Annotated in this window: 106 protein-coding genes and 8 pseudogenes; 58 read left to right on the top strand and 56 right to left on the bottom strand. The window is 72.4% G+C overall.

The features are described 5' to 3' along the window. Positions 1-23 precede the first annotated feature (23 nt). Entirely contained in the window at positions 24-554 is a 531-nt protein-coding gene (locus tag J7E94_RS11845; protein WP_215014756.1) for a DUF4188 domain-containing protein, read from the bottom strand. A 104-nt stretch (positions 555-658) separates the two neighbouring features. Here J7E94_RS11845 and J7E94_RS11840 point away from each other — a divergent pair, with 104 nt between their 5' ends. Continuing rightward, complete coding sequence (locus J7E94_RS11840) at positions 659-1309, top strand: MerR family transcriptional regulator (protein WP_215014754.1); 651 nt, start codon at positions 659-661, stop codon at positions 1307-1309. A 28-nt stretch (positions 1310-1337) separates the two neighbouring features. Here the strand turns inward: J7E94_RS11840 and J7E94_RS11835 are convergent, their stop codons facing one another. Next, complete coding sequence (locus tag J7E94_RS11835; RefSeq protein ID WP_215014753.1) at positions 1338-1928, bottom strand: TetR family transcriptional regulator; 591 nt, start codon at positions 1926-1928, stop codon at positions 1338-1340. 113 nt (positions 1929-2041) lie between these two features. On the opposite strand from J7E94_RS11835, the gene J7E94_RS11830 reads away from it, so the two are divergent. Next, positions 2042-2272 carry a hypothetical protein gene (locus tag J7E94_RS11830; RefSeq protein WP_215014752.1) on the top strand — a complete coding sequence of 77 codons (231 nt, stop codon included), beginning with the start codon at positions 2042-2044 and terminating at the stop codon, positions 2270-2272. Positions 2273-2349: 77 nt separating this feature from the next. Here J7E94_RS11830 and J7E94_RS11825 read toward each other — a convergent pair whose 3' ends face one another. Beyond that, the gene (locus tag J7E94_RS11825; protein ID WP_215014751.1) at positions 2350-2874 is read right to left on the bottom strand and encodes a GNAT family N-acetyltransferase; all 525 of its coding nucleotides are present in this window, start codon (positions 2872-2874) and stop codon (positions 2350-2352) included. Between the two features lie 158 nt (positions 2875-3032). On the opposite strand from J7E94_RS11825, the gene J7E94_RS11820 reads away from it, so the two are divergent. Together J7E94_RS11820 and J7E94_RS11815 are read left to right on the top strand one after the other, a co-directional pair. Then, positions 3033-4487 (top strand): Ig-like domain-containing protein, encoded by a 1455-nt coding sequence (locus J7E94_RS11820; RefSeq protein ID WP_251056505.1) that lies wholly within the window; start codon positions 3033-3035, stop codon positions 4485-4487. Between the two features lie 89 nt (positions 4488-4576). Beyond that, on the top strand, positions 4577-5332 hold the full coding sequence (locus tag J7E94_RS11815; RefSeq protein WP_215014750.1) for a class I SAM-dependent methyltransferase: 756 nt from the start codon (positions 4577-4579) through the stop codon (positions 5330-5332). A gap of 6 nt (positions 5333-5338) precedes the next feature. Here the strand turns inward: J7E94_RS11815 and J7E94_RS11810 are convergent. Then, positions 5339-6294: pseudogene (locus J7E94_RS11810) on the bottom strand (GlxA family transcriptional regulator). Positions 6295-6405: 111 nt separating this feature from the next. On the opposite strand from J7E94_RS11810, the gene J7E94_RS11805 reads away from it, so the two are divergent. From J7E94_RS11805 to J7E94_RS11780, 6 genes are all read left to right on the top strand, one after another. Continuing rightward, positions 6406-7338: an NADP-dependent oxidoreductase gene (locus J7E94_RS11805; RefSeq protein WP_215014749.1), complete on the top strand. Its 933-nt coding sequence runs from the start codon at positions 6406-6408 to the stop codon at positions 7336-7338. Positions 7339-7500: 162 nt separating this feature from the next. Continuing rightward, complete coding sequence (dnaK, locus tag J7E94_RS11800; protein ID WP_215014748.1) at positions 7501-9384, top strand: molecular chaperone DnaK; 1884 nt, start codon at positions 7501-7503, stop codon at positions 9382-9384. Further along, on the top strand, positions 9381-10010 hold the full coding sequence (gene grpE / locus J7E94_RS11795) for a nucleotide exchange factor GrpE (protein WP_215014746.1): 630 nt from the start codon (positions 9381-9383) through the stop codon (positions 10008-10010). The genes dnaK and grpE overlap by 4 nt, the downstream gene beginning before the upstream one ends. Continuing rightward, complete coding sequence (locus tag J7E94_RS11790; RefSeq protein ID WP_215014744.1) at positions 10007-11131, top strand: glutamate--cysteine ligase; 1125 nt, start codon at positions 10007-10009, stop codon at positions 11129-11131. Before grpE ends, J7E94_RS11790 begins: the two co-directional genes overlap by 4 nt. Before the next feature lie 35 nt (positions 11132-11166). Beyond that, positions 11167-11484, top strand: a complete 318-nt coding sequence (locus J7E94_RS11785; RefSeq protein WP_215014742.1) for a hypothetical protein — start codon at positions 11167-11169, stop codon at positions 11482-11484. A 10-nt stretch (positions 11485-11494) separates the two neighbouring features. Further along, positions 11495-12067 (top strand): putative glycolipid-binding domain-containing protein, encoded by a 573-nt coding sequence (locus J7E94_RS11780; RefSeq protein ID WP_215014741.1) that lies wholly within the window; start codon positions 11495-11497, stop codon positions 12065-12067. A gap of 12 nt (positions 12068-12079) precedes the next feature. Here J7E94_RS11780 and J7E94_RS11775 read toward each other — a convergent pair whose 3' ends face one another. From J7E94_RS11775 to J7E94_RS11765, 3 genes are all read right to left on the bottom strand, one after another. Beyond that, on the bottom strand, positions 12080-13561 hold the full coding sequence (locus tag J7E94_RS11775; RefSeq protein ID WP_251056504.1) for an amidohydrolase family protein: 1482 nt from the start codon (positions 13559-13561) through the stop codon (positions 12080-12082). Positions 13562-13712: 151 nt separating this feature from the next. After that, positions 13713-15617: a GAF domain-containing protein gene (locus J7E94_RS11770; RefSeq protein WP_215014739.1), complete on the bottom strand. Its 1905-nt coding sequence runs from the start codon at positions 15615-15617 to the stop codon at positions 13713-13715. A 15-nt stretch (positions 15618-15632) separates the two neighbouring features. Further along, on the bottom strand, positions 15633-17018 hold the full coding sequence (locus J7E94_RS11765) for an MFS transporter (protein WP_215014738.1): 1386 nt from the start codon (positions 17016-17018) through the stop codon (positions 15633-15635). A gap of 467 nt (positions 17019-17485) precedes the next feature. On the opposite strand from J7E94_RS11765, the pseudogene J7E94_RS34430 reads away from it, so the two are divergent. Next, a pseudogene (locus J7E94_RS34430) lies at positions 17486-17826 on the top strand (amino acid permease); the annotation flags it as partial. 316 nt (positions 17827-18142) lie between these two features. Here the strand turns inward: J7E94_RS34430 and J7E94_RS11760 are convergent. Together J7E94_RS11760 and J7E94_RS11755 are read right to left on the bottom strand one after the other, a co-directional pair. After that, positions 18143-20287: a prolyl oligopeptidase family serine peptidase gene (locus J7E94_RS11760; RefSeq protein ID WP_374224427.1), complete on the bottom strand. Its 2145-nt coding sequence runs from the start codon at positions 20285-20287 to the stop codon at positions 18143-18145. Positions 20288-20556: 269 nt separating this feature from the next. After that, complete coding sequence (locus J7E94_RS11755) at positions 20557-22338, bottom strand: N-acetylglutaminylglutamine amidotransferase (protein WP_215014734.1); 1782 nt, start codon at positions 22336-22338, stop codon at positions 20557-20559. A gap of 273 nt (positions 22339-22611) precedes the next feature. Between J7E94_RS11755 and J7E94_RS11750 the strand changes: the two genes are divergently transcribed. After that, positions 22612-23706: a glutamate--cysteine ligase gene (locus J7E94_RS11750; RefSeq protein ID WP_215014732.1), complete on the top strand. Its 1095-nt coding sequence runs from the start codon at positions 22612-22614 to the stop codon at positions 23704-23706. 322 nt (positions 23707-24028) lie between these two features. On the opposite strand, the gene xdhC is transcribed toward J7E94_RS11750, so the two are convergent. From xdhC to J7E94_RS11730, 4 genes are all read right to left on the bottom strand, one after another. Then, on the bottom strand, positions 24029-24889 hold the full coding sequence (gene xdhC, locus J7E94_RS11745; protein WP_215014857.1) for a xanthine dehydrogenase accessory protein XdhC: 861 nt from the start codon (positions 24887-24889) through the stop codon (positions 24029-24031). A 1-nt stretch (position 24890) separates the two neighbouring features. Next, positions 24891-27296 carry a xanthine dehydrogenase molybdopterin binding subunit gene (xdhB, locus tag J7E94_RS11740; RefSeq protein ID WP_215014730.1) on the bottom strand — a complete coding sequence of 802 codons (2406 nt, stop codon included), beginning with the start codon at positions 27294-27296 and terminating at the stop codon, positions 24891-24893. Then, positions 27293-28768 (bottom strand): xanthine dehydrogenase small subunit, encoded by a 1476-nt coding sequence (locus J7E94_RS11735; RefSeq protein ID WP_215014729.1) that lies wholly within the window; start codon positions 28766-28768, stop codon positions 27293-27295. Before J7E94_RS11735 ends, xdhB begins: the two co-directional genes overlap by 4 nt. Positions 28769-29391: 623 nt before the next feature. Then, complete coding sequence (locus J7E94_RS11730) at positions 29392-30576, bottom strand: zinc-dependent alcohol dehydrogenase (protein ID WP_215014728.1); 1185 nt, start codon at positions 30574-30576, stop codon at positions 29392-29394. Between the two features lie 517 nt (positions 30577-31093). Here J7E94_RS11730 and J7E94_RS11725 point away from each other — a divergent pair. Continuing rightward, positions 31094-33301, top strand: a complete 2208-nt coding sequence (locus J7E94_RS11725) for a glycogen debranching N-terminal domain-containing protein (RefSeq protein ID WP_215014727.1) — start codon at positions 31094-31096, stop codon at positions 33299-33301. Continuing rightward, positions 33298-34344 carry a glycosyltransferase family 4 protein gene (locus J7E94_RS11720; RefSeq protein ID WP_215014726.1) on the top strand — a complete coding sequence of 349 codons (1047 nt, stop codon included), beginning with the start codon at positions 33298-33300 and terminating at the stop codon, positions 34342-34344. The genes J7E94_RS11725 and J7E94_RS11720 overlap by 4 nt, the downstream gene beginning before the upstream one ends. Before the next feature lie 40 nt (positions 34345-34384). Here the strand turns inward: J7E94_RS11720 and J7E94_RS11715 are convergent, their stop codons facing one another. Then, positions 34385-35137, bottom strand: a complete 753-nt coding sequence (locus J7E94_RS11715; protein WP_215014725.1) for a BTAD domain-containing putative transcriptional regulator — start codon at positions 35135-35137, stop codon at positions 34385-34387. Positions 35138-35458: 321 nt separating this feature from the next. Between J7E94_RS11715 and J7E94_RS11710 the strand changes: the two genes are divergently transcribed. From J7E94_RS11710 to J7E94_RS35645, 5 genes are all read left to right on the top strand, one after another. After that, complete coding sequence (locus J7E94_RS11710) at positions 35459-35725, top strand: StsA-related sactipeptide RiPP (protein WP_215014724.1); 267 nt, start codon at positions 35459-35461, stop codon at positions 35723-35725. Between the two features lie 75 nt (positions 35726-35800). Further along, positions 35801-37294 (top strand): StsB family radical SAM/SPASM domain sactipeptide maturase, encoded by a 1494-nt coding sequence (gene stsB / locus J7E94_RS11705; protein ID WP_215014722.1) that lies wholly within the window; start codon positions 35801-35803, stop codon positions 37292-37294. Then, positions 37275-37571: a PqqD family protein gene (locus J7E94_RS11700; RefSeq protein ID WP_215014720.1), complete on the top strand. Its 297-nt coding sequence runs from the start codon at positions 37275-37277 to the stop codon at positions 37569-37571. The genes stsB and J7E94_RS11700 overlap by 20 nt, the downstream gene beginning before the upstream one ends. Continuing rightward, the gene (locus J7E94_RS11695) at positions 37568-38974 is read left to right on the top strand and encodes an FAD-dependent monooxygenase (RefSeq protein ID WP_215014718.1); all 1407 of its coding nucleotides are present in this window, start codon (positions 37568-37570) and stop codon (positions 38972-38974) included. Before J7E94_RS11700 ends, J7E94_RS11695 begins: the two co-directional genes overlap by 4 nt. Further along, positions 38964-40814 (top strand): S9 family peptidase, encoded by a 1851-nt coding sequence (locus J7E94_RS35645; protein ID WP_215014716.1) that lies wholly within the window; start codon positions 38964-38966, stop codon positions 40812-40814. Before J7E94_RS11695 ends, J7E94_RS35645 begins: the two co-directional genes overlap by 11 nt. Positions 40815-40862: 48 nt before the next feature. Here the strand turns inward: J7E94_RS35645 and J7E94_RS11685 are convergent, their stop codons facing one another. The 6 genes from J7E94_RS11685 to J7E94_RS11660 all read right to left on the bottom strand — a co-directional run bounded on the left by J7E94_RS11685 (position 40863) and on the right by J7E94_RS11660 (position 48164). After that, entirely contained in the window at positions 40863-42152 is a 1290-nt protein-coding gene (locus J7E94_RS11685; protein ID WP_215014714.1) for a helix-turn-helix domain-containing protein, read from the bottom strand. A gap of 81 nt (positions 42153-42233) precedes the next feature. Then, positions 42234-42872: a GAF domain-containing protein gene (locus J7E94_RS11680; RefSeq protein ID WP_251056503.1), complete on the bottom strand. Its 639-nt coding sequence runs from the start codon at positions 42870-42872 to the stop codon at positions 42234-42236. Between the two features lie 11 nt (positions 42873-42883). Further along, positions 42884-43732, bottom strand: a complete 849-nt coding sequence (locus tag J7E94_RS11675) for a S8 family serine peptidase (RefSeq protein WP_215014854.1) — start codon at positions 43730-43732, stop codon at positions 42884-42886. Continuing rightward, positions 43729-46662: an AAA family ATPase gene (locus J7E94_RS11670; RefSeq protein ID WP_215014712.1), complete on the bottom strand. Its 2934-nt coding sequence runs from the start codon at positions 46660-46662 to the stop codon at positions 43729-43731. Before J7E94_RS11670 ends, J7E94_RS11675 begins: the two co-directional genes overlap by 4 nt. A gap of 52 nt (positions 46663-46714) precedes the next feature. Next, positions 46715-47164, bottom strand: coding sequence for an aroma-sacti cluster domain-containing protein (locus J7E94_RS11665; RefSeq protein ID WP_215014710.1), 450 nt, complete (start codon positions 47162-47164; stop codon positions 46715-46717). Positions 47165-47177: 13 nt separating this feature from the next. Beyond that, positions 47178-48164 carry a hypothetical protein gene (locus tag J7E94_RS11660; protein WP_215014708.1) on the bottom strand — a complete coding sequence of 329 codons (987 nt, stop codon included), beginning with the start codon at positions 48162-48164 and terminating at the stop codon, positions 47178-47180. Between the two features lie 170 nt (positions 48165-48334). Between J7E94_RS11660 and J7E94_RS11655 the strand changes: the two genes are divergently transcribed. The 7 genes from J7E94_RS11655 (at position 48335) to J7E94_RS11625 (ending at position 54878) form a co-directional block, all read left to right on the top strand. Continuing rightward, positions 48335-49276, top strand: a complete 942-nt coding sequence (locus J7E94_RS11655; RefSeq protein WP_215014706.1) for an ABC transporter ATP-binding protein — start codon at positions 48335-48337, stop codon at positions 49274-49276. Positions 49277-49280: 4 nt separating this feature from the next. Beyond that, complete coding sequence (locus J7E94_RS11650) at positions 49281-50090, top strand: ABC transporter permease (RefSeq protein WP_215014704.1); 810 nt, start codon at positions 49281-49283, stop codon at positions 50088-50090. A gap of 20 nt (positions 50091-50110) precedes the next feature. After that, positions 50111-51286 carry a YcaO-like family protein gene (locus tag J7E94_RS11645; protein ID WP_215014702.1) on the top strand — a complete coding sequence of 392 codons (1176 nt, stop codon included), beginning with the start codon at positions 50111-50113 and terminating at the stop codon, positions 51284-51286. 50 nt (positions 51287-51336) lie between these two features. Next, positions 51337-52665 (top strand): TfuA domain-containing protein, encoded by a 1329-nt coding sequence (locus J7E94_RS11640; protein WP_215014699.1) that lies wholly within the window; start codon positions 51337-51339, stop codon positions 52663-52665. Between the two features lie 163 nt (positions 52666-52828). Continuing rightward, positions 52829-53860, top strand: a complete 1032-nt coding sequence (locus tag J7E94_RS11635) for a YihY/virulence factor BrkB family protein (protein ID WP_215014697.1) — start codon at positions 52829-52831, stop codon at positions 53858-53860. A 113-nt stretch (positions 53861-53973) separates the two neighbouring features. Further along, on the top strand, positions 53974-54387 hold the full coding sequence (locus tag J7E94_RS11630) for a phage holin family protein (RefSeq protein ID WP_215014695.1): 414 nt from the start codon (positions 53974-53976) through the stop codon (positions 54385-54387). Then, on the top strand, positions 54384-54878 hold the full coding sequence (locus J7E94_RS11625; protein WP_215014693.1) for a DUF3618 domain-containing protein: 495 nt from the start codon (positions 54384-54386) through the stop codon (positions 54876-54878). Before J7E94_RS11630 ends, J7E94_RS11625 begins: the two co-directional genes overlap by 4 nt. Before the next feature lie 55 nt (positions 54879-54933). Here the strand turns inward: J7E94_RS11625 and J7E94_RS34420 are convergent. From J7E94_RS34420 to J7E94_RS11610, 4 genes and pseudogenes are all read right to left on the bottom strand, one after another. Beyond that, positions 54934-55077: pseudogene (locus J7E94_RS34420) on the bottom strand (serine protease); the annotation flags it as partial. A 32-nt stretch (positions 55078-55109) separates the two neighbouring features. Then, positions 55110-55313 carry a hypothetical protein gene (locus J7E94_RS11620; protein ID WP_215014691.1) on the bottom strand — a complete coding sequence of 68 codons (204 nt, stop codon included), beginning with the start codon at positions 55311-55313 and terminating at the stop codon, positions 55110-55112. A 230-nt stretch (positions 55314-55543) separates the two neighbouring features. Beyond that, positions 55544-56338: a VOC family protein gene (locus tag J7E94_RS11615; RefSeq protein ID WP_308344904.1), complete on the bottom strand. Its 795-nt coding sequence runs from the start codon at positions 56336-56338 to the stop codon at positions 55544-55546. 50 nt (positions 56339-56388) lie between these two features. Then, positions 56389-56664: an isoamylase early set domain-containing protein gene (locus J7E94_RS11610; RefSeq protein ID WP_215014688.1), complete on the bottom strand. Its 276-nt coding sequence runs from the start codon at positions 56662-56664 to the stop codon at positions 56389-56391. Positions 56665-56990: 326 nt separating this feature from the next. Between J7E94_RS11610 and J7E94_RS11605 the strand changes: the two genes are divergently transcribed. The 4 genes and pseudogenes from J7E94_RS11605 to J7E94_RS11590 all read left to right on the top strand — a co-directional run. Then, complete coding sequence (locus J7E94_RS11605) at positions 56991-57185, top strand: DUF2795 domain-containing protein (RefSeq protein ID WP_215014686.1); 195 nt, start codon at positions 56991-56993, stop codon at positions 57183-57185. A gap of 85 nt (positions 57186-57270) precedes the next feature. After that, positions 57271-58122 carry a glycosyltransferase family 2 protein gene (locus tag J7E94_RS11600; RefSeq protein ID WP_215014684.1) on the top strand — a complete coding sequence of 284 codons (852 nt, stop codon included), beginning with the start codon at positions 57271-57273 and terminating at the stop codon, positions 58120-58122. 19 nt (positions 58123-58141) lie between these two features. Further along, positions 58142-58291: pseudogene (locus J7E94_RS11595) on the top strand (ArsR/SmtB family transcription factor); the annotation flags it as partial. Then, positions 58291-58900, top strand: a pseudogene (locus J7E94_RS11590) (aquaporin); the annotation flags it as partial. The pseudogenes J7E94_RS11595 and J7E94_RS11590, both read left to right, overlap by 1 nt. A 147-nt stretch (positions 58901-59047) precedes the next feature. On the opposite strand, the gene J7E94_RS35920 reads toward J7E94_RS11590, so the two are convergent. Further along, the gene (locus J7E94_RS35920; protein ID WP_374224429.1) at positions 59048-59374 is read right to left on the bottom strand and encodes an ArsR/SmtB family transcription factor; all 327 of its coding nucleotides are present in this window, start codon (positions 59372-59374) and stop codon (positions 59048-59050) included. Positions 59375-59581: 207 nt separating this feature from the next. Here J7E94_RS35920 and J7E94_RS35915 point away from each other — a divergent pair, with 207 nt between their 5' ends. Then, positions 59582-59887, top strand: a complete 306-nt coding sequence (locus tag J7E94_RS35915) for a hypothetical protein (protein WP_374224426.1) — start codon at positions 59582-59584, stop codon at positions 59885-59887. 34 nt (positions 59888-59921) lie between these two features. Here the strand turns inward: J7E94_RS35915 and J7E94_RS11575 are convergent, their stop codons facing one another. From J7E94_RS11575 to J7E94_RS11565, 3 genes are read right to left on the bottom strand one after another with little or no spacing between them, the layout of a single operon-like run. Then, complete coding sequence (locus J7E94_RS11575) at positions 59922-60758, bottom strand: ABC transporter ATP-binding protein (protein ID WP_215014682.1); 837 nt, start codon at positions 60756-60758, stop codon at positions 59922-59924. Between the two features lies 1 nt (position 60759). Beyond that, on the bottom strand, positions 60760-61815 hold the full coding sequence (locus tag J7E94_RS11570) for an iron chelate uptake ABC transporter family permease subunit (RefSeq protein WP_215014680.1): 1056 nt from the start codon (positions 61813-61815) through the stop codon (positions 60760-60762). Then, the gene (locus tag J7E94_RS11565; RefSeq protein WP_215014678.1) at positions 61812-62885 is read right to left on the bottom strand and encodes an iron ABC transporter permease; all 1074 of its coding nucleotides are present in this window, start codon (positions 62883-62885) and stop codon (positions 61812-61814) included. The genes J7E94_RS11570 and J7E94_RS11565 overlap by 4 nt, the downstream gene beginning before the upstream one ends. A gap of 149 nt (positions 62886-63034) precedes the next feature. Between J7E94_RS11565 and J7E94_RS11560 the strand changes: the two genes are divergently transcribed. Then, the gene (locus tag J7E94_RS11560) at positions 63035-64057 is read left to right on the top strand and encodes an ABC transporter substrate-binding protein (RefSeq protein WP_215014676.1); all 1023 of its coding nucleotides are present in this window, start codon (positions 63035-63037) and stop codon (positions 64055-64057) included. A 108-nt stretch (positions 64058-64165) separates the two neighbouring features. Here the strand turns inward: J7E94_RS11560 and J7E94_RS11555 are convergent, their stop codons facing one another. Further along, complete coding sequence (locus tag J7E94_RS11555; protein WP_215014674.1) at positions 64166-65071, bottom strand: iron-sulfur protein; 906 nt, start codon at positions 65069-65071, stop codon at positions 64166-64168. A gap of 263 nt (positions 65072-65334) precedes the next feature. Here J7E94_RS11555 and J7E94_RS11550 point away from each other — a divergent pair, with 263 nt between their 5' ends. Genes J7E94_RS11550 through J7E94_RS11530 form a run of 5 tightly spaced genes read left to right on the top strand, consistent with a single transcriptional unit; the run spans position 65335 to position 72731 of the window. Beyond that, on the top strand, positions 65335-66525 hold the full coding sequence (locus J7E94_RS11550; protein ID WP_215014672.1) for an acetyl-CoA carboxylase biotin carboxylase subunit family protein: 1191 nt from the start codon (positions 65335-65337) through the stop codon (positions 66523-66525). A 23-nt stretch (positions 66526-66548) separates the two neighbouring features. Next, entirely contained in the window at positions 66549-68438 is a 1890-nt protein-coding gene (locus tag J7E94_RS11545) for an IucA/IucC family protein (RefSeq protein ID WP_308344935.1), read from the top strand. Next, a complete protein-coding gene (locus J7E94_RS11540) occupies positions 68435-69715 on the top strand; it encodes an MFS transporter (protein WP_374224425.1) in 1281 nt (426 codons plus the stop codon). Before J7E94_RS11545 ends, J7E94_RS11540 begins: the two co-directional genes overlap by 4 nt. Further along, complete coding sequence (locus tag J7E94_RS11535; protein WP_251056502.1) at positions 69715-71487, top strand: IucA/IucC family siderophore biosynthesis protein; 1773 nt, start codon at positions 69715-69717, stop codon at positions 71485-71487. The genes J7E94_RS11540 and J7E94_RS11535 overlap by 1 nt, the downstream gene beginning before the upstream one ends. Further along, the gene (locus J7E94_RS11530; RefSeq protein WP_215014668.1) at positions 71484-72731 is read left to right on the top strand and encodes a type III PLP-dependent enzyme; all 1248 of its coding nucleotides are present in this window, start codon (positions 71484-71486) and stop codon (positions 72729-72731) included. The genes J7E94_RS11535 and J7E94_RS11530 overlap by 4 nt, the downstream gene beginning before the upstream one ends. Before the next feature lie 250 nt (positions 72732-72981). On the opposite strand, the gene J7E94_RS11525 is transcribed toward J7E94_RS11530, so the two are convergent. Continuing rightward, positions 72982-73212 carry a DUF6479 family protein gene (locus J7E94_RS11525; RefSeq protein WP_215014666.1) on the bottom strand — a complete coding sequence of 77 codons (231 nt, stop codon included), beginning with the start codon at positions 73210-73212 and terminating at the stop codon, positions 72982-72984. Positions 73213-73367: 155 nt separating this feature from the next. On the opposite strand from J7E94_RS11525, the gene J7E94_RS11520 reads away from it, so the two are divergent. The 4 genes from J7E94_RS11520 (at position 73368) to J7E94_RS35370 (ending at position 75677) form a co-directional block, all read left to right on the top strand. After that, positions 73368-73754 carry an STAS domain-containing protein gene (locus tag J7E94_RS11520; protein ID WP_215014664.1) on the top strand — a complete coding sequence of 129 codons (387 nt, stop codon included), beginning with the start codon at positions 73368-73370 and terminating at the stop codon, positions 73752-73754. A 93-nt stretch (positions 73755-73847) separates the two neighbouring features. Beyond that, positions 73848-74060, top strand: coding sequence for a hypothetical protein (locus J7E94_RS11515; RefSeq protein ID WP_215014662.1), 213 nt, complete (start codon positions 73848-73850; stop codon positions 74058-74060). Positions 74061-74125: 65 nt separating this feature from the next. After that, entirely contained in the window at positions 74126-75163 is a 1038-nt protein-coding gene (locus J7E94_RS11510; RefSeq protein WP_215014660.1) for an NAD-dependent epimerase/dehydratase family protein, read from the top strand. A 37-nt stretch (positions 75164-75200) separates the two neighbouring features. After that, a complete protein-coding gene (locus J7E94_RS35370; RefSeq protein WP_215014658.1) occupies positions 75201-75677 on the top strand; it encodes an AraC family transcriptional regulator in 477 nt (158 codons plus the stop codon). 579 nt (positions 75678-76256) lie between these two features. Here J7E94_RS35370 and J7E94_RS11500 read toward each other — a convergent pair. After that, positions 76257-76667: a hypothetical protein gene (locus J7E94_RS11500; protein WP_308344899.1), complete on the bottom strand. Its 411-nt coding sequence runs from the start codon at positions 76665-76667 to the stop codon at positions 76257-76259. Then, positions 76664-76948, bottom strand: a complete 285-nt coding sequence (locus J7E94_RS11495) for a glutamate-cysteine ligase family protein (RefSeq protein ID WP_215014656.1) — start codon at positions 76946-76948, stop codon at positions 76664-76666. The genes J7E94_RS11500 and J7E94_RS11495 overlap by 4 nt, the downstream gene beginning before the upstream one ends. 168 nt (positions 76949-77116) lie before the next feature. On the opposite strand from J7E94_RS11495, the gene J7E94_RS11490 reads away from it, so the two are divergent. Continuing rightward, positions 77117-77392 carry an isoamylase early set domain-containing protein gene (locus J7E94_RS11490; protein WP_215014654.1) on the top strand — a complete coding sequence of 92 codons (276 nt, stop codon included), beginning with the start codon at positions 77117-77119 and terminating at the stop codon, positions 77390-77392. A gap of 865 nt (positions 77393-78257) precedes the next feature. Further along, positions 78258-79073, top strand: a complete 816-nt coding sequence (locus J7E94_RS11485; protein ID WP_215014652.1) for an SDR family oxidoreductase — start codon at positions 78258-78260, stop codon at positions 79071-79073. Between the two features lie 413 nt (positions 79074-79486). Here J7E94_RS11485 and J7E94_RS11480 read toward each other — a convergent pair whose 3' ends face one another. Together J7E94_RS11480 and J7E94_RS11475 are read right to left on the bottom strand one after the other, a co-directional pair. Beyond that, complete coding sequence (locus J7E94_RS11480) at positions 79487-79759, bottom strand: hypothetical protein (protein ID WP_215014650.1); 273 nt, start codon at positions 79757-79759, stop codon at positions 79487-79489. 118 nt (positions 79760-79877) lie between these two features. After that, positions 79878-80678 carry an SDR family oxidoreductase gene (locus tag J7E94_RS11475; protein WP_215014648.1) on the bottom strand — a complete coding sequence of 267 codons (801 nt, stop codon included), beginning with the start codon at positions 80676-80678 and terminating at the stop codon, positions 79878-79880. 184 nt (positions 80679-80862) lie between these two features. Here J7E94_RS11475 and J7E94_RS11470 point away from each other — a divergent pair, with 184 nt between their 5' ends. The 3 genes from J7E94_RS11470 to J7E94_RS11460 all read left to right on the top strand — a co-directional run bounded on the left by J7E94_RS11470 (position 80863) and on the right by J7E94_RS11460 (position 82276). Further along, positions 80863-81207, top strand: a complete 345-nt coding sequence (locus J7E94_RS11470; protein ID WP_215014646.1) for a plasmid stabilization protein — start codon at positions 80863-80865, stop codon at positions 81205-81207. Positions 81208-81367: 160 nt separating this feature from the next. Beyond that, complete coding sequence (locus J7E94_RS11465; protein ID WP_374224424.1) at positions 81368-81931, top strand: DUF6328 family protein; 564 nt, start codon at positions 81368-81370, stop codon at positions 81929-81931. A gap of 24 nt (positions 81932-81955) precedes the next feature. Next, positions 81956-82276 (top strand): hypothetical protein, encoded by a 321-nt coding sequence (locus tag J7E94_RS11460; protein WP_215014644.1) that lies wholly within the window; start codon positions 81956-81958, stop codon positions 82274-82276. 98 nt (positions 82277-82374) lie between these two features. Here the strand turns inward: J7E94_RS11460 and J7E94_RS11455 are convergent, their stop codons facing one another. Continuing rightward, positions 82375-82788 (bottom strand): CBS domain-containing protein, encoded by a 414-nt coding sequence (locus tag J7E94_RS11455; protein ID WP_215014642.1) that lies wholly within the window; start codon positions 82786-82788, stop codon positions 82375-82377. A gap of 136 nt (positions 82789-82924) precedes the next feature. Between J7E94_RS11455 and J7E94_RS11450 the strand changes: the two genes are divergently transcribed. The 3 genes from J7E94_RS11450 (at position 82925) to J7E94_RS11440 (ending at position 84617) form a co-directional block, all read left to right on the top strand. Next, positions 82925-83167: a DUF6480 family protein gene (locus J7E94_RS11450; RefSeq protein ID WP_215014640.1), complete on the top strand. Its 243-nt coding sequence runs from the start codon at positions 82925-82927 to the stop codon at positions 83165-83167. Positions 83168-83181: 14 nt separating this feature from the next. Continuing rightward, positions 83182-83667, top strand: a complete 486-nt coding sequence (locus J7E94_RS11445) for a DUF5709 domain-containing protein (RefSeq protein ID WP_215014638.1) — start codon at positions 83182-83184, stop codon at positions 83665-83667. Positions 83668-83843: 176 nt separating this feature from the next. After that, positions 83844-84617 (top strand): ANTAR domain-containing protein, encoded by a 774-nt coding sequence (locus tag J7E94_RS11440; RefSeq protein ID WP_215014636.1) that lies wholly within the window; start codon positions 83844-83846, stop codon positions 84615-84617. A gap of 19 nt (positions 84618-84636) precedes the next feature. On the opposite strand, the gene J7E94_RS11435 is transcribed toward J7E94_RS11440, so the two are convergent. Continuing rightward, on the bottom strand, positions 84637-85377 hold the full coding sequence (locus tag J7E94_RS11435) for a VOC family protein (RefSeq protein ID WP_215014849.1): 741 nt from the start codon (positions 85375-85377) through the stop codon (positions 84637-84639). A 365-nt stretch (positions 85378-85742) separates the two neighbouring features. On the opposite strand from J7E94_RS11435, the gene J7E94_RS11430 reads away from it, so the two are divergent. Continuing rightward, the gene (locus J7E94_RS11430; protein WP_215014634.1) at positions 85743-86285 is read left to right on the top strand and encodes a cysteine hydrolase family protein; all 543 of its coding nucleotides are present in this window, start codon (positions 85743-85745) and stop codon (positions 86283-86285) included. Positions 86286-86346: 61 nt separating this feature from the next. Here J7E94_RS11430 and J7E94_RS11425 read toward each other — a convergent pair whose 3' ends face one another. Further along, positions 86347-86907, bottom strand: coding sequence for a hemerythrin domain-containing protein (locus J7E94_RS11425; protein ID WP_215014632.1), 561 nt, complete (start codon positions 86905-86907; stop codon positions 86347-86349). A 122-nt stretch (positions 86908-87029) separates the two neighbouring features. Here J7E94_RS11425 and J7E94_RS11420 point away from each other — a divergent pair, with 122 nt between their 5' ends. Continuing rightward, on the top strand, positions 87030-87587 hold the full coding sequence (locus tag J7E94_RS11420) for a hypothetical protein (protein ID WP_215014623.1): 558 nt from the start codon (positions 87030-87032) through the stop codon (positions 87585-87587). 50 nt (positions 87588-87637) lie between these two features. On the opposite strand, the gene J7E94_RS11415 is transcribed toward J7E94_RS11420, so the two are convergent. The 3 genes and pseudogenes from J7E94_RS11415 to J7E94_RS11410 all read right to left on the bottom strand — a co-directional run bounded on the left by J7E94_RS11415 (position 87638) and on the right by J7E94_RS11410 (position 89499). Continuing rightward, the gene (locus J7E94_RS11415) at positions 87638-88489 is read right to left on the bottom strand and encodes an SDR family oxidoreductase (protein WP_215014621.1); all 852 of its coding nucleotides are present in this window, start codon (positions 88487-88489) and stop codon (positions 87638-87640) included. Positions 88490-88778: 289 nt separating this feature from the next. Then, positions 88779-88976: pseudogene (locus J7E94_RS35910) on the bottom strand (STAS domain-containing protein); the annotation flags it as partial. A 109-nt stretch (positions 88977-89085) separates the two neighbouring features. Beyond that, positions 89086-89499, bottom strand: coding sequence for an ATP-binding protein (locus J7E94_RS11410; RefSeq protein ID WP_215014620.1), 414 nt, complete (start codon positions 89497-89499; stop codon positions 89086-89088). A gap of 200 nt (positions 89500-89699) precedes the next feature. On the opposite strand from J7E94_RS11410, the gene J7E94_RS11405 reads away from it, so the two are divergent. Continuing rightward, a complete protein-coding gene (locus J7E94_RS11405; protein WP_215014619.1) occupies positions 89700-90743 on the top strand; it encodes a DNA topoisomerase IB in 1044 nt (347 codons plus the stop codon). Positions 90744-90853: 110 nt separating this feature from the next. On the opposite strand, the gene J7E94_RS11400 is transcribed toward J7E94_RS11405, so the two are convergent. From J7E94_RS11400 to J7E94_RS11385, 4 genes are all read right to left on the bottom strand, one after another. Then, positions 90854-91552, bottom strand: coding sequence for a UdgX family uracil-DNA binding protein (locus tag J7E94_RS11400; RefSeq protein WP_215014618.1), 699 nt, complete (start codon positions 91550-91552; stop codon positions 90854-90856). 176 nt (positions 91553-91728) lie between these two features. After that, positions 91729-91920 carry a hypothetical protein gene (locus J7E94_RS11395; RefSeq protein ID WP_215014617.1) on the bottom strand — a complete coding sequence of 64 codons (192 nt, stop codon included), beginning with the start codon at positions 91918-91920 and terminating at the stop codon, positions 91729-91731. Positions 91921-92004: 84 nt separating this feature from the next. Further along, positions 92005-92880 (bottom strand): oxygenase MpaB family protein, encoded by an 876-nt coding sequence (locus J7E94_RS11390; RefSeq protein ID WP_215014616.1) that lies wholly within the window; start codon positions 92878-92880, stop codon positions 92005-92007. Between the two features lie 38 nt (positions 92881-92918). Further along, on the bottom strand, positions 92919-93158 hold the full coding sequence (locus J7E94_RS11385; protein ID WP_215014615.1) for a DUF6213 family protein: 240 nt from the start codon (positions 93156-93158) through the stop codon (positions 92919-92921). Between the two features lie 179 nt (positions 93159-93337). On the opposite strand from J7E94_RS11385, the gene J7E94_RS11380 reads away from it, so the two are divergent. Beyond that, positions 93338-93553: a hypothetical protein gene (locus tag J7E94_RS11380; protein WP_215014613.1), complete on the top strand. Its 216-nt coding sequence runs from the start codon at positions 93338-93340 to the stop codon at positions 93551-93553. 78 nt (positions 93554-93631) lie between these two features. On the opposite strand, the gene J7E94_RS11375 is transcribed toward J7E94_RS11380, so the two are convergent. Continuing rightward, the gene (locus J7E94_RS11375) at positions 93632-94138 is read right to left on the bottom strand and encodes a hypothetical protein (RefSeq protein WP_215014611.1); all 507 of its coding nucleotides are present in this window, start codon (positions 94136-94138) and stop codon (positions 93632-93634) included. Positions 94139-94623: 485 nt separating this feature from the next. On the opposite strand from J7E94_RS11375, the gene J7E94_RS11370 reads away from it, so the two are divergent. Further along, positions 94624-95403: a CAP domain-containing protein gene (locus J7E94_RS11370; RefSeq protein WP_215014609.1), complete on the top strand. Its 780-nt coding sequence runs from the start codon at positions 94624-94626 to the stop codon at positions 95401-95403. Positions 95404-95476: 73 nt separating this feature from the next. Here J7E94_RS11370 and J7E94_RS11365 read toward each other — a convergent pair whose 3' ends face one another. The 4 genes from J7E94_RS11365 to J7E94_RS11350 are packed head-to-tail and all read right to left on the bottom strand — an operon-like array spanning position 95477 to position 99377. Then, entirely contained in the window at positions 95477-95650 is a 174-nt protein-coding gene (locus J7E94_RS11365) for an alpha/beta fold hydrolase (protein WP_215014607.1), read from the bottom strand. 23 nt (positions 95651-95673) lie between these two features. Beyond that, positions 95674-97809, bottom strand: coding sequence for a xanthine dehydrogenase family protein molybdopterin-binding subunit (locus tag J7E94_RS11360; protein WP_215014605.1), 2136 nt, complete (start codon positions 97807-97809; stop codon positions 95674-95676). 42 nt (positions 97810-97851) lie between these two features. Further along, positions 97852-98844: a xanthine dehydrogenase family protein subunit M gene (locus J7E94_RS11355; RefSeq protein ID WP_215014603.1), complete on the bottom strand. Its 993-nt coding sequence runs from the start codon at positions 98842-98844 to the stop codon at positions 97852-97854. Next, on the bottom strand, positions 98841-99377 hold the full coding sequence (locus J7E94_RS11350) for a (2Fe-2S)-binding protein (RefSeq protein WP_215014601.1): 537 nt from the start codon (positions 99375-99377) through the stop codon (positions 98841-98843). The genes J7E94_RS11355 and J7E94_RS11350 overlap by 4 nt, the downstream gene beginning before the upstream one ends. Before the next feature lie 338 nt (positions 99378-99715). Here J7E94_RS11350 and J7E94_RS34410 point away from each other — a divergent pair. Next, positions 99716-99946 (top strand): annotated as a pseudogene (locus J7E94_RS34410) (hypothetical protein); the annotation flags it as partial. A gap of 26 nt (positions 99947-99972) precedes the next feature. Here the strand turns inward: J7E94_RS34410 and J7E94_RS11345 are convergent. From J7E94_RS11345 to J7E94_RS11330, 4 genes are all read right to left on the bottom strand, one after another. Next, on the bottom strand, positions 99973-101670 hold the full coding sequence (locus J7E94_RS11345) for a serine/threonine-protein kinase (RefSeq protein ID WP_215014600.1): 1698 nt from the start codon (positions 101668-101670) through the stop codon (positions 99973-99975). Between the two features lie 160 nt (positions 101671-101830). Then, positions 101831-103483 carry a carbohydrate binding domain-containing protein gene (locus J7E94_RS11340; protein WP_215014848.1) on the bottom strand — a complete coding sequence of 551 codons (1653 nt, stop codon included), beginning with the start codon at positions 103481-103483 and terminating at the stop codon, positions 101831-101833. Positions 103484-103957: 474 nt separating this feature from the next. Further along, on the bottom strand, positions 103958-104260 hold the full coding sequence (locus tag J7E94_RS11335) for a DUF1876 domain-containing protein (RefSeq protein ID WP_215014598.1): 303 nt from the start codon (positions 104258-104260) through the stop codon (positions 103958-103960). Between the two features lie 11 nt (positions 104261-104271). Continuing rightward, positions 104272-105381, bottom strand: coding sequence for a mechanosensitive ion channel family protein (locus tag J7E94_RS11330; protein WP_215014596.1), 1110 nt, complete (start codon positions 105379-105381; stop codon positions 104272-104274). Positions 105382-105727: 346 nt separating this feature from the next. On the opposite strand from J7E94_RS11330, the gene J7E94_RS11325 reads away from it, so the two are divergent. Next, the gene (locus tag J7E94_RS11325) at positions 105728-108049 is read left to right on the top strand and encodes a family 20 glycosylhydrolase (protein ID WP_215014594.1); all 2322 of its coding nucleotides are present in this window, start codon (positions 105728-105730) and stop codon (positions 108047-108049) included. On the opposite strand, the gene J7E94_RS11320 is transcribed toward J7E94_RS11325, so the two are convergent. The 3 genes and pseudogenes from J7E94_RS11320 to J7E94_RS11310 all read right to left on the bottom strand — a co-directional run bounded on the left by J7E94_RS11320 (position 108043) and on the right by J7E94_RS11310 (position 109929). Further along, positions 108043-108822, bottom strand: a complete 780-nt coding sequence (locus J7E94_RS11320) for a 3-hydroxybutyrate dehydrogenase (protein WP_251056501.1) — start codon at positions 108820-108822, stop codon at positions 108043-108045. The two genes, J7E94_RS11325 and J7E94_RS11320, sit on opposite strands and share 7 nt — an antisense overlap. 379 nt (positions 108823-109201) lie before the next feature. Continuing rightward, positions 109202-109267: pseudogene (locus J7E94_RS34405) on the bottom strand (hypothetical protein); the annotation flags it as partial. A gap of 119 nt (positions 109268-109386) precedes the next feature. Beyond that, positions 109387-109929, bottom strand: a complete 543-nt coding sequence (locus J7E94_RS11310) for an FABP family protein (RefSeq protein ID WP_215014592.1) — start codon at positions 109927-109929, stop codon at positions 109387-109389. Positions 109930-110083: 154 nt separating this feature from the next. Here J7E94_RS11310 and J7E94_RS11305 point away from each other — a divergent pair, with 154 nt between their 5' ends. Then, positions 110084-111169, top strand: a complete 1086-nt coding sequence (locus J7E94_RS11305) for a cation diffusion facilitator family transporter (RefSeq protein ID WP_215014590.1) — start codon at positions 110084-110086, stop codon at positions 111167-111169. A gap of 9 nt (positions 111170-111178) precedes the next feature. Further along, positions 111179-111838, top strand: a complete 660-nt coding sequence (locus tag J7E94_RS11300) for a DUF2278 family protein (RefSeq protein WP_215014588.1) — start codon at positions 111179-111181, stop codon at positions 111836-111838. The last annotated feature ends 16 nt before the right edge of the window (positions 111839-111854 follow it).

Genomic DNA, 111854 nt, shown 5'->3' with positions numbered 1-111854 from the left:
CGCGGCCGTGGCCGGCCGCAGCACTAGCCGGCGGCTTCCTGCGGGCTCTCGGCGGCCGGGGTGCGGCGGTGGGCGAAGCGGTCGGTCGCCCGGCGGCCGCGGGCCTCGAGCGGGAGCACCCCGTGGGCCGCGCCGAGTCCGAAGGGCGGCATGTCGAAGTAGATCGACTCGTGCGAGCCCTCGGGCACGATGTACGCCTCGTGCCACAGCCCCACGTGCCCGCGCACCTTGCCCGCGCGCTCCTTGCGGTTGATGATCGACCACGCCTTGTGGTGGAGCATGTCCGGGGCCGCGGCGTAGGCGTAGAGCTTCTCTTTCGACTCCCAGTACTGGACCACGTAGTACGTGCGGGGCGACGCGGTGAGCAGGACGTGCCCGAGCAGTCCGCGGTCGGGGTCCTTGGCCAGTTCGCGGAGCATGCGCGGCATGGCCAGCGCCACCGGCAGCCAGTGGTGCACCCCCCGGAAGCGGTTGATGCGCATGCCGATCAGCAGGACCACGACGTCACCCTTGACGTCCGCGGTGGTACGGCCCGGTATCGGTTTCGCGAACACGGTGCCCCCTCGTCCTCGTCCTCGTTCTCGCCGCTGGTTGGATAGCGCGGCTGTCCAAGTCTTCGTGGTTGGATAGTGACACTGTCCAAGGGAAGGTTCAAGGGATGCGGCTGGCGGAGTTGAGCGAGCGGAGCGGTGTCTCCCTCGCGACGATCAAGTACTACCTCCGCGAAGGCCTGTTGCAGCCGGGTCACCGGATCAGCGCGACGACGGCCGACTACGACGACAGCCACCTGCGCAGGCTCCGGCTGGTGCGCGCGATGATCCAGGTCGGCAAGGTCCCCGTGGCGACGGTCCGGGAGGTGCTCCGGCATGTCGATGACGACTCCCTGGGCCGCACGATCCGCCTCGGCGCCGCACTCTGGGCGCTGCCCCAGGACCCCGAAACCGACGACGAGGACGAGGACGAGGTCACGGCCGCCGCGCGCGGCGAGGTGGACCGGCTGCTGGAGATGCTGGGCTGGTCGACCGCCCGCGAGCTGGGTGCGCTGTCGCCCGTCCACCGCTCCCTGGTGGTGGCCGTGGCCACGCTCATGCGGCTCGGCTATGCCTGGGACGCCGAGCTGATGGCCCCGTACGCCGAGCTGATGCACCAAGCGGCCATGCGGGACCTGGACTTCGTGGAGACCCACCCCTCCGAGGCGGAGAAGGTCGAGACCGCCGTCGCCGCGACCATCCTCTTCGAGCCCGTGCTCAAGGCGCTCCGCCGTCTCGCCCAGGAAGAGGAGTCGGCCCGGCGCTACGGGCTGGCGTGACCGGACGCCCGCCGGCCGCCGCCGTGACTCAAGGGCGCGTGAGCCGGTGCGCCATCGCCACGAGGGCTTCGCGCCGCGGGTTGCGGCCCTCGCCGCCGTCGAGTACGTCCGGGACGAGCATCCGGGCCAGCTGGGGCAGGGTGAACCAGCCGCTGATGAGCGAGACGAGGGAGTGCAGCAGCTGCGCGGGGGGCACCTCGGCCGTGAGCGCGCCTCGGCGCTGGGCCTCGGCGATCGCGGCGACCTTCTCGGCGTAGTGGTCGGTGCGCTCGCATTCGGCGACGACGCGGTCCTGGCACATCAGGCCCTCCCAGGCCAGCAGGCGCAGGAAGTGCGGGTGCTCGCGGTGATAGTCGTAGGTGCGGCCTGCGTAGTCGCCGAGGTCCTCGGCCTGTTCGGGGGTCATCGGGACGGCGGTCGCGAGCTTGGCCAGCTCGGCCTCCAGGACGGCGCAGAACAGCTTCTCCTTGCTGCCGAAGTACTGGTAGATGCGCTCCTTGTTGATCCCGGCGCGGGTGGCCACCCGCGCGACGCGGGCCCCCTCGGGGCCGTGCTCGGCGAACTCCTCGACGGCTGCGTCGAGGAGGAGCTGCTTGGTGCGCGCGGTGTCCCAGGCCATGCGGCCATCCTACGTTATTCCCAACCGTGCGGTTGGAGTTGTGCCGCAGACTGTGCCAGACTCCAACCAGAAGGTTGGAGATTGGGGATCCAGCCGCTTACCAGGGGGTACTCATGTCCGCACACGCCGTCCCGTCCATCCACCGCCGCGCGCTGATCACCTGGGTCGCCGTGTATCCGACCATCACGATCGTGCTCGCCCTGCTGCGCCCGGTCCTGAAGGACGTACCGCTGGTGCTCCAGACGCTGATCCTGACCGCGATCGCCATCCCGATCGTCGTGTACGTCCTCGTCCCCGCCCTGATGAAGGCCAACGCCCGGCTCACCGCCCGCCGCTCACGCTGACGCGTCCGGCGGGGCATCGGGGCGGCAGCCAGGGGAGGCGGCCCAGGGCCGTCAGGTCCAGGCCGTCGTCGCCCCGGCTACGGCTCAGGCACCTCGCGGGCGGCGGCCTCCCACAGGTCCCGTACGAAGCGCAGGGCCGGGCGGCCGTCCAGCAGGAACTCCTCGCCGGGCATGAAGCCCGTACGGGCCAGTACGGCCCGCGAGGCGCCGTTGTCGAGGGTGGTCACGGCCCGCAGCGCGGTCAGGCCGTACTCCGCGTCGGCCAGGAGGCAGGCCTCGCGCACGGCGGCCGTGGCCAGTCCCCGCCCGGCGGCCCGCTCGGCGATCCGGTATCCGAGCTCGGCCGAACCGTCGGCCACGTCCACCAGGTTGACCCGGCCCAGGATCTCGCCGCCGTCACCCACCAGGACATGGAAGAAGTGCAGCCCGGCGGCCTGCTCGGCCAGCAGCTCGTCATGCCGTGCGCCGAAGTGGGCGAAGTAGGGGTCGCCCCGGTCGGGAACCGACGCGGCGAAGTAGGCCCGGTTCTCCCGCTCGAAGTCGAGCAGGGCGGCAGCGTGGTCGGGGCGCAGGCGCTGGAGCCGGAAGGGGAGCCGGTGCATGGCCCGATGCTACGCAGCCCGCCCGGCCGGTGTGCTCCGAACGAGTTCTCTTGGGATGCCCGTTCGGCCGAAGAGCCGAGTTAATGATCATCATTTCGGCTCCCGATCGTTTTGATGCTGCCAACGGGCCGTGTGAGATCTGGGAGGGCTGTGTGGTCATGCCACAGGCACAACGAAAGCAACCGACCAAGGCGTGGAGCGTGGTGGCCGCCGTCACGGGGGCCATGCTGGTGGTCGCGGCGGCGCCGGGCCGGGCGCACGACGCGGACACCACGCGCGAACCCGGCAGCGGGCCGCGGGAAGCGGCGGTCACCCTGCTGGTCGGCAGGGCCCTCGACGAGGGCGGCCGCACCGGGGCGGCGGGGCTGTGCGCCGTGCACACCTTCAGGCCCGGGCTGTGCACGGGCTGGCGCGAGCAGCGGGTACGGGCCACCGCCCGGGGGAGCGGAGCCGTACTGCGCGAGCCGGCCCTCGGCGACGCGGCGCGCGCCGCCCGCGCCGTCGCGCTCCCCACGGACCCCGACGCGCCGCTGGAGATCGCCCTCGCCGACCGGGGACGCCTCACCGACGTGACCGTCAGCGACGCACACGGCCGGCAGCTGGCCGGCGAACTAGGCCCGGACGGCGGGAACTGGCAGAACACCGAGCCGCTGCGGGCGGGCGAGACCTACACCGTGCAGGTCGGCGCCCAGGACGCGGCCGGCACGCCGGTCGGTGTGACCATGGCGTTCAGGACCGCCCCGCCGGCGGCGGACGGCGGCCGGCTGACGGCCGAGTTCGGGCCCCGCCCGGGGACGTACGGCGCGGGTGAGATCGTCACGGCGGACCTCAGCCATCCGGTCCCCGCCGACGACCCCCTGGCCCGCGCCCGGGTGGAGCAGGCCCTGCAGGTGACCTCGGAGCCGCGCGTCGAGGGCGCCTGGCACTGGGTCGACGACTCGACCCTGCACTACCGGCCGCGTACGTACTGGCCCGCCCACACGGTGGTCCGCGTGCGCAGCGGCCTCGACGGGGTGGAGGTCGGGGAGCGGGGCTACGGAGGTCCCTCCGACGGCATCGAGTTCACCGTCGCAGACCGGATCGAGGCCGTCACCGACTCCGCCGCCCACCAGATGACCGTACGCCGCAACGGACGGATCATCAGGACGATCCCGGTCACCACCGGAAAGGCCGGATTCCGCACCCGCTCGGGCGTCAAGGTCGTCCTGCGCAAGGAGCCCAAGGTCCGGATGCGCGGGGACACCGTCGGCATCAAGCGCGGCACGAGCGAGTTCTACGACCTGCCCGTCCTCTACGCGACCCGTGTGACGTGGAGCGGCGAGTACATCCACGCCGCACCCTGGTCGGTCGACGCGCAGGGCGAGGAGAACGTCAGCCACGGGTGCACCGGCATGAGCACCGAGAACGCCGCCTGGTTCTTCGAGACGGTCCGCGAAGGGGACATCGTCGAAGTGGTCAACAGCGGCGGCGAGAAGATGGCGCCCTTCGCGAACGGATTCGGTGACTGGAACATGGACTGGCGGTCCTGGCTGGCGGGCAGCGCCCTGGCATCCGCCGACGCGCACCCGCACACCTCCCCGCCCACCCCGTCCCGGCTGCACCCGACCACCTGACAGGCCGCCGGCGGGACCGGCCGCCCGGCGCGTAGCGCAGGCTCGTGTCGCAGCCCTCCGCACGGCTGCGGCGGGTCGATAGTGGGCCTGTGAGCGACTGGTCAGGACGTGAGGGTGCCCAGGCTTTCGCGGCCGTCGAAGCCGCCACGGACTGGCTGCTCGGCTACCCGTTCGTCTTCCGGGCCCTGGCCCGCCGCATCGGCGGGGGCCAGGTCCTGTTGGACTACGGCTGCGGGCCCGGCAAGGTGGCCGACGCCGCGGCCCGGCGGCTCCGGGCACGCGTGTGGGGCGTGGACACCTCCCCGGAGATGCTGGCGCTGGCCCGTGCTTCGGGGGCGGCGGTGGCGGAGTACCACCTGGTCGAGGACGGCCGGGTGACGGACCTGGCGGACGGCTGCGCCGACGCGGTGATGTGCAACCACGTGCTCGCGTCGCTGCCGACCGAGGAGGCCGTGCTCGGTGTGTTCGCGGAGATCCGCCGGCTGCTGCGGCCCGGCGCCCCGCTCGTCCTGCTGACCACCGACCCGGCCTGCGCCGGAAGGGACTACGCCTCCCTGCGGATCGGCGCCCCGGGCGAGGAGTACGGGCCGGGGGAGCCGCTGACCGTGCGGCTGCGGCGTACGGACGGGACCTGGCAGGAGGTGCGCAACCACGCCTGGCCCGCGGGGATCCTCCCGGCGCTGCTGGAGCGCGCCGGCTTCGGGGACGTCGACCAGCACCGCCCGACCGTGGACGAGGCGCTCACCGTCGCCGATCCGGACCTCGTGCGCGGCCGCGACTGGACGGCGGAGCGGGCGAACCCGCCGCTGGTGATCACCACGGCGTCGGCGGCCACGCCGTCTTAGGGCCGGTCAACCGGTGCGGAACGCCTTGCGGTAGGCCGTCGGCGCGACGCCGATCGCCGACGTCAGGTGCTGGCGGAGCGAGACGGCGGTGCCGAAGCCCGCGTGCGCGGCGACCTGGTCCACCGGCAGATCGGTGGTCTCCAGCAGCCGCCGCGCGTGCTCGACCCGCTGCTGGGCGAGCCATTGGCCGGGCGGCATGCCGACCTCCTCGCGGAACCGCCGGCAGAACGTCCGTACGCTCATCCGCGCGTGCTGCGCCACTCGGCGAGGGAGAGCGGCCGGTGCAGCCGTTCCAGCGCCCAGGCGCGGGTCGCGGAGGTGCTGGAGGCGGTGGGCCGCGGCACCGGGCGCTCGATGTACTGCGCCTGGCCGCCCTCGCGCCACGGGGGCACCACACAGAGCCGCGCCACCCGGTTGGCGACCTCGCTCCCGTGGTCGCGGCGCACCAGGTGCAGGCACAGGTCGACGCCGGAGGCGACCCCCGCGGCCGTGAGCACCTGGCCGTCGTCGACGAACAGCACGTTCGCGTCGACCTGGATCCGGGGGAAGGCCCGCTGGAAGTGCTCGGCCTCGTTCCAGTGCGTGGTGGCGCGGCGGCCGTCGAGCAGGCCCGCGGCGGCCAGGACGTACGAGGCGGTGCAGATCGAGACGATGCGCGCCCCGGCCGGCAGGAGCGTCAGGGCCCGGGCCAACTCCTCGGGCAGCCAGTCCCGTTCCCGGTCCGGGCCGCACGTGAACGGCGGGATCACCAGCGTGTCGGCCGTGCGCAGCGCCTCGCTCCCGTGGGCCACCGTGATGGCGAAATCGGCGCTGGTCGTGACCGGCTCCCCGTCCAGGCTGCACGTGGCGACCTCGTACAGGGGCTCGCCGGACGGCCCCTCGGCGGTGCCGAAAATCCTGACGGGAATGCTCAGTGCGAACGGATAGACGCCTTCGAGGGCCAGGACCACGACACGGTGCATGGCAAGATTCTTTCAGATGATGGCAATCTTGCCACTCGTTTCGGCGGGACCCCTGCGCCAACCTTGATCCAAGTGGGCCGCAGGGGCCCGGCGAACAGGGGGGGGAAGACGATGCGTGCGATCGGACAGGACGGATTCGGCGGGCCTGAGGTGCTGAAGGTCGTCGAGGTGGAGCGTCCCGAGCCCGGGCCCGCGGAGGTGCTCGTACGGGTGCACGCGGCCGGGGTCAACCCGACCGACTCCTGGCACCGCGCGTCGGGCGGCCTCGCCGGCGCCGTGATCCGGCTGGGATGGGACGTCTCCGGTGTGGTCGAGGCCGTCGGCCTCGGAGTGACCACGCTCGCCCCGGGCGACGAGGTGTTCGGCCTGCCGCGCCACCCGCTCCCGGCGGGCACGTACGCCGAGTACGTGACCTCCCCCGCCCGGCACCTGGTCCGCAAGCCCGCCGGACTGACCCACGTACAGGCCGCCGCGCTGCCGCTGGCCGCGCTCACCGCCTGGCAGGCGCTCGTGGACACCGCCGCGGTCCGCCCAGGGCAGCGGGTGCTGGTCCACGCGGCGGCGGGCGGCGTCGGCCACCTCGCCGTGCAGATCGCCAAGGCCCGGGGTGCCCACGTCATCGGCACCGCCCGCGCGGCCAAGCACGCCTTCCTGCGCGGCCTCGGCGCCGACGAACTGGTCGACTACACCGAGGCCGACTTCGAGACCGCGATCGAGCCGGTCGACGTCGTCCTGGACGCCATCGGCGGGGACTACGGGCCGCGCTCGCTGCGCACCCTGCGCCCCGGCGGCATCCTGGTCGCCCTCGCCTCGCCGGCCGAGACCTACCTGGCGGACCGGGCGCGCCCGCTCGGGCTGCGCGCCGCCTTCATGGCGGTCGAGGCCGATCACGCGGGGATGCGGGAGATCGCCGCCCTCGCCGAGGCCGGCCTGCTGCGCCCGGAGATCGACACGGCGCTGCCCCTGGAACGGGCCGCCAAGGCCCACGAACTCGCCGACGGCCGCCGCACCACCGGCAAGATCGTCCTCACGGTCGCCGACTGACGACCAGAGCCGAAGATCCCGAAGACCCTGCGTGACGGCCGACGACGTCGCGTCGCGAGCGCCGTACGCGAGCGTGCCCGGCTCCCTGTTCTCGCGGCATAGCCGGCCCGCGTACGGGGCAGCCCCCAAGTAAACAGAGACTCGGGACTGGAGGCTGAAAAAATGGCCCGGTCAGTCGGCATCGATCTGGGAACGACGAACTCCGTGGTCTGCGTACTGGAGGGCGGCGAGCCGACCGTCATCCCGAACGCGGAAGGGGCCAGGACCACACCCTCGGTCGTCGCCTTCGCCAAGGGCGGCGACGTGCTCGTCGGGGAGCTGGCCAAGCGGCAGGCGGTCACCAACGTGGACCGCACCGCCCGCTCGGTCAAGCGGCACATGGGTGATGCGGCCTGGCGCTTCCCGGAGCACGGCGCCGTGGACGGTAAGCAGTACACGGCGCAGGAGATCTCGGCGAGGGTGCTCCAGAAGCTCAAGCGCGACGCCGAGGCCTACCTGGGAGAGAACGTCACCGACGCGGTGGTCACCGTACCGGCGTACTTCAACGACTCCCAGCGCACCGCCACCAAGGAGGCCGGCGAGATCGCCGGACTCAAGGTGCTGCGCATCGTCAACGAGCCGACCGCCGCCGCCCTGGCCTACGGCCTCGACAAGGAGGACGACCAGACCATCCTCGTGTTCGACCTCGGCGGCGGCACCTTCGACGTCTCGCTCCTGGAGATCGGCGGCGGGGTGGTGGAGGTGAAGTCCACCAACGGCGACACCCGCCTCGGCGGCGACGACTGGGACCAGCGGGTCGTCGAGCACCTCGTCAGGCAGTTCAAGAACGGGTACGGGATCGACCTGACCAAGGACAAGATGGCGCTCCAGCGCCTGCGCGAGGCGGCCGAGAGGGCGAAGATCGAGCTGTCCTCCGCCACCGAGACGACCATCAACCTGCCCTACATCAGCGCCTCCGCCGACGGCCCGCTGCACTTGGACGAGAAGCTCACGCGCACCCAGTTCGAGCAGCTGACCGCCGATCTGCTGGACCGCTGCAAGACCCCCTTCCACCAGGCGGTCAAGGACGCGAAGATCAAGGTCTCCGACGTCGACCACGTCATCCTCGTCGGCGGCTCCACCCGCATGCCCGCGGTGTCCGGCCTGGTCAGGTCGCTCACCGGCAAGGACCCGCACAAGGGCGTCAACCCGGACGAGGTCGTGGCCATCGGCGCCACCCTCCAGGCCGGTGTGCTCAAGGGTGAGGTCAAGGACGTCCTGCTCCTCGACGTGACCCCGCTGTCCCTGGGCATCGAGACCAAGGGCGGCATCATGACCAAGCTCATCGAGCGCAACACCACGATCCCGACCAAGCGGTCGGAGATCTTCACGACGGCCGAGGACAACCAGCCGTCCGTGCAGATCCAGGTCTACCAGGGTGAGCGCGAGATCGCGTCGTACAACAAGAAGCTCGGCATGTTCGAGCTGACCGGCCTGCCGCCGGCCCCGCGTGGCGTCCCGCAGATCGAGGTCTCCTTCGACATCGACGCGAACGGCATCATGCACGTGACCGCGAAGGACCTCGGCACGGGCAAGGAGCAGAAGATGACCGTCACCGGCGGCTCTTCGCTCGGCAAGAACGACATCGAGCGCATGGTCCGCGAGGCGGAGCAGCACGCGGAGGAGGACCGGCGCCGCAAGGAGGCCGCCGAGACCCGCAACCAGGCCGAACAGCTCGTCTACCAGACCGAGAGGCTGCTGCGCGAGGAAGGGGACAAGGTCCCGGCCGACCTCAAGAGCGAGGTCGAGGGCGCCGTTTCCGAGGTGAAGGAGAAGCTCAAGGGCGAGGACAGCTCGGCTATCCGCGCCGCGACCCAGCGGGCGAGCGATGCCGCCCAGAAGATCGGCGCCGCGCTCTACGCCCAGGCGGGGGAGACGGGCGCCGCGGGTGGTGCCGGAGCGGCCTCCGGGGACGGCGGAGCGGGCGGGTCCGGATCGGGCGCGGACGAGGACGTCGTCGACGCCGAGATCGTCGACGACAACGGGCAGAAGGGACAGGGGTCGTGAACCGGCCGAGCGGATCCGCACGACGCGGGCAGCCGCCCCTGTCCGTGATCCGGGGGCGCCGCAGTGACGGCCCGCTGACCCTCCAGCCGGGGGACCCGACCCGCGAGCCCGGTCCGCAGCACTCCGGCCCGGACGGCGGGTCCGGCCCCCGGACCGACTCTGGCGGCGAGGCCGCCGGCCTCGTCGAGCGGATCGCCGAGCGCACCGCCGATCTCCAGCGCCTCATGGCGGAGTACGACAACTACCGCAAGCGCGTACGGCGGGACCGCCTCGCCGTCGGCGAGGCCGCCGTCGCCAACGTCCTGCGCATGCTGCTCCCCGTCCTGGACGCCATGGACCGGGCCCGCGAGGAGGACCCGCTCCACGGCGGGCTGCGGACCGTGGCCGAAACGCTGGACGCACAGCTCGGCGCCCTCGGCCTGGAGGCCTTCGCGGTCGTGGGCGAACCCTTCGACCCCACCTGCCACGAAGCCGTCGGCGGGGTGGTCTCCGCCGCGGCCGCCGGCCGGCCCGTCTGCACCGCCGTACTGCGGTGCGGCTACCGCGTCGGGCGCCAGCTCCTGCGTCCCGCCCAGGTGTGGGTCGGCGAGGGCCCGGAGCAGGGGCAGGGCAGCGACCCGCCATGACGGCGACCGGCGTGGAGCTCACCATGGGGGTCGAAGAGGAGTTCTTCCTCGTCGACCGCTCCACGCGGGCGCCGGTACCGCGCGGACCGCAGGTGCTCGACGCGGTCTCGGAGCTGCTCGGCCCCCACCAGGCGCAGGCCGAGTTCTACGCCTGCCAGATCGAGTTCTGTACGCAGCCCACCCGCTCGGGTGCGGACCTGCGCGAGCAGCTGGTGTCCCTGCGCGCCACCGCCGCCCGGGCGGCGCGGGACGCGGGATGCCTGCTCGTCGCCGCGGGTACGGCCGTGGTGCCGCCCGCGGACCCGATCCCGGTGACCGACAAGCCGCGCTACCAGCGCATGGCCAGGTACTACGGGGCCCTCGTGGACGGGCGGCTCGGGATCGTGTGCGGCTGCCACGTGCACATCGGCACCCTGGACCGCCCCGGCGCCCTCGAACTCGCCAACCGGGTACGCCCCTACCTCCCCGCCATCCAGGCGCTCGCGGCGAACTCCCCCTTCGCCGGGGGCCGGGACAGCGGGTGCGCCAGCTGGCGGTCGGTGGCGTTCGGACGCTGGCCGACGGCGGGGCCCGCACCGCAGCTCGACGCGGCGGGCTACGAGCAGACCGCCGACGCCCTGGTCCGGTCCGGGATCCTGCTCGACCGGGGGATGATCTACTGGTTCGCCCGCCCGTCCGAGCACGTACCGACCCTCGAGATCCGGATCGCCGACGTCAACGCGGACCTGGACACCACCGTGCTGGTGGCCCTGCTGATCCGCGGGCTCTGCGCGACCGTGCTGGCCGAGTCCGGCCCCCGCGGCCGCCCGCCGCCCGAGGTACCGGCCGCCCGCCTGTGGTCGGCACACCGCTACGCCGCCCACTACGGGCACCGGGGCGAGGGCCTCGACCCCCTCACCGGCGAGACCGTACCCGCCCACACCTTGACCTCCGCACTCCTGCGCCGGGCCGGCCCCGGCCTGGAGGCCGCCGGTGACCTGGCCGAAGTCCGGCGCCTCCATGCCCTCCTCACCGCCCGCGGGGACGGGGCGGCGTGCCAGCGCGAGCTGTACCGGCGTACGGGACGCCTGGAGGCGGTGGTCGACCAGCTCGCGGCCACGACGACACGGCGCCCGGGCTGAGCGCGGTCCGCGCACCGCGCTCCTACGCTCGCAGGATGACCGAGAACGAGATCAAGCTGAAGGCCATCGCCGCGCTCACCGCCCTGCGCGGGGGAGAGGAGCCCGGCTTCGTTTCGGAACTGCTCGGCGAGGTGATCCCCTCGGAGTTCGTCGTTCCGGCCTGGGCCGGCCCCGAGGAGGTCGGCCTGTCGCTCCTGAACCAGCTCTCCGACCCCTTGAGCGCCCTGATCAGCGGCTTCATCCTCGCGTTCGAATCGATCGCCAACGCCTACGACGAGACGGAGGCGGAGCCGTCGACCGAGGAGATCCTCCAGGACGTGGCCCTCGGGCTCGCCCGCGACGACTCGGAGTAGGCTCGCCCGCATGAGCAGCCGCAGCCTCGTCCGCACCTGGGACATCCTGCCGAGCAGGGGCTTCTCGACCGCCTGGGTCGGCCTCACCGACGGCCGGCTCACGGCCCGGGGCCGGGCCGTCGGCCTGGTCCCCGAGCCGTACTGGGTCTCGTACACGCTGGAAACGGTGGAGGCGTACGTGACCTCGCGCCTGCACGTCACCGTGGAGACCGCGGCAGCGACCCGCACCCTCGATCTGCGCAACGACGCGGGCCGTTGGACGGTGGACGCAGGGCACCGCCCCGATCTCGACGGTGCCCTCGACTGCGACCTGGGCCTGTGTCCCCTGACGAACACCATGCCCGTACTCCGGCACGGGCTGCACCGGCAGCCCGGAAACGCACCGCATCCCTTCCTGATGGCCTGGGTCGCCGTCCCCGGCCTCGAAGTGAGCGCGAGCCGGCAGACGTACACCCCTCTGGCCCGCGCCGAGCACGGCGCCCGCATCCGCTACGAGTCCGGCGACTTCCGCAGCGACGTCGAGTTCGACGAGGACGGCCTGGTCCTCGGCTATCCGCAACTGGCGACCGTACTCACCCGTTGACGCCTGGCTCTGTCAGGAGGCGGCCCGCAGGCGCCCGGCGGCGGCTTCCGCCTCCCGTACGACGCGGTCGGGGTCCACGTCGACGAGGCGGCCGTCGAGCTTGAGGGGCCGGCCGTTGACGAAGACCGCGTGGACGTTCTCCGGGCGGGCGTTGAAGACGAGCTGTCCGACCCAGTCGAAGCGCGGCGCGAAGTTGAGCGTCGCGGGGTCGACCACGATGACGTCCGCGCACTTGCCGGGGGTCAGCGAGCCGACCTTGTCGGCCATGCCGATCGCCTCGGCGCCGCCCAGGGTGGCGATCCGCAACACGTCCTGGACCTGGGGGAACACCGCAGCGTCCAGCGAACGCGCCCGCTGGAGGCCGATGGCCGTCTTCATGAGGGCGAAGAAGTCCGAGCTGTCGTTGGTGCCGCCGTCCTGGCCGAGTCCGACCTTGACGCCGCGCCGGGCGAGGTCCGGCAGCCGCATGATCCCCGAGGCGAGCCGCATGTTGCTCAGCGGACAGTGCGAGACCCGTACGTCGTGGGCGGCGAGCGCGGCGATCTCCGCGTCGGTCAGGTGGATCGCGTGGTTCATCAGCAGCCGGGGGCCCAGCGCGCCGATGTCGGCCAGGACGCCGATCGGGTCGTCCGCGCGCTGCTCGGAGCGTTCGAGCACGTGGCTGTTGAGCATGACGCCGAGGTCCTGGGCGATCTCCCAGTGGAGCCGGCCCAGGCCCTGGATGGCCCGCGCCGCGTGCGTGGCCACCTGCGCCGAGGCGAGCGGCACCGGGTCGACGAGCTCCCGCTTCACCCGGGCGATCAGTGCGGCCTCCCGCTCGGCCTGGAACATCGCGTAGGTGAAGCGGACCCCGGTGTCGGCCAGGGCGCGCACGTACTGGGCCGTCGTGTCGTACGGGAGGGCGTCGACCCAGTCCACGAGGGTGGTGACGCCCGACTGCACCGAGTCCAGGGCGCCCAGACGGACGAAGCGGTACATGTCCGCGGCGGGGATGCGGGAGAACGTGGTCCAGTTGCAGTCGGCGAGCCATCCGAAGAGGTCGCGGTCGGAGCAGCCGCCGCGCATGGACGATTGCCACAGGTGGGTGTGGACGTCGACGAAGCCCGGCATCACGAGCTTGCCGGCGGCGTCGACCGCCTGCGCGCCCGGCGGTACTTGAAGGCGCTTGCCGACGGCGGCGACGGCGCCGTCCCGCATGAGGACGTCCGCGTTCGCGACCGTGCCGAGGGGGCCGTCGCCGAGGGCGGGGTCCATGGTGAGGACGAGCGCGGCGTTCCTGAGGACGGTGGTCCGCGCGGTCTGCGTGGTCTGTGCCGGGCGGCTGCGTGGCCGTGTCCGTCCTGCGCCGAGGACGAACGGAGCGGCGGCGGCCATCCCGAGGCCGGTCAGAACGCCCCGACGGCTGGGCGCGTGTACCGGTACGGGTACGGGCGTGGATGCGGGTGTGGATGCGGCGGGCGAGGCGCCGCCGGAACAGTCTCCGAGGGATTGCATGACGTAGTGCCTCCCAACGAACACGGATCGGTTCGCCCTTCCCTGCCCCGACGGGTCGTCAGATGGGAGCGGGGGAGGATACCGGGATCGTCGGGCAGGCGAAGGGCTTTCCGATAGAGGCGCGTCAACATTTTGTGGAACTGGCGGAATTTCAGCGGCTCGTGGCCAGCCGGTGCAGGCGCAGCGCGAGCTGGAGTTCGAGCGCCCGGCCGGGCGCGTTCCAGTCCCGGCCCAGCAGCCGGCCGATCCGGTCCAGGCGCTGGACGACGGTGTTCACGTGGACGTGCAGGACCGCCTTCGTCCTGGTGAGGCTGGAGCCCTCGGCGAAGTACGCCTCCAGCGTGCGCGTCAGGTCGGTACCGCGCGCGGTGTCGTAGTCCAGTACGGCGCCGAGCGTGCTGCGTACATATCCGGCCACCCCGGCCTGGTCGCCGAGGAGTACACCGACGAAGCCGAGGTCGGCCAGGGCGCCGCCGCGGCCGCTCTGGCCCAGGGCGCGCAGCGCGGACAGGCAGCGGTGGGCCTCGGCGTGCGCCGCCGGCAGGCCGGCCGGACCCGACACGGGACCGGCCGCGCCGACGGTGACCTCGGCCGACGCCGCCTGGCCGAGCTCGGCGGCCAGGGCATGGGCGGCCGCCCCCGGATCCCGGGCCGGCGCCACGACCACCACCTGTCCGTGGTGGAGCCCCACCAGGCCGTCACGCGCCCGGGCGCTGCGGGTGGCCGCGGCCAGCAGCCGCTGCCGGTCCGCCGTCTCGCCGTGCGCCACGAACACCCCGTACGGGCGGTCCAGATCGACGCCCAGCCTGCGGGCGCGCGCCGACAGGCTGCCCGGGTCCCCGCTGGTCGACAGCAGGTCGTTCAGCAGCTCCCCGCGGACCCGGTCCTCGGTCTCGGCGACCGACCGGCGCAGCAGGAGCAGCAGTGCGGTGACCACAGCGGCGCGCTCGAACAGCAGCCGGTCGGCGTCCGCGAGGTCCGGGCGGCCGGTCAGCACGATGCTGCCGAGCAGTTCGGGGCCGGCCAGCACGGCGCACACCCATGCCCCGTCCAGGGGCACGGCCCGGCCGCCGGCCCGCGAGGCGGCGACCGCCGCGTCGGGCGGCGGCAGCGGCTGTGTCCCCGTACGGGCCAGTTCGGCGCCCTCCGCGTCGTGGATCAGGATGCCGCCGTCCAGGAGGTCCGCGAGCCGGCCGGCCACCCCGCCGGCGTCGCCGCCGCGCAGCACGAGGTCGGTCAACTGGTCGTGGGCGTGCTCGGCGCGGTGCAGGGCCTCGCTCTGGGCCCGGATGGTCGCGGTGGCGGAGCCCAGGTCGACGAGCGCGGTCCGCGTCTCCTCCAGCAGCCGGGCGCCGTCGATGGCGATGGCGGCGTGGTCGGCCAGGGAGGAGAGCAGGGCGACCTCCTCGGGCGTGAACTCGCGCGGAGTGCGGTCGGCGGCGTACAGCACCCCGATGACCTGGGCGCCCACGCGCAGGGGTACGCCCAGGATGGCCCGCAGCCCCTCGTCCCGTACGGCGCTGTCGATGGCGCCGGTGTGGTGGAAGCGGTCGTCGGCCTGGTAGTCGCCGGTGGCGTAGGGGCGCGCGGTCTGGGCGACGAGGCCGCCGAGCCCTTCGCCCATGCCGAGCCGCACCCGCTGGAAGGAGGCGGCGACGGATCCGTCGGTGACGCGCATGTACGTGTCGCCGACGGCTTCGTCGTTGAGGGACAGGTAGGTGACGTCGGTGCCGAGCAGCATCTTCGCCCGGTGCACGATCGCCCGTAGCACGGCGTCCAGATCGCGCAGGGCCGCCAAGTCGCTGGCCGAGTCGAACAGCGCGGTGAGCTGCGCTTCGCGGCGGCGGTGCTGGCTGAGGGTGCGGCGGATGCGCAGGGCCACCTCGGTGGCCTCGGCGAGCGCGGCCAGCTCACTCGCAGACGCACCCGCCGCTTTGGCCTCGGCGGCGGTACGGGCGAACTCCTCGGCGGGCGCCCCCTGGGCCAGCAGGTCCAGGAGGCGCCGCGGGCCGGGCCGGGTGTGCGGGGTGCCGGTGGCTGTCACGGTGGGGAGCATACGGCGGTTGTCCGTTCAGCCGCCGAGCGGAACGGAGTCGTGCCGCCCGCGGGCCTGCGCCGGTACGGCGGCGACCGGACCGTCCTGGGCCAGGTCGCGCCCACGGGTCTCCCTGGCCACCAGGACGGTCAGGGCGGTGACCACCGCCGCGAGGCAGAGGTAGACCGATACGGGCACGGACGAGCCGTAGTCCTTGAGGAGTTCGACGGCGATGATCGGTGCGAGCGCACCGCCGATGATGGAGGCGAGCTGGGATCCCATCGAGGCGCCGGAGTAGCGGACCTTGGTGTCGAACATCTCGGAGATGAAGGCCGCCTGGGGCCCGTACATCGCACCGTGCAGCAGGAGCCCGATGGTGACCGCGAGGGCGATGACGGGGAAGGACCTCGTGTCGAGCAGGGCGAAGAAGGCGAAGGCCCAGCCGGCCATCCCGACGGCGCCGATCAGGGTGACCGGGCGGCGGCCGATGCGGTCCGAGAGGGCGCCCCACAGGGGGATGGCGACGAAGTGGACGGCCGAGCCGATCAATACGGCGTTCAGCGCGTCGCTCTTGGGGAGTTTGAGGTGGGAGGTGACGTAGACGAGCAGGAAGGCGGTGAGGATGTAGTACGAGATGTTCTCGCCCAGCCGGGTGCCGATCGCGGTGAGCACCTGGCGCCAGCCGTCGCGGAACACCTGGACGACGGGAGGCTTCTCCTTGAGGCCCGCCGCGGCGTCTTCGGCCGCCCTGCGCTGGGCTTCGAGGAAGACCGGGGACTCCGAGACGGAGAGCCGGATCCACAGGCCGAACACGACCAGCACGCCGGAGAGCAGGAACGGGATCCGCCAACCCCAGGCGAGGAACGCCGCGTCGGACTGCACGGCGGCGAGCAGCGCCAGCACACCGGTGGCGAGCAGGTTGCCGCCGGGCGCGCCGGCCTGCGGCCACGCGGCCCAGAAACCGCGGTGCTTGTCCCCGCCGTGCTCCGAGACGAGGAGGACCGCCCCGCCCCACTCGCCGCCGAGCGCGAAGCCCTGGACCAGGCGCAGCACGGTCAGCAGGACCGGAGCGCCGGCTCCGATGGCGGCGTGCGTGGGCAGCAGGCCCATCGCGAAGGTCGCGCCGCCCATCATCAGCAGGCTCAGCACCAGGAGCTTCTTGCGGCCGATCCTGTCGCCGTAGTGCCCGAAGACGATCCCGCCCAGCGGCCGGGCGGCGAAGCCGACGGCGTAGGTCAGAAAGGCGAGCAGGGTGCCCACCAGCGGGTCACTGGACGGGAAGAACAGCTTGTTGAACACCAGAGCGGCGGCGGAGCCGTAGAGGAAGAAGTCGTACCACTCGATGGTGGTCCCGACGAGACTGGCGGCGACGACGCGCTTGATGCTGCCGGGCGCTGGGGGAGCGGTGGGCGAGGCGGGCATGAGTACCACTTCCGGACGGGGGGCGGGGACGTTTCCGTGTCGCCACACCGTAGAAACCGCCCGGGCAGCCGCACATGGGTGGTGCCACCACACTTGGAGGCCGGAGAGTGTGCGGGCTCCCCATGACGCCACTAGGAGCGCCTGCCGAGAGCCTCATAGGGGTGGGAACAAAGGGGCGTCGAGAATGCGGCCGAGGCCCCTGCCTCTTTCCCTGGAGGAAACCTCTTCTTGGTCCCCGAACAGCTCCTTCGGATGAGGTCGGGACGTTCGACCCGCCGGCCAGCCCGCCTCGCGGCTGCGGCGGCCCCCTCCGGGGCGCTCTTGCTGGTACGAATGCCCGTTTCGATCCGTTTTCTTGGGTGAGCAGATTAAGGGTCCGCCCAGGGCAGCCGTCCGCCGCTCCGGCCGCGACCGGTATCCGTCCCGTTCCCTCCCGACCCGTCCCAGACCTCCCGAGGACAGAACAGATGACTCCCATGTCCCGTCCCTCCGGCACCAGGGCACCACTACCGCTGCGCAAGGTCCTTACCACCCGCCTGCTCTACTTCTTCATCCTCGGAGACGTTCTTGGCGCCGGCGTGTACGTACTGATCGGCGAGGTGGCCGCCAAGTCGGGAGGCGCGGTGTGGGTTCCCCTCGTCGTGGCGCTGCTCCTGGCACTCCTGACCGCCGCTTCCTACGCGGAGCTCGCCACAAAATACCCGCGTGCCGGCGGAGCTCGCACTTCGCCACGCGGGCCTTCGGCCCCGCGGCGGGGTTCCTCACGGGCTACTGCATGCCGGCGGCCGGCATCGTGTCGGTCGCGGCGCCCGGTTCACCGCGCACGCCGCCGGCTCGGATCCGTCCCGTGCTGCGGCCATCGGAGCGCTGTCGGCCCATACGAGATACCTGCTCGAGGAACTGCACCAGGCCCGCCGGCGCCCCCGCACCACGAGGACCCGGCCGTCATGGCGAGCGCACGCGCCGTCACCGGCGCCGATCGCGCGCAGAAGGGCCTCGGCACGAGCACCGGGACGCTGAGTCTCCTCGGCCTCCCCGGCGGTCGGCGGTACCCGCGGACGCGGTTCGTGATGGACAGGCGGTCCGGCGGCGCGGAGGGCGGCCGGTTCATCCCGGCCCGACGGTCATGCAGGAGGCCCGGAGGCCGTGCCGCTGCCGAGGTGTTGTTCCAGCCAGTCGGCGGCGGCCCGCCGGTACAGGCGGCGGTTGTCCGCCCGCAGGAACTCGTGGCCCTCGTCGCGCAAGGTCAGCAGCTCAGCCGGCACCCCGCGCTCGCGCGCGGCCCGGACGAACTGCTCCGACTCCGTCGGGGGCACGTTGGTGTCGTGCTCGCCGTGGACCGCCAGTACGGGCGCACGCAGCTGGTCGATGCGGCTCATCGGGGAGAGGGCGCGCAGCAGGTCCCGGTCGCGCTCGGGGTGGCCGTACTTTGCGGCAGCCGATTGGGCGATCCATGGCTCGGTACCGGTGAAGAACGTGGCGAAGTCCGACATGCCGCAGACGGCGACGCCGGTGCGGAACAGGCCGGGGTGCCAGACCAGCGAGGCCATGGTGAGGTAGCCGCCGTACGAGCGGCCCATCACGGCCAGCCGCAGCGGATCGGCGTACCCGAGGGAGACCACGTGCGCGGCGCAGTCCGCGACGTCGTCGATCGCCGCGAACCGGCCGGTCCCGAGGTCGGCGTCCACGAAGGACCGTCCCCAGCCGGACGAGCCGCGGACATCGGGGGCGAACACGTCCATGCCCCGGCCCAGCAGTTCGTGGTAGAGCGGGCTGAACACCGGTCGCTCCTGCTCCTCCGGGCCGCCGTGCAGGTGGATCACGCACGGGACCGGCCTGCCGGGGTCGCGTTGCGGTGCCCGGTAGTACCAGCCGCCGAGCATCAGTCCGTCGCGGCCGCGGCACCGCAGCGGAACCGGGCTGACCGGGGGCCGGCCTGGTGGCGCCGCGTCCTCGTCGCTCGCGGTCCAGCCGGTGCGCACCGGGCCGAAATCTCCGGTCAGGTCCCAGATACCCGGCCTGCGCCGGGAGCCGGACAGGGCGGCGAACAGGCCGCCGCGCCCGACCGGGGCCATGCGGGTCACCACCTCGTGCGGCAGGGCCGAGCGGTGATGCGGGCCGACCGGCTCGTTCGAATGCGCGGCGGGCAGGCCCACGCTCTCCAGTTCGCTCGCGCCCTGCATGTTCCAGGCCAGCAGGGCCCACCGGCCGTGGTCGGGAAGGCTCAGCAGGTCGAGCGCGCTCTCCTCCCGCTCGGCGGCCACGGAAAGCTCCTGGAGGGCGCCGTCCTGGTCCAGCCGGGCCCTGAGGAGGGCGGCGAACTCGCGGTCCGCGTCGCTGCGCAGCCACAGGACCCGCGAGTCGGGGGAGAGCCGGCCGATCCAGGGATCGCCGTCGGCGACCGGCAGCCTGGCCGTGGCATGACCCGAAGACGTGTCGAGCAGGACGGCCTCCCTGCGCCCGCGCGGTCCGCGGCGCAGCAGCGCGAACCGGCCTCCGGCTCCGACGTCGCACACGCGCAGGGAGGCGGCCCCCGCTTCACTGAAGAGCAGGACGGGTGCCCGGATGCCGTCCGGGTCGAGGAGGTAGGCGGCCAGTCCTCCGTCGGGCAGTCCTCCGCCGGGCAGTCCTCCGCCGGCCAGTGCCCCACCGGCCGGTCCCCCGCTCGTTGCTCCCGCGTGGGCGGCGGCTCCCGAGGCCGGCGGTGCCAGGACGGGCAGGCCTGTCCCGTACGCCGCGCCGCCCGCGCCGGGACCCGCTCCGCGGGCCGGCGGATGGAGCAGCGTCGCGTGGCCGTCACGTTCCGTCCACACCTCACCGGAGAAACCACCGGGGCCGGCCGGGCCCGCGTCCTGCGGCAGGTGTCCGGCGCCGCTGTGGGCGCCGTTCGCCGCGGACGGCTGGGCGACCGTGACGGCCAGCGCTGCTCCGTCGCGGGTCCAGCAGCCCAGGTGGGCGGAGGCTCCCGGCTCGGCACCCGCCAGCACCCGGCAGCCGGTCCCGTCCGGACGTACCACCAGGACGCGGGTGTGCTCGCCGCCTCCCGGCGCCGCGGTATAGGCGATCCATCGGCCGTCGGGCGACCAGGACACCTCGGTCACCGGATCGGGGCGGGCGTCGAGGATGTGGGCCTCGTCACCGCCTCCGGCAGGTCCGCTCCACAGCTGCGGCACACCGGCCCGGTCGCAGATGAAGGCCACGTGGTCACCGGTGGGGTCGGCCGCCGGGTACCAGCACCCGTGGACGCTGAGCACCGTCGGCGGGTCCACCGCACCGGCGTCGGCCAGGTGGACGGGGACGGGAGCCGACGCGGGGTCCGGTGGAGACGCGGATCCCGGCGCGGGGCCCGCGGCGAGGTGTCCTGCGGGCGCCCATGACCCCACGGGCCCGTCGCGCGGGGCCCGGGGAACCGAATCGTCCAATCCGCTCCGGTCCGGCCCGGCGCCGCTGCGCCGGGCCGGAAGCGGTGCTGGCGTGCGGAGCGATCCAGGGGCATGTGGCCTCTTCGAGGGCTTCCGGGGACTCTCACCGTTCAGTGTCATGTGATGCCGTGGGTCTGCAACCAGATCTCCAGCGAGGCCACCTGCCACAACGTGCTGGCCCCGCGGTTCGTGCGGTGCCCGGCGGGGTCCGCCAGCAGCTCCGCCACGCGGCCCTGGTCGAAGAGGCCGCGGTGGCGCGCCTCCGGTGCGGTCAGGGCCTCACGCACCCGCCTGAGCACCGGTTCGGCCATGTGCCGGACCGCGGGCACCGGGAAGTAGCCCTTGGGGCGGTCGACGACCTTGTGGGGCAGGATCTGCCGGCCGATGTCCTTGAGCACCCCCTTGCCGCCCTGGGCCAGCTTGAATTCCGGCGGGCAGGCGGCGGCCAGTTCGACGAGCTCGTGGTCGAGGAAGGGCACCCGGGCCTCCAGGCCCCAGGCCATCGTCATGTTGTCGACGCGTTTGACCGGGTCGTCGGTCATCAGCATGTGGACGTCCAGGCGCAAGGCCGCATCGAGTGCGCTCTCCGCGCCCGGGGCCGCCATGTGGGCGCGTACGAACTCCTGCGAGGCATCGTGGCCGGGGGCCGCGTCCGGATGCAGCAAGGCGGTCACGCCGTCGTGCGTACGGTCGAAGTAGGCCTCCGCGTACGCGTCCGGCGCGTCGGCCCGCGCGGCCGCGGCGATCCTGGGGTACCAGCGGTAGCCCGCGAACACCTCGTCGGCACCCTGCCCGCACAGCACCACCTTGACGTCCTTGGCGACCTGCTCCGACAGCAGGTGGAACGCCACGGCGTCATGGCTGACCATCGGCTCGCTCATGGCGCCGATCGCCCCCTCCAGGGCGGTGGGGAGCCGGTCGGACGGGATCATGAACTGGTGGTGGTCCGTGGAGAACCGCCTGGCGATCAGGTCCGAGTACAGGAACTCGTCCCCCTCCTCCCCGCTCTCCGATTCGAAACCCATCGCGAAGGTCGCGAGGTCGCTCTGCCCCTCTTCCGCCAGCAGCGCCACGATCAGGCTCGAATCCAGTCCCCCGGACAGCAGGACGCCCACCGGCACATCCGAAACGGTGCGGCGCCGCACGGCCGTGCGCAGGGCCTCGTACACCGCCTCCCGCCAGCGCTCCGGATCGCGGTCGAACTCGGCGCGGCGGGTATACGACGGCTGCCAGTAGCAGTGGTCGCGGTGCGTGCCGTCGCGCTCGACGACGCGGACGGTCGCCTGCGGCAGTTTGCGCGCGCCGGACAGTACGGTCCGCGGCGCTGCCACGGTGCCGTGCCAGCTCAGGTACTGGTGGAGCGCCACCGGGTCGAGGGACGTGTCGACGCCGCCACCCGCCAGCAGGGCGGGCAGGGACGAGGCGAAGCGGAGCCGGTCGCCGTCCTGGGTGACGTACAGCGGCTTGACGCCGAGCCGGTCACGGCCGAGCACCACGCGGCCGGTGTGGTGCTCCACGATCGCGAAGGCGAACATTCCGGCGAAGAATTCGACGCACGCGGGGCCCCACTGCCGGTAGGCCTTGAGGAGCACTTCGGTGTCGGAGCCGGAGAAGAAGCGGTGCCCCAGCCCTTCGAGCCGTCCGCGCAGGTCCCGGTAGTTGTAGATGCACCCGTTGAAGACGCCCGTGATACCGAGCCCTGGGTCGGTCATCGGCTGGGCCGCGCTCTCCGACAGGTCGATGATCTTCAGTCGGCGGTGCCCGAGGGCCACCGCCCCCTGTGACCACACGCCTCTGCCGTCCGGTCCCCGCTGCTCCAGTTCATCGGTCATGCGCTCGACCGCGGCGATGTCCGGCCGCCTGCCGTCGAAGCGCACTTCCCCGCTCAGGCCGCACATGCGGCACCTCCCAGCCGGCTCGCGTCCGGGGACCGCCGCACTGCGGGCGCCTGTCTCATGCAGGCACCGGCCTCCTCCACCATGGATCTCCACTCCCGTGCGCTGCCCGCCGGGTCGCGAACGGCCGCGACCCGGGCGGGACAGACGATCGACATGTTGGGCGGCTGCCCGCGCACGAGCGCCTTAAGCGCACGCACTCGATCTTCGTTCGCACGCCACTCTCAAGAAGGGGCAGAACTCGCTCATCAGACACCGGCTGGAATACTCGATCAGGTGATCACTGTCGGAGTCGAGGAAGAATATCTGCTGGTGGATCCGGACACCGGGCTCCCGGTTCCCCGGATGGCCGCGGTGCGCGCCGCCGCTGGTCTGGATACGGTCAGCGAGGAGGACGAAGTCCAGACCGAGCTTCTCCAGGCCCAGGTCGAGATCGCCACGCCGGTCTGTACCGGGCTCGGCGAGATCGGAGGCCATCTGCTGCGCCTGCGGCACGCCATCGGCTCCGCCGCCGAGCGGACCGGCTGCCGGGCGGCCCTGTCGGGGGCCGCGCCGGTCAAGGAGGCCGCGCCCGTACCCGTCACGCCCAAAACGCGCTACCTGCGGATGCGCGGCCAAGCCCCGCGTCTGGTGGACGAGCAGCTGATCAACGGCATGCACGTCCATGCGGGGGTCCCGGACCGGGAGATGGGCGTCGAGGTGCTCAACCGGATCCGCGTCTGGCTCCCGACCCTCCTGGCGATGTCGGCGAACTCCCCCCTGTGGGAGGGGCGCGACACCGGCTTTGCGAGCTGGCGCACCGTCATCTTCGGACGCTGGCCGGTGACCGGCCCCACGCCGGTCTTCGCCGGTGTCGCCGACTACGATCGCCGCGCGGCCGCGCTCGTGGAATCGGGCGTCATCGCGGACACGGGGCAGCTGTACTGGCAGGCGAGGCTGTCGGAGAAGTACCCGACCGTCGAGATCAGGTGCGCCGACGTCCAGCTTCGGGCCGACGACGCGGTGATGTTCACGGGTGTCGCACGGGCGCTCGTCGCCACCGCCGTTCAGGAGGCGAAGTCCGGGGCGCCGTTGCCGCAATGCCCCCAGGAACTGCTGCATGCCGCGACCTGGCAGGCTGCCCGGTACGGCCTGGACGGCCCGCTGGTGGGATGCGAAGGCGGGCGGCAGAGCGCCCGTGACGCCGTGGCCCGGCTCATGGGACACATCCGGCGCGCTCTGGAGGAGGCCGGGGACACCCGCGAGGTGACCGCCCTGGTCCATCGGCTGCTCCGCGACGGCACCCCGGCCGACCGGCAGCGCCGGGCGATGGCAGAGGGCGGCCTGCCGGCGTTGATCGAGCTGATCACCACCCGCAGCACCGCGCCCTGAGGAACCGAAGACAGCGCCGCCGGGCCGGGACACCAGGGGCGTCCACCCCTCGTGCGGGTGCTCTCGCCGGGTCTCCTCAGTCCTGGCCGTCCGGGAGCCTCGCAGTGCTCTGTCGATGCCCATCCCCGCAGGCCGACGTCGCGACGACCACGTCCCTCTCTGAGGACCGGAGCGGGCTTTTCCGTTGTGCGGGACGCGCTGACGGCCGGCGCCGCGCAGGGGGCGACTTCGCCATGAGGTGGGAGCGAGGCCGTACGCCCGGCAACCGGCTGTGCCGACAGCTCGGCGGGCGGACGGGCGGGCGGGCGCGACTCCCGGCGCGCTAGCGCCTACCGGAGGGTTCGTGGACCGGGGCAACCGCGTTCGGCACCGCCCCCTGGCGGTCCTGTTCGAAGGTCCGGAGCAGGTCCGCCGCGACGCTCACCGCGATCGTGGCGGGTTCCTTGCCGGTGATCTCGGGCATTCCGATGGGGGTCTTGATCCGGTCGATGGTGGCGGCGTCGTGGCCGCCCTCGGTGGCCAGGCGTTGCCGGAACCGCGCCCATTTGGCGGGCGATCCGATCAATCCGATCGAGCCGAGACCGGCGGTGCGCAAGGCGGCGTCGCACAGTGCGGCGTCCTCGGCGTGATCGTGGGTCATGATCAGGACATGGGTGCCGGGCGGCAGCTCCGAGAGCACCTCCTCCGGAAGCAGCGGTGTGTGGTGCACGTGGATCTGCGCCACCGCGTCTGCGAGCACACCGAGCCGTTCGTCGGCGAGCATGTCGGGGCGGGTGTCGATCAGGTGCAGATCGAGGTCGTGGCGGGCCAGGATGCGTGCCAGCTCCAGTCCGACGTGCCCGACGCCGAAGACGGCCACCGCTTGGACCACCGGCAGCGGTTCGAGCAGGACGCTGACGGCACCGCCGCAGCACTGCACGCCGTGTCGGCCGGTGACCTTGTCGTTGAGGGCGAAATCCATCAGCTCCGGCTCCGCATCGGGCGTGCCGTTCAGCTCGCGGGCCCGGTCGATGGCGACGGCCTCGATGTTGCCGCCGCCGATGGAACCCCAGGTCTCGCTCTGGCCCACAACGAGTTTGGCACCGGCCCGGCGGGGCGCGTGGCCGCGCACGGTCGCGACGGTCACGAGCACGCCGGGTTCCCGGCGGGCTCGCAACCGCGCGACCGCGGCCACCCAGTTCATGTCAGGCATTGCTCAAAGCGCTTGTGTCGGCGGGGATCTCGCTGCCGTTGCGGGCGTGGCCGTGGTGCTCCACGTCGCTTGCGCGGGCTGCTTCGATCGCCCAGTACACCGCCTCCGGTGTCGCGGGAGAGGCCAGTTCCACGCTGACTCCGGCCGGCCCGAATGCCGCGGCGGCCTGCCGCAGCGCTTCCCGCACCGAGAACGCCAGCATCAGCGGAGGCTCACCCACCGCCTTCGACCCGTAGACCGCGCCCTCCTCGGTGGCGTTCTCCATCAGCCTGACGTTGAACTCCTCGGGCATCTCCGAGAAGCTCGGCAGCTTGTAGGTGCTCGCGGCCTGGGTCAGCAGCCGGCCGCGGTTCGGCCCGTCACCGTTGTCCCAGCGCAGGTCCTCCAGCGTCAGCCAGCCCGCGCCCTGCACGAACCCACCCTCGACCTGACCGATGTCGATCAACGGGGAGAGGGAGTCGCCGACGTCGTGCACGATGTCCACCCGCCGGATCCGGTACGCGCCGGTGAAGCCGTCCACCTCGACCTCGGTTGCCGCGGCGCCGTAGGAGAAGTACTTGAACGGCGAGCCCTGGAACGCCTTCGCGTCCCAGTGCAGACCCTCGGTCCGGTAGAAACCGGCCGCCGACAACTGGACCCGCTGGAAGTACGCGGTGCGCACCAGGTCGTCCCAGGCCAGCTCCTTGTCGCTGCCCAGGACCCGCGCGACGCCCTCGACGATGCGCACGTCCGAGGCGTTCCCGCCCAGCTGGGTGCTGGCCACCTGGAGCAGCCGGTCGCGGATCTGCTCGCAGGCGTTCTTCACCGCCGCGCCGTTGAGGTCCGCCCCGGAACTGGCGGCGGTGGCGGAGGTGTTGGGCACCTTGTCCGTGCGCGTCGGGGCCAGCCGCACCTTGTGCAGCGGGATGCCCAGCGTGGTCGCGGCCACCTGCAGCATCTTGGTGTGCAGGCCCTGCCCCATCTCGGTGCCGCCGTGGTTGATCAGGACCGAGCCGTCCTTGTAGACCAGCACCAGCGCGCCGCCCTGGTTGAAGGCGGTGAGGTTGAACGAGATCCCGAACTTGATCCCGGTGATCGCGAGCGCCCGCTTGGTGTGCGGGTGCGCGGCGTTGAAGGCCGCGATCTCGCGCTTGCGATCGGCGATACCGGCGTCGTCCTGAACCTGCCGCCAGATGGTGGAGATCCGTTCGGGCTGGGGGACCGGCTGTCCGTACGGCGTCGTCTGGCCCTGCCCCGGCCGGTAGAAGTTGCGCTCCCGCAGCTCCATCGGATCCAGGCCGAGCAGCGGCGCGCACCGGCCCATGATGTCCTCGATCACCAGCATGCCCTGCGGTCCGCCGAAGCCGCGGAAGGCGGTGTTGGAGACCTTGTTGGTCTTGGCGATGCGACCGGCGACGCGCGCGTTGGGAATCCAGTAGGTGTTGTCGATGTGGCACAGCGCGCGGGCCACCACCGGCTCGGACAGGTCCAGGCTCCAGCCGCCGTCCGCGGTCAAGGTGGCGTCCAGGGCCTGGATGCGGCCGTCGGCGTCGAAGCCGATCTTCCACTCGGCGTGGAACCCGTGGCGCTTACCGGACATGGTCAGGTCCTGGGTCCGGTTGAGGCGCACCCGCACCGGCCGGCCCGTCAGCTTGGCGCCGAGCGCGGCGACGGCCGCGAACCCGTGCGGCTGCATCTCCTTGCCGCCGAAGCCGCCACCCATCCGCAGGCACTGCACGGTCACCTCGTGGCTGTGCAGGCCGAGCACGTGCGCGACGATCTCCTGCGTCTCCGAAGGGTGCTGGGTGCTGCTCTGGATGAACAGCTGCCCGTTCTCGTCGACAAGGGCCAGCGCCGCGTGCGTCTCGAGGTAGAAGTGCTCCTGATCGGAGAACTGGAACTCGCCGGTGAACACGTGTGCGGAGTCTTCGAAGCCGGCGTCGACATCGCCGGTCAGCATCACGGGCCGGGCGCCGTGGAAGCTCTCGGCCGCGATCGCGTCCTGCAGCGTGATCAGGGAGGGCTGTTCGTCGAGTTCCACCTCGACGGCCGCCGCACCGAGCCGGGCCGCCTCCAGGGTCTCACCGAGCACCCAGGCGACGGCGTGGCCATGGAACATGACCTCGTCGGGGAACAGCGGTTCGTCGTGCTTCATTCCGGCGTCGTTGACGCCGGGCACGTCGGCAACGGTCAGCACGCGGACCACACCCGGCACGGCGAGCGCGGGCTCGGTACGCAGCGCGGTGATCCTGCCGCGGGCCTTCATGACCTGGACGGGGTAGGCGTGCAGCACGTCCTTGGTGCGATGGACCAGGTCGTCGGTGTAGAGCGCGGCGCCGGTGACGTGCAGGTTGGCGCTCTCGTGCGGCATTGAAACGCCGACGACAGGCTTCTCGGGGAGCTCGGACAAATGACTCATGACGACACCGCCTCGGTGGTTTGCGCGTACAGCTTCAGCAGGCTCTGGCCGAGCATCGCGGAGCGGTAGCCGGCGCTGGCGCGGTGATCGTTCATCGGCGTGCCCTGGGCCTGCAGCACCTGGGCCGCGGCTTCGACGGTCTCCGCCGCCCACGGCTTGCCCTCCAGGGCGGCCTCGGCGGCGAGGGCGCGGATCGGGGTGGCGGCCACGCCGCCCAGGCCGATGCGTGCCTTGCGGACGATCCCGTCCTCGATGTCGAGCGCGAAAGCGACCGCCACGCTGGAGATGTCGTCGAAGCGACGCTTGGCGATCTTGTGGAAGGCCGTGACCGGCGACAGCGGCAGCGGGATGCGCACCGCGCGGATCAGCTCACCGGGACGGCGCACGCTCTGCCGGTAGCCCGTGAAGTAGTCCGCGAGCGGCACCTCGCGCTCACCGTCGGCGCCGGCGAGCACCACCGACGCCTCCAGCGCGAGCAGCACCGGCGGGCTGTCACCGATGGGTGAGCCGGTCCCGAGGTTGCCGCCGAGGGTCGCACTGTTGCGGATGAGCCGGGACGCGAACTGCGGGAACAGCTCTGCCAGCAGCGGGACGCCGCCGTCGAGGCGGCGTTCGATCTCGGTGAGCGTCTGCGCCGCCCCGATCTCGATGTAGTCCGATTCGACGCGCAGCTCCCGCAGTTCGGGCAGCCGGTCGATGCCGACCACGCAATGCGCCCGGCGGGAGCGGATGTTCACCTCCACGCCCCAGTCGGTGCTGCCGGCGACCACCACCGCGTCGGGCCGCTCCTGCAGCAGCTGCAGCGCTCCGGCCAGGGTGCTCGGCCGCAGGAACGTGCTGTCGTCCTGGGTGTATTGAGTGGCAACCGGTTCGGGCGGGGACTGCTCCCGACGCTGCGCCAGCGGGTCGTCCTCGGTAGGGGTGCCGACGGCGAAAGCGGCATCGCGAATCGGGCGGTAACCGGTGCAGCGGCACAGGTTTCCGCTCAGCGCGTGCAGGTCGAAACCGTTCGGACCGTGTTCGGAGTCGGTGCTGTCGGCCGAGTCCGTGTCTGCGTCCGCGTGCGCGCAGCGGTCGGGTCGGTAGTACTCGGAGGCCATGCTGCAGATGAACCCCGGTGTGCAGTAACCGCATTGGGAGCCGCCGCGGACGGCCATCTCCTCCTGCACAGGGTGCAGCGCGGGCGGCATGCCGGCTTCGCCGGCGGTGGCGAGACCCTCGGAGGTGATGATCTCCTGACCGTCGAGCGCCGCGGCCGGGACCAGGCAGGCGTTGACCGCCACCCAGTCAGTGGGCTTGTTCACCCCGGGACGGGCCACCAGGACCGAACACGCGCCGCATTCCCCTTCGGCGCAGCCCTCCTTGGTGCCGGTGAGGCCACGCTCGCGCAGAAAATCCAGCACCGTGGTGTGGGGTGCAGCCGGTGAAATCGGTGTTTCTTTCCCGTTGACCGTGATCCGCGCCGCTACCATGGCAGATCCTCATTTCGGTGCGCGGTTGATCTGATTGTCCTAGTCGCCATTTCGGGAGCTTTCTGTTTCGGGTGGCGCAGCTCGAGAACCCGGCGCGTGAATCAGCACGCAAAGAGGTGCCGCAGCCGGTGACAGATATCGCAAAGTGCCGGCACCCACAAATGGGGCACGCCGGAAAAGGGGGCTGCTCAGCAGCCGTGTGCTACACGACCCGGGGCCCAGGCGATCTGGTGGGCGAGGCGAGGCAGTTCGGAGATGGTCGACATCCGACTTCGCCTCCTTCCATCAGCTCACGAGTCGGTGCGCTCGAAGCTACGTTGCCGCAGGTCCATCGGTCAAGCCGTCGAGAGGCCAGTTGTATCCGCCGAGAATGCCGGACGGAGGACCGGCAGCCTTGCCGTGCGGCGAAGATACAAAGGGGGGCGTTTTCCGCTGTGCGAACCACCGAATGCCGCGTGCTCGTCCATCAGATGGCTCTCCAGGGCCCGGCGGTCTACCACCCGTTCGGAGTCTTGCGGCGGAGCGGCTGATCGGTGTCCGCCTGAGCGCGCGCCCGCGGAGGGCCATGTGCCGGTGCCTGCGGGCGCCGTCGGCGTCGCGGGGCTGGACGTCTGACGTTTCGGTCACGGGGTGAAGAGGACCTTCACGGCCCCGTCCCGCTTCTTCTGGAACATCTCGTACGCGTCCGGCGCCTGCTCCAGAGGCAACCGGTGCGTGGCGAAGTCGTCCACGCCCAGCGGGTCGCCGTCGGTGAGCAGGGGGAGGATGTCGTCGACCCAGCGGCGAACGTTCGCCTGCCCCATGCGCAGTTGGAGCTGCTTGTCGAACATGGTCAGCAAGGGCAGCGGATCGGCCGCGCCCCCGTACACGCCGGACACGGAGATGGTGCCGCCCCGGCGGACGAGGTCGACCGCGGTGTAGAGGGCGGAGAGCCGGTCGATTCCGGCACGCTTCATCATGGCCGCGGCCAAGGCGTCCGGCAGAAAGGTGGTCACGCCCTGCACGGCTGCGGCGATGCGGCTGCCGTGGGCCTCCATTCCGACGGCGTCGATGACCGCGTCCGGTCCGCGCCCCCCGGTGAGCGCTCGGACGGCGTCGGCCAGGTCGTCGCCGCACTCCTGGAGGTCCAGGGTATGGATGCCGCGCCGACGGGCACGCTCCAGGCGCTCCGGAACCAGGTCGATGCCGATGACCGTTTCCGCACCGCGGTGGGCGGCGATACGCGTACTCATGTCCCCGATGGGCCCGAGGCCCAGGACGGCGACGCTGCCACCCGGCGGGATGCCGGCGTACTCGACGGCCTGCCATGCCGTGGGCAGGACGTCGGACAGGTAGACGAAACGGTCGTCCGGCGGGCCCTCCGGAACGCGGATGGGGAGGGTGTTGCCGAACGGGACGCGCAGGTACTCGGCCTGGCCGCCCGGCACCTGGCCGTAGAGCTTCGTGTAGCCGAAGAGCGAGGCTCCGGTGCCGTGCTCGTGGACCTGGGTCGTCTCGCACTGCGACTGCAGGCCCTGCTTGCACATGAAGCACGTGCCGCACGAGACGTTGAAGGGGATCACCACGCGTTCCCCCGGCTTGAGGGAGGTGACCTGCGGTCCCACCTCCTCGACGACGCCCATGGGCTCGTGGCCCAGGATGTCCCCGGTGTCGAGGAACGCCCCGAGGACCTCGTAGAGGTGCAGGTCGGAGCCGCACAGACCAGTGGTCGTGACCTTGACGATCACGTCTTCGCCGTCCCGGATCTTCGGATCGGGGACGGTGTCGACGCGTACGTCCCGCTTGCCGTGCCATGTCAGCGCTCTCATGACATCTCCTTGCCGACTGTTCCGCCTCGGGTGTCACGCCTGCCTATTGCCGGCGCTTGGCGCCTGCCCCCGGCGCGGCCGCCGAACCGGGACAGCCGTCGTTTTCATCGTCGGCGGAGGGCGGGCGGTGCGCGGCCGGAGCCCGAGCTGGACGGCGGTTCGCCGACGGGCCTCCGGGACCGCGCCGGGTCGGAAGAAACACTCCAGGTGGCCGTGTGGGCGGCGTCCAGCAGCCCCAAAGGCCGGCCGCGGCCGCGCTTGAGCCGGCTCTGGGCAGATTTCCTGCCCTTCTGCGCCGAGGGGGCGCCGGCTTCGTCGTGGAAGGGGGACGCGCGTTGGACCAGGCGGTGGACGAGCTCGGCTACTCGGTCGTGCTGCGGGCGTGGCGGCTGGTTCCGTGCGGTACGACTTGCCGGGTCGCCGCTTCTGCCCGCAGGCCCTACGGATGTCACCACGGCTGGAGCACGGCGGCCGACGCTACGGCGGGAGCCATGGGCTTCAGCCATCGGGAGGAAGCATGAGCGCCGGATTCGACACGATCGTCGAGCACGAGCCCGCGGTGCACGCGCAAACCGCGGTGACGCTGGTCGAGGGGCCGACGTTCTGCGTCTCCGCGACGTCGGGGGACATGGACGCGGACTCCCCGCAGGGGTTGTTCTTCCGGGACACCCGCATCATCTCCGACTGGCGGCTACGCCTCGACGACCGCCTGCCCCACGAGCTGACGGTGCTGTCCGGAGACCCGTACAGCACCACGTTCGTGGCGCGGGTCCCGCCGCGTGGAGCGGAGACCGAGGTGCTGCTGGAGCGCCGGCGGTACGTGGGTGAGGGCATGCGTGAGGACCTCCATCTGCGCAACCTCGGCAACCGCCCGGTGTCGCTGGTCCTCTCCTTGCACGTGGCAGCCGACTTCGCCGATCTGTTCGATGTGAAGGAGAACCGGGTGCAGTCGCGCGGCGAGGTGACCGCCTCCGCGGACGGCTCCGGCCTGAGCCTCGCCCTGCAGGCGGGAGACGCGCAGCGGGGGGTGCGCGTGGAGGCGGCCGGCGCTCGGGCACGCCCGGACCGGCTGGAATTCGACGTCAGCCTCCCGGCGCACGGTGACTGGCGCACGACCGTACTGGTCCAGCCGAGCATCGACGGCCAGGAGATCAGCGGCACGTTCCCGACGGGCGCGGAGGTCGGTGAGTCCTCACCGGCGCGGCGGATGCGGGCGTGGCGCGAGGGCGCCCCGCGCGTCGGCGAGATCGAGGACCCCGAACTGCGGCGGACCCTGCGGCGCAGCGTGGAGGACCTCGGCGCGCTGCGGATCTTCGATCCGCAGCATCCGGAGAACGTGGCGGTCGCGGCGGGAGCGCCGTGGTTCATGGCGCTGTTCGGGCGGGACTCGCTGCTGGCCTCCTACATGGCGCTGCCGCTGGACCCGGGCCTGGCCCTGGGCACCTTGCAGACCCTGGCGCGCGCGCAGGGCAGCACCGTCGACCCGAGGACGGAGGAGCAGCCGGGGCGGATCCTGCACGAGACCCGTTTCGGTCTGGACTTCCCGCTGGCCCGCGGCGGAGGCAGCGTCTACTACGGCACCGCCGACGCGACACCCCTGTTCGTGGTGATGCTGGGGGAGCTGCGGCGCTGGGGGATCGCGCCGGCGGCGGTCGATGCGCTGCTGCCCCATGCCGACCGGGCCCTGGAGTGGATCGAGCAGTACGGCGACCGCGACGGCGACGGTTTCGTGGAGTACCAGCGCATGACGGAGGACGGCCTGCTCAACCAGGGGTGGAAGGATTCCTTCGACGGCGTGAACTTCGCCGACGGCCGCCTCGCCGAGTCGCCGATCGCCCTGTGCGAGGTGCAGGCCTACGTGTACGCGGCGTACGTGGTGCGGTCGCACTTCGCGCACGAGGCCGGCGACATGGCGGCGGTCGACCGCTGGGCGCGGCGGGCGGCCGCGCTGAAGGAGGCGTTCAACGAACAGTTCTGGCTGCCCGACCGGGGGTGGTTCGCCATCGGCCTCGACCGGGACAAACGCCCCATCGATGCGCTCGCCTCCAACATGGGGCACTGCCTGTGGACCGGGATCGTCGACGAGGACAAGGCGGGCAAGGTGGCGGAGCGCCTGCTGTCGCCGGAGATGTTCACCGGCTGGGGGATCCGCACGCTGGCCTCCTCCATGGGCGCGTACAACCCGATGAGCTACCACAACGGGTCGGTCTGGCCGCACGACAACGCCATCGTCGCGACGGGCCTGATGCGCTACGGGTTCGTGGAGGAGGCCCAGCGCGTGGCGACCGGCATCCTGGACGCGGCCGAGGCGTTCGGCGGCAGGCTCCCGGAGCTCTTCTGCGGGTTCGACCGCAGCGAGTACGAGGCACCGCTGCCGTACCCGACCTCGTGCTCCCCGCAGGCATGGGCGGCCGCCGCCCCGGTGCAGCTGATGCGGGCGCTGCTGCGGCTGGACCCGTGGATGTCGCACCGGCAGGTGTGGGTGGCGCCGGCCTGGCCCGAACGCTACGGCCGCCTCCACGTGCACAACCTCCCGCTCGCCGGCGGGCGTGCGGAGCTGTGGGTGGACGGCGCCTCGACCCGTCTCGAGGGTCTGTCCGACGACGTGGAGGTCATCCTGCAGCCGCGAAGGCCGCTCGCCGCCGCACCGAGCCACCGGCGGACGCCGGGGGACCCGCCTGCAGGGGGCGGCGCCGCAGGGGCCGCAGGAGGGAGGCAGCCGTGAACCGTACTCTCGACATCGCCATGGTTGCGACGCCCTGGTTCGAACTGCCGCCCACGGCTTACGGGGGCATCGAGTCGATGTGCGCGGACCTGATCGACGGCCTCGTGGAGCTCGGCCACAAGGTCACCGTCATCGGAGTGGGCGCCAACGGCACCAAGGGCGATTTCATCGCCACCGACCCCGCCCCCCAGGGCGAAAAACGGCTGGGCCGGACCGGCCCCGAGGTCCTGCACGCCGCGCGCGTGGGACAGGTGCTCCGCACCCTGCGCCCGGACATCGTCCACGACCACAGTTCTGCGGGACCGCTCCAGGCGGGCCAGCGGCCGGTTCCCACCGTGGTGACCGCGCACGGACCCGTCTCCGGGGAGAACGGAGACTACTACCGGGCCCTGGCCGACTCGGTCAGCTTGGTGGCGATCTCCCGTGCCCAGCAGCATCAGGCCCCCGAGCTGCCCTGGGCCGGCCAGGTCCACAACGCCGTGCGCACCCTCGACCACCCCTTCCGCGAGCGCAAGGGCGAGCGCGTCCTCTTCCTCGGCCGGATCGCCGCCGACAAGGGTGTTCACCTGGCCATTGACGCAGCCCGCGAGGCAGGCAGAGCGATCACCATCGCCGGCAGGTGCAACGACCCCGACGAGGAGCCGTATTTCGAACGGGAGGTCGTGCCCCGCCTCGGCGAGGACGCCCAGTGGGTGGGCGAGGTGGATCTGCGGGCCAAGCGGGAACTGCTCGCGGAGGCACACTGCCTGATCTTCCCGATCTGCTGGGAAGAGCCCTTCGGCATGGTGATGATCGAAGCCATGGCCTGCGGCACACCCGTTGTGGCGCTGCGGCGGGGATCCGTACCCGAGATCGTCGAGCACGGAGTGACGGGCTTCGTGTGCGAGCGTCCCGAGGAGCTGGCCGACGCCATCCGCACCGTCGGCCGCCTCGCTCCCCGGGACTGCCGCGCGCGGGTGCTCGACCGGTTCGACACCTCACGCATGGCCGAGGCGTACGCCTCGCTGTACCACCTGCTGGCCCGCCGCACCGACCCGTGGTGACCGCGTGGGCAACGGCCGGGCCGACCGGGCGGCGCGGCGGTCAGCACTCCGCCGTCAGCGCGAGCTGGCGGTCGCGGTCCTGCTTCAGGAGCTGCGGAATGGCACCGCTCGGAGCCACGCCCAGCTCCGAGAAGAGCAGCTCCCGATAGCAGCGGTACCGGCGGTGCGCGTCGGCGACCTCGCCGACGGAGAGGCACGATTGGACGGCGATGCGCCGGGGGCCCTCCCGCAGCGGGTCGGCCTGGGCCGCAGCGTCGGCCAGCTCGAGCGCCGCGGAGTGCTGACGGCGCCGAAGAAACGTCTCTGCAAGCTGCTCGAGCGTCTGGACGCGCTGCAGCTTCCACTTCTCCTGGAACGGCACGAGCCAGTCGTGGTCCCAGCTGTACAGAAGCGGGTGGCGCAACAGGCTCCACGCGTGCGGCGGACCGTCGCCGCCCGTGGCCGCCCCGCCGGCCCGCGACGCCGCCGAGACCAGAGCCGACGCCGTCCGGTAGTCCACCTCGACGTCATCGGCCAAGGTGATCGTGGTGTTCGAGGCCCGCAACACGGCCCCGGCCGTCGCCTGGTTCAGCCGCCACAGAGTTTGGCGTAATCGCGCCCCTGCCCGGGCGGGCGGGACGTCGGGCCACAGCCGGGCGGCGAGGTCGCCGCGCCGCATCGGGCGGTCGCTGAGCACCAGGGCCGCCACGAGCCGCTGCTGGATGTCGCTGAGGTCGGCGACGCCTTGGTCCGTGCGGCAGACAAAGCCTGGCAGCAGCGATACGTGCACGATGCCGGAGCCTGTGGGATTCATCGCACCTCTCGGGTCGTCCGACGGGCCGTTGGCCGCCGACTGGGCGTGTCGTTGATCTCTCCGGTGCCGATTTCCCCGCGTCATTCACATGAGCTTCACACGAGCTGTGGTATGAGCGTGAGGCACGGCATGGAGATCGTCAACACCCGCGAGTGGCTGGTTCAAGCCGCTCTGAGGACCCTGCGTGAGCAGGATTCGTCCGCGCGCGTATGTACCGGCCGCCGCCTCGGCACAACCCACATTCGTGGGGTTGTTTCGCCGATCCGCCACGCGCAGTCTCGGTTGCATCCCCGATCGATCGGAACAGCGAAAGGTGGAAACATGTCCTTCAACTCCCTGGAGGCACTCCGTGCCGCCGGCGTTCTCGGCGGCACGATGGCGCCCGCGCTCGAAGAGTTCTACGCGAGCCTGACGCCCGAGGAGACCCACGTCCTCATCTCGACCAAGACCCGCCTCGCGGCGATCCTCCCCGACGTGGCCGCGCACTCCCAGGAGTGGTCCTCGCCCGAGGCCACGAAGGAGGGCTTCGACGCCGCGATGCTGTGTGCCTGCGGCGTGTGGTCCGGCTCCGGCCACGCGGCCGAGTAGTACGACATCGCACGGGCGTGGCCCGACGGCCGTTCGCGTCGGGCCACGCCCGTGGCAGCCCAGAGAGGAGGCGGGATGCGCGGGAACCTGGTCCGCGACGTGGCGTTGTTCGATGTGCCGCAGGGCCTGACGTACTTTGTGCACGACGAGGACCACCTCGTGGTCAACCCGGAGGTGGCCGCCCGGTGCGTCCTGACCAGACGCGAGTTCCGGGTCCTCCGAACCCTGGCCGCCGCGCAGGCGCGCGGGGAGCGGGCATCGCTGGAGCCGGACGGCGAGACGGAGCGCACCCTCGCCAAGCTCATCCTGAACTGGATCGTCTACTTCAACGGCAACCGGCCCACGGTCAGACTCGCTGAACCGCCGCTGAGCTTCGCCTACTACGCCATCACCGACGGCTGCAACCTCCGCTGCCCCTACTGCTACGCGTCGTCCGAGAAGTGCCTGCCGGGCGAGCTGGACACCGCCGAGTCCCTGGACCTGGTCTCGCAGATCGCCGACTTCGGCACGGGGACCATCGTCTTCACCGGCGGCGAGCCGATGCTGCGCAAGGACCTGTTCCGGATCGTCGAGCACGCCAACAGCAGCGGTCTGAAGTCGAACATCATCACCAATGCGACCATGATCCGGACCGAGGTGACGGCGAAACGGTTCGCCGAGCTCTTCAACGCCGTCACGGTGAGCCTGGACGGAGGCACGGCCGAGACGCACGACCGCACCCGCGGCAAGGGCGCGTTCGCCAAGACCCGCCGGGCCATCCAGCTGCTCAACGACGCGGGCGTGGCGCCGGCCATCAACCACATCGTGACCTCGGACAACGTCGACGAGCTGGAGGACTTCGCGTCGTTCCTCGACGGGATCGAGATCCACAGCGTCCGCCTGATGAACCACAACGACCTCGGCCGGGGCGCGAGCGACGACGACGACTTCGGATGGCAGGACCACCTGCGGGTGCAGCAGCTCGTCTGGACCTCGCCGGCCGCGGGCAAGTTCCGGCCGGACGGGCCGCGGCCGGTCACCGCCTGCTCGGTCAAGGGCAACTGCGGGATGGGCGGCAACGAGATCTACATCAACTCCCTTGGCGACATCTACCCGTGCAAGCTCGTCACCGGCAAGGCGGACCACGCCGGCAACATCAGGAAGCAGCCGCTCTCCGAGATCTTCAACAGCCCGGTCCTGACCTCGATGCGACGGAGCACAGTGTTCGGCGGGGAGTTCCACGCCGACTGCGAGAAGTGCTACATCAAGGCCAACTGCGGCGGCGGCTGCCGGGCCGCGCACATGTCGGAGTCCGGAGACCTGCGCCGCAACAGCCGGCACCTGTGCCGGATCCTGCGGCACGGCGTCACGACGCAACTGTGGCAGGAATCGGGGGTGAGCCGCGCCGAACTCGCCCGCAGCGACCTCGACATGACGGTCCCCCGCATGGTCGCCACCGGCGAGGTGCACGCGGTCCACGAGCAGTGGAAGACCTACGTCCCCACCCCGCAGCCCGCGATCAAGGTCGGCGAACTCATTCCCATCATGCCGGTGAACAGGAGGCTGGGCGATGTCCCTGCACATCAGTGACGCGGTCATCTGGCAGGAAACCCCGGACGGCGTCTCGCTTTACCACACGGAGTCCGGCGAGTTCCGCACCCTGAACGCGACCGCCGCACAGATCTGGGTGCTCGTCGAGAGCGACAAGGACCGCGAGACGGTCAGCGGGAAGCTGGCACTGCTGTTCGCCGGTCACCATGCCGTGATGACGGCGCGCATCCGCGCGGAGGTGGACGCGTTCATCAGCTCCCTGGTCGAGGCCGACCTGCTCCAGGAGACCTCGGACCAGCCGGCCGGGCGCCCGTGACCAAGGCCGTCGTCCTCGGCGGAGGCTTCGCGGGCGTCCTGGCGGCCACGGTGCTCGCCAGGCACGTCGACGAGGTCACCGTGGTCGAAGGCGGCCGCTACCCGGCGGGCCCCGAGCCCCGGCCGGGACTGCCCCAGGCGTTCCACAGCCACGTGCTGGTGACCGCCGGCGCCGAGGCCCTGGAGACGCTGCTGCCCGGCACACTGGCCGCGCTCGCGGCCCGGGGCGCCCACCGGCGCGGCCTCCCGGACGGCGCCCTGATCCTGAGCGCGGACGGCTGGTTCCGCCGGCACGAGACCGGCGCCTACCTGGTCTCGTGCAGCCGGTGGCTCCTGGACCACGTCATCCGGCAGCGGGCCCTGGCCGGTGGCGCGGTGTCGGTGCGCGAGCGCACCCGGGTCCTCGGACTGGCCGGGGACGCCTCGCGCGTCACCGGCGTCCTCGTCGCGCGCGAGGACGGCTCCACCGAGACCGTCCACGCCGACCTCGTGGTGGACGCGACGGGCCGCCGGTCGCGGGCCCCTCGCTGGCTGGCCGAGCTCGGCGGGCCCGCCGTCGAGGAGGAGGTGGCCGACCCGGGTCTGGTGTACTCCACCCGGATCTACCGCGCCCCCGACGCCCTCGCCGCCCGCATCCCGGCGATCATGGTGCACCCGCGCCCGGAGAACGGCCGGCCGGGTCACGGCGCGACGCTGTTCCCCATGGAGGACGGCCGGTGGACCTTCACCCTGACCGGCACGCGCGCCGCCGCGCCGCCGACCGACGACAAGGGCTTCACCGACTGCGCTCGCGCGCTGCGCTCACCGGTCGTCGCGGAGCTCCTGGCCGCGGCCGAACCCCTCGGCGCGGTCCGCCCGTTCCGGGCCACGGCGAACCGCAGGCGGTGGTTCGAGCGCCGTCCCGGCCCGGAGGGCTTCCTCGTCGTCGGAGACGCTCTGGCGGCGGTGAACCCGGTCCACTCCCACGGAATGTCCGTCGCCGCGCTGAGCGCCGTACGCATCGACCGCGAGCTGGCGCGCAGCGGCGCCGGCCCCTCCGCCCTCCCCGCACTCCAGGCCGCCGTGGCGGAGGTGGCGGACACGTCGTGGCGGATGGCGACCGGTCAGGACCGGGACCCCGCCGCTCCGGACGGCACTGCGGCTGCCGCCGGGCACCGGGTACGGGCCATGATGTCCCGGGCCGTGCTCGGCAACCCGGCTCTGATGACCGACCTCTTCCGCACCCAGACGCTGCTTCCCCCGCGGGCCGCCGCGGACCCGCCCCTGCACCGCGCGCCGTCCGCCGGAGCGAGGCCGCCGCTCGACACCGACGAGGCGGTCGCGCAGTTCCCCGAGCTCTCCGAGTGGTGGTTCTCGGGGCGCCGGAGCCGGCGACCCGCCCTGGAGGAGACCCGTGGCCGCTGACCGCGTACCGCTGATTCCGCACTCCGTCCTGTTCGGCAACCCGTCGTACCTGGTTCCGGAGATCTCGCCGGACGGGACCCGCCTGGTCTACCTGGCACCGGACGAGGGTGTCCTGAACGTGTGGGTGGCGCCGGTGGACCGGCCGGAGGAGGCCGCGGCCGTGACCCACGACCGGGGGCGCGGCATCCGGACGTACGGCCTGTGCCATGACGACCGCACGCTCTTCTACCTGCGCGACGAGAACGGCGACGAGAGCTGGAGGCTGTACCTCGTCGACCTCGTCACCGGCGAGGAGCGCTGCGCCACACCGTTCGACGGCGTCCAGGCGCGCGTGCTGGCGCACAACCGGTGGCACCCCGCCACGATCCTCGTCGGGCTGGACAGGGACCGGCCGGGGCTGCACGACGTCTACCGCCTGGACCTGCCGACGGGCCGGCTCACCAAGGTCGCCGAGAACCCCGGCTACCTGAGCTGGATCACCGACACCGACCTACGGGTGCGCGGCGGCTCGGCCCTGAAGCCCGACGGCGGCATGACCGTCCGCCTGCACCCCGCGGATGCGCCGGACGGCGACGCACCCCCGTGGTTCGACGTGCCCTACGAGGACGCCATGGGGACGCGCGTCATCGGCTTCGCACGCGACGGCGCCACGTGCTACCTCCTGTCCTCCGTCGGGGCCAACACGAACCGCCTGCACGCGGTGGAGGTGGCGACCGGACGGCGGACCCTGCTCGCCGAGGATCCGGTCCACGACGTCAAACAGGTCGAGATGGACCCGGTGACCCGTACGCCGCAGGCGGTGCTCTTCGCCAAGGAGCGCGACGAATGGCTCTTCCTCGACGAGGACTTCGGCAAGGACATCGGGCGTATCCGCGACGCGCTCGCGCTCCAGGAGATCGACGGCGAGATCTACATCGACCGCACCGACCGCTCCGGACGGCTGTGGACGGTCTCGGTGGTGACCGGGGCCGGCCCGGTCCTCTACTACGTCCACGACCGGGCGGACGGCAGCCTGCGGTACCTCTTCAGCCACCACCCGGAACTCGAACAGTACCGGCTGGCCAGGATGGAGCCCTTCGCGTTCGCCGCGCGCGACGGGGTCACGGTGCACGGCTACGTGACCTGGCCGCCCGGCGCCGACCGCAAAGGCCTGCCCGCGGTGGTGAACGTCCACGGCGGGCCGTGGGCCCGCCACACCTTCGCGTTCGACGAGGAGGCCCAACTCCTCGCCAACCGCGGCTATGCGTGCGTGCAGGTCAACTTCCGGGGCTCGACGGGCTACGGCAAGCACTTCCGCAACCTGGGCGCCAAGCAGTGGGGCGCCGCGATGCAGACCGATCTGCTCGACGCGCTCGACCACCTCGTCGCCGACGGGAGCGTCGACCCCGCACGGGTCGGGATCATGGGCTGCTCGTACGGCGGGTACGCGGCGCTGGTCGGCGCGGCCTTCACCCCGTCCGTGTTCCGTTGCGCGATCGACCTCTGCGGTCCGTCGAACCTGCTGACGATGCTGGCGGCCGGGGCGCCGCAGCGCACTCCGCTGCGGGCGTTCATGCACGCCCACGTCGGAGATCCTGACACCGAGCGCGACATGCTCTGGGAGCGGTCCCCGCTGTCGCGCGCCGACGACATCCGCATACCGATCCTCGTGGTCCAGGGCGCCAACGACGTCCGGGTGCCTCGCGAGGAGGCCGAGCAGCTCGTCGCGGCGCTGGAGGCCAAGGGGATCCCGTACGAGTACCTGCTGTTCCCCGACGAGGGCCACGGCCTGGCCAGGCCCGCCAACCGCCAGGCCTACTACGCCGCCGTGGAGCGGTTCCTCGCCGCCCACTTGGCGTGACCCGGCCGAGGCCGTCCGGGCCCCGCCGCCGCGTGCCAAGGCCGGCCGTCACCGTACGGTCAAGGCCGCCCGCAGCAGGTTCGGCAGGTGCAGGCGCGTCTGCGCCTCCTCGTGCGAGGCCCGGACGAGCCCGCGTGCCATCAGCCCGCCCAGCTCGTCGACCACCTGGGTCAGCGGCCGGCGCAGCGCCTCGGCCGCCTCGGTGACCGTCGGCGCCCGCTCGAACCGCACCAGCTCCTCCAGGACCGCGCGCCGGGCGGCGTCCAGGTGCTCGAAACCGGACCGGATCATGCCGCCGATCGTCACGGGAACACCCGCCGACCGCCCCGGGGCCGGCAGATCGAGCAGGTCCGGCGCGGGCGCGTCCGCGAGCTGCGCCAGACCGAGCACCCTGAACCTCGCGGCCACCGCCTCCAGAGCGACGGGCAGCCCGTCCAGCCTCCGGCACAGCCGCACCACCGCCTCGGCATCGTCCCGGCTGAGTGCGAACCCCGGCCGGACCTCCGCGAGCCGGTCGACGAGCAGCCGTACCGAGGGCACGCCGGCCAGGGCCTCCAGTGACCTCGTCGCCTCCCAGTCCGCGCCCGGCACGGCCAGCGGCGGGACCACGGTCCCCTGGACGCCCGCGACCTGCCACGGCGCACGCGAGGTGCTGACCACCCGGACGCCGGGGCAGTGCGTCAGCAGCTCCTCCACGCCGACCGCGCTCTTCGCGTCGGCGACCCCGTCGAGCACGAGCAGCACCTCGCGGCGGCCGATGAGCCGGCAGACGGTGGAAACGTCCTCCGCACCCGATTCGACGAGCAGGCGCAACGACGTCATCAGCGAGCCGAAGCCCGTGTCCTGGCCGTCGAGAGCCACCGGTCCCGACCCGATCCACAGCACCGGCCACCCGCGGCGCGAGCTCAGCCGCGCCGCCATCTCCGCGGCCACCCGCGACTTCCCCACCCCGGGAAGCCCGCACACGGAGATCATGCGGCGGTGGTCCGACTCCAGGCCGCCCGCCATCGCCCGCACCTCGGTGTCGCGCCCGATGAGGGCGTTGACGGACCGGGGCACGGCGAGATCGGGATCGCCCACGGCCGGCCCCCGCCGCTGGGGGCCCAGAGCGGCGGTGACGAAGAGCTCCCGGGGCAGCCCCCCGAGCCTCAGCGCGTCGGCGAGCAGGCGGACCGTCTGCATCCGCGCGTTCACCCGGCCCGACTCCAGGGCGCGGATCGTGCGCGGGCTGATCGTCGACAGGTCGGCGAGCGTCCGCTGGGTCAGCCCGGCCTGGATCCGCTTGAGACGGAGCAGTTCGGGGAACGAAGGGGCCTCGGCCTCGGCTCTGTGAACCATGCGTGGGAGCGTAGGCGGGGACCGTTCCGCAGCCGTCTCCACCGCGTCGCCGGCACGTCTGCGATCCGTCTCCGTCGGCCGTCAGCCCGGCTTGGAAGCGGAGTGCGCACGCTGGTCCAGCAGATCCAGACAGATGCCGAGCAGCGAGGCGGCCAACGGGTCGGACACGTCCATGACCGCGTGCTGCGACAGCCGCGCCACCAGATCGCCGATGCGCGGCACCGTGGTCGCGGCCTGCTGGCTGCGCCGCAGCAGCGCGAGGCTGAGCGCGGCCTGGGTCGCGAGCAGACCCAGCAGCTCGATGTCGTCGAGCTCCCGGCCCGGGGCGCCCGCGTCGCGGGTGTGGCGGTCCAGCACCTCGATCACACCGATGCACTCCCCGTCCGCGATGAGCGGGGCGGCCATGATGCTCGCGGGAACGTACCCGGTGGACGTCGCCGCGTCGCGGGCGAACTGGTCGGTCCCGCCGACGTCGTCCGTGATCAGGGGCTGGCCGCTGGCCGCCACCCAGCCGGCGATGCCGGTGCCGGGCTCGAAGCGCTTGCCGACCAGGCCCTGTTCGCCCTCGCCCGCGACCGCCGCGAAGATCAGCTCACCGGTGTCGGGACTCACCATGAAGACCGATGAGGCGGCGGCTCCGTAGATGTAGCGGGCCACCGAGACGACGGACTGCAGGAGTTGGCGTTCGGTCGCCATGAGCTCGGGTGTCCAGGGGTTCATTCTCCTCCTCCTCAGGGTGATACGTTCGCGGCGCAGTGGTAAAGGACGCTCTTGAGCTGGAACGGCGTGAGCCACGGATGCTTGCCGAGGACGAGCGCCGCGATCCCGGCCATGTGCGGCGCGGCGAAACTGTTGCCGGTGTTGCGGACGGTGCCGCCGCCCAGGCTCGCCACCGGCACGCGCACCCCCCGGGCGCGGAACTCGACCGGTGGCGCCGGGTTGTAGTAGAAGCGCATGCTGTCGGGCTCGGCGTGGCTGGCGACCGAGACGACCGACGCGAAGTTCCACGGGAAGCTCTCGATCGGCAGGTTGTGCGCGGCGGCCACCACCGTCGTCCGCCGGAAGTAGGCGCGGTCGCACAGCTCTCCCAGCCGGTCGCGGAACTCGACCCTGTTCGTCGACAGGCTCATGCTGATGACGTCGAACCCCTCCTCGATCGCGAAGGCGAGTCCGGCGATCAGCGCGGAGGCGCTGCCGGACCTCCCGTCGCCGAGCACCTTCAGTGAACTGAGCGACACCCCCGGCGCGATGCCGCGGATGATCCCCGCGCACGCGGTCCCGTGCCCGGCGCTGTCCAGCGGCTCGCACTCCTCCACGCGCGCAGCCCGGCCCTCGGCCGTCACCACGTGCCACGCCCGCTCGACCGGCCCGACCAGCGGATGGGCTGCGTCGACACCGCTGTCGAGCACGCAGACGCGGACGCCCGCGCCGCTCGCGCCGCCCCAGGCCCAACCGGGGTCGATCCCTTCGAACAGGACCGCCGGCACGGGCTCGCCCGGACCGCCGTCGGCCGGCATGCTCCAGGCCGGCATTCCGGAGGAGTGCGGCACGCGCTCGCGCCGCCAGGGCGCGTCCCTCACATCCACGCCCGCACCGCCGTCAGCGGTTTCGTGGCGCCGACGGCGGCGTAGCCGGCGGCGGCCAGAGCGCCCATGGTGCGGGCCCCCGACGGGTCGCCCAGCAACCGGTGGGCCCGGGCCAGGTCGAAGCAGACCTCGCCGCGCAGACACGGGTCGTCGATGTCCTCCAGCAAGGTGACCACACCGGCGCGCATCGGATCGGCCCGGCCCTCCTCGGCGGCGATCAGCACGGCGGCGGACATGCACAGGATCCGCCCCCGTACGTCCATCTCGTCGCACCGTGCCAGGAGCGCCGCGATCCGGCGGGCGGCCTCGCCCGCCCGGTCGCGCCGCGCGCACTCGCGGGCCGCCTGCACCCGCATGGTGAGCGCCGTCGGCACGTAGCCGGCCTGGTCGAGGGCGTCGGCCGCGCGGCAAAAGCACCGCTCGGCCTCCTCGTGCTCGCCCTCCAGCGAGGCCGCCAGACCGGCCACCTGGTCGACCAGGACGCCCCCCATGGCCAGCCGGAGCTGTTCGACCACCGATTCGGCCTCGGCCAGCGCCGAGCGCGCACCGGAGCGGTCCCCGGTCAGCGCCAGGCAGCGGGCGCGGGCCACCAGCGCGGGCAGCGCCAGGAACCGGTCCGCGGCGAACCGGTCGAGGAGCTCCGCGCAGCCCGACAGCTTCTCCTCCATGGGAGTCGCGGACCACTGCCGGATCTCGCACAGAGCCACCAGGAGGCGGTCCTCCTCGTACGGGTCACCGATGCCCCGGGCGTGCCCGAGCGCGGCGCACGCCGCTGCCTCGGCTGCTCTGAACCGGCCGTGGTCCAGGTGGAACAGCATCCGCACCTGCTCGAACCGGCACCAGGCGAACCGGTCGCTCCCGCCGTCGAGTTCCGCACGCAGCCCCTCGACCTCCTCGGTGCTCACCCTGCCGAGCCGCGCCGCCAGCAGATACCGCTGGACCAGGCAGGGCCGTAGCCCCTCGCCGTCGGGGCCCTGGGGCGGGCCGTCCGCGACCACGTCCAGCGCGCGCCGGGTGTCGCCGGCGAGCAGGAGGGCGTCGCTGAGCCGGATGGCCACGACCGCCAGGCACGCCCCGGGCCCCTTCCGCGCCAGTACGAGCGCTCGTTCGAGCAGGCCGATCGCCGTCGGCACGTCGCGCTGCCGGAGCGCCACGGTGCCCTCCGCCAGCAGCGCCCCGGCAGCCTGCCGCGTCAAGCCCGGCAGCTCCGCGTCGTCCCGACGCAGCCCCCTCAGGAGCCGCGCGGCGGCTTCGAAGTGGAAGCCGGGACTGAAGCCGCTCTCGGCCAGCCGCCGGTGCCACGCGATGCGCTGCTCCTTCTCCAGCCGGCCGTACGCCACTTCGTGCACCGGCTGCTGCACGAAGCGGTATCCGCCCTCCTCCGCCGTGGAGTGGATCAGCCGCTGCCCCGCGAGCGCGTCCAGACCCTGCGCGGGCAGGGCCTCGCCGAGCAGCGCGAGTTGCTCCAGGGTGAACGAAGGGCCGATCACCGAAGCCGCGCCGAGCAGCCGCCGGGCGGGCGCGGGCAGTTGGTCGATCATCGCGCCCACCATGGCGGTGATGGTCGGCGGCACCTCGTCGACGGTGCGTCCGATCTTCAGCCAGTCCATCATCAGCCGGATGTACAGCGGATTGCCGGCGCTGTAGTCCGCGACCCGGTCGACCAGGTCCAGGTCGTGCAGTTCCACCTCGTCGGCGCCGCTCCGCACGGCCAGCGAGACCGCCAGCCGCGCGCTGTCGATCGGGAGCAGCGCGCCGACGTCGATCACCTGCTCCTCCGGGAGCGCGGGGCCGCCCCGCGCCGCGAGTCCGGGTCTGGCCACACAGACCGTCAGAAGCGGCATCTCCCGCAGTCCGTCAGCCAGTTCACCGATCAGCCGCAGGAGCGAGGGACCCGCCCACGCGAGGTTGTCCCACACCACGACGAGCGGCCGGGACGCCGCGGCGGTGAGCAGCTCGCGCGCCGCCCAGGCCACCTCCTCGACTCCCGGCCCCGGAACGGTGCCGGCGCCGCGGGGGAGCGAGGTGTCGCGCAGTCCGGCCAGCACCGCGGCGATACGGCTGTCCGACCGCAGCAACTCCGCGCACGACGGGGCCTGTCGGGTCAGCCCGTCCAACACCTCGACGAGCGCCGCGTAGGTGCCGTCCCCACCGTAGGACGGACAGCTCCCGAACACGGCGATGGGCTCCGCCCCGGCCGCGACGAGATCGTCCACGGCCTCCCTCACCAAGCGGGTCTTGCCGATGCCCGGCGGTCCCAGCACGGTCACCAGCTCGGGCCGCCGGTCACGGGCCACCCGCTGGTAGATCAGGCCCAGCCGGCGGCGTTCGGCGCTGCGGTCCACCATGGGCGAGCCGTCGCCCGTCCGGTCGGCGCAGACAGTGCCGGTGACCAGGAGCACGGGTACCGGTTCGGCCTTCCCCTTCAGCGTCACCGGGGGCACCGGGGCCATGGCGTAGTGCGGCCGGGCCAGGTGCGCCACGGTCTCGTTGACGATGATCTCCCCGGCCACCGCCAGTGACTGCAGGCGCGCGGCGAGGTTGACCACATCGCCGACGACCCGGATCCCGGCCCTGGCCGAACGCGTCACCAGCGCCTCACCGGCCGCGATACCGCAGTGGACCTCGACCGGAGCCGCGTCGGCAGCCGGGGTGCGCAGGCGGCGGACGTCGGCGCGGATGCGCGTGGCCGCCCGCAGCGCCCGCAGCGCGTCGTCCTCCCGTGAGGTGTCCGCGCCGAAGACCGCCATGACGGCGTCGCCGATGAACTTCTCCACGACCCCGCCGTGCTCCTCCACGGCGGTCGAGCAGAGCTCGTAGTACTCGTCGAGGAGCTGCTGCAGCGGCTCAGGATCCACCCGCTCGGCGAGCCCGGTCCATCCGACGAGGTCGAGGAAGAGAACGACCACCAGTCTGCGGCTCATAACGCGGTCCTCCTCCAGGGGCCTGCGCCGCCCGGGCGGGGCGGCGTCGGGATCAGAGCAGCTTCAGGTTGTGGGCCCACACCTCGGCATCCGCCCCGGCGTCCGCCTGGTTCAGCCGGTGCTGGACCGACACGACGACGGTGGTCTCCTCCTCGGTCAGGCGGGCCAGCACATCGCGCTGCGCGGCGCTCAGCTGGTCGACCGGGAGTCCCGCTTCACGCAGAGCGGTCAGAGGATCGAACATGTCACTCACCCCATTCACGGGGCCGCACGGGGGCGGCCAGATGTCGACGGGCAGGATCCGGTGGACATAGCAGTAGGCCACCAGCTCCGCCCTGTTCCTGCAGTTGAACCGGTCGAGGAGGACGCTGATCTCCTCGCCCACGGTGTGTCTGCTCAGGCGCAGTGCACGCGCCACGCGGTCGGTCGTGTGCCCCCGAGCCACCATGGCCACCAGTACCAGGGCCCGGGTGGACATCTCGGGACCCCGAATCGACGTCACCAACATGCGCTCCTCACGACGTACTCCGTACGAACAACTCACGCACCATGACGGCAGCCATGAAAGAGACGCCGTGCCAGCCCGCCTTGCGTTCGAACCACAGCCAGTCGCCGTCCGGATTGGCCTCCAGGAACACCGGCTCCCCGGTGTCGGACACGAGCAGGTCGAACGCCCCGTACCGCAGGTCCCACGCGGCGCACAGCGTGCGCACCGCCTCGGCCGCGGGCCCCGGGCAGTCGACGCGCGTCACCGTGACGCTGTCGGGGTCCGTCAGGGGACTCGACGGGTCGGGCTTGCGGACCTCGAAGGCGCAGATCCCGCCGTCGAGGTGGTAGACGCGCAGTTCACGGCTGTGGGCCACGTACTCCTGGACGACGACCGGACGCCCACCGGCCGGACCCCCGCCGGCCCCGGCCGCACTCTGCGCCACCTCCTCACGGCCGACGACCGCGGGCAGGCACGCCGGCCAGTTCAGCGGCTGCGGCTCGAACAGCCGGAAGTCCGGCGTCTTGACGACGAGGACCGGCGCTCCCACCTCACGCGCACCCGCCGGGACGTCGTTGGTGACGACCGTCCGGGGCGTCCGCACGCCCAGCCTGCGGGCATCCACCAGCTGGCCCGGCCCGACGACCGTGCCGCCGGGCAGCGCGGCGGCCGCGGCCGCCGCCACCTGCCGAAGGAACCCGGACCACGACTCCGCCTGCAACGGTGTCACCGAGCCCGCCGGCCGCGCCTGTGCCAGCAGTGCGCAGGCCGAGCCGTGGCGCACCCACACCACGGCCGGTCTCACGCGCTGCCCGGCGACGTCCAGCAGACCGGTGTCCACGTCGAGCGCCATGGGCGTGGACGGGATCTCGTCCTGACGGATCAACAGCGTCGGTGTTTCCAGCGGCCCCGTCAACGCGTCGCGTACGACTTCCAATTCACGGCCGCCCGCGCAATTCACAAGGACCACGACGGCTTTTCCGTCATGTTCCTCCGGATCCCCTGAACGGCTCATGCGGCCGATGTTAGCCGCCGGGATCGTGCGTAAGGAGGCAGAAGAGAGGCAGTTCCACGGCAGCTTGGGCAGCACCCGTCGCACCAGGGGCCGACAGGCGTAACGTCCACCCGCAGCGACACGATCGGAAATCCTGAGAAACAGCGAGCACAGGGTGGAGGGGAGGGATCGTGGTGAATGGTGTGGTGAACGCCGAGGAACTCACCAAGCGTTATCGCGGGAAAGAGACGCCGGCCGTCGACCGCATTTCGTTCGACATAGCCAAGGGCGAGACCATCGGTCTGCTGGGACCCAACGGTGCCGGCAAGACGACCCTGATGAAGATGATCTGCGGCGTCACCCCTCCCACGACCGGGAGGATCCGGGTCTTCGGCGCCGACCCGAGCCGCGACCCGGTCGCGGTCAAGAGCGGGATCGGCGCGATGCACCAGTCCGCTCCCTACGACGAGATGCTCTCCGCCCTGGACAACCTGCTCATCGCCACGCGTTTCAAGGGCCTGTCCTGGCGCACGACCCGGCCCTGGGCGATGGAGGTGGCCGAGTACCTCGGTCTGAAGGACGCCCTGTCACAGCTCGTCTTCCAGCTGTCCGGGGGACAGCGCCAGCGCCTGCAGCTCGTACGGGCCCTCCTCACCATTCCCGAACTCCTGATCCTCGACGAGCCCTCGGCCGGCCTGGACGTGGCCGGACGGCACCAGATCGAGCGGTTCGTACGGTGGCTGCGCGAGGAGAACGGCATGACCGTGATCTGGACCAGCCACATCATCGAGGAGCTGGAGCGCAACGCCGAGCGCGTCCTGGTCATCAACAAGGGAAAGGTGGTGCGCTTCGCCCAGCCCAGCGAGCTCGTGCGGGAGTTCGGCGGCGCGCACCTGCTGGTGAAGGTCGACGACGCGGTCGGAGCGAAGGTCGTCAAGGAGTGGGCCGGCACGGCCGGACTGACGGCCACGGCAGACGATGCCGAGGTGCGCATCGAGAACGCCCAGGTACGGGACGTGCTGCCGCAGCTGTCACGGCACTGCCACGACTCCGGAGTGGCGATATCGGGAATCTCCACCGTCACCGACTCGCTGGAGCAGGTCTTCCTCCGTATGACCGGGAATGAGGGCTGACGCCGTGACCGAGCTGGGATTCAAGAACAAAGCGCCGGTCGGGAAAGGAAAACCGGCCGACTTCACCGCCGTCTTCTACCGGGAATACGCGCTCCTCGCCCGCAACAGGGTGAACCTCATCCTCGGCCTGACGCCCATGCTCGTGTACCTGCTGCTGGTGAACACCTCGCTCGGAAACGTCGTCGGGAACATCGTCTACCGGGGCGAAACACTTCCGTTCTCCGTGTTCCTCCTCCCCATGGTCCTGGCGATGTCGGTGGTGAGCGCATCGGGGACCACCGGCATGGCCATGTTCCAGGAGGAGATGAGCGGGGTGTCGACCCAGCTGTGGAGCTGGCCGCTGCGCCGATCGCGCTTCCTGGCCGGCAAGCTGCTGGCCGGAGTCTCCCTGGTGCTGGCCCAGAGCGTGCTGGCCCTGGTCGTCGCCGCGGTCATCTTCGACTACCCGTTCCACGCGTCCCACTGGATCTGGCTGCTGCTCGCGCTGGTCCTGTCGTCGGTGGCCTTCAACGGGCTGTACCTCGCGGCCGCCGTCCTCATCAGCGACTACCGCACCTTCATGGTGCTCACCAGCGTCTCGGTGCCCGTCCTCGTCTTCGCCGCGCCGTCGCTGTCCACGGCGCAGCAACTGCCCACCGTGCTCCAGTGGATCTCGAAGGTGAACCCGGTGTCGTACGCGGTCACCGGCATGCGCGACGCCGCGATCTTCGGCCTGGAGAAAGCGTGGCCCTCCCTGACGGTCCTCGCAGCCGTCGCTCTCGTCGCCAACGTCGTCGCCGCCCGCGCACTGCTGCGACGCACCCGGAACCTCTGACCCGCAGGGAGTCCCTCACCGTGCAGACCGACGCATCCACGCTGTCCTGGCTCGCCTCCCCGCAGGACCTCTCCGTGCTCCGCCTGCCGGGGACGAACAGGGCCCGCCCGCCGGCGGCCACATGGGAGATGGTCAGCCGTGCGGCGGTGAAGGCGGGTGTCACCCGGGTCGCCGACATCACCCGGCTCGACACCATCGGCATTCCGACCTTCCAGGCCGTCCGGCCGCTGTCCAGAACGCTCGCCGTCTCCCAGGGCAAGGGGCTGACGCCCGAGCTGGCCAAGCTGTCGGCGGTGATGGAATCGGTCGAGACCTGGCACGTGGAGCAACCGGTGCCGCCCGTGCGGAGGGCGGCACCGCGCGACATCGGCGCGGAACTGGGCTACGACGTCCACGCCCTGCCGCCCTCCGCACCGAGCCTGCTGCACGACGGCCTGCCCCTGGACTGGACGGCGGCACGCTCGCTGGTCGACGGCGCGCGGACGTTCGTCCCCGTGGACGTCGTCCGGCTGTCCCTGGAGGAGAACACCGGCTGGAACCCGCCGGTGTTCTTCGAGTCGACGAACGGCCTGGCCGGCGGCAACACGCTGGTGGAAGCCACGCTCCACGCGCTCTGCGAGGTCATCGAGCGGGACGCGATGACGGCGGCCGTCGCGGCGGGCGGCGAGATGGGCGTACGGGTCGATCCGCGGAGCTCGGGGTCGGCGGAGGCGGAGGAGCTGTGCGCGCTGATCGAGCGGGCCGACGTCACCCTCGAAGTGCGCCTCGTGCCCTCGCCCACCGGTCTCCCGTGCTTCCTGGCCTGGGTCGCCTGCCACGACTACCCGGCTCCGATGTTCGGTTTCGGATGCCATCTCAGCACCGCGATCGCCCTCACCCGAGCCGTGACCGAAGCCGCTCAGGCCAGGCTCGCGTACATAGCGGGGGCCAGGGACGACCTGAAGGACGACTTCGGCGCCGTGGACACCGACCGCCTGAAGAGGGCCCGGTCCGGCCCGGCGGCCGGCATCGGCGACTTGGTCCAGGAGCCCGCCCGGCACGACAGCCTGGTCGGTGATCTCGCCTACGTGGTCCGGCAGGCGGCCGAGGCCTTCTCCCACCCGCCTCTCGTGGTGGACCTGACCCGCGACGAGATCGGTGTTCCGGTCGTGAAGGTCGTCGCACCGGGCAGCCGTGTGTCTCCGGAGGTGCTGTAGTGAGTACACCCAGCGTGAGTACACCCAGCGTGAGTGCGTCCAGTGCGGTCGTGGCATCCAGGGTGGTCGTGTACGCGGGACCGACTCTTTCCGCCGCCGATGTCCGCGCGGTGCTCCCGGAGGCGGAGGTCCGGCCCCCCGCCGGCCGGGGCGATCTCCTCGCGGACCCGTGGCGGCGCGGCGACGTCGCCGTCATCATCGACGGCTACTTCCGGGAGCGGCGGTCCGTCGGCCACAAGGAGATCCTGCAGCTGCTCACCGAGGGCGTGGACGTCGTCGGGGCCGCGAGCATGGGCGCGCTGCGCGCCGCGGAGCTGGGGCCCTGCGGCATGCGGGGCATCGGCGCCGTCCACGCCATGTACGTCTCGGGCGAGATCGACGGGGACGACGAGGTGGGCGTGCTGCACGGCCCGGCCGAGATGGGCTATCCGGCGCAGACCGTGGCGCTGGTGAATCTCCGGTACGGCTGCGCGGAGGGAGCGGGGTCGGACCTGGTCCCGGTGGAGTCCGGGCGACGGATCGTGGCGGCGGCCGCGGCCCTGCCCTTCACCCATCGCGGCTGGAAGGACCTGGAGCGGGCGGTGGAGGAGCAGGACCACGAGGCTCTGTGGACGTTGGAGGAGGTCATCGGCTCCGGTGTCTGGGACCTCAAGCGGCTCGACGCCCTGGCGGCGCTCCGCGCGGTCGCGGCCGGCAGCTCGGCGGCGCCCGGTCCGGCCGCCGCCCATGTGCCCTTCACCGGGATCAGCCGTACCCAGGCGCTGGTCCGGGGGACCCGAAGGGAGTACGTCCCCGGCCGGTGGATGTCGGATCTCGATGTCCTGGACGCGGCACGGCTGTTCGACGGCGCCTATCCGGCGCTGCACGAGGAGGTCCTCACCGGTCTGCTGGCGGACCTCGCGGCCGCCAGGGGCATGACGGTCGAGGCGTACGCGACGGCCAGGCTGGGATTGGACGGCCGGACCCCGCTGCCGGAGTCCCTCGCCCGCTGGTTCGCGGAGCCGGAACGCGAGCACCTCACCGGTGAGGAGCGGGCCCGGCTGCTCATGGTGCGGGTGTGGCCCGTGTGGCAGTCGGTCGACTGGAGACCGGCGGTCCTGACCCGGCTGTGGGAATCCGGGCGCTGGGAGGAGTGGTGCGACCTCGTGGCGCGGGCCGACGAGGCCGCGGAGGAGGCCCGGCCCAGGCTCGTGGTCCCGCCGCCGCAGATGTGCGCGAAGCTCTTCCTGCGCCACTGGCTGGGGCGCGGTACGTCACCGGATGCCGAAATGGCACGACGGGGATTCTCCGGCCCGGACGAGCTGGGCGGCGCGGTCAGGCGGTTCTTCGCCTTCGACGTCCGCCGGGGCCGGAGCCGGGGGAACGCCGCCGCGCGCTGAGGCAGGCCGCCAGAGCGGTCCGGCCGGCTGGCCGGCCTTCGCCCGGAGAACGGCCTTCCCGTATCCCGGCCGGCCTGCTGTCCGGCCATCCGGGGACCGAGCGCTCGGTCTCCGGATGGCGCCGTACGGGCATAAGTGCGGCGGACGTGGAAAGCCGCAGGCTATGAGACGCACTTCGAAGGAAGGCCGCGGCAGCGAAGTCGATCGTCCGGACACCGGGAAGAAAGGCGGTGCGGGCCCGGAGGGGCGGGCCCCCGATGAGCCCACCGAACTGACGAAACGGTCGTGGGGGGCCGTCCTGCGCGGGACGGTGAAGGAGTTCACGAACGACGAGCTGGCCGACCGTGCCGCGGCCTTGACCTATTACGCGGTGCTGGCGGTGTTCCCGGCCCTCCTGGTCCTGGTGTCCCTTCTGGGTATCGCGGGGGAGTCCACGACCCAGCGGGTGCTGGACAACCTGCAGAAGCTGGCCCCCGGCTCGGTCCGGGACGTGATCAGTGATGCGGTGCAGCAGTTGCAGGGCCGCAGCGGTGTCGGGTCGGTGCTGGCGGTCGTAGGCTTGGTCGTGGCGGTGTGGTCCGCCTCCGGCTACATCGCCGCTTTCATCCGCGCCTCGAACGCCGTCTACGACGTGCCCGAGGGCCGTCCGGTGTGGAAGACCCTGCCGCTGCGCCTCGCGCTGACCGTGACCCTGATGGTCCTCGCCTGCGCCGGCGCGCTGATCGTGGTCTTCACCGGAGGCCTGGCCCGGGAGGCCGGCGCCGCCCTGGGGATCGGCGACAGTGCGCTGACGGTGTGGTCGATCGCGAAATGGCCGGTCCTGGTGCTCCTGGTCACGATCATGATCGCGATCCTGTACTGGGCCGCGCCGAACGCCAAGGGCCGGGGATTCAAGTGGGTGACCCCCGGCAGCTTCCTGGCCCTGGTGATCTGGATGATCGCCTCGGCGGCCTTCGCGTTCTACGTCGCGAACTTCGCCTCCTACAACAAGACGTACGGCACGGTCGCGGGTGTGATCGTCTTTCTGGTGTGGCTGTGGATCACGAATCTCGCCATCCTCCTCGGTCTGGAGTTCGACGCGGAGCTGGTCCGTCAGCGCGCCATCGCCGGCGGGCTGCCCAAGGACGAGGAGCCCTACGTGGAGCCCCGCGACACCAGGGCGTGGAGTGCCGAGGACCGCCGCCGCATGGAGTGAACGCCGGCCGTTGCCGGCGGGTGACCCGCCGGTTGCGGGGTAGTCGCGGTGTGGCGGGACAACCACACGAGGTGCATCGTTCCTGATCAAGCCAAGGCGGAGGTGGACGAATCGTGAGTACGACTGAGCAGCGGACCAGTGCCGCCGATGACTCGGTGGGCGTGCTGCTTTCGCGGGCGTCACAGCAGATCTCGGAGCTGGTTCGCGAGGAGATGCAGCTCGCGCGGGCGGAGATGACCCAGAAGGGGAAGCGGTTCGGGACCGGCGGCGGCCTGTTCGGCGGAGCTGGTCTTCTCGGCATTCTGGCAGCTCAGGCCCTGGTGGCGGCGGGTATCGCCGCACTGGCCCTGGTGCTCCCGGTGTGGGCTTCGGCTCTGATCGTCGCCGCGGTGCTGGCCGTCACCGCCGCCGTGGTCGCGCTGGCCGGGAAGAAGCAGATCGCGAAGGCCGGTGCGCCGGCGCCCGAGCAGACCATCGAGAGCGTCAAGGCCGATGTGGCCGAGATCAAGGAGAAGGCACACCGATGAACAGCGAGCCGCACAACGAATCCACCCCCACCGCCGAGGAACTGCGCCGGCAGGTCGAGCACACCCGCGATGAGCTCGGCCAGACCGTCGAGGCACTGGCGGCCAAGGCCGACGTCAAGGCCCAGGCGAGGGAGAAGGCGGCCACCGTCAAGGAGCAGGCTGCGGGGAAGGCAGCAGCCGTCAAGGAGCACGCCGCGGGGAAGGCCGCCCTGGTCACCGGGGAGATCCGGGAGAAGGTCGAACACGCCGCACAGCTGGTGCGGGACAAGACCCCCGAACCGGTCGTGGAGAAGGCGGCCCACGCCGGCGGGCAGATTCGCGCGGCCACGGCCCATGCCGGACACCTGGCGTACGAGAAGACGCCCGACTCGGTGCGGGAACGGGCCGGGCAGGCCGCCGCCGCGGCGCGGGCCAACCGGACCCGGCTGCTCGCGGCCGGCGCCGTCCTGGTCGTCTTCCTGCTGGTGCGCCGGAGCCGGGAGTGCAAGTGAACGGGCCACGCGGCCGGCCGGGGGAGCAGCCCCGGCCGGCACCTGGGCGGGTAGGTCAGTACAGCGAGACCTTGTACGTGGCGAGCGCCTCGGGCACGGGCTGGTAGAACGTCGTTCCCCCGGCGCTGCCGTTGCCGTTGCCGTTGCTGTTGCCGCCGGAGGCGATGCCGAGCCCCTTCGTGCCGTCGTACAGCGCGCCGTGCCGCCCGGCGAGCGCATACCGGGGCTCGACTACTGCGGCAGGTCGTCCTCCTCGTCGGCGCTGACGAACCGGTCGGTCACGTCCCGCCCGAGTACGTGTGCATTCCTGATCCGGCGCTCGTTGGCCCGGTCAACCCGCTCCGCGTCCGCCGGCGGCTGTGCCCCGGTACCCGTACGGGAGGGGATCCCGGGCTTGCGCCCGTGCTCGTCCGCCGTGCCGCCTTCATGCTGCATCCGAGGCCGCCGTACCTCCGGCCTGTCATCGTCCGCGCCGCCCATCGGTGCACCTCCTGCGTACCCGCTCGTCCGTCGCCGGCAACAACCGCGCATTCACCTCGCGCGTGCCCGCCTTCCACCGATCAAATCCAGGGCGGGACTGCCCCCTGCCCGACCCCGCGTACGGGACGGTTGCGTCCGTCCGGGCGCGGCGCCGCGGGCCGCCGCCCGGAGGGGCCGGGGACGGATCAGCGAGGGGTCGGCGGATGAGCCGCATTGAGTGTGAACAGGGCTCCCTCGGCGTCTTGCAGGGTGACCCACCGCTCGGTGGCGTTCGACTCGACAGGCGAAAGGGTGCGGCCGCCGAACGCGGTGGACGCGTCGGTCGCCGCGTCGAGGTCGGGCACGCGGAAGTGGACGTGCCAGCGTGGCCGGGCCTGGGGCGCGGAGGCTGCGGCATCGACGGGACCGCTGTTCAAACGGGCCACGGGCTCTCCGGACTGCCGCAGGACGACCTGGTCCTCCTCGTATGAGACCTCGCAGCCCCCCTCGCGGCCGGTGGCCCATTCGAGCACTCCGCCGTAGAAGATCGCGGCCTCGAAGGCGTCCCTCGTACGCAGCTCCAGCCAGGCCGGCGCATGGCCCGCGCCCACCCGCCAGTCAGAGCGGACAGGACCCTCCCAAATCCCGAAGGAGGCACCCTCCCGGTCGGCCGCGAGCGCCCCGCGGCCGCCGGAAGCGAAGGAGACCGGACCGACGGCGACCGTGCCGCTGCGCTCACGGATCCGGCCCACGGCCACGTTGGCGTCAGCGACGGCGAAATGCACCGTCCACGCGGCCATCGCCAGATCCCCGGCCGGCTCCCCGATGCCCGCCACCGGCACACCGTCCAGCTCGGCGATGGTGGACGACTCCCCGAGGCGGCCGGGCCGGAATTGCCAGCCCAGCACCGCTCCGTAGAACTGCTGAGCCGCCTGCAGGTCGCGGGCCGTCAGGTTGACCCAACAGGGCGCACCGAAGACCTCCCTGGTCGAGATCTCCACGCTCACGCTCCGCTGTCCGTGGTCCGCGCAGTACGGCGGTGGGGTCTGGGTCAGGTGTGGAGGCGGCTGTTGGCGCCTTCCTGGCCGTCGGCGCTCTCGTCGTTGAACCAGTAGTCACCGGCCGCCAGGTAGCGGAAGGCGTGCGTGCTCTCCCCGGGAAGGGCCACGGTGACCGCGCGCGTGCCGTCCTTGCGGGCCCGCAGTTCGTGGGCGCCGGGCCGCCAGTCGTTGAAGTCGCCGACGACGCTGACCGGGCCGGGCGGGGTGTCGGCGGGGATCACGAAGGTGATCTCGGTGCCGTCCTTGCGCCGCTTGCGTTCCAGCACGGGGGCCTCCTGTCGGCGTGTACGGGGTCGCGCCCATCCTCGCGCCGGGGGCGGCGGTCCGCACGTCGGCGCCACGGCAGCGACCCGTGCGAAACGCGAGCGATACGCCCAAACGGACCAGCGAGCACGTCCAGACCAGGCCTGACGGCCGATGGGCCCGTCTGCCGTACATCAGCCCGTCTGCCGTACATCAGGGGGAAGCCGGGCCGGAAACCGAGAGGCCCACAACGCGGCGGGGTACCCCTGCACTCCGAGGCCCCTGGCCCGCGAAGTCGCCTGCGGTACGGAACACCGTTCGGCACGGCTCAACCGAGAGGTACAAGCACATGGCAGACGTCAATCCCATCGAAGTGCAGAAGGCCCTCAAGGGGGCGGAATACCCCGCGAAGCGCGATGACCTCGTGCAGCTGGCGAAGAGGAACGGTGCCGGGGAGGAGATCACCCAGGAACTCGCCTCCTCGTCCAAGGACCGGTTCAACGGTCCGGACGACGTCCAGAAGTCCGTCTTCGGCCGGCGGTAGCACGAGGACGCGGCGGGGGCGGCGGGGCGCACGCACCGCTGCCCCCGCCGTACCGCCTGTCCGACGACGTGGAGGCAGCCCGACCGTGACCGATCCCCGTACGACGGTCGTCGTGATCACACGCAACCGCCGGGAACAGGTGCTCTGCACGCTGGACCGCTTGGCCCGGCTTCCCGAGCGCCCACCGGTGATCGTCACGGACAATGCGTCGGACGACGGGACCGCCGAGGCGATCACCCGTCTGCATCCCCAGGTGACCGTACTGCGTACGGGCCGGAACCTCGGGGCGGTGGGGCGCAATCTCGGCGTGCGCCGCGCGCGGACGCCGTACGTGGCCTTCAGCGACGACGACTCCTGGTGGGAGCCCGGCGCGCTGGGCACGGCCGAGCGGCTGCTGGACTCCCATCCCCGGCTCGGGCTGCTCGCGGCGCGCATCGCCGTGGGGCCTGGCGGCGTACCGGATCCGCTGAACGCCATGCTGGCGGGCTCTCCGCTCGGGCGGACCGCCGATCTCCCCGGGCCGCAGGTCCTCGGGTTCCTGGCCTGCGCCGCCGTCGTCCGGCGCCAGGCTTACTTGGACGCCGGCGGCTACCACCCGGTGCTGTTCTTCGGCGGGGAGGAGACGCTCCTCGCCTACGACATGGCCGCGTCCGGGTGGGGGGTGTGCCACTCTCCCGACGTGGTGGCGGTGCACCGTCCCACGGGCGTACGGGCCGGACGGCCTGCCGTCCAGCTCCGCAACGCCGCGCTGACCGCCTGGATGCGCCGCCCGCCGGCCGTTGCCCTGCGGCACAGCCTCGTCCTGGCCGCCGCGGCCGGTCGCGATCCGCAGGCCCGCCGGGAGCTGCGGGAACTGCTCGCGAGGCTCCCCGCGGCGCTGCGCTGCCGGCGGCCGCTGCCCCCGGCGCTCGAGGCCGCGGCCCGCCGCCTCGACTGAACGCGGCAGGCGGAGTCCGGCCGACCCCCTCAGGCTCAACATCGTGACCCTGCTCGCCCGGGAGACGCTCTGCACCACGCACCTGGTCGAGGAGACCGGCGCGAAGCAGACCAACCTTTCCCACCACCTCAAGGTGCTGCGCGAAGCCGGGGTCGTGGACACCGAGCCGCCAACTCCACCGCCACGGTGTTCGGCCTCGGCGTCCTCATCGCCCTGCTGGACCCGGTCTCCGGCGCCCACTTCAACCCGGCGGTCACACTCGCCGAGTGGTGGACGGCCCGACGCGGCGGGCCGGGCGTCACCGCCCGCGAGCCGGCCGTCTACGTGCCGTCGCCGATCGTCGGCGCGATCGCGGGCCCCGTGCCGGCCGACGCGATGTCCGGGGAGCCGCTGGTGAAGTGGTCCACGCACGACCGCTCCGCCGGCCATGCTGCTCGGCGAAGTCGTCGCGACGGCCGGGCTGATCCTGCTGATCTTCGGCCTGGCCCGCACCGACCGGCTCCGGTTCGCGCCGGTCGCGGTCGCCTCGTACATCGGCGCGGCGTACTGGTTCACCTCGTCCACGTCCTTCGCGAACCCCGCCGTGACCATCGGCCGGGCGTTCACCGACACCTTCGCGGGCATCGCCCCGGCCTCGGTCCCGGCGTTCGTGGCGGTGCAGCTGCTGGGCGCGGTCGTGGGCCCGGCCCTCGTCGCGGTCGTCTTCATGCTGCCACCGGCACGCAGCTCCACACCGTCAACCACCGCAGCCCCCACGCGTCCACGGGCCGACGCGTGATCGTCCAGGAGGCGGCAGCTCCGGCGCCCGGATCGCCGCCGATCTCGCCCAGCGTGCGCGCTGCCCGATCCGGCAGGGGTGTGCGGCAGCAGCCCACGCTCGGCGGCCACGGCCCCGACTCACGGTCGGCCGTCGGGCGCACACGTGTCAGGGCGCCTTCGTGCCGGCGGTGGTCAGCAGTGCACCCATCGCCGCCAGGACGGCGGGCTCGACCCGGTAGTACACCCAGGTGCCGCGCCGTTCGGAGGACAGCAGGCCGGCGTCCTTGAGCTTCTTCAGGTGGTGGGAGACGGTCGGCTGCGAGACGCCGACGTCCGAGATGTCGCACACGCAGGCTTCCCCGCCACCTTCGGTGGCGGCGCGGCCGATGAGCTCCCGGCCCGCGGTGCGCTCGGCCTTGCCGCCAAGGCCGCCGTCGAGGGCGGCCACGCGGACGCGGTCACCGGCTTCCGCACCCGGGGAGTCGAGGAGGATGCCGACGGCCGCCTGGTCCTCGTCGGGGAGGACGGCCGCCGGCTCGACCCGGTCGACGAGGTCATCGGTCTGACGGGATTCCGCCCGGACCTGTCCTTCCTCTCCGAGCTGCGCCTCGGTCTCGACGAGCGCCTCCAGGCCCCGGCCGGCCTGGCCCCGCTGATCGACCCGAACCAGCACTCCTGCGGCACGGTCTACCCGCACGGGGTGAAGGAGCTGTCCCACCCGGAGACCGGCGTCCACCTGGTCGGCATGAAGTCCTACGGCCGCGCTCCGACCTTCCTCGCCATGACCGGCTACGAGCAGGTCCGGTCCATCGCCGCCGCTCTCGCGGGTGACCGTGAGGCCGCCGAGCGCGTCGAACTCACCCTGCCCGAGACCGGAGTCTGCGGCGGCGCGGGCCTCTTCGACCAGCCCGAGGCCGCCGAGGACAACGGCGGCTGCTGCGCCGCCCCCGCCGCGACCGCCCTCCGGATCGGCGTCGGCGCCCCGGCTTCCTCCGGAAGCTGCTGATCGCCTTGCCGCACACCGGTCCTGCGCCGCCCCCTCAGACGATCTCGGTGCGGCGGCCTCCTTCGGGGATGACCAGCGGGGTGCCGGCCACGGGGCACTCGATGACCGCGGCGCGCAGGCCGAAGACCTCGTGGACGAGTTCCGGGGTGACGATCTCCGAGGGCGGCCCGGCGGCCACCACGCGGCCGTCGCGCATCGCGATGAGGTGGTCGGCGTAGCGGCAGGCCAGGTTGAGTTCGTGCAGGACCATCACGACGGTGCGGCCTTCGGAGCGGTTGAGCTGCGCGACCAGTTCGAGGACGTCGACCTGGTGGGCGAGGTCGAGGTAGGTGGTCGGCTCGTCCAGCAGCAGTACGGAGGTGTCCTGGGCGAGGGCCATCGCGATCCACACCCGCTGGCGCTGGCCGCCGGAGAGCTCGTCGATGGAGCGGTGCGCGAGCTCCGTCGAACCGGTGGCCGCGAGGGCCGCGTCCACGGCTGTCTCGTCGGCCGAGGACCACTGGCGCCACCAGCGCTGGTGCGGGGTGCGGCCGCGGGCCACCAGGTCCCGTACGGTGATGCCGTCCGGCGCGCTGGGGGTCTGCGGCAGCAGGGCGAGGCGCAGGGCGAAGTCCCGGGCGGACAGCGAGGAGATGTCCTCGCCGTCCAGCAGGATGGTGCCGTCGGCCGGCTTGAGCAGCCGGGCCAGCGCGCGCAGGGCGGTGGACTTGCCGCAGGCGTTCGGGCCGACGAGGGCGGTGACCCGGCCCGCCGGAATCGGCAGGTCGAGGTCCTCGGCGACGATCCGGTCGCCGTAGCCCAGTCGGAGGCCGGAACCGTGCAGCGCGGCGGGGCGGGTGTCGGTCGCGGCGACGGTCAGCGGGGCGGTCATGTCAGCCTCCCTTTCCGGCCCGGTTGGCCCGGGCGAGGAGCAGCAGCAGGTACGGGGCGCCCACGGCACCGGTGAGGACGCCGACGGGCAGTTCGGTCGGGGCGAGTACCACGCGGGCGGCGAGGTCGGCGAGGATGAGCAGGACCGCGCCGGTGAGCGCGCTGGTCACCAGCGGGATTCCGGCGGTGCCGGTGAGGCGGCGGGCGATCTGCGGTGCTCCGAGCGCGACGAAGGCGATCGGCCCGGCGGCCGAAGTGGCCAGGGCGGTGAGGCAGGTGGCGAGGACCAGCAGCGCGATCCGGGAATGCCGCAGCGGGATGCCGAGGCTGCGCGCGGTGTCGTCGTCGTACTGGAGCAGCTGGTACGGGCGGGCCAGCGCCAGGGTGAGGGGCATCAGGACCGCGAGCGCGAGCCCGGACCACTGGACGTGCTCGTAGCCGCGGCCGTTGAGGCTGCCGGTGAGCCAGACCATGGCGCGGGAGGCCTGGTCGATGTCGGCGCGGGCCAGCATCCAGCGGGTCAGCGCCATCAGGGCGCCGTTCGCGGCGAGACCGACGAGGACGAACCGGTAGCCGGTGATGGTGCCGTCGCGGTAGGCGAGCAGGTAGATGGCGGCGGAGGTGAGCAGGGCGCCGGCGAGGGCGCCGAACGGCACGGCGCCGAAGGTGCCGGCTCCGGCGGCGGTGACCCCGCCGATCAGGATGGCGGTGACCGCGCCGGCTCCGGAGCCGGCCGCGATGCCGATGAGGTCGGGGCTGGCCAGGGAGTTGCGGGTGACGGCCTGGTAGACGGCTCCCGCGAGACCGAAGGCGGCGCCGACCAGCAGCGCGGTGAGGGCGCGGGGCAGCCGTAGTTGGTGGATGATCAGGCCGGCGGCGCCGTCGCCGGTGCCGAGGACGGCGCCGAGCACGTCACCGACCGGGATGGCGTACGTGCCGAGGGACACCGAGACGACGAGCGCCGCGCATCCGGTGACGGCCAGCGCGAGGACCGCGACGGCGACGCGGGGCCGCACGGCGAGGCCGACCGGCCCGCTCTCGAACTTCAAGAGGCTCATCCGGTGTGCTCCTTGAGCTTTCCCCGCTTGACGAGGAAGGCGAGGAACGGGGCACCGAGCAGCGCGGTGACGACGCCGGCCTCCAGCTCGCCGGGGCGGGCGACCATCCGCCCCACGACGTCCGCGGTCAGCATGAGGGCCGCGCCGCCCAGTGCCGAACAGGGCACGAGCCAGCGGGCGTCGGGGCCGGTGAAGGCCCGTACGACGTGCGGGACGACCAGGCCGATGAAGGTCACGGGGCCCGCGGCGGCGACGGCGGCGCCCGCGAGCAGGATGACGGCCACGGCGCCCAGCGCCCGGGTCGTCCTGACCTTCGTACCGAGGCTGCTGGCGAGGTCGTCGCCGAGCGCGAGGGCGTTGAGCCGGCCGCTGAGCCCGATGGACAGCAGCAGCCCGACGGCCACGAACGGCAGCAGTTGCAGGCCCAGTTGGGCGTCGCGGCCGGCGAGGGAGCCGACCGCCCAGAAGCGGTACTGGTCCAGGGTGCGGACATCCAGCAGGACGAGCGTGTTGGTGCCCGCGTCGAGCAGTACGGTGACCGCCGCGCCGGCGAGGGCGAGTTTGGCCGGGGTGGCGCCGCCGTATCCGGTCCCGCCCACGGCGTAGGCGAGCATTCCGGCCAGTGCGGCGCCGAGGAACGCGAACCAGATGTACTCGTACGGGCTCGTCAGACCCAGGGCTCCGATGCTCGCGGCGACGGCGAAGGCGCCGCCGGCGCTGATGCCGATCAGGCCCGGATCGCCCAGCGGATTACGGGTGATGTCCTGGGCGACCGCTCCGGCCGCCCCCAGTGAAAGGCCGACGAGCAGGCCGAGGAAGGTGCGCGGCATGCGCAGTTCGCGGATCACCACGGCGTCCCCCTCGGTGCCGCCGCCTATCGCGGTGAGCACGTCGGAGAGCGGTACGGCCTTGGTGCCGATGGCGAGCGAGGCGCAGACGGCGGCGAGAACGGCGGTGAGGAGAACCGCCGTCACGGCGGCGCGGGTGGCAATGCGCCGCGGTGCGGGGGGAGGTGGAGCGGGGCGGTGGGCTGCGACGGCCACCCCTGCGTCGACGGGCTTGAGGGTCACGCTCACAAAGGTAAGGGATGCCTAACCGAATGTGGTGCTCACCCCCGGGGTGGATCCGGCCACGGAGAGCCGCTATTCTCACAGCACTCCACAGGTAAGCCTTGCCTAAGTTTCACCCTCTGTACTGCCCTCTCATTTGGAGAAACCCGATGAACACCTTTGCTCAGCGCCGCCGGCCCGGCCGGATCGCCGCAGCCGCCCTCACGGCAGCCCTGGCCTTCTCGCTGGCAGCCTGCGGCGGCGGCAGTGGTGACGGCAAGGCCGCCTCGGACGCCTCGGACAAGCCCGCCGCGGCCGACTCCGGCTTCCCCCGCACCATCACCCACGACAAGGGTGCCACCGAGGTCAAGACCAAGCCCAAGCGGGTCGTGGCGCTGGACAACAGCCTGGTCGAGGCCGTCGTCGCACTGGACACCCCGCTGGTCGGCGGCATCGGCTCCTACCGCGACCAGAAGGGCTTCCCGGCGTACCTCGGTGACGCGGTGAAGGAGACCAAGGACGTCGGCCCGCTCGACAGCCCGAACCTCGAGGCGATCGCCGCCCTCAAGCCGGACCTCATCGTCTCGGCGACCGTCCGCCACGCGGACCTGTACGACCAGCTGAGCAAGATCGCGCCGACCGTCTTCGTCAAGACGACCGGCCCGATCTGGAAGGAGAACATCACCTTCCTCGGCCAGGCGCTCGGCCAGGAGGAGAAGGCCAAGGCCAAGCTGACGGCGTACGAGACCCGCGCCAAGAAGATCGGTGACGCCATCAACGCCCAGGGCGGCGGCAGCGGCGACGGCGGCAAGCCGACCCTCTCCGTCACGCGATTCGTCGACGGCCCCACCCGGATCTACCTGCCCAAGACCTTCAGCGGCATCATCCTGGCGGACATGGGCCTGACCCGGCCGGAGAACCAGCGCGACACCGAGAAGTTCAACATCGAGATCAGCGAAGAGCAGATCCAGCAGGCCGACGCCGACCACATCTTCCTGACGACCTTCTCGGGTGGCGAGGAGCGCAAGAAGAAGTTCACGGCCAACCCGCTGTGGCAGCGCCTGAACGCGGTGCAGAAGGGCAACGTCCACGAGGTCGACGACGCCACCTGGATGACCTCCGTCTCCCTTCAGGGCGCCGACATGGTCCTCGACGACCTGGCGAAGACCTTCAAGGTCGACCCCGCCAAGTGACCCGCGGCTGACCCGTCCCGTCCGGGCCGGCACCGCAGGCGTACGAACCCGTACGCCTGCGGTGCCGGCCCGCGCTCGTTCCCCGGGGCTTTCGCGGTGGGCGAGGAGTCATCCCCCGTCTTCCAGCCGCCGCAGCCGCTCCGCGTCACAGGTGCGCGGGCACGTGCCGCACGGCAGGGCCGCGTCGAGCGCGTAGTAGAGGCAACACCCGAGCCGCGTGCGGGTCGGGTACCGCCGTCCCTCCCGGCCCGACAGCCGGCGGAAGTCCGCGCCCCCGGGAAACGGCGCCATGGCCGTCGGAAGCAGATCGGTCGCGGCGCTCACGGCCCGCTCCTCCTGCCCGAGCATGCGCCCGAGGTACCAGATACCGGAGACCAGGTCGTCCGCCGCCATGCCCCACAGGGCGCGCGGCCCGCGCCGGGCGCAGGGGCCGATCGCTGTCAGCAGCGGACGCATGTGGTCGACGACGGCGGCCCGCAACTCCGCGCGCAGCGCCTCCTCGTCGCCGACCACGCGGATGCCGGACGACGGTGAGGCCGCCGCCGGGTCATCCGGCAGGCAGGCGAATCCGGAGCCGGCGGTGACCTCGAACACGCCCGTGGCGAGGTCCAGTCGGATCTCCGAAGGGCGGATGCGCGGAACGCGCCGCTCCAGGTACCAGGCGCCGCTCATCAGCAGACTGACGGACCAGAGGTAGTCGTGCAGGGCGCGGGAGGCTGCGACATCCCTGCGCGGGGTGTGCCCGTGCCGCTCCCGGATGCGGGCCGACTCGGCGTCGACGAAGGCATCCAGCGGCTCTGGCCGCTGCGCCAAGTCCGCTCCGGTCACCGTCGTTCCCGTCAGCGCCGTTCCCGTCCCCGTCGTTCCCGCCGCCGCCGGCGGCGTGCCGTCGGCGCCCGCGACCCGCAGGCTCAGCGCCTCGCACGACCCCGCGAGGCGCAGGTAGAGGGAGGCGAGAGCGCGGGCCGCGCTCACGGCGGCACCGGCCGCGGCGGCGTCCAGGGTCGTGGTCATCGGTGTTCCCTCAGGTGCGGGCGGTGCCGAATCGAGACACCAAGAACAGGAAGAACGGGAAGGGCAGGTAAGCCTTACCTTAACTTCTGTGATCAGATGTGATCAATCGAGGCTGCGTCAAAAGGGTGAGACAGGGCTTGAGTTATTGGCTAAGGGTTGCCTAACCTAAGTCTGTCAACGGATCTTTTCAGCTGTCGGCGACCTGCCGCCGACCAGTGGCTTTGCCGCTCGCCACCTCCTCGACTCGGAAGGGGTCACCGCCCATGCGGTTGTACCTGCTCGCCCTCAACCCCACCGACTCGGTGACCGAAGGCTTCCTCCCCGCCGCCGCCCGGCTCGGTCTCGCGGTCACCCTGCTCACGGACGAGCCCGAGGCCCACCGCCGGACGTACCCGGACATCGAGGTCCTGCACTGCGACGTACGCGACTTCCGCGCCGTCATCACCCGGATATCGACCCACCACGCGCCTGACGCCGTGTTCGCCAACAGCGATCACCTGCAGACGCAGGCCGCCCTGGCCGCCGAGTACTTCGGCCTCCCGGCCAAGAGCTGGCAGGCCGCGCTGCGTACAAAGGACAAGGCGCACATGCGCCGCCACCTCACCGCGACCGGCGCCGACTCCGTGTGGTCCACCGAACTCGCCGCGGGGGACGACGCCGCCGAGCTGACCCGGTCCGACGTGCCCTACCCGTGCGTGGTCAAGCCGCGCGAGGGAGTGGCCAGCGAGGACGTGGTCCTCGTCGAGGGGCCCGAGGAACTGGTGCTGCGCTGCAAGGAGATCCAGGCGCGGCGGCCCGGGGCGGCACTCGTCGTCGAGGAATACCTCGCCGGTGAGCTGTACACGCTGGAGACGCTCGGAGACGGCAGCACCCGCCACGTCCTGGGCGGATTCCACACCGAACTCTCCGCCCCGCCCTACTTCATCGAGGAGCGGATGACCTTCGTCCGGGCGCATCCCGCACCGGTCGTCGCGCAGGTCCTCGCCCAGCTCGACGCCCTCGGCATCGGCTTCGGCATCTGCCACACCGAGTTCGCGGTGCACGAGGGCAGCGCCCGCATCATCGAGGTCAACTACCGGGCCATCGGCGACCAGTGCGATCTGCTGCTGGCGCAGCTGCTCGGGATCCCGCTCTTCGAGCTCGTCCTGCGGACCCACCTCGGAGAGCCGCTGCCCGCGGACCTGGGTGCCCGCGACGACGGCGCGGCCCGGCTGGAGTACCCGTGCGCCGAGCGCGCGGGCACGCTGACGGCCGCGCCCGCCGCCGCCGATCTGGTCGTGGACGGCGTGCGGCTCACGTACCGGCCCCTGCGCGAGGTGGGCGAGACGCACCAGCTGCACCACACCAACCGGGACTACCTCGGCGTCCTGCGGGCCACCGGCACGGACCAGGGGACCGTCGACCGTGTCGCCGCCGGCTTCCTCGCCGCTCAGCGCTGGGAGATCACTCCGTGACGCAGGCGCCCACGCTCGATCCGGTGGCGGGCTCCGCGCCCGGCGCCATCGCCGCCACCGCCGCCGACCCTGCTGAAGCGGCCCTGCTCCTACGGGTCTTGAGCACGTTCCTGCGTGAGGACGTCGTCGGCCTGCGTACCCGTTCCACCGTCGTCGAGCGGCCGGACGGCACATGGCTGAGGCTCGCCGACGGCGGTGACGGCGCCGCTCTCCTGCTGCCGGTCGTCGAGGACGGGTTCCAGAGCCGGTACGCCGCCCGACTCCCGCTGCTCGTACGGAAGTCGCACGGCACGGACGGTACGGACGGTACGGACGGTACGGACGGTACGGACGGTACGGACGGTACGGACGGTACGGACGGTACGGACGGTACGGATGCCGCGGAGCTCACCGGCTGCGAGGCCGTGCTCGGCGCACTGAGCGCGCTCGCCGACCCCGCCGACCGGGCCGGCTTCGACGCCTTCGCCGAAGAGTGCCGCCAGACCCTCGCGACCATGCGGCTGCACGACCGCACCGCCGCGGAGGTCGCCGACGCCCTGACGGCCCGCTACGGCACCGATGCCGCCGACTGGACCGGCCTCGCCGCGGGCCTTGCCCACGACACGCTCGCCGCCCGCCTGGACCACCCCGTCTACCCCACGGCCCGCGGCCGCTCCGCGCTGGACGACGATCAGCTGCGCTCGTACGCCCCGGAGTTCCACCCGCGCTTCGGCCTGCGCTGGCTCGCCGTGCCCCGGCACGCGCTCACCGTGCGGGGCGGCGCCGCGCCGCTGCCCGAGCACTGGCCCTCCCCGGCCGACCTGGGCCTGGCAGAGCTGTCCGGCAGCCACCTCGCGCTCCCCGTGCACCCGCTCACGGTGGGCGCCCCGCTGCGGGAGGCCCTGCGCGCCGCCGGCCTGGAGGGCGAGGCGGTCCTCGCCGGCCGTCCGTACCTGGAAGCCGTGCCGACCCTGTCGATGCGTACGGTCGCGCTCACCGCCGATCCGGCCCTGCACCTCAAACTGCCGCTCGCCACCGCCACCCTGGGGCTGCGCAACCGCCGGACCATCAAGCCCGGCACCCTCGTGGACGGTGCGGCCGGCCAGCGCCTGCTGGAGACGGTGATCGCCCGAGAGCCGCGCTTCACGGACACGGTCCTGCTCGCCGACGAGACGGTCTACGCCCACGCGGGACACGAACTCCTCGCCGTGCTGTGCCGCCGCTACCCCGCCGGCCTCGATCACGCCGTGATCCTGCCCATGGCCGCGCTGCTGAGCGAGGCGCCCGGGGGCCGGCTGCTGATCGACCGGCTCGCCGAGCGGTTCTACGGCGGCGACCCGGTCGCCCTGCTCGACGCCTGCCTCACGCTGCTCTTCGACTGGCAGACCACGCTCTTCGGCTACGGCATGGCCCTGGAGTCCCACCAGCAGAACGTCTCCCTGGTGTTCGACCGGCCGCCGGACGGCGGCACCCGCCTGCGGCTGCTGCTCAAGGACAACGACGGCCCCCGCGTCAACATCCGCCGTATGCGGGAGGCGCTCGGCGGCGACGCCCCCGACCCGGCCGCGTTCGACGACGCCCGGATCTTCGGCGAGGACGACCGGGCCGTCACCGACCTGTTCACCACGATCACCCTCCACCTGTGCGCGGGGGCGTACGCCTTCGGGCTGGCCCGGCACGGCCGCGCGCCGCTGCGGACGCTGACCGGGCTCGTACGCGACCGGCTGGCCGAAGCCGTCGAACGGCTCGGCACCGGTCCGGGAGAACCCGGCGCGGTCCTGCGCGCCGCGGTGCTGGATGCCCACGAGCTGCCGGTGAAGGCGATGATCACCGCCGGAACCCTGCTCACCAAGGAGCGCTCGGGCGCGGCGGACATCAACAAGCACTACACCACCGGCCCGAACTACCTGCGGAGAGTGAGGGACCCGAAATGAGTGTCACCGCTGCCCACGAGAGCGGACCGAGGGCGATGCCGGTTCCGGCGACCCCGCCGCGCCCGACGCTGGGGCGCCCGCAGGTCCACGCCGTCGCCGGGTGCTACTTCGTCGCGTCCTTCGCCGCCCTCGGCCTGCCCCCGTACCTCACGGAGATCCTTCCCGGGCTCGGCGACGCCACGGCCCGCTGGGCGGGAGTGCTGTACATCGTCCCGACCGTTTTCGCCGCGCTCGGGGCTCCGCTCTGGGGACGGCTCGCCGACCGGTTCGGCCGCAAGCGGCTGCTGCTGCGCGCCCAGCTCGGACTCGCCGTGTCGTTCCTCCTCGCCGGCTGGGCCGACTCCCTCGCCGCCTTCACCGCGGCGCTGGTCCTCCAGGGCATCCTCGGCGGCACGTTCGCCGCGTCCAACGGCTACCTCGGCGCGGCGCTGGAGGGCTCCGAGCTGTCCAAGGCGCTCACGCTGATGCAGGGCGCCGCGCGGGCGGCCCTGGTCTTCGCCCCCGTGGTCGTCGGCACGCTGTCGCCCTGGCTGTCCCCGCACCGCCAGTACGCCCTGCTGGCCGTCCTGCCGCTGACCGCGGCCCTGCTGATCGCCGCTCTCCCGGAGTCGCGCACGGCGAGACCGGAGGCGACGCGACCGGGCACGACGGTGCACGACGGACCGGGTCCGGCCGCGTCCCGGACGGCCGCAGAGCCCCCTGCGCGGCTGCGGGCCCTCTACGCGCTGGAGTTCGCCTTCGTCTTCTCCACCGTCATCTCCTTCCCGTACCTGATCCGGCTGATCGACGAGCGCATACCCGGCACCTCCCCGGTCCTCTCCGGCGTGTTCTTCGCCCTTCCGCACCTCTGCTACCTGCTGACCGCGATGAAGGTGCACGCCGCCTTCCACCGCCGCCCGCGGCTCGGTCTCGCGCTGGGCTTCACCTGCATCGCGCTGGGCCTGGCCGGGCACGGCGTCGCGGACAGCCTGGCCACCCTCACCGCCGTACGCGTGCTGCTCGGTGCCGGCCTGACCCTCGGCCTCGTCTGCCTGTCCGTGCTGGCGGCCGACTGCGCCAAGGGCCGCGAGCCCGGCGGGATGTTCGGATCGCTGGAGTTCTTCTCCAAAGCGGGCGCGGTCGTCGCCGGCATCGCCGCCGCCGTGGGCACCAGCCACTTCGGTCCGGCCGCACCCGTGCTCACCGGCGCCGTGGTCGCCGTGGCCGCCGGATGCGTCCTCGCCCTTCCCTCTTCTGCCGGCAGTCGCCGCGCCCTCCGTACCCGCTGGAGCCGTTGATGCCCCCGCTGAACAAGTCGCTCGCCACCGCCGCTCCCGCGGCCGCCTCCCCTGCGGGGCTGCCGAGCGCAGATGACGTCGTCGCCCACACCCTCCTCAACTGCCTGCTGCGCGAAGTGTCCGGCCCGGAGCAGCAGAGCACCGTCACCGGCGCCCATCTGCTGCTGCGCCTGCCCCGCCGCGGCGTGCTGCTGCGCGTCGCCCTGCGCCGTACGTCCCTGCTGGGCGCCCACCGGTTCACCGGCCCGGTGCTGGAGCAGCGCGGCGCCGTCTGGGCGCAGATCGACTGGCGGCGCCTGGCCGAGTACACCCAGGACGAGTTGTCGCTGCGGACGGGCGTGCGCAACGACGAGTTCCTCCACCAGGTCGCCTCCGGGCACGAGGCCGTCGCCGCGAGCCTCGCCGCGCGCGCCCGCACGACCGCCCGGGCCTCGGCGGAGGAAGACGGGCCCGCCGCGTACATCGCCTCCGAGCAGTCCCTGCTCTTCGGCCACCGCTTCCACCCCACCCCGAAGGCCCGTACCGGTGACGCCGGGTCCTGGCAGGCGTACGCCCCCGAGGCCGGGGCCTCCTTCCCGCTGCACCACCTCGCCGTACGCGCCGATCTGATCGCCGAGGAGACCGCCGAGGACGGCGCGACCGAACCGCTCGACCGCGTACGCGCCGACATCCCGGAGGGCTACCGGCTGCTGCCCGCGCACCCCTGGCAGTACGAGATGCTGCGCGGGCACCCCGCGCTGCGGGACGCCCTCGACCGGGGCGACGTGCTGGACCTGGGGCCGCTCGGAAAGCCGTTCGCCGCCACCGCGTCCGTGCGCACGCTGTACGACGGTGAGACCTTCCTGAAGTTCAGCCTCAACGTCCGCATCACCAACTGCCTCCGCAAGAACGCCAGTTACGAGCTGTCGGGCGCCGTGGCCCTGACCCGCATGCTGGAGCCCGCGCTGACCGACCTGGCGGACCGCTTCCCCGGCAGCGCCATGCTCCGCGAGCCCGCCTACCGCAGCCTCGCCCTGCCCGGCCCCGACGGGACCCCCGACCGCGCGCTGCTGGAGGGCTTCGGCGTGATCGTCCGCGAGGGCCTGTCCCGCCAGCTCCTGCCCGGCACGACCCCGCTGCTCGCGGCCGCCGTCGCCGACGAGTACCCGACCGGCCCCGCCCACCTCTCGCGCCTCCTCGACGGGGCGGGGCCGCAGACCGCCCTCGACTGGTGGACGGCGTACCTCAAGCTGCTCGTCCCCCCGGTGCTGGCCGCCTACTTCGACCACGGCCTCGTCCTGGAACCGCATCTGCAGAACGTCATCGTCTGCGTCGACGACGACGGCATGCCGGCCCAGGTGCTCTTCCGCGACCTGGAGGGCACCAAGCTCCTGCCCGAGCGCCACGCTGCCGCCCTGGCCGCGCTGCCCGCCGAAGTCGCCGGCCCCATGACGTACGACGCGGAGCGCGGCTGGGACCGGGTGGTCTACTGCCTGCTGGTCAACCACGTCGCCGAGATGCTCGCCGCGCTCGCCGATCTGCACCCGCGGACCGAGGCCGCGCTGTGGGCGCAGGTCCGCGCCACCCTCCAGACGTACGCCGACCGCAACGGCTGCCCGCCCCGGCTCGCCGCACTGCTCGCCGGGGTGCCGCTGCCGGCCAAGGCGAACCTGCTCACCCGCTGGGAGCGCAAGGCCGACCGCGAGGCCGGCTACGTGCGGCTGCCCTCCCCTTTCGCCGAGGACGTGCCGGCGGAAGCGGCTTACGACGAGACCACCTGGAGCGCCCGATGACCGCACCCACCCCCTCGGTACGCGACCGGATCCAGGCCCTGCCCGCCACCGAACTTCCCGCCTACCTCTACGACCTGGCCGCGTTGCGCGAGCACGCCGCGTCGGTACGGGCGGCCCTCCCCGAGCGCGTCGAGCTGTACTACGCCGCCAAGGCCAACCCGGAGCCGGAGATCGTCGCCGCGCTCGGCCCGTACGTCGACGGGTACGAGGTCTCCTCGGGCGGCGAACTCGCACACGTCGGCAAGGCCGTCCCGGGCCGCCCGCTGGCCTTCGGCGGCCCCGGCAAGACGCCGGCCGAGATCACCGCCGCGCTCGAACAGGGCGTGACGCGCTTCCACGTCGAGAGCGTCCACGAACTGCGCGTGCTGGCCGAGCTGGCGACCCGGACCGCCCCCGACACGCGCGTGGGTGTCCTGCTCCGCTTCAACCTGCCCCTGTCCACCGCCTCGCTCGCGGGCAGCTCACTGGCCATGGGCGGCCGCCCCACCCCCTTCGGCCTCGACCCCGCCGAAGCGGACGCCGCCGTCCACCTCCTGACCGACGGCACCTGCCCGCGCCTCGAACTACGCGGCGTCCACGCCCACCTGGCCAGCGGTCTCGATGCCGCCGAGCAGCTGGCCGTGGCCGAGTCCGTGGTGGCCTGGGCCGCCGCACTGGCCGCACGCCACCGGATCCGCCTCGCGGAGGTCAACGTCGGCGGCGGCATGAACGTCGACTACGGCGCCCCCGAGGACCGCTTCGACTGGGTCGCGTACGGCGCGGGTCTCGCCCGCCTCACCGCCGCACACCCCGGCCTGACCCTGCGCATCGAACCGGGCCGCGCCCTGACCGCGTACTGCGGCTGGTACGCGACGGAGGTCCTGGACATCAAGCGCAGCCACGGCGAGGAGTTCGCCGTCGTCCGCGGCGGCACCCACCATCTGCGCACCCCGGCGACCAAGGGCCACGACCAGCCCTGCTCCGTCCTGCCCGTGGACACCTGGCCCCACCCCTGGCCGCGACCGGCAGCCGGCGGCGGCCGGGTCACCCTGACGGGCCAGCTGTGCACACCCAAGGACCTCCTCGCCCGGCACGTCCCGGCAGCAGGGCTGCGGGCGGGTGACCGGGTGGCCTTCGGGCTGGCGGGCGCCTATGCCTGGAACATCTCGCACCACGACTTCCTCATGCATCCCCGCCCCGGCTTCCACTTCCTCAACCGGACGGCGGACGTGCCCTTCGGCGCGGCGGCACTCGGCCCTGCGTGACCCCGGCCGAGCCGAGGCGGATTCCGCGTTTGCTTGCCACGATGGCCACATGACCGGCGCAGAGCCTCCGTCGGACGGCGGACGGACGACGCCCGGATCGACGAGGCCGTGCGCTACCTGGACTCACCCCAGTGCACCGCGCTGTCCCGGGGATGCTCACGGCTCGGGGGTGGAAGCGCAAGGAGGCTCGGTAAGGTCGTCGAACCGCCCCGGCGCGCGCCGTCTGGTTCGTGTGCCTGGCTGCCCCCGGTCAAGGGCGCCGGGGCGGGTCCGCGTCGCCGGGCGTCTGCCAGGACTCCTGACGGGCTCGGGCAGGAGGGCTCTGGTCCGACGGCTGCGCGCCGGGATCCTTACGGGCCGCGGCGCGTCGAGTGCCGTACCAGAACGCCGCGATCAAGAGGGCAGCCACGACCACGCCCGCCACGATCAGGAAGAGGGACGGGGAATACGCGGCAGCCAGGAGCTGATGGGAAGCGATCATGCCCCTCGCCTACCCCGTATTCCGCGTCGTGCACATGCCCGGGCCCCACCGCGTGGTCGTCCCGGCTCGCTTGCGCCGGTGGACTTCACTCACCGCCCCCGCAGGCATGCGGTGGTCATCGCGGGGCAGGCGCTACTCATACGAGGAGGTGCCCCATGGTTACCCCATCCAGGGAGAAGCCGAGGGTGGAGACGGACACGGACCCCGGCCCGGTCGTCCCTCGAAGACACGTGGTCCGCGTCAGCGGGGACATGGACATCGAGCATGTGGGCGAGTTGCGGACCGCTCTGCTCGAAGCCGTGTCCCAGGCGCCGGAGCACGCCGACATCATCATCGATCTGATGCACTCGTCCTTCTGTGATTCGGCCGGCCTCGCCACACTCCTCAGTGCCCGGCGCCGGGCGGCGGAATCGGGGCACCTCCTGCGGTTGGCGGCGCCCAGCCACCAGTTGTTGAGGCTTCTGGAACTGTGCGATGTGCCGCCCTTCCCCTGCTGCCAAGCCACCTTCGACGAGGACGTGCCCGCACGTGCGCCCCACTGATCTCCCGGGAACGCACGCGGACGAGTGACATCCGGGCAGGCGGGTAGCCGCCCCTGGTGCGCAAGGTGGTCCCGGAACGAGAGGAAGCACGTCATGAACGAGCAGGAACACCGCAAGCCGACTCCTCCCTCCAAGGCGCCCGGGGAAAGCGGTGACCGCGAAGCGCGCCGCGAGGCGGAGGACGCGGTCATGCCCGGCTCACAGGACGGGAGCTCCGGTGACGCCCTCAGCCCCAACACCGAAGCACAGCGCCGCGCGGCCAAGCACGGCAAGCGGGGAAAGCACGGTGAGGAGCAGTCCGAGTAGGCGTAGGCGCCCCCATGCCTCCGCGGGCACCGGTGCGTGCGCACCCGACGCGAAAGGACCGAGTCATGAACCGCCCCGCCTCCCCGCAGCCCGGCGATGACGGCCTACGGGTCGTGGTCGTCGGGGCCACCGGGAACGTCGGCACCAGCGTGGTGCAGGCGTGCGCCGACAGCCCGGCCGTGGCCTCTGTCCTCGGCATCGCCCGCCGGGCTCCCGACTGGAGCCCCGCCAAGACGGCCTGGGAAACCGCGGACATCGAACCGGACGGCCCCGACCTGGTGCCCCTGTTCGCCGGAGCAGATGCGGTGATCCACCTCGCGTGGAAGTTCCAGCCGACCCACGACCCGGCCCAGACCTGGCAGACCAACGTCCTGGGCAGTGTGCGGGTCTTCGAAGCGGTGGCCGCCGCAGGCGTACCCGTGCTGGTCCACGCCTCTTCCGTCGGCGCGTATTCACCCGGCCCGAAGGACACCGCGGTCGACGAGTCCTGGCCCACCCACGGATGGCCCCAGGCCGCGTACACCCGTGAGAAGGCCTACCTGGAGCGTGTCCTCGACGCCTTCGAGCAGTCCCACGCCGACGTCCGCATCGTCCGGATGCGCCCGGCCTTCCTGTTCAAACGCACTTCCGCCTCCGAACAGCGAAGGATCTTCGGAGGCCGATTGCTTCCCGGCCGACTCGTGCGACCCGGGCTGATCCCGGCGGTCCCCGACCTGGCCGGCCTGCGCTTCCAGGCCCTGCACACGGACGACGCCGCCGCCGCCTACCTGGCTGCCGTCACCCGGGACGTGCGCGGGCCCTTCAACCTGGCAGCCGACCCGCCGATCGACGCCGAGGCCCTGGCCGGCCTTCTACAAGCCCGCCGGCTGTCCCTGCCGACAGCGCCCGTGCGGGCGGCACTGGCCGCCGCCTGGCGGCTCCACTTGGTCCCCGCCTCTCCCGATCTGTTCGACGCCGTGCTGCGCCTGCCGTTGATGGACGCCTCGCGGGCCCGCACCGAGCTGGGCTGGCAGCCCCGCCACACGGCCCTCCAGGCCGTGGAGGCGTTCCTGACGGGCCTGCGGGAGGGCGCCGGGATGTCCACCGCGCCGCTGGCCGCGTAAGCCCGGGGGCCCCGCTCCAGCGGTACGCCCGCGAAACGTGGTCGTCGGGCTTTGCGACGCCCTTGGACCCGGGGCCGGAGTACTGGCCGACCAGCTGGCAGCCACCAGCGACTGGGGAGCCCGGTTCGACCTGCTGGACATCGCGTTGTCGGCCCGGTTCGAGCGCGGCCCGGCTCCCGCGCCCGAGGTGAGCCACGCCTGGCGACTGCTGTCCCGCGCCGGCGGGGCGCTCCCGGTCGGCCGGATCGCGGCCGAAGTGGGCTGGAGCCAGGGCTATTTGGTCCGCCGGTTCACCGAACAGGTCGGCCTGACGCCCAAGATGTCCGCCCGGGTGCTGCGCTTCCACCGGGCGGTGAGGCTGCTCACCCGGGAGGGGGCGCATCTCACCGAAGTGACTGCTGCCTGTGGCTTTTACGACCAGGCTCACCTCAACCGCGAGTTCCGTGCCCTGGCCGGGGCCACTCCCGGCCAGATGGCCGCGGCCCGTGTGGCGGAGGGGGCCCTCGCCCTGTGAGAGGCGAGGTCAAATTTGTCCAAGCCAGGCCGTCGGCACGTCGATAGGGTCCCCGTTCGTAGGTGATCAGCACCCAGGCACAGGAACGCCTCCGCGCGGACTGAGCAACGGTGAACTGGCCCAGAGGGGGAGTATTCGATGGAAGACCTGCTGCGGATCCTCGTGTCCGGCGCGCTCACAGGCGGTTTGATCGGCTTGGCGGGAGCCCTCGGCCGACGCCGCCGCAGGCGCCGGGAGGACCGTGGAACGGACGGCCGCTGACCGCGAACGGCACCCCCAGCGCTCAGCCCCCTTGCGGGTATGAGCGGGCCCCGGACCCTGCCCCGGCCCCGCGTTACGGCGATGGCTGGGGTGCGGGCTGCGGCCCTGGTTCCCGTCCCGGTCCCGGCTCGGGCTCCGGGGGTGGCGGCTTGGGCTCCGGCGAGTGGGGGTCGACGGGGAAGGGGTGCGTGGGCGGCGCCGGGTACGGCGACGGGCCCGGCGGGAAGGGATGGGTCGGCTGCCCCGTATGCGTACGGATCATGGCGGGCTCCGTTCTGTCCGGACGCGAGAGGAACGCGGGAACGCTACTGAGGGCCGCTACTCGGCCGTGCCGCGATGAGGCCCCTGCTCCTGCCGTCGGTGCCCACGGCACCAACGGCGCACAAGAAGGACCATCGCGAAGAGAGTGCACGCCCACACGGCGGCGAAGGCCCAGATCAGCGCGGGTGACGAGCTGGCCTCGGCCGGGTGGAACAGGGCCACGGAGAGCAGCACCAGCACGCCGACGGTTCCGCCGAGGGGGACACGGCGCAGCAGGCCGCGGGTGGCGGCCAGCGGCATGGACCGGCGGGCCATGGTTCGCAGTCTGCGATCGAGCTGCTGGTCCCCGCACAGTTCGCGTTCGATCGCGGTCAGGATCAGCTGTTCCTGACGTGACAGTCCGGTTCCGTCCATGACCAGACCCACCTCCTCCGGCCGCTGTGACTCGTGGTGCGTGTACCCGCTCACGGCCCCACCAGACACCGGCCCCTCCACGAACGGAGGCCTGGCCTGCCAGCCCGTGCAGGCTCACGCGCGAGTGGTGAGGTCGGCGTTGTGTCCGCGACCCGGAACTCCACGGTGGGGTGGTGCTCGGAGGGTCGGGCGAACCAGTAGATCATCCGCCGGTCCATGAGGATGCCGGAGGCGACCAGGGCGTCGGCGGTGTCCTCGTACGAGTCGTTGTCCAGCAGCGGGGCGGGACCGGCGGTGGGCCAGCGGCCGAATTCGCCCGGCCCGGTGACGCCCATGCTCCGCGCGTACCTTCCGAGGGGACTCGAAACCCCGGCACAGGCCGGGTCTGGTGCGTAAGAGTGCCGCTCGCACCCCGTCGGGTGTTCCGCCGCTGCGCCGCCGTGCGGCGGACGTGTCCGGGCAGCAGGATGAGTCCCGACCCGCACCACCGACAGGAGGCTTCCGTGCTCGAACGCAAGCGACGCAAGGACCGCACCGAGATCACCTTCGTCCTTCCGGCAGACACCCCGCCCGGGCCGGTCAGCGTCGTCGGTGACTTCAACGACTGGCAGCCGGGCGTCCATGAACTGCGGACGAGGAAGGACGGCAGCCGGGCCGTCACCGTCGCCCTGCCCGGCGCGAGCACGCACGTCTTCCGCTACCTCGCGGCCGGCGACTACTGGTTCGACGACGAGAGCGCCGACGGCCACGACGGCACCAACAGCCGCCTGCACACCTGATCCAGCCGCCGTACGCAGGGCAGGCCTGTCGCCGGGGCCGGGCGTGCGGGAGGGTGGAGAGGACTGACCAGCCTGGTTCTGCCGGTTTGAGGTTTCGAGAGGCCCGCTGTGACGCGGGACGATCTTGAGCATCGCGCGCAGGTGCTGTTCACGGCTTTGGACCCCGGGACGTCGCGCGGCATCCGTCGCGCGCTGGGTCGCGGAGTGTGCCGCGGCCCCGGGGCTGCCACCCCCTCCGGGAGAGGCCCGCGATGCGAGCACTGCACGTGCGAGTCCAGATTCTCGGGGACACGGCTGTGGTCACCCTCTGTGGTGGGAACGAATCGCCCCACGGGAGCCGTGCTCTCGGCGACGCCCTGTCGGCATTGCCCGGGAACGTGTCGTCGATCGTCTTGGACCTCACCCACGGCCCCCGTGGCGCGTGGCCGGTGGGTGAGGTGTCCGCCTACGCGGGGGACTGGTCCCTCTACGTGGCGGTCATCGGAAGCAGACGGCACCCGTGGAGCGGCTTTGCCCCGGGTGGCGGACGCCAGGATCCCGGCCAGTGTGGCCGGCCGGGCCGGCTCCGCCGGGGGAGCGGCGACAGACGGGGAGGTCCGGTCGGTACTCCTGGGCCGGGCGCTCGGGTCACGGGCCCGGGGAATCCACTGGGCCCGCAGGAAGGGCCACCCGTGCCGGTCGGGCTGAGGACGAGGACGGCGGACCACGCCGGTGGGAGCAGCGCGTCAAATGTCGGCTGCGCCCTGAGGGACGTCCGTCCGCACCTGCCGGAAACACCACGGGGACATTCCCGCGGCCCGGGCGGGTAGCAGCGCGATGCGGCCTCGACAGGGGGCCGGGCATCCCACGGGAGAAAGGCGCTGCCATGACCCGCTTCAACGACGGCGGACGCAGGCCCACGGCCGCAGTGGTCACCGGTGCGGACTCCGGTATCGGCCGGGCCACCGCGGTCCGGCTGGCCTCGGACGGAATGGACATCGGGATCACCTGGCACACCGACGAAAAGGGTGCGCAGGACACCGCCGCCGAAGTCCGCAGCCACGGGCGGCGGGCCGTCGTCACCCGGCTCGACCTGACCCGCCTGCCGGCCGCGGCGGACGAGATCGACCACCTCGCGGACGAGCTGGGCAGGATCGACGTGCTGGTGAACAACGCGGGTACCGGGACGGCCACACCGTTCCTGGACCTCGACCTCGACACCGTGCGCGAGGTGCTCGACGTCGACCTGGTCGGGCCCCTCCTGTGCTCCCAACACGCGGCACGCCGCATGATCGCCCAAGGCGCCGGGGGGCGGATCGTCAACGTCACCTCCGTGCACGAACACCAGCCGCGCGTCGGGGCCGGGCCCTACTGCGCGGCGAAGGGCGGACTGGGGCTGCTCACCCAGGTGATGGCCCTGGAGCTGGCCGAACACGGCATCACGGTCAACTCCGTGGCCCCGGGGGAGATCGCCACCCCGATGACCGGCCAGGAGGACCGGGACGTCCGGCGCGAGTCGCGGCCCGGTGTACCGCTGGGCAGGCCCGGAGACGCCCGCGAGGTCGCCGCTGTCATCGCGTTCCTCGCCGGCGAGGGCGCTTCGTACGTCACCGGCGCTTCCTGGGCCGTCGACGGCGGCATGCTCCGGATGGGCCCGATGGCGGGCTCCCACATGGAGGACGACCGCTGGCGGCGCCCCTGACAGGGCAGCGGGGAGGGCTGCCGGCACCATTCGCCCGCGCGGCCCCGAGGGCGGGGGAGCGTCACTCCCCAGGGGGATGTCCCACCCACCAGCGCCCCACCTTTCCCCGGCCGGCGGGGACGCCGCACCCCGGCGGGGACGCCGCACCGGACGCTCCCGGCCCGGCCGCCCTCGGTCGCGCGACCGGGACCGTGACGGCGCTGGGGCCCTGCACCGCCGAGACCGCCCGCCGCATCCTCGCGAACGCGATCCGTACGGCGGACGCCAGGACGCCGCCCCCACTCATGGCGCAGACGGCCCTGGCCATGCGCAGCCACCGAGACGGCGCCCACCCGGTGCTGGAGCAGGCTGGAGCAGGCCCTTCGCGCCGCGATCGGCGATGCCCGGACACCGGCCGACTCAGTGGCACGGGTTCAGTCCGGCACGGTTGCCGCGCCGCCGGCGCGCACGGCTTCGACCACGTCGTCGTGGAGCGCCCTGCTCGCGTCGGCCGACGGGCAGGGCACGGGGCTGCCCGCGAGGGTGAACCAGTGCGACCCGCCGCGGTATTGGACCGCTACATGGGCCTCGCCGGCCGCCCATGTCGTGTGGACATCGATCTCGCCATCGATGATCCCCGCCTCGACCGTGGACACTCCGCCCCGGCCGGCGAAGACCGCGACGGTCGTCCATGAAGCCCACTCCATGTCATGGTCCTCCCACGGCTTGGGGCACGGCTCTCGCGCACCCGAGTCCTGCCTCTACCCTCCCGGGCGGTGATCACGCCGTGGATCCGCCGCCGCGTGGTCGCTGTCCGCGCGGAGCTCACAGATGGCTCCGGCTTCCGCCCGGTTTGGCCAGGCGTCGGTGCACAGCTGCCTTCGCGGGGGCCGGCAGGGCATGGGTGGCCAGCTCTTGGGCGCGGGTGTGCAGCGAGCCGGCCACCACTTGGGCATGGCCGGCCATCAGGGCCTTGTACGCCTGTCGGGCAACCAGCTCCGGGTCGTCCTTCCTCGACCGCCCGAGCCGCGTGTTGAGCAGGCCTGCCCGGACGAAGAAGCGCGTGTCGGTGGCTCCGGGGAGGAGCACCGTGACCGATACACCGGTGTCCGCCAGCTCCGCGCGCAGAGCCAGACCGAAGGAGTGGAGGAACGCCTTGGAGGCGTTGTAGACGGCGTGGAACGGACCGGGCAGTTCCGCCGCGACGGATGAAGTGATGAGCAGTCGGCCGCCGCCACCGGCGGCCATGTCCGGGAGCAGCCGGCGGGCCAGGTGGACGGTCGAGCTGATGTTGAGGTCGATCACCCGGCCCAAGTCGGCCAGCTCCGTCTCCAGGAAGGAACCTCCCTGGCCGATACCGGCGTTGAGGACCAGGGCGCTCACCGGCCGGTGCTCGGCGCGCACCTCGTGGACGAGGGATTCGGCCCCGTCGTAGGTGGCCAGATCCGTTCGCACTGCCCGGACCCGGGCCCCGCGGGAACCCAGCCGGAGGGCGGCCTCGTGGATGGCCTCGTCTTCGGCGGCTATCACGAGGTCGTGGCCCTGTGCGGCGAATTCCCGGGCCAGCTCGAGACCGATTCCGCTCGAGGCGCCGGTGATGACAGCCAAAGGGCGCGAACTGTTCATACGGGTCGCCTACCCCCGGTGAGAGTGGGTACGCGCGCACCAGAGCCCCCGCCGCAGACACCTGCCCCCCGGCACATCGCCGGCCCGGTGCACACACGCGGATGGACGTGGTCGGCGTGCGGGCGGGCGTACGGGCTCGCAGCATGAGGGGTGCAACCCCCAGCGATGGTGAAGGAGATCTGTAATGCCTCGAGGTTCCGGCGGCAAGCGTGAGCGCCAGTACGAACACATCAAGGAGTCCGGTGAGGAGCGCGGCATGTCGGAAGGCCGCGCGAAGGAGATGGCGGCCCGTACGGTGAACAAGGAGCGGGCCCAGTCCGGCGAGTCGAAGTCGTCCAGCCGTAGTTCCACCCAGGGCAAGTCGCCTTCCCAGCGCGGGGGCCAGAAGTCCGGCGGTGGCGGAGGCGGAGGCGGCGGGTCTTCTACCGAACGCACGCGCGACGAGCTGTACGAGGAGGCGAAGAAGCGCGGCGTCGAGGGCCGCTCCACGATGAACAAGCAGCAGCTCAAGAAGGCCCTCGGCAACTGACCTCGCGTCTGCGTCAGGGAGAGAGGGGATCCCGGCGGCGGAGGGTCCGAAACAGGTAGGCGCCCGGGCGGGTGCTCGTACGAGCCGGCCCGGGCGCAGGGCAGAAGTTCGAATACCGGGACTTCGGCCGGGTAGGCGCAGGAATCGAGGAGGGCGCGCCATGACCACCGCCGCACGACACAAAGTCGCTTCTGCTGCGACAGCAGGTCCCGGGCCGACGGGGGAGGTGGAGCCCGGGCCGCAAGGGGCGGCGGACGGGCCGCCGGAGAGTGCCCGCGAGCGCGTGAACCGCCGCTGGGCCGAGATCCTCCAGGAAACACGTGTGGCTCAGACCGGCGTGCAGGTCCTCTTCGGCTTCCTCCTCAGCATCGCCTTCACCTCCCGGTTCGACGAGCTGACGACATTCGACCGCGCCCTGTACGTGGTCACCGTCGTGCTCGGCGCCTCCTCGACGGCCGCCTTGATCGCACCGGTGGCCATCCACCGCTGTTTGTCCGGCCTGCGGATGAAGGACGAGGTGGTGGAAGCCGCCGGCCGCATGATGGTGTGCGGGATGGCGCTCCTCGCCCTGACCATCGCCTGCACTCTGCTCCTCATCCTGGACGTCGTACTTCCCCGGCCCCTTGCACAGGTCCTCGTCGCCTCGGTGATGGGGTGGTTCGCCCTGTGCTGGTACGTCCTGCCCCTCCGGCTGCGCCGCCGAGCGGCCCGCCGCGCCCCTTGACGCCCGCCCGACCGGGAGGCCGCCATGCATCCCCCGCCCCTGACCCCGCGAGAACGGCAGAGCCTGGACGCGATCGAGCAGGCCCTGGGGCGGGACCGGCTCATGGAGCGCAGACTGCGCACCCTGCAGACCGGCACCGGGCCGGATCCGCACTTCTGGCGGTCCGTCCGGGCCTCCTCGGCGCGGCTGCTGCTCGCCGCGTGCGTCACGGCCTGCCTGGTGCTTCTCACCCTGGCCGTCGCCACCGACTCCGGCGCGTGGATCACTGCCTTCGCCGTCACCTGGCCGGCCACCCTGCTCGTCACCGCCGCGCTGCTGAGCCGCTGGTGTCGCCGCTACCGATGACGAGCGGACCTCGGCCGATCAACGATTCCGTGCCCGGACGCGGCTGACTCGGCCGGACGTCAAGACGTCCGGCCGAGTCAGCCGCAGAAGAACGCCGGTCAGCTGGAAATGGCTTCGAGGAGGTCGCCGACCTTCGGGTCCGGCAGCGCACGGGCGACGTCGGCCTGGGAGACGATCCCGACGAGGTCGTGGCCGTCGATCACGGGCAGGCGCCGGACCTTGTGCTGGGCCATGGTGTGGAGGATCTCCTGGGCGTCGTCGTCGGCGCCGATGGTGACGGCCTCGCCCTGGGAGAGTTCGCCCGCCTTGCACGTCGCGGGGTCCTTGCCGACTGCGAGGACCTTGGTGACGATGTCCCGGTCGGTCAGCATCCCCTTCAGCTTGTGATCGGTACCGCAGATCGGCAGCGCGCCGACATCGAGGCGTGCCATCTTCTTGGCCGCTTCGAGGACAGTCGACTCAGCGTCGATACATTCCGGTTCCGGAGTCATGATGTCTCGCGCCGTGGTCATGACGATGTGCCTTTCCGGTTCGAGTTGGTTGGGTCCTGTGGCGCGCCTACCCCGGCTCCGGGCCGGCATACGCCGACCAGGCCCGAAGAAGGCCCCGGGCATGCATGACATCCCCGATCACGGGGAGCCGCCAGGTATGACCAGAGACATCCCGGAAAGCAACCCGGACCCCGATCCCCGTGTGACACCAGGACTCGAACCGGGCGGCGGAGTTCCGCCCGGGGAGACGCCGCCGGGAGAGGCGAGCACCGCCACCGGCGCCGGACCTCACCGGCCGCTGAAGCGGGGGTGGGTCCGAGGCCCTCTCGCGATCATCGTCGTGCTGGCGGTGATCTGCGCCTTGTTCTTCCTCGTCTTCGCCATAGTGGTGGACTTCTGAACCGGGGAGGCTTCATGAGCGGCACCGAGTCCCACGGCGACGAGGTCTACCAACCGCACGAGGGCGACGTTCCGGCCGAGGCGCTGCCCGACATGGAGAACGCCCTGGACGAGCCCGGGCTCGACGAGACCCTCGACACGGGGTACTCGCCGCCCGAGCGGCCGCTGGGCGTCAACGATCCGGCCACGACCGCCGAGGGACGGCACACGGGGGAGACCCTCGACCAGCGTCTCGCCCGCGAGGTTCCCGAGCCCGGCCCGGACGACGAGGGAACCTGGGACGAGTTCGCCGACGAGAGCGACGCCCCGCAGGCCGGCCCCGTGCGCGCGGGACGGCTGGCCCCTGCGGAGGAGACGGGGCCCTCACGCCACATCTCCGTCATGGCCCAGGACGTGGGCGTGAACGGCGGGGCGGCCTCGGCGGAGGAGGCCGCCGTGCACATCGTCGAGGAGCCCGACGAAACCGGGGGAGAAGAAGGGGGCTTCGAACCCGAGGGATAGGGCTGGGCTCCGACGGCGGGGCGAGACGGCGGGCCGGGCCGGTCCACCGGGCGGCTACCGCGCGTCCGCCGCGTCCACCTCGCGCGCGTCCGTGCATGGTTCGGCGTCGCCAGGAGTGTCGGCCAGGAGTGGGAGACTGCGGGTATGGGCGACTACTCCGTGTGGAGGTGGCGCGGATGAGCGCCTTGCCCGACGAGGGCGACGGCTTTGCCGACGTGCCGTCGGCACCGGGCTCCGACACCGACGAGGCGCTTCGGCGCCTGAGCATGGCCGCCGCCGCGACCGGGAGCGGGCCGGAGGGCGCCGGGAACGCCGTGGCGGGTCTGTGCAGGCCGTGCGTCGATCTCCTCGACATCACCGGGGTGTCTGTATCGCTGTCCGGCGGCGATGACGTCCGGGCGCTGTGGTGGTCCAGCGACGAGACGGCCGGCCGGCTGGCCGAGGCGCAGTACACGCTGGGTGACGGCCCCTCCCACAGCGCCATGGAGCTCATGGCGCCGGTGCTGGCCGCCGACCTGACCTCCGGGACGGACGCCCTGCGCTGGCCGGTGTTCGCCCAGCAGGCTGTCGAACTCGGAGTACGAGCCGTGTTCTCGCTGCCCCTGAGCCCCGCCGGCATCCTGGCGATGGGCACCCTTGACCTCTACCGGCGCGACCCCGGCCCCCTCAGTGAGAGCGACCGCGCCCTCGCCTTCCCGGCCGCGGACGCCATCACCGACGCTTTCCTGGCCTTGGGCAACCTTCCCGGCGGGGAGCCGGGACGCTGGCTGGACGCCGCCGAGAACGGTCACGAGGAGGTGCACCAGGCGACCGGGATGCTCATGGTGTTCCTCGAGCTGGATCCGCAGCAGGCCCTCGCCCGGCTGCGAGCCCACGCCTTCGCGCGCGGGCAGAGTGTGACCGAGGCGGCCCGCGACGTCATCGCGGGAAGGGAGACCCTGCGTGACTGACGCGGTAAGCAGTCGGGGGTCAGCGGGCGGGGCGGTCGGCCGTCAGCGTGAAGATCGCTCCGTCGGGGTCGCGCAGGGTCATCCAGCGCTCCGTCGCGTTCGAGGCGAGGGGCGTCAGGGCCCTGCCGCCGTGGGCCTCCGCCGTCTCGACGGCCTTGTCGAGGTCGGGGACGCGGAAGTGGACGTGCCAGCGGGGCTGCAGGTGCGGGTCGGGGGCCCTGGTGTCGACCGGGCCGCTGTTCAGGCGGGCGACGGGCTCGCCCGCCTCCCGCAGGACGACCTCGTCTTCCTCGTAGGAGACCTCGCAGCAGCCGGGCCGGCCCGTGGCCCACTCCAGTACTTCGCCGTAGAAGATCGCGGCTTCGAAGGCGTCCCGGGTACGCAGTTCCAGCCAGGCCGGGGCCTGGCCCGCGCCAATCCGCCAGTCGGCTGAGACCGGACCCTCCCAGATTCCGAAGGCCGCGCCGTCCCGGTCGGCGACCAGGGCTCCACGGCCGCCGGAGGTGAAGGAGACCGGGCCGACCGCGATGGTGCCGCTGCGCTCGCGGACCCGGTCGACCGCCACGTCGGCATCGTCGACGGCGAAGTACACCGTCCATGCCACCGGCACGGCCAGATGGGTCGCCAGAGCGCCGATGCCCGCCACGGGCACGCCTTCCAGCTCGGCGACGACGAATGCCTCGCCCAGGCGTGCCGGCCGGAAGTCCCAGTTCAGGACCGTGCCGTAGAACTCCTTCGCCGCGTCGAGATCGCGGGCCATCAGACTGACCCAGCAGCATGCGCCGAAGACGTCCCGGGTGGAAGTCCGCACGGTTCACGCTCCGATCTTCGCAAGCGGCGGCCGGTGCCGGGCCCGGGCAGCGGCCCGGGCCGTCCGGCACGCGCGCCCGCGTGTCACGGAAGGCGCCTGCCCAGCAGGCGGCGTGCCAACCGTCACCGTCGGGGTGTGGTGCGACGGGAACGGGGCAGGCGCCGGGTGATCAGCGTCGGTCCGACGGTGCGTGGCACGGACTCCCGGAGGTGTGGGATGACGGTCGTAGGCGGTCGCCGCGATCCCCGCGACGAGTGCGCCGCGCGGGCCGGGGGGCGGGCGGGGCGCCGTCCGGCGGGTCGGGGCTGGTAGCGGTGGCCCGCAGCGCGCTGGTGGTCATCGACATGATCAACACCTATGACCATGAGGATGCGGAGCTGCTGCTGCCCGCCGTACGCGACGCCCTGCCCGGCGTCCGGGCCCTGCTGGACCGCGCCCGCCACCGCGGCGGCCCGGTCATCTACGTGAACGACAACTTCGGAGAGTGGCGCTCCCACCACGGCGAGATCCTGGAGACGGCCTTGGCGGGCCCGCACGCCGATCTGGTGAAGCCCGTCGCACCCGACGGCGACTCGCTCTTCATCATCAAGGCGCGGCATTCCATCTTCTACGAGACACCGCTCGCCTATCTGCTCGGGCAGCTGGACGTGGACCACCTGATCCTGTGCGGACAGGTCACGGAGCAGTGCGTGCTCTACTCCGCCCTGGACGCGCACATCCGCCACCTGCGCGTGACGGTCGTACGGGACGCGGTCGCCCACATCCACCAGGACCTGGCCGACGCCGCCCTGCGGATGATGCAGACCAACATGGCGGCGGACATCCGCACGGCCGACGAGGTCACCTTCCCGGGGTGAAACGGCCCCGGCCCGCTCCCTGCGGAGCGGGCCGGGGCCGCCGGGATACGCCGCTCGGAAGTCAGTCCTTGCCGCGTCCGCTCATCATGTCGCGGAGGCGGTCGACGAGGCCGACCCCGGGAGCGAGGAGCTTGTTGGCCGGCGGCTTGTCCGGGGCGGACGGATGCGGGCGGGTCGGTGCGGTCTTCTTGGCCGTGCGCACCTTGTCACCGAGTTCGGAGAGCGTTTCCGCCGAGCACATGGCGCGCATTCGAGGGAAGAGGATGCCCTCCTCTTCGGCGATGTGCTCGCGGATCTCGGTCATCAGCTTGTTGATCAGCGAGTCGAACTTCGGGTCGTCGGCGTCGCACCCCTCGAGGTCCTTCATGATCCGCTCTGCCGCCGCGTGGTCTTCGAGCTCCTTGTCCGCGAGGGCGTCGCCGTCGGGCAGGTGCTCGCGTACGGCCGGATACAGGTAGGCCTCCTCGGCGACGGAGTGCCGGACCAGCTCGATGGTGACCTTGTCGGCGCAGTCCTTCCTGCGGGAGTCCCCGGAGGGCAGTCCCTCGATTTCCTTGAAGAAGTCCTCCACCTCTTGGTGGTCGGTGGTCAGCTCTGCGATGACGTCACCGCCGTGTCCCATGATGTGTCCTCCTCGATCGGTGGCGGGTGGTATGCGCAACTATTCGGACCATCCCATTCCAATCCGGGTGATTGGGCCGTTAGTGTGGCGTTCTCGCTCCCGAACCTGCCGGATGGTCGCCAGTGCCCTCAGACCTCTCTCTGTCCCCGCTCATAGCGGCGACAACGCACTGGCTGATCCGCGCCTACCCCTCCGGTGGCGGTGCATTCCAGCGCGGCCTGGTGGAGGCGCAGGCCCGCCAGGCCGTCACGCTCGCCGCCTGGCTGCGGTATCCGACGGAGCTGGACGCGCAGCTCGTCGCGCTGTCGGGACCGGGCGGCTCGGACCGGCTCGACTGGATCACCGGTGCCGATGCCGCCGACGCCTTCGCCCTCCCGGAGGAGGAACAGTCGCAGCGCGCGTGGCGCACGTGGGTGGACGAGGTCGTGGTCAGCTGGGCGGCGTGCCTGCTGGGCGCTCCGGCCCTGGCCACTGCCGCACAGGCCCTGACCTCGACGGAGCGCGCCGCCGCCGTGGCGGTCGCCTTCCGCCGCCTGACCGAGCCCGGGGATGACGACCGCCACGCGGCCACCCTGCTGCGCCACCCCGACCTCCTCGCGCCGATCGCCGAGCTGCACCGCGCGGCGCTTCTGGAGCGTCTGGGCGCCGGCGCCGGAGCCGAGGCCGCACCGGCGGCCTGATGGCGGGCGTGAGGGCCTCGGGCGCACGGGCGCACCGGCCGCGACAGGCCTCAGGGCAGCGGTGTCCCGCCGGTCGCGTTCAGGATCTCGGCGGTGATGTAACTCGCCTTGGAGGAGGCGAGGAACACGTACGCGGGAGCCATCTCCGCCGGCTGCGCGGGCCGCCCCAAGGGGCTCTGCTTGCCGAACTCGGTGGGATCCGGCATGGTCGACGGGATCAGAGGGGTCCAGACGGGCCCGGGGGCCACGGCATTGACCCGGATTCCCTGCGGGGCGAGCATCTGGGCCAGGCCCTGGGTGAAGGTGACGATGGCGCCCTTGGTCATGGCGTAGTCGAGGAGCGGCGGGCTCGGCTTGTAAGCCTGCACGGACGTCGTGTTGATGATGCAGGCGCCGGCGGACATGTGGGGGAGGGCTTCCTTGCAGAGCCAGAACATGCCGTACAGGTTCGTCCGCACGACCCGGTCGAACTGTTCCGTGGTGATGGCGGAGATCCCGTCCGGCTGGGCCATCTGGTAGGCGGCGTTGTTGACCAGGATGTCGATGCGGCCGAACTCGGCGACGGCGTGGTCGATCACCGTCCGGCACTGTTCCTCTTCGCGGATGTCGCAGGGTACGGCCACGGCCTTGCGGCCGGCCTCCTCCACGAGGCGCATGGTCTGCTCGGCGTCCTCCGCTTCTTCGGGAAGGTAGGTGAAGAGGATGTCGGCCCCTTCACGGGCGTAGGCGAGCGCCACCGCCCGGCCGATGCCCGAGTCGCCTCCCGTGATCACGGCCTTGCGGTCCTCGAGCAGCCCATTGCCGCGGTACGAGCCTTCGCCGTGGTCGGGGACCGGCTCCATGGGCCGGGTGGCTCCGGGCGGCTCCTGCTCCTGCGGGGGGAAATCCGGCTGGGGGTACATGGTGGTGGGGTCGGGCGCCCCGCTGCCGCGTTCGGCTGCGTTGGGTTCCACGAGTTTCTCCTTCCTGCTGTACGACTGGGGACTGGGGAGTGGCGACCGGGGACCGGCGACCGGGCCGAAGATCACAGCGGCCGAACGGGGAAGCGGCTTCGAACCGGGCGGCTTGCGCGCCGCCGAGGAGACGGGCGAGTGCCAGCCGGGACCGCAGGACGGTGTGGATCTCGTGGTCCGGGCCGGTGCCCGTCCGCTCGGGCGCGGGAGCGGCATCGAGTTCGGCGGCAAGGCGAACGGGACGCAGGGGCCGGCGCTGCCGACCCTCGACGACGAGCGGCCCGCACTTCCCGCGCGTACGGCGGCTCAGTGCGAGGAGGAAGCGCAGCCCGCTGAGATCCATGAAGGTCACACCGCTCATGTCGACAACCACGGTCACCCCTGCGGGCACGGACCGCAACACGGCATCGAGAGCGCCCTCCGCCGAGAAGTCGATCTCCTTGGCCGGAGTGCTCAGCAGTGTCTCGCCGGGGAGTCGACGGTGATCTCGAAGACGGGTTCCCTCATGACGGCCGGCTCGCCAGATCGACTGAAGCCGGTCGACGTCACGCGGCGACGGCTATGCAGGTGTGAACGCGCTTCCCGCCGGTGGGAGTTGGTGTGACGCTCACATCGCGGGCGATGTGGTGGATGAGGATCCAGCCCCAGCCGCCACTGCCGTTGAAGTGGGGTTGCCGGGGCTCGGGCAGGACGGAACTGGTGTCGGTGACGTCGATGTCGAGCAGCCCCTCGTGCAGGACGAGGTCGAGGCTGCACGGCCCGTCCGTGTGCCGGACGGCGTTGGTGACGAGCTCGGTCACGATCAGGACGGCGACGTCCACGGCCGCCGGGGGCACCGGCTGCCCCAGGTCGCCGGCGCTGTGCAGAAACCGGGAGGTCGCATCGCGGGCGCGGCCGGCGGCGCTGACGTCGAACGGTAGGTCGAGGTGGCGTTGGGGGTGGTGGGGGTAGGGAGTCATCCGAGGCTCCGAGTGAGGCGTTCGCTCTCTTTCTTCGTGTAGAAGCGCCTGCCCGGCATCGGCCACGCCACACACCACCGTGCTGGGAGATGCCTTTTCGACCGAGAAGCGCCCCCGACCGTCGGCCGCGGCCGACGGGGGATACACGCCGGTGAACCGGGCAGGTGGTGAGGGACGCACGACAGGAGGGCAGGAGGGCCATGCGGTTGCGCACGAGTCGGCCCGATCGGCCCGGATACACCCGGGTGCGCCACGGCCGGGGATTCCGATACCTGGATCCGGCGGGGCAGCCCGTCAGCGATCCGGCGGAGCGCGCACGGCTGCGGGCCCTGATGATTCCTCCGGCGTGGACCGATGTGTGGATCTGCACGTGGCCGGGCGGCCACATCCAGGCCATGGGCACGGACGCGGCCGGCCGGCGGCAGTACCTCTACCACCAGCGGTTCCGCGAACAGCAGGAAGCGACCAAGCACGAGCACGTCCTCGACGCCGCGAGGAGACTTCCCCGACTGCGAGAGGGCATCGAACGGGACCTCGCCGGCCGCGGGCTGGGCCGGGACCGGGTGCTCGCCTGCGCCGCACGCCTCCTCGACCTCGGATTCTTCCGCGTCGGCGGCCAGGCGTACCGCAGGGACCACGAGGCGTACGGGCTGACCACGCTGCTGCGCGAGCACGCGGCGTGCCGCCGTGGCGGGGTCTGCTTCCGCTACCCGGGCAAGTCCGGGCAGGAGCAGACCCTCGCGCTCGCCGACCCCACGACCTGCGAGGTGGTCAGAGCACTGCTGCGCCGCCGCGACGGCGATTCCCAGCTGTTCGTGTACTGGCAGGGGCGGTCCTGGCGGGATGTCCACGCCGACGAGGTGAACGACTACCTGCGCAGCAGGTCCGGTGCGGACATCACGGCGAAGGACTTCAGGACGTGGCACGCGACCGTCCTGGCGGCGGTCGCCCTCGCGGTCTCGGTCGACGTCGCGGGCGACTCCCGGGCCCGGCGCATGAGGGCGGAGGCCCGGGCAGTGCACGAGGTGAGCGGCTACCTGGGCAACACACCGGCCGTGTGCAGGGCCTCGTACATCAACCCCAGACTCTTCGAGCTCTTCGAGAACGGAGTCACCGTCAAGCCGGCCCTGGACCGGCTGGGCAAGGGTGTCGAGTACGGACAGCCGGCCACCCACGGGGAGATCGAGGCGGCGGTGCTGCGCCTCCTCAGCCCGCCCCGGCCCACCAGAGCGCCCCTGCGCTGAGCCCCGTACCGCGACGCGGACGGCAACGCCCTGCCCGACGAGGCGTGCCGCCGCGGCTGGGAGGGGCTGATCGCCGCGGGGTCTGGCGTACGTCGCTGAAGCTCGAGGGGTTACTCCAGCGCAGTGGCGGCCACCGACAGGTCCGCGACGAGGCCTGCGAAGGCGGACTCGCGGTCGTCGGCCCGAAGCACCGCCGAGGGATGCACTGTCACCAGCAGCTGTCCGTGCCCCGCGAACGTCTCCGCGCCGGGCAGCGGCGGCATCGGGAGCAGCACGCCGCGCCGCTCGCCCACTCGGAACGAGGATCCGAGCAGCGCCTTGCCCGCCGTGCCACCCAGTACCACCAGCATCTCGGGATCGACCAGCCGCAGCTCCGCCGCGAGCCAGGGGCGGCACGCGGTCATCTCCCGCAGACTCGGTGCCTTGTGAATGCGGCGCTTGCCGCGCGGGGCCACGGTGAACTTGAAGTGCTTGACCGCGTTGGTCACGTACGGGTCCTCGTCCCCGAGCCCCGCCTCGTCGAGCGCCCTGCGCAGCAGCTTGCCCGCCGGGCCGACGAAGGGTTCGCCCTCCCGGTCCTCCTGGTCGCCCGGCTGCTCGCCGACGAGCATCAGCCGGGCATCGGCCGGGCCCTTGCCGAAGACGGTCTGGGTGGCATCCGCGAACAGCGGGCATCCTCTGCAGCCGGCCGCCGCCCTCCGCAGATTCGGCAGGCCGCCGCGTGACGGGAGATAGGGGCCGGCGTCGTACTCCTGCCCCGAGGCCGGGGCCGGGCCGGCGTTCGTACTGCTGCCCGTGCCGCCGCCCATCGCCACCACCTCCGTACGGTCGCCCCGGCTCGGGCGACTGGTCCGCCCCGCGTTCGTGACCGCGGGGCGGCAACCGGCGTCTGCCCCGCTGGGCACGGACCGAAACGCTCGGACCCGGCGCCGTCCCGGCACGGTGACGGCGGTGGTCCGCGCGGCCCGACGGGCCCGGTGGGCGGTCAGTCCTGGTCCGGGTGGGCCTGCGTACGCAGCGTCCACGTGTGCCCCGCACAGTCGTAGGGCAGGGGCGGGAACCGGTGTCCGCGGACGTCGGTGCTCTTGCTCCACAGGTGCTCCTTGCCGCAGTCGCACGCGTAGATCCCGCTCTCCTGCACGATCTCGCCCGGTTTCCCCTGCCTGGTCTCGTTCATGGGCGGCGCCTACCCGCCCTGCCATGGGCCCACCGCGCTCGCGGAACCGCATTCCGGGGCGGCGGCGCAGCTCCGGCGAGGCCTTCAGGCGGTGGTGGGCGGCGGGCGCATGGCCCACCGGATCGCTCCGGTGAGCGCGTGCCCGGCCGGGCGTACGCACATCCGCTCCACCAGCGGGAGGCGGGGAAGACCGAGCAGCTCGCGGGCCCACGGCGGCAGCAGCGAGACGGCGTTCGCCGCCAGTACGGCGTACGGGCCGCGCGCGGCCGGCGGCAGCGGCGGCCGCAACAGCAGGAAGCGCGCGGCCTCGCGGGCCTCCCGGGTGCTGCGCAGCTCGGGCCGGTACGCCGCCAGGCGCTCGGCGAGTGCCGCCCGGTCGCGAGGCGGGTCCACGACCCCGAGGGCCGCGGCGACCCGGGCGGTGTCGGCGAGGTAGCCGTCGCAGCCCACCCCGTCCAGCGGGGCGGCGCCGAACCGCTGGTGCGCCCGCAGGAACGATTCGACTTCCGCCACGTGCACCCACTCCAGCAGATGCGGATCCCCGGCCCGGTACGCCTCCCCCTCGGCGGTGACCCCGGCCACCCGCTGGTGGACGGCGCGTACCCGGGCGACCGCCTGCTCGGCGTCCTCGGCCGCGCCGTACGTGGTGACGGCGAGGAACGTGCTGGTGCGCTGGAGCCGGCCCCAGGGATCACCGCGGTAGCCCGAATGCGCGGCGACGGCCGCCATGGCCAGCGGGTGCAGCGACTGGAGCAGCAAGGCGCTCAGACCCCCGATGAACATCGAGGCGTCCCCGTGCACCCTACGGATGGGGCGCTCGGGACCGAACCAGCGAGGGCCGGGCGTGTAGTGGATGCGGGCGCGGTTCTCCGGCCCCGCGGGCCCCGCGACGCGGCTGAACAGGCTGCTGCCGATCTGCTCCCGCAGATGCTCGAGGGGGAGGAGCGCCGGTGCGTTCACTCTTCCAGTGTCGTCCACGTCCACCCCCGTCGACCGCCTCAGTAGCCCTGTTCCGGCCGGGAGGCGCAGGCGATGCACTCGGCGTCGATCTGATCGGCGAGCTGAGTGAGGGCCTCCGTCATCGCCAGCACCGTCTCGGGGTCGGCTTCCGGGGAGTCGAGCTCCATGGCTGTCGCCCAGTCGGCGGCCACACCCCGCAAGAGGGCTGTTACCTGTTCGGCCGGGATGAGTAGGCCGCCTTCCTCCGTGGGGATCAGCGGTATGGCAAACGAGTGCATGGAACCGCTCCTCCTCGTCTGGGGTGCGGACCCGATGGTCACCCCCTCCTGGAAGGGCTACCCGGTCGCCACGGGTCCAACCGATCCGCGGCCGTGAGGCCGGGGAGCCGCAGGTTTTCCGCAGCGGCGGCAGGGCACGCGCAGGGCGGGGAAGACACGACGCACGAGGAGGAAAGGCCATGGAAGACCAAGGCGGCGCCGGAGGCGCTCCCCTGCACGACCACGACGACGAGCAACGTCGCCGCGCCCCGCACGTCGCACCCCGGCCCGGGGCTCCGGACAAGGACGAGCCTCCCGTCCGGGCCGCGGACACCGACGAGGCGAGCCGGCTGGACCGGCCGGGAGAGGCGCCTGAGCAGGCACGGAAGACCCGCCGCGAGGAGCCCGGAGGCTGATTGTCCTCAGCCGGCCGGTCCGCACCCGGGCCACGCCGCCCGGCCTGCGCGCTTCGCGCGGCCGGCCGGCCCTGAAGCTCAGTAGCGCAGGGCGGTGCCGATCTGCGCCGACACCGTGCCGGACAGTCTGTGCGTGCTGCGGGCCGTGCCCTCTCCCGCGCCCTTCCCGGCCACGTCCGAGACCGTCACCACCACGGTGTCGATCAACTTGCCGCCCTCGTCCTTGAATTCGACCTGGACCGCGAAGGACTTCGTCCCCTCGTCGGTGTTCCGTGCCATCACGGGGACCTTCGTGTACCCCTCCGCGTCGGTCGTCACCGAGCCCAAGGCCACCTCCTCCTTGGCGTCGGCCCCGTCCTTGACCTCGGCGAGCTTGTCCTTCGCGACGGCCGCGGCGGACTCGGCGGCCTTTGCGGCCTCGGCGGCGGCCGAGGAGACCGCCTCGCCGGCCGACTTCACCGCCGACGCGGCCCTCGACGCGGCGCCGGAGGGGCTGTCGCCGTTGGAACAGCCCGCAGCACCGAGAGCCACCACCGACAGCACCACACCCGCCGCACCACGCGTCCACGCGATCGCCGCCACCACGCCTCCAGCGTTCCGAGTCCTCGGGACTCTTCAGTCAAAGGCCCGTCGCGGTTCGATGCCCGGTGGGCCGGGCATCCGGGTGAGGTGGCGGCGTCCGGTTCCCTCCCGAAGCTGTGAGATGCGTCACGGCGCATACGTCGGCCCGGCAGGCCCTGCGGAGATCGTCAACCATCGACATGTCGATACTTGTGCCTATTTAGCCTGGACATGCCTCACTCCGCCGGAAACGGAATCGGTGACTCCTGTTTCGCCTTCACCAACGGGGTTGACGGGGGGTGTACCTGGCCGTGCGTCAGTCTGCTGCCGGAGTGGCTTCGGCACGTGTATGCACGATCTTCGGGCCTATTCAAGCGGGGCCCCGGAAGTCCTTGGCGCTGAGTAGAGGTCGCTTGCCACGCCGCTGCGGGGCTTTTAAGAATGGCGGCTCCTCCGGCGCCCTCGCGGTCCGGCGCCGGGAGCTTCGCGATCACCGAGTGAGGTCCCGCATGAAGAAGCAGAAGCACCGTAAGAAGACGCACCACAGGAAAATAGCCGTCGCCGTCGGGGCGCTGGCCCTCGTGGGCGTGCCCACCGCGGCCATGGCCTGCCTGAACCCGCAGGGCCCCGACTCCGTACGGTCCGCCGCGGGCCAGTACGACAGCCGCTACTGGCAGCACGCCCCGCTCGGCGATCCCCGTTCGCAGCCGCCCGTGGAGACCCCGGCCCCCGAAGCCGCCCCGGAGGCACCCGCGGAACCCGTCGCCCAGCCGGTCGTCGAGACCGCGCCGCCCGCGACGCCGCAGCCGGTGGAGCCGGTGGAGCCGGTGGCGCCGGTGGAGCCGCCGGTCGAGACGGCCGAGCCTGCCGCGCCCGCCGCACCGGACGCACCGGACGCCTCCGAGGCGCCCTCCGGAGCCCAGGCCGAGGTCCTCGCCCTCGTCAACCAGGAGCGTGCCGCCGCCGGATGCCCGGCACTCACCGTGAACGCGAAGCTCACGAAGGCCGCGCAGGACCACAGCGCGGACATGGCCGCGCACAGCAACATGTCGCACACCGGCTCCGACGGCTCCGACCCGGGCCAGCGGATCACCCGCGCCGGGTACGAGTGGAGGACGTACGGCGAGAACGTCGCCTACGGCTACAGCACCGCCGCGAAGGTCATGGAGGGCTGGATGAACAGCCCGGGCCACAAGCGGAACATCCTCGACTGCTCCTTCAAGGAGATCGGCATCGGCCTCGCGCAGCCGGGCCAGTACTGGACGCAGGACTTCGGCGCGGCGCGCTGACCCTGCGGCGCCGACAGGTGACCCGCGTGCGAGGGGGCGGCCGGGATCCGGTCGCCCCCTCGCACATGCCGCCTCAGGGTGCCAGGAACCCGGTGAGCGCCGCCGCGACCGCCTCAGGAGCCTCCAGCTGCGGGTAGTGCCCGACGGCAGGGGCCCCGGCGAGCCCCACGACCCGGGCGCGCGGCATGCGCGCCCGGATCCGGGGGAGTACGCGGGCCCCGCTGATCGGGTCGGCCGGCCCCCACACGCCTGGCCCCTGTGGGGGTCCCCTCAGTCGAGGGCCGTCAGGACGCGGTCCGGGGTGAGGGGGAGTGCGCGGATCCGGCGGCCGGTCGCGTGGTGGAAGGCATTGCCGATGGCCGCCGCCGTACCGACGATGCCGATCTCGCCGATGCCCTTGCTGCCCATCGGGTTGAGGTGCTTGTCGTGCTCGTCCAGCCAGTGCACCTCGATGTCCGGCACGTCGGCATGGGCGGGGACGTGGTAGGAGGCGAGGTCGTTCTCGACGAAGCCCCCGAACGCGGGGTCCACGGTGCTGTGTTCGGTGAGGGCCATGCCCAGCCCCATGATCATGCCGCCGACGAACTGGGAGCGGGCGGTGAGCGGGTTGAGGATGCGGCCCGCGGCGAAGACGCCCAGGAGCCGCCGGACCCGGACCTCGCCGGTGACGGTGTCGGCCTGCACTTCCGCGAACTGGGCGCCGAACGCGTGCCTGGCGTACGGGGACTTCTGCTTGGCGGAGGCCGTCGTGTCGGCCGGGACGGACACCCCGGCCTCGGGGAGCGGGCCGGAGCGGCGGGCCAGGAGGTCGACCAGGCTCGTGCAGGCGTCGTGGACCGCCCAGCCCCAGGAGGCGGTGCCGGCCGAGCCCCCGGCCACCGAGCCCTGCGGCAGTGCGGAGTGCCCGATCTCCACCGTCACCCGGTCCAGGGGGACCCGTAGCGCGTCGGCGGCGATCTGCGCCAGAACGGTGCGTGCGCCCGTGCCGAGGTCGGTGGCGTTGGTGTGGACGACGTACGTGCCGTCGGGGAGGGCGTGCGCCCGCGCCGAGGAGGGCGCGGTGTAGACCGGGTAGGTGGAGGCGGCGACGCCGGTGCCGATCAGCAGCGGGCCGTCCCGGCGGGGTGTGCGGTGCGCGGCCCAGTCGAAGCGGGCGGCCCCCTCGCGCAGGCATTCCACCAGATGGCGGCTGCTGAACGGGTGGCCGCTGTCGGGTTCGGCGGCGGGCTCGTTGCGGACGCGCAGCTCGACCGGGTCGATGCCGAGGGCGTCGGCCAGCTCGTCCATGGCCGACTCCAGGGCGTACATGCCGGGGCACTCGCCGGGCGCCCGCATCCAGGAGGGTGTGGGCACGTCGAGGGGGACGACGCGGTGGGTGGTGAGGAGGGCGGGCGCGGCGTACATGACGCGGGCGGGGACGGCGGCCTGTTCGACGAACTCGCGGACGCGGGAGGTGTGGGTGGTGACCTCGTGGGCGAGGGCGGTGAGCGTGCCGTCCGTACGGGCGCCCAGGCGCACGCGGTGCAGGGTGGGCGCGCGGTGGCCGACGACGGCCGGGAGGTGGCGCCGGGGCAGGGCGACGGTGACGGGGCGGCCGGTGTGCCGGGCGGCCATCACGGCGAGGACGACGTGCGGGCGGGGGGTGCCCTTACAGCCGAAGGCGCCGCCGATGTGTTCGGAGACCACCGTGACGCGGTCCTCGGGCAGCTCGAAGAGGGAGGCCAGTGTGGAGCGTACGAGTCCGGACCCCTGGCTGGAGTCGTACACGGTGAGGGTGCCGCTGTCGGCCTCCCAGTGGGCGGTGGCGGCGTGCGGCTCCATGGGGTGGTTGTGCAGCGGCGGTACGGCGTACGCGCAGTCCACCCGGACCGGCGAGGCCGCGAACGCGGCGGCCGCGTCGCCCTTTTCGCGGTGGGCGGGGTAGCCGCCGTTGACCTGTTCGGGGGTGTAGGCGGCCGGGTGGCCGGTGTACAGGACGGCGTCGTGGGGCTCGGTGTCGTAGGTGACGCGGACGGCCGCCGCCGCGGCCCGGGCGGCCTCCGGGGTCTCGGCGACGGCCAGGGCCACGTACCAGCCGCGGTGGGGCACTTCGGAGTCCTGGAGCACGCGGAGCGTGGGGTCGTCGGCGGGACCCAGCCGGGGCGCGTCGGAGGGGGTGAGGACGGCGAGGACGCCGGGCAGCGCCAGGGCGCCGGCGGTGTCGACGGCGGTGACGCGTCCGCGGGCCACGGTGGCGGGCACCGGCCAGGCGTACGCCCGGTCGGGCGGGGCGTGCTCGGCCGCGTAGCGGGCCTTCCCGGTGACCTTCTCCGGGCCCTCGCGACGGGTGGCGGGGCTGCCGAGCGCGGGGGCCTGCGGGGCGGGGCTGCCGAGCGCGGGCGCCTGCAGGGCGGTGCTGGAGTTCATGGCGGTCCTCGCGATCCAGGACGGGGTGGGGCGGAGCGACGTTCAGGAGCGGGCGCCGCGTACGAGCGAGCCGAGCACGTCGCAGGCGAGATTGCGGGCGAGGGGCACCTTGAAGGCGTTGTCGCGCAGCGGCTCCGCCCGGTCGAGCTCGGCCTCGACGGCCTCCCGTACGGCACTCTCGGTGGGGGCGGCGCCCAGCAGCCGTTCCTCGGCGGTGCCGGCGCGCCACGGCCGGTGGGCCAGCCCGCCGAAGGCGAGCGCGACATGGCGTACGCGGCCTTCGGCGATGTCGAGCACGGCGGCGACCGAGGCGAGCGCGAAGGCGTACGAGGCGCGGTCGCGGGCCTTGCGGTAGCGCGAGGGCAGGCCGGCGCGCTCCGGCGGCAGCGTGACCGCGGTGACGATCTCGCCGGGCTCCACGACGGTGTCCTGTTCGGGGTGCTCGCCCGGCAGCCGGTGGAACGCGGTCGCCGGTACGGTACGGGCGCCGTTCGGGCCCCGGAGCTCGACGGCCGCGTCGAGCGCGGCGAGCGCCACGGCCATGTCGGACGGGTGGGTGGCGATGCACTGCGCGGAGTGGCCGAGGACGGCGTGGTCGCGGTGGACTCCGTCGCGGGCGCCGCAGCCGGTGCCGGGCTCCCGCTTGTTGCAGGGTGCGGCCACGTCCTGGAAGTAGGGGCAGCGGGTGCGCTGGAGCAGGTTGCCCCCGGTGGTGGCGACATTGCGCAACTGGGCCGAGGCGCCGGCCAGCAGGGCCTGGGACAGGGCGGGGTAGCGGGTGCGGACGAGGGGATGGAGCGCGAGGTCGCTGTTGCGGACCCCCGAGCCGATGCGCAGGCCGCCGTCCGGGGTCTCCTCGACGGTGCCGAGCGGCAGCCCGGTGAGATCGACGACGGTGTCGGGGGCCTCGACCCCGAGCTTCATGAGGTCCACGAGGTTGGTGCCGCCGCCGAGGTAGCGGGAGCCGGGCCGCGCGCCGTGGGCGGCGATGGCCTCCGGGAGGCCGGCGGCGCGCACGTACGCGAACGGCTTCACGCGACCACCTGGGCCGAGGCGGTGTCCCCGGAGGCCGCCGCCACGTCCCGGACGGCGTCCACGATGCGGGGGTAGGCCCCGCAGCGGCACAGGTTGCCGCTCATCCCCTCGGCGATCCCGTCGCGGCTGAGGTCCGCGGCCGAGGGATCGGCGGCGGCCTCGGCGAGCAGGCCGACGGCGGAGCAGAGCTGGCCGGGTGTGCAGTAGCCGCACTGGAAGGCGTCCCGTTCCAGGAAGGCCTCCTGCAAGGGGTGCGGCCCCCGCGTGTCGTCGCCCAGGCCTTCCACGGTGGTGACCTGGGCCCCGTCGTGGGCGACGGCGAACAGCAGGCAGCTGTTGGCGCGCCGCCCGCCGACCAGGACGGTGCAGGCGCCGCACTGCCCGTGGTCACAGCCCTTCTTGGTGCCGGTCAGGCCGAGGTGCTCCCGCAGCAGGTCCAGGAGTGTGACCCGGTGGTCCACGTCGAGCTCGTACGGCTCGCCGTTCACCTGCAGCCCCACACGGGAGCGGATCTCCGGGGTTGGATGCGCCACTGCTGCCCCTTTGTCGCGGAATGTGGATGTACCTCCCCTCGGATAACCCGTCGGGGCGGATCTCACACCTCACGTGTGGGACAAGTGGGTACGCCGGCGGTGCGGCGCCGGCGGCGTGGTCGGCCGGCCCCAGCCCTTGCCTAGCCCTGGCCTAGGAGCCCGCCGACAGCGGCGGCCGGATCAGGCGGCGGACGGATTCGATCACCGTCTCGCGGTGGCGGGCCAGCCGCGCCGGGGGCCAGGAGGCACCCGCGCTGCCCGTAGCCGCGCCGCCCGCCGTGCCGCCCGCCGTGCCGCCCGCCGCGCCGCCCGCCGCGCCGCCCGCCGCGCCGCCCGTAGAGCGCCGCTACACCGACCCCGCGAGCGGCATCGACAGCTTCGCGCTCGTCGCGGTCACCCACGGGGCGACCTACACCGGCATCCCCAACGGCACCTACAGGGATGCCGTCACCGGTGACGTGAAGACGGTCGGCAACGGCACCCTGAGCGTCCCCGCCCCCGGCCAGGGCAACCTGCGCGTGTACGTCCTGAACGGGCCGGGGCAGATCGGGGCCGCCGGACCTTGCCTCACATGGCTACCGGTCGCCGGGGGCGGTCATGGAGTGGAGCAAGGGGTTGACGGGCCCTTCTGGCGGGTGAGGTTGTCATTGGACATCCATCCCGTGGTGTTCGTGCCTTCCACGCGTACGTAAGTCCACTTGTTCCCGTAGGCGTTGACGATGTAGCAGTGGTACCAGAGCTTGGTGCCGGACTTGGCCAGGGTCACCGCGGGGCAGGTCTGGTACGGCCCGGTTTCCAGGTGGTAGTCGCCGGACATGAAGCCGTAGCTGCCCGGAGCCGGGTCCCGGTGGCTCCAGCCGGTGCAACTCGTGGACACCGGGCTGGGCTTGGCCGTCGTGGAGCCGGTCGGGGACGCCGTCGCGCCCGGCTTCCGGGAGGGGGACGCGGACGGCTTCCCCGGGGAAGCCGCGGTGGCGGAGGGGGAGGACGCGATTTTCGGGGGACTGCCGGGCCGGCCACTGTCCGCCGGTGAGCCGGCCCTGGGGGTCGACGCCTGCGCCCGGCCACCGCCGCCGCCGCCGTGCTCGCCGGTCAAAGCGTACGCGACACCGCCCACGGCAAGGACGACACCCGCGGCGACCGCAGCGATGACGGTACGGTTCCGGCGCCCGGCGGGGCCGGTGGGCGACAACGCGGTGTGCTCGCTGCGGGTGGGCGGCCGGCCGGGAGGCGCGTAACCGGGGTGCGGCGGCTGCGGGTAGGGCGGGTGGAACGGCACGGCACCCGCCCCGGCCGCGGGCGGCGGGCCGAAACCGGGGGCGGGGGCCGGCGGGGTGAAGGACGGGCCGGCGGGAGCCGGCGGGGTGACGGCCGGCGCGGTGGTGGCCGACGGGGTGACGGCCGGCGCGGTGGCCGGTGGCGCGAGGTCCACGACCCCGCCCGCGGCCACCTGCTCCAGCATCGCCCGCGCCCGGTCGGCGGTGGGCCGCAGCCGCGGCTCCTTCGCCATCAGTGCCTGGAGCACCGGTGCGAGCGGCCCCGCCCGCCGCGGCGCGGGCAGCGGCTCGGTGACGATCGCGGAGAGGGTGGACCACACGGAGGTGCGCCGGAACGGCGAAGTGCCCTCGACCGCGGCGTACAGCGTCATGCCCAGCGACCAGATGTCGGACGCGGGGCCGGGCTCCTGCCCCTGTGCGCGCTCCGGCGGCAAGTAGTCCATCGAGCCTATGATTTCACCGCTGCGGGTCAGCTTGGCCATGGCTTCGTCGCCGGCCGAGTCCATGGTGGCGATGCCGAAGTCGGTGAGTACGACCCGGCCGCCCCGCTCCAGCAGCACGTTTCCCGGCTTGACGTCCCGGTGCAGGACGCCGGCCTGATGCGCGGCGTCGAGAGCGTCCATCAGTTTGGCACCGATCGCCGCGGCCTCGCGAGGCTCCAGCGGACCGCGTTGCGTCAGGACGTCGTCGAGCGAGGGGCCGTCGACGAGTTCCATGACGATGACCGGCAGGCCCGCCTCCTCGGTCACGTCGTGCACGGTGACCACGCCGCTGTGCCGGATGCGGGCGGCAGCCTGCGCCTCCCGCCGCATCCGGGTCCGCAGGTCGGCCAGTTCGGGTGCGGAGGCGTCGGTGAAGGCACGCAGGATCTTGACGGCGACCTCGCGGCCCAGTTGTTCGTCGACCGCCCGCGCGACGACTCCCATGCCGCCGCGGCCGATCGTCGAGGTCACCCGGTAACGCCCCCCGAGTGACGTGCCGATCAGTTCGCCGTCCTTCGCTTCGCCCGCTGGCACCGCACGCTCCGTTCCAGAACCACTCGTCGACACCCACCACTTGAAGGGCACCAGAGTAGAGGCTTGATCACGGAGAGGTTGCGCCGCCCGGTGCCGGGCGCCCGCGCGCGGCGGAGGCGGGGCGTCCTTCGCAGGGGCGCCCCGCCTCCGCCGGCCCGGTTCAGCCGGTGAAGCCGGCCGTGAGGGAGGTGAACTGCCAGTCGCTCTGGGCGATGCCGGAGCAGGTTTCCTGGAGACCGCCGCCCGGGCAGCCGCGGTCGCGGTTGACGGACCAGAAGGCGAGGCGGGCGATGTGGTGGGAGTTGGCCCAGTTGCGGATGTCGGTCCAGTTCTGGACGGTGGTGGTCTCCTGGGTGTCGCTGACACCGTTCATTCCGGAGATGCCGATGTGCGCGTAGGCGGTGGCGTCGTCCCAGCCGAAGGTGGACGTGAGCTTGGCCTTGAGGCCCTCGGTGGCACTGACGGTACTGGCGTACATGTCGGTGGAGGCGTTGCCGAAGTCGAACGGCATGATGGTGAAGACGTCGATGCCGGCGTTCAGCGCCTTCGCCTGCTCGATCAGGCGGTTGCCCCACGAGGTCGGGCCGGTGGTGCCGGTGCCGAAGGTGAGGATGGTCTTCAGGCCGGGGTTGTTCTGCTTGACGATCTTGAGGGCGCCCAGGATCCGGTCCTGGACCGCGGCGTTCTCGAACTCGTCCGTGTTCTCGATGTCGACATCGATGGCCTTGAGTCCGTAGGCGTCGATGACCTTCTGGTAGGCGCCAGCCAGGGCCTCGGGGGTGGCGCAGTTCGGGCCGAGCTTGTTGCCCTGCCAGCCGCCGATGGACGGGACGATGTCGCCGCCGGCCGCCCGGATCGCGTTGATGATGCTCTGGTCGATGCCGCCGGTGAGGGCGCGCTGGCCGTCCCAGGCCGGGTTGCAGCCGCCGGAGGAGAGGATGAACGCCATGGTGAACCACTTGGCGCCGGTCGCGTTCATCACCGTCGTCGCGCTCGGCGGGTTGCCCCAGCCGAGGTAGAGGTAGGGGGCGGCCTGCTTGAAGCCGGTCGGGGGAGTGGTCGTGGCGTCGGTGGTGACCGTGAGGGACGCGGACGCGGCGGAGGTGTTGCCCGCCAGGTCACGGGCGCGGACGGTGAAGGCGTACGCGGTGTTGGCGGCGAGGCCGGTGACCGTCGCGCTGGTGGTGGTGGATGTGGCCACCTTGGCGCCGCCCTGGTAGACGTCGTAGCCGGTGACGCCGACGTTGTCGGTGGAGGCCGCCCAGGACAGCGAGACGGTGGAGGCGGTCTTGCCGGTGGAAGTGAGGCCGCCGGGCGCGGTCGGGGCGGTGGTGTCGGTGTTGCCGCCGCCGGGGCCGTCCAGGCTGATGTCGTCGGCGTGGTAAGTGCCCTGTCCGTACCAGCCGTTGAGGTAGATCTCGGCGCTGGTCTGGGAAGCGCCGGTGGTGAAGGAGACGGTGAGCTTGGAGTAGCCGGCCGCGGCCGGGGTCCAGGTGGAGGCGCCGCCGGTGACGCCGAGGTACACGTAGGTGCCCCGGACCCAACTCGACAGCGTGTACGTGGTGTTGGGCTGCACGGACACGGTCTGGGTGCACTTGGCGTTGTCGTTGGAACTGGCCGCGCCGGCCAGCGCCTTGCCGCCGCTGTGGACGGGCGAGCTCACGACCGAGCCCAGGCCTCCGGTACAGGACCAGCCGGTCAGTGTGCCCGACTCGAAGTCGCCGTTGGTGAGGAGGTTGGCGCCGAACGCCGCGCCGGGAGCGGTCAGCACGGCCGCCGCGCCGAGGACGGCGGCGCCGAGGCCGCCGGCCAGGCGGGTGAGGGTGTGAGTACGGCTGCGAGCACGGGTACGGGTACGGGTACGGGTACGGGTACGGGTACGCAAGGAAGTGCCTCCGTGGGGGGAGAGGAAGGCAGCGCGGAACGCGGACTCGGTGACCTCGTGCTCAGCGGGTGCGCATGCGCAGGCGCGCACGGACGACGCCTCTGTGCACCCCGAATACCGGGAAATTAAGGGGAACGTGGCGCCGCGACCGGTCTTTCGCCGGGAACCTATTCCTCCGGATCACCCGCCGTCAATAGGTCTGGACCAATCGCCTCGACGGGGCGGAATTTCACGCCCCCGGGCTCTGCCCGGACCCGGCCCTCAAACGCCGGACCGGGCGCAGGATCTGCGGCTCCGCCCCCCCCTGCTCCGCAAACGCCGCAGGGGCTGGGTGTGCCGACGGGCGCGCCCGACGCTGCTCTGAGTCAGCCGTCGGGCGCCATCCGTAATCCCCTCCGCGCCCTACTGGGCCGCCCCCAGGTCCTCCGGCCAGCCGTACCCGGTGCGCGGCTGCTCCGGCACGGCGCCCACCGCCGCCAGGTCCCGGTCCGCGGCGCGCATCAGCCGGCCCGCCAGGTCCCGCATCGCCCGGCTCGCCGCCAGCTCGTCACCGATCGCGGGGATCTGCACGTCCTGGGGGTTGCAGCGCGCCTTGCCGCGGCCGACCATCGTCGTCTTTCCGGTGTCGAGCACCGCCCGGGCCTTGGTCGTGCCGTCCTCCTCGGTCAGGTGGACGCCCACTGTCCATTCCTCGGCGTGTGTCATCGCGCGCCTCCTCACACCCCGGTTCCTCTGTTGCCGGCTGCTTCCAGGATCCCCCCGTGCGCCGCGTCGCGCTGGTGCGGGACCGGTGCAGCGGCCGGCGGCTGGACCGACACCGTCCGGGTGGGGGCCGGGATGGAGATGCCCTCGGTCCGGTACCGCTGGTGCAGGCGCTTGATGAACTCGTGCTTGATCCGGTACTGGTCGCTGAACTCGCCCACCCCGAGGATCACGGTGAAGTTGATCCGTGAGTCCGCGAACGTGTGGAAGCGGACGGCGGCCTGATGATCGGCGACGCCGCCCGTGACGTCGGCCATCACGCTGTCGACCACGTCGAGGGTCACCCGCTCGACGTGCTCGAGGTCGCTCTCGTAGCCGACGCCCACCTGGACGAGTATCGACAGCTGCTGTTCCGGCTGGGTGAAGTTGGTCATGTTCGTCCGCGCGAGCCGCCCGTTGGGGATGATCACCAGGTTGTTCGACAGGTTGCGCACGACGGTGTTGCGCCAGTTGATGTCCACGACGTACCCCTCCTCGCCGCCGCTGAGCCGGATGTAGTCCCCGGGCTGCACCGTCTTCGAGGCGAGGATGTGCACCCCCGCGAAGAGGTTCGCGAGGGTGTCCTGGAGCGCCAGGGCGACCGCGAGACCGCCCACTCCGAGGGCGGTGAGCAGCGGGGCGATGGACACGCCGATGGTCTCGAGCGCGACGAGCACGCCCATGGTGAGCACGACGATCCGCGTGATGTTGACGAAGATGGTGGCCGATCCGGCCACTCCCGTACGGGACTGCGCCAGGGACTGCACGAGCCCCGCGACGACCCTGGCCGCGGTGACCGTCGCGATGAGCACGAGCAGGGCGGTCAGTGAACGGTTCACCACGTCCGTCACCCGCGAGGTGAGCGGCAGCGCCGAGGCCGCGACGGCGGCGCCGCCGATGACGGCTCCCCAGGGCGCGACCGTGCGCAGCGCGTCGACGATGACGTCGTCCCCGCTCCACGCCGTCCGGCTCGCGTGCTTGCCCAGCCACCGCAGGACGGCGCGCAGCAGCAGCCCGGCCGCGAGACCCGCGGCGAGCGCGATGGCGGCCACCACCCAGTCGTGCAGGACGAGGTCCCGGCTCAAAGGATCCCCTCCGAGCAGCGGAGGGCCGGGGATCCGGCGGGGGTCGTCGCCGGCCGCCGTATGTGCTGTGTCGTCACCTTGTCACCTGTCAGATCGCGCTGTGCTGAGCCCCGTTCGGGCGTATGTGTGTACGACTCGAATCGGGCTGCCATCCTGCCCCATGGACCGGGACGCGCCGCAGGTGGGCCGGTGACAGGAGGTGCTCGGCCACGGCACCTGACCGAAATCCTGCGCGTTCATGCGTGTGGCGGCGGGGTTTCGAGCATCTATTGACATGAAGTCGGTGCTGCGCTGCACTGGTGCCCCCGCACGCCCCGCCCGGCCATACCCGGCACTGGAGGCAGCCATGCGTCTGCTCCGCTCGCTGATCGCCACCGCCTGCGCGGTGTTCGCACTGGCCTTACCCGGTGTCGCCGCCGGGCCCGCCCAGGCGGCCGCCGGTCCACCGCAGACCGTGCCGGCGCTGCGCCAATGGACGGCCGGTACCGGTACGTACACCTTCACCGCCGGCACCCGCGTCGTCGTCGACCCCGCCTACTCAGCCCAGCTCGCCGACGAGGCAGCCACGTTCGCACAGGACCTGGGCGATCTGGCCGGGCGCAGCGTCGCCGTCGTCACCGGGACCCCCGTCGCCGGCGACATCGGGCTCAGCCTCGGCGACCCGGGCCTCCCCGCCGAGGGCTACCGGATGACCGTCGCCGGAGCCCTCACCATCCGGGCCGGAACGGACACCGGCGCCTTCAACGGCACCCGCAGCGTCCTCCAGCTCCTGCACCAGTCCGCCTCGGTGCCGGCCGGCACGGCGGTGGACTGGCCCGCCAAGGCGGAGCGCGGGCTCATGGTCGACCAGGGGCGGAAGTTCTTCACCGTCGACTGGCTCAAGCAGCACATCAAGGAGCTGGCCTACCTCAAGCTCAACTACTTCCACTTCCACCTGTCGGACACCTACGGGTTCCGCCTGGAGAGCTCCACCCACCCGGAGATCGTCTCCACCGACCACTACTCCAAGCAGGACATCGCCGACCTGGTCGAGCTCGGCCGCAAGTACCACGTCACCATCGTCCCGGAGATCGACACCCCCGGGCACATGAACGCGGTGCTCGCCGCCCACCCCGAACTCAAGCTCAAGAGCAGCTCGGGCGCGGTCAGCCCCGACTTCATCGACCTCTCGCTCCCCGCCTCGTACACCCTGATCAAGGATCTGGTCAACGAGTACCTGCCGCTGTTCCCGGCCCCGTACTGGCACATCGGCGCCGACGAATACGTCACCGACTACGCCAAGTACCCGCAGCTGCTCAGCTACGCCCGCGCCCACTACGGCGCGAACGCCACCGCCAAGGACACCTACTACGGGTTCGTCAACTGGGCGGACGACCTGGTGCGGGCAGGCGGCAAGACCACCCGCATGTGGAACGACGGCATCAAGTCCGGCGACGGGACGCTCCGCCCCCACCCCGGCATCATCGTCGAGTACTGGTACACCTACGGCCTCACACCCCAGCAGCTGGCCGACGCCGGACACCTCGTCGCCAACGAGTCCTGGACCCCCACCTATTACGTGCTCGGGGGCGCGAAGCCCGACACCAAGTGGATGTACGAGACCTGGACCGCGGACCGCTTCGAGGGCGGCACCACCCTGTCCGACCCCGCGAAGAACCCCGGCTCGGTGATCCACGTCTGGTGCGACAACCCCACCGCCGAGACCGAGGCGCAGATCGCGGCCGGCATCATGTACCCGCTGCGCGCACTGGCCCAACAGGCCTGGGGGTCGCCCAAGTTGGCGGCGGCCTACGCCGCCTTCACCCCGATCGCCTCGGCCGTCGGCCACAACCCCGCCTGGCCAGGCCTCGGCCGGCCCGGCAACCTGGCCCTGGGCCGCCCGACCACCGCCTCCAGCACCGAGACGGCCGACTTCCCGGCGGCCTCGGCCACCGACGGCGACCCCGGCACCCGCTGGTCCAGCGCCTACAGCGACCCGCAATGGCTGCAGGTCGACCTCGGCTCCACCCAGAGCATCAGCCGCGTGGTCCTGCGCTGGGAGGCGGCGTACGGGAAGTCCTTCCAGATCCAGCTCTCCGACGACGCCGCCACCTGGCGCACCGTCTACTCCACCACCACCGGAACCGGCGGAGTCCAGGACCTGACCGGCCTGACCGGGTCGGGCCGCCACCTCCGCGTCCACGGCACCCAGCGGGGCACCTCCTACGGATACTCGCTGTACGAAGTCGAGGCGTACGGCGGCCAGCTGAGCGGCACTCGCACCCTGACCGCGGCCGGCAAGGCGCTCGACGACCCGGCGAGCTCCACCACGTCCGGCACCCAGCTGATCACCTGGGCACCGCACGGCGGCGCCAACCAGCAGTGGCAGCTGACCCTCAACAGCGACGGCGCCTACACCCTGGTCAACGGCTCCTCCAAGCTGTGTGCCGATGTCGTGGGCGGTTCCACCGCAGCGGGCGCGGCCATGGTCCAGGCGACGTGCACCGGCGGCGACAGCCAACGCTGGAAGATCACCGGAGCGGGCTCCGGCCCCGGCGGCTACGCGGTGACCAACAAGAAGAGCGCCCTCCAGCTGAGCACCGCCTCCGGCGCGGACGGAGCCCTGGTCACCCAGCAGCCGGCCGACGGCTCGACGTATCAGCTGTGGCAGATCAGCGATCCTCAGTGAGCGCCCCACCCGCCGTCGAGGGGGATGGACGAGCCGGTGACGTAGCCGGTGTGCGGGCCGCAGAGCCACAGCGCGACCGCCGCCACCTCCTCCGGCTCGATCAGCCGCTTGATCGCCGAGCGCTTCAGCAGCACGTCGGCCACGACGTCCTCGGGCGCGATGCCGTGGGCCTCGGCCTGTGAGCCGATCTGGCGCTCGACCAGCGGAGTGCGGACGTAGCCCGGGTTGACGCAGTTGCTGGTCACCCCGTGCGCGGCGCCCTCGACGGCGGCGACCTTGCTCAGGCCCTCCAGCCCGTGCTTGGCGGCCACGTACGCGGATTTGAAGGCGCTGGCGCGCAGTCCGTGCACGCTGGAGATGTTCACCACCCGCCCCCAGCCGCCCGCGTACATGTGCGGCAGGCACTGCCGGAGCAGCAGGAACGGCGCGGTGACCATCACCCGCTGGATCAGCTCGAAGCGGTCCGGCGGGAAGTCCTCGATCGCCGCCACGTGCTGCAGCCCGGCACTGTTGACCAGGATGTCCACCTCGGCGGGCAGCGAACGGACCGCCTCGGCATCGGCCAGGTCCACGACGTGCGCACGGCCGCCGACGGCCTTCGCGACGTCCTCGGCCGCACCGGCGTCGATGTCGGCCACGTGCACGAGAGCCCCCGCCGCGGCCAGCGCCCGCGCGCACGCCCGCCCGATGCCGCTGCCGCCCCCGGTCACCAGCGCGGGGCGACCGGACAGGTCCAGCGGCGCGGCGGGATCCACGTGAAGTTCGCTCGTCATGACCGGAACCTAAGAGACGCACGCCCCGGCGGCCCACGTGCGCGGACACCACAGTCCGGGGCCGGCCCATGGCAGGGGCCGCCATACGCGCAGCAGGTCCGGCGGCAGGCAGCCCTACCCGAGCCGCTCCAGGGCCGTGAGGACCCGCGCCGCGCCGTCTTCCCCCGCGAGCTCGGAGGCGAGGTCGCGCGCACGCACCGCCAGGGACGGGGTGCCGACGGCCCCGCGTGAGCCGGGGCATGAACTCCCGCGCCATGCGGATCAGCCGCGCCATGGCCACCGGCGGGCTGACCGCCTTGGCCAGCCCCTGCCCGGCCGCGGAGGCCAGCTCCTCACGCGGGTCGACGGGCAGCCCGCGAAAACCCAGCCCGTGGGCGGTCACCGCCTCCTGGAAGCGGGTGTGCGTGGCGATCGCCACGTCGTGGCCCGCGCAACGCAGCCGCACCCCCAGCCCGGTGTAGGGCGCGACGTCGCCCCAGGACCCTGCCGTCACGATGAGTACACGCACGGAAGCAGGATGTCACGTCGGGGCGGGCGACACCACGAGCTGCTGGCTCCCTCCCCTCAGGACGCGCGCAGGCGCAGATGCGTCGTCAGGTGGTGCTGCAGGGGCCGGCCGACGGCGGCCATGTCGTGGGTCACCGTCATCTCACCCGCGCGCAGGGCGTAATGGCGCCGGGTGGCGGTGACCTCCTTGGCCAAGGGCGTCAGCGCCACGTCCTTGGTCTCGATCTCGATCTCCGTACCGGACACGCGTCCGACGTAGGTCTCGACGATGCCGGTGGGGTGCGCGAGCACCACCTCCAGCGACGCGTCGGGCGTCACCCGCCACCACCCCGCCTCACGCCCCGCCGGCCGCACGGGCGCCCCGGATTCGTCGATCAGCCACGCGCGGGCCTCGTACCGCAGGAAGGGGCGGCCGTCGTGGCTGAAGGTGACCTCCTGCTCGTACCGGAAATCCCGCTCCAAGGTCGGGTACTGGCCCTGCCCACGGCCGTGCCAGCGTCCCAGCAGCGGCAGCACCGGCTTGAGCAGCGGATGCGGATCCGGCCCCTCGCCGAGGATGTGGCTGTCGGGGTACGGATTCTCCTGCACCGACTCGAACACTGTTCTCCCTGCCTGTTTGCCTCTGCCGCGCGGCGCGAAGCCTAGCGCGTCGCCGCATGCTGCTCCACCGGCGTACTTGCGAGCGCATCGCACCTGGCCACAGGGCGTATGACGGTGATAGCCGCAATCGGATCCGTATGCCACGGTGGGTCGTATGGAGGGGAATCGACACCCGCACACCGACGACAACTCCCACGACAACTCCCGCGACAACTCCCACGACAACTCCCGCGACCCCGCCCCCCACACCCACGGCCACCGCCACGCGTCCATGCCCCACAGCCACGTCGCGGCCGACAAGGTCGACGCGGCGATGGAGACGTCCCGCGAGGGCATGCGCACGCTGTGGATCTCCCTGGCCGTCCTCGCCCTGACCGCCCTCCTCCAGGCCGTGATCGTCGGCCTTTCGGGGTCGGTGGCGCTGCTGGGCGACACGATCCACAACGCCGCCGACGCCCTGACCGCCGTCCCGCTCGGGATCGCGTTCCACCTCGGGCGGCGGGCTGCCAACCGCCGCTACACGTATGGCTACGGCCGCTCCGAGGACCTGGCCGGCATCGTCATCGTGGCGACCATCGCGGCCTCCGGCGCCGCTGCCGCCTACGTGGCCGTCGACCGGCTGCTGCACCCCCGTGAGGTCACCCATCTGGGGGCGGTCTGCGCGGCCGCCCTGATCGGGTTCGCGGGCAACGAGTGGGTCGCCCGCTACCGCATCCGGACCGGCCGCCGGATCGGCTCCGCCGCGCTCGTCGCCGACGGACTGCACGCCCGTACCGACGGGTTCACCTCCCTGGCCGTCCTGCTCGGCGCCGGTGGTGCGGCCCTGGGCCTGCGGGCCGCCGATCCGGTCGTCGGCCTGCTGATCACCCTCGCCATCCTGCTGGTGCTGGGGGACGCCGCCCGCGAGGTCTGCCGCCGCCTGATGGACTCAGTGGACCCCGCCCTCGTCGACACGGCGGAGTCCGCACTGCGCGCCGTCGACGGCGTACTGGGCACCGGGCAGGTCCGCATGCGCTGGATCGGCCACACCCTGCGCGCCGAAGCGGACATCGTCGTCGCCCCCCACCTCACGGTCGTGCAGGCACACGAGCTGGCCGAGGCCGCCGAGCACGCCCTGATCCACGCCGTCCCGCGGCTGATGGCGGCCACGGTCCACACCGACCACCCCCCGCTCGCCCACCAGGCCGCCGAGGCGGACCTTCCGGCGAGTCACGGCCCCGCGCCCACATCAGGTGATTGACTGGACGGCATGCCGCTCGAAGCCTACGGAGTGCTGTCAGGAACGCTGCACCGGCACTTTCGCGACCAGCCCGACTCCCAAGGGCGCTGGTTCCACGTCAACCTCGAAGTCGACGCGCCCGCCGGGCGCTACCGGTGCGCCGTCGACGTGGACAGCAAGCAGTCCGCCACCGGCGTCCAGTGGAAGGTGTTCACGCTGGCCGCCTCGGTCCTCGAACCGGCGTCCACGCTCGCGCCCGGGTTCCACGAGCTGTCGATGACCTCGGGCTCGGGCGCCATCGACTACCTCCGGCATCCCGCTTTCGCGGACCGCTCCGGCTGCCTGTCCGTACGCCGCCCGCCGGCCTGGCTCGAGCGCCTCCTGGCCCGGCTGAACCCGCCCCGGCCGTGGATCTCGGGATCCACCCTCGAAGCCACCCAGGCCCTTGAGGGCATCCTTCTGCCGGGCCGTCCGATCATGGTCTTCGGTGAGCCGTTCGACGCCGGCCTCGGCATGCACAACATCCACCAGAACCAGGGCGATCCGTACGGCAGCCAGTGGTGGGACGACAACGGCGTCTGGCAGGACGGCGCCACCCTCACCCGGCGTCCCGACGGGCGGTACGACGTCTTCCTCAACAAGTTCTCCACCCAGGCCGACCACACCGACGGCGCCGGCCACCCTGCCTAGTAGGGCTTTGTTAGGT

This window comes from Streptomyces sp. ISL-94, assembly GCF_018614075.1.
Taxonomy (GTDB): Bacteria; Actinomycetota; Actinomycetes; order Streptomycetales; family Streptomycetaceae; genus Streptomyces.
The sequence above is the reverse complement of the archived record's forward strand: the minus strand, read 5'-3'. Positions and strand labels throughout refer to the sequence as shown.

Excerpts from the sequence above, each read along its gene's own strand:
- J7E94_RS11555 (WP_215014674.1), bottom strand. The coding sequence starts at position 65,071 with ATGACCACGACCCTGGACGCCGCCGCGGCCGGTGCCGCCGTGAGCGCG.
- J7E94_RS11470 (WP_215014646.1), top strand. The coding sequence starts at position 80,863 with ATGCCTCGAGGTTCCGGCGGCAAGCGTGAGCGCCAGTACGAACACATC.
- J7E94_RS11425 (WP_215014632.1), bottom strand. The coding sequence starts at position 86,907 with ATGGGACACGGCGGTGACGTCATCGCAGAGCTGACCACCGACCACCAA.
- J7E94_RS11325 (WP_215014594.1), top strand. The coding sequence starts at position 105,728 with ATGCGTCTGCTCCGCTCGCTGATCGCCACCGCCTGCGCGGTGTTCGCA.
- J7E94_RS11715 (WP_215014725.1), bottom strand. The coding sequence starts at position 35,137 with ATGAATCCCACAGGCTCCGGCATCGTGCACGTATCGCTGCTGCCAGGC.
- J7E94_RS11560 (WP_215014676.1), top strand. The coding sequence starts at position 63,035 with ATGAACACCTTTGCTCAGCGCCGCCGGCCCGGCCGGATCGCCGCAGCC.
- J7E94_RS11700 (WP_215014720.1), top strand. The coding sequence starts at position 37,275 with ATGTCCCTGCACATCAGTGACGCGGTCATCTGGCAGGAAACCCCGGAC.
- J7E94_RS11520 (WP_215014664.1), top strand. The coding sequence starts at position 73,368 with ATGGTTACCCCATCCAGGGAGAAGCCGAGGGTGGAGACGGACACGGAC.
- J7E94_RS11300 (WP_215014588.1), top strand. The coding sequence starts at position 111,179 with ATGCCGCTCGAAGCCTACGGAGTGCTGTCAGGAACGCTGCACCGGCAC.
- J7E94_RS11820 (WP_251056505.1), top strand. The coding sequence starts at position 3,033 with ATGCCACAGGCACAACGAAAGCAACCGACCAAGGCGTGGAGCGTGGTG.
- J7E94_RS11670 (WP_215014712.1), bottom strand. The coding sequence starts at position 46,662 with ATGAGCCGCAGACTGGTGGTCGTTCTCTTCCTCGACCTCGTCGGATGG.
- J7E94_RS11415 (WP_215014621.1), bottom strand. The coding sequence starts at position 88,489 with ATGTACCCCCAGCCGGATTTCCCCCCGCAGGAGCAGGAGCCGCCCGGA.
- J7E94_RS11335 (WP_215014598.1), bottom strand. The coding sequence starts at position 104,260 with ATGACACACGCCGAGGAATGGACAGTGGGCGTCCACCTGACCGAGGAG.
- J7E94_RS11305 (WP_215014590.1), top strand. The coding sequence starts at position 110,084 with ATGGAGGGGAATCGACACCCGCACACCGACGACAACTCCCACGACAAC.
- J7E94_RS11660 (WP_215014708.1), bottom strand. The coding sequence starts at position 48,164 with ATGAGCCGTTCAGGGGATCCGGAGGAACATGACGGAAAAGCCGTCGTG.
- J7E94_RS11455 (WP_215014642.1), bottom strand. The coding sequence starts at position 82,788 with ATGACCACGGCGCGAGACATCATGACTCCGGAACCGGAATGTATCGAC.
- J7E94_RS11540 (WP_374224425.1), top strand. The coding sequence starts at position 68,435 with ATGAGTGTCACCGCTGCCCACGAGAGCGGACCGAGGGCGATGCCGGTT.
- J7E94_RS11575 (WP_215014682.1), bottom strand. The coding sequence starts at position 60,758 with ATGACCGCCCCGCTGACCGTCGCCGCGACCGACACCCGCCCCGCCGCG.
- J7E94_RS11445 (WP_215014638.1), top strand. The coding sequence starts at position 83,182 with ATGAGCGGCACCGAGTCCCACGGCGACGAGGTCTACCAACCGCACGAG.
- J7E94_RS11710 (WP_215014724.1), top strand. The coding sequence starts at position 35,459 with ATGTCCTTCAACTCCCTGGAGGCACTCCGTGCCGCCGGCGTTCTCGGC.
- J7E94_RS11840 (WP_215014754.1), top strand. The coding sequence starts at position 659 with ATGCGGCTGGCGGAGTTGAGCGAGCGGAGCGGTGTCTCCCTCGCGACG.
- J7E94_RS11370 (WP_215014609.1), top strand. The coding sequence starts at position 94,624 with ATGAAGAAGCAGAAGCACCGTAAGAAGACGCACCACAGGAAAATAGCC.
- J7E94_RS11830 (WP_215014752.1), top strand. The coding sequence starts at position 2,042 with ATGTCCGCACACGCCGTCCCGTCCATCCACCGCCGCGCGCTGATCACC.
- stsB (WP_215014722.1), top strand. The coding sequence starts at position 35,801 with ATGCGCGGGAACCTGGTCCGCGACGTGGCGTTGTTCGATGTGCCGCAG.
- J7E94_RS11525 (WP_215014666.1), bottom strand. The coding sequence starts at position 73,212 with ATGATCGCTTCCCATCAGCTCCTGGCTGCCGCGTATTCCCCGTCCCTC.
- J7E94_RS11465 (WP_374224424.1), top strand. The coding sequence starts at position 81,368 with ATGACCACCGCCGCACGACACAAAGTCGCTTCTGCTGCGACAGCAGGT.
- J7E94_RS11360 (WP_215014605.1), bottom strand. The coding sequence starts at position 97,809 with ATGAACTCCAGCACCGCCCTGCAGGCGCCCGCGCTCGGCAGCCCCGCC.
- xdhC (WP_215014857.1), bottom strand. The coding sequence starts at position 24,889 with ATGAACTGGGTGGCCGCGGTCGCGCGGTTGCGAGCCCGCCGGGAACCC.
- J7E94_RS11765 (WP_215014738.1), bottom strand. The coding sequence starts at position 17,018 with ATGCCCGCCTCGCCCACCGCTCCCCCAGCGCCCGGCAGCATCAAGCGC.
- J7E94_RS11735 (WP_215014729.1), bottom strand. The coding sequence starts at position 28,768 with ATGGTAGCGGCGCGGATCACGGTCAACGGGAAAGAAACACCGATTTCA.
- J7E94_RS11460 (WP_215014644.1), top strand. The coding sequence starts at position 81,956 with ATGCATCCCCCGCCCCTGACCCCGCGAGAACGGCAGAGCCTGGACGCG.
- J7E94_RS11320 (WP_251056501.1), bottom strand. The coding sequence starts at position 108,822 with ATGACGAGCGAACTTCACGTGGATCCCGCCGCGCCGCTGGACCTGTCC.
- J7E94_RS11775 (WP_251056504.1), bottom strand. The coding sequence starts at position 13,561 with ATGCAATCCCTCGGAGACTGTTCCGGCGGCGCCTCGCCCGCCGCATCC.
- J7E94_RS11400 (WP_215014618.1), bottom strand. The coding sequence starts at position 91,552 with ATGGGCGGCGGCACGGGCAGCAGTACGAACGCCGGCCCGGCCCCGGCC.
- J7E94_RS11405 (WP_215014619.1), top strand. The coding sequence starts at position 89,700 with ATGCGGTTGCGCACGAGTCGGCCCGATCGGCCCGGATACACCCGGGTG.
- J7E94_RS11825 (WP_215014751.1), bottom strand. The coding sequence starts at position 2,874 with ATGCACCGGCTCCCCTTCCGGCTCCAGCGCCTGCGCCCCGACCACGCT.
- J7E94_RS11755 (WP_215014734.1), bottom strand. The coding sequence starts at position 22,338 with ATGTGCGGCCTGAGCGGGGAAGTGCGCTTCGACGGCAGGCGGCCGGAC.
- J7E94_RS11785 (WP_215014742.1), top strand. The coding sequence starts at position 11,167 with ATGACCGAGAACGAGATCAAGCTGAAGGCCATCGCCGCGCTCACCGCC.
- J7E94_RS11475 (WP_215014648.1), bottom strand. The coding sequence starts at position 80,678 with ATGAACAGTTCGCGCCCTTTGGCTGTCATCACCGGCGCCTCGAGCGGA.
- J7E94_RS11380 (WP_215014613.1), top strand. The coding sequence starts at position 93,338 with ATGGAAGACCAAGGCGGCGCCGGAGGCGCTCCCCTGCACGACCACGAC.
- J7E94_RS11515 (WP_215014662.1), top strand. The coding sequence starts at position 73,848 with ATGAACGAGCAGGAACACCGCAAGCCGACTCCTCCCTCCAAGGCGCCC.
- J7E94_RS11495 (WP_215014656.1), bottom strand. The coding sequence starts at position 76,948 with ATGGGCGTCACCGGGCCGGGCGAATTCGGCCGCTGGCCCACCGCCGGT.
- J7E94_RS11790 (WP_215014744.1), top strand. The coding sequence starts at position 10,007 with ATGACGGCGACCGGCGTGGAGCTCACCATGGGGGTCGAAGAGGAGTTC.
- J7E94_RS11570 (WP_215014680.1), bottom strand. The coding sequence starts at position 61,815 with ATGAGCCTCTTGAAGTTCGAGAGCGGGCCGGTCGGCCTCGCCGTGCGG.
- J7E94_RS11835 (WP_215014753.1), bottom strand. The coding sequence starts at position 1,928 with ATGGCCTGGGACACCGCGCGCACCAAGCAGCTCCTCCTCGACGCAGCC.
- J7E94_RS11685 (WP_215014714.1), bottom strand. The coding sequence starts at position 42,152 with ATGGTTCACAGAGCCGAGGCCGAGGCCCCTTCGTTCCCCGAACTGCTC.
- J7E94_RS11805 (WP_215014749.1), top strand. The coding sequence starts at position 6,406 with ATGCGTGCGATCGGACAGGACGGATTCGGCGGGCCTGAGGTGCTGAAG.
- J7E94_RS11605 (WP_215014686.1), top strand. The coding sequence starts at position 56,991 with ATGGCAGACGTCAATCCCATCGAAGTGCAGAAGGCCCTCAAGGGGGCG.
- J7E94_RS11450 (WP_215014640.1), top strand. The coding sequence starts at position 82,925 with ATGACCAGAGACATCCCGGAAAGCAACCCGGACCCCGATCCCCGTGTG.
- J7E94_RS11620 (WP_215014691.1), bottom strand. The coding sequence starts at position 55,313 with ATGCAGCATGAAGGCGGCACGGCGGACGAGCACGGGCGCAAGCCCGGG.
- J7E94_RS11435 (WP_215014849.1), bottom strand. The coding sequence starts at position 85,377 with ATGGCCCGCGATCTCGACGCGGCGAAGGAGTTCTACGGCACGGTCCTG.
- J7E94_RS11780 (WP_215014741.1), top strand. The coding sequence starts at position 11,495 with ATGAGCAGCCGCAGCCTCGTCCGCACCTGGGACATCCTGCCGAGCAGG.
- J7E94_RS11635 (WP_215014697.1), top strand. The coding sequence starts at position 52,829 with ATGAGACGCACTTCGAAGGAAGGCCGCGGCAGCGAAGTCGATCGTCCG.
- dnaK (WP_215014748.1), top strand. The coding sequence starts at position 7,501 with ATGGCCCGGTCAGTCGGCATCGATCTGGGAACGACGAACTCCGTGGTC.
- J7E94_RS11770 (WP_215014739.1), bottom strand. The coding sequence starts at position 15,617 with ATGCTCCCCACCGTGACAGCCACCGGCACCCCGCACACCCGGCCCGGC.
- J7E94_RS11385 (WP_215014615.1), bottom strand. The coding sequence starts at position 93,158 with ATGCACTCGTTTGCCATACCGCTGATCCCCACGGAGGAAGGCGGCCTA.
- J7E94_RS11625 (WP_215014693.1), top strand. The coding sequence starts at position 54,384 with ATGAACAGCGAGCCGCACAACGAATCCACCCCCACCGCCGAGGAACTG.
- xdhB (WP_215014730.1), bottom strand. The coding sequence starts at position 27,296 with ATGAGTCATTTGTCCGAGCTCCCCGAGAAGCCTGTCGTCGGCGTTTCA.
- J7E94_RS11680 (WP_251056503.1), bottom strand. The coding sequence starts at position 42,872 with ATGAACCCCTGGACACCCGAGCTCATGGCGACCGAACGCCAACTCCTG.
- J7E94_RS11530 (WP_215014668.1), top strand. The coding sequence starts at position 71,484 with ATGACCGCACCCACCCCCTCGGTACGCGACCGGATCCAGGCCCTGCCC.
- J7E94_RS11550 (WP_215014672.1), top strand. The coding sequence starts at position 65,335 with ATGCGGTTGTACCTGCTCGCCCTCAACCCCACCGACTCGGTGACCGAA.
- J7E94_RS11485 (WP_215014652.1), top strand. The coding sequence starts at position 78,258 with ATGACCCGCTTCAACGACGGCGGACGCAGGCCCACGGCCGCAGTGGTC.
- J7E94_RS11730 (WP_215014728.1), bottom strand. The coding sequence starts at position 30,576 with ATGAGAGCGCTGACATGGCACGGCAAGCGGGACGTACGCGTCGACACC.
- J7E94_RS11440 (WP_215014636.1), top strand. The coding sequence starts at position 83,844 with ATGAGCGCCTTGCCCGACGAGGGCGACGGCTTTGCCGACGTGCCGTCG.
- J7E94_RS11480 (WP_215014650.1), bottom strand. The coding sequence starts at position 79,759 with ATGGAGTGGGCTTCATGGACGACCGTCGCGGTCTTCGCCGGCCGGGGC.
- J7E94_RS11410 (WP_215014620.1), bottom strand. The coding sequence starts at position 89,499 with ATGACTCCCTACCCCCACCACCCCCAACGCCACCTCGACCTACCGTTC.
- J7E94_RS11510 (WP_215014660.1), top strand. The coding sequence starts at position 74,126 with ATGAACCGCCCCGCCTCCCCGCAGCCCGGCGATGACGGCCTACGGGTC.
- J7E94_RS11725 (WP_215014727.1), top strand. The coding sequence starts at position 31,094 with ATGAGCGCCGGATTCGACACGATCGTCGAGCACGAGCCCGCGGTGCAC.
- J7E94_RS11395 (WP_215014617.1), bottom strand. The coding sequence starts at position 91,920 with ATGAACGAGACCAGGCAGGGGAAACCGGGCGAGATCGTGCAGGAGAGC.
- J7E94_RS11535 (WP_251056502.1), top strand. The coding sequence starts at position 69,715 with ATGCCCCCGCTGAACAAGTCGCTCGCCACCGCCGCTCCCGCGGCCGCC.